The sequence below is a fragment of the Sorangium sp. So ce836 genome, from assembly GCF_028553905.1.
Classification (GTDB): domain Bacteria; phylum Myxococcota_A; class Polyangia; order Polyangiales; family Polyangiaceae; genus Sorangium; species Sorangium cellulosum_D.
The window spans coordinates 288358-403700 of record NZ_CP102233.1 but is presented as its reverse complement, the minus strand read 5'-3'; the positions used below and the strand labels follow the sequence as shown (position 1 = coordinate 403700).

General features: G+C 69.9%; 87 protein-coding genes and 3 pseudogenes (2 of these 90 only partly in view). 37 read left to right on the top strand and 53 right to left on the bottom strand.

The features are described 5' to 3' along the window. Both NQZ70_RS01570 and pabB read left to right on the top strand, forming a co-directional pair. Positions 1–440: the 3' portion of an aminodeoxychorismate/anthranilate synthase component II gene (locus tag NQZ70_RS01570; protein ID WP_129572638.1), read on the top strand. The gene continues 151 nt to the left of window position 1, outside the view; 440 of the gene's 591 nt are visible here — the last part of the coding sequence; its start codon lies off the left edge, out of view; the stop codon is at positions 438–440. Further along, positions 437–2707, top strand: a complete 2271-nt coding sequence (gene pabB / locus NQZ70_RS01565; RefSeq protein ID WP_129572637.1) for an aminodeoxychorismate synthase component I — start codon at positions 437–439, stop codon at positions 2705–2707. Before NQZ70_RS01570 ends, pabB begins: the two co-directional genes overlap by 4 nt. Positions 2708–2776: 69 nt before the next feature. Here pabB and NQZ70_RS01560 read toward each other — a convergent pair whose 3' ends face one another. The 6 genes from NQZ70_RS01560 to NQZ70_RS01535 form a co-directional block, all read right to left on the bottom strand. Beyond that, positions 2777–3268 carry a hypothetical protein gene (locus NQZ70_RS01560; protein ID WP_129572636.1) on the bottom strand — a complete coding sequence of 164 codons (492 nt, stop codon included), beginning with the start codon at positions 3266–3268 and terminating at the stop codon, positions 2777–2779. Positions 3269–3901: 633 nt separating this feature from the next. Continuing rightward, the gene (locus tag NQZ70_RS01555; RefSeq protein WP_129572635.1) at positions 3902–4375 is read right to left on the bottom strand and encodes a hypothetical protein; all 474 of its coding nucleotides are present in this window, start codon (positions 4373–4375) and stop codon (positions 3902–3904) included. Between the two features lie 162 nt (positions 4376–4537). After that, entirely contained in the window at positions 4538–4876 is a 339-nt protein-coding gene (gene yidD / locus NQZ70_RS01550; RefSeq protein WP_165373746.1) for a membrane protein insertion efficiency factor YidD, read from the bottom strand. Further along, positions 4852–5124 (bottom strand): heavy metal-binding domain-containing protein, encoded by a 273-nt coding sequence (locus NQZ70_RS01545; protein ID WP_129572633.1) that lies wholly within the window; start codon positions 5122–5124, stop codon positions 4852–4854. The genes yidD and NQZ70_RS01545 overlap by 25 nt, the downstream gene beginning before the upstream one ends. A gap of 135 nt (positions 5125–5259) precedes the next feature. Beyond that, positions 5260–5679 (bottom strand): type II toxin-antitoxin system VapC family toxin, encoded by a 420-nt coding sequence (locus tag NQZ70_RS01540; protein WP_324293072.1) that lies wholly within the window; start codon positions 5677–5679, stop codon positions 5260–5262. A gap of 9 nt (positions 5680–5688) precedes the next feature. Continuing rightward, on the bottom strand, positions 5689–6648 hold the full coding sequence (locus tag NQZ70_RS01535) for a protein phosphatase 2C domain-containing protein (RefSeq protein ID WP_165373745.1): 960 nt from the start codon (positions 6646–6648) through the stop codon (positions 5689–5691). A gap of 790 nt (positions 6649–7438) precedes the next feature. On the opposite strand from NQZ70_RS01535, the gene NQZ70_RS01530 reads away from it, so the two are divergent. Then, positions 7439–8401 carry an ATPase gene (locus tag NQZ70_RS01530; protein WP_129572630.1) on the top strand — a complete coding sequence of 321 codons (963 nt, stop codon included), beginning with the start codon at positions 7439–7441 and terminating at the stop codon, positions 8399–8401. Between the two features lie 369 nt (positions 8402–8770). Here the strand turns inward: NQZ70_RS01530 and NQZ70_RS01525 are convergent, their stop codons facing one another. The 3 genes from NQZ70_RS01525 to NQZ70_RS01515 all read right to left on the bottom strand — a co-directional run bounded on the left by NQZ70_RS01525 (position 8771) and on the right by NQZ70_RS01515 (position 11191). Continuing rightward, a complete protein-coding gene (locus NQZ70_RS01525) occupies positions 8771–9082 on the bottom strand; it encodes a type II toxin-antitoxin system RelE/ParE family toxin (protein WP_129572629.1) in 312 nt (103 codons plus the stop codon). Further along, positions 9060–9311, bottom strand: coding sequence for an addiction module protein (locus NQZ70_RS01520; protein ID WP_129572628.1), 252 nt, complete (start codon positions 9309–9311; stop codon positions 9060–9062). Before NQZ70_RS01520 ends, NQZ70_RS01525 begins: the two co-directional genes overlap by 23 nt. Before the next feature lie 935 nt (positions 9312–10246). After that, positions 10247–11191, bottom strand: a complete 945-nt coding sequence (locus tag NQZ70_RS01515) for an MBL fold metallo-hydrolase (protein ID WP_237244913.1) — start codon at positions 11189–11191, stop codon at positions 10247–10249. 64 nt (positions 11192–11255) lie between these two features. Between NQZ70_RS01515 and NQZ70_RS01510 the strand changes: the two genes are divergently transcribed. From NQZ70_RS01510 to NQZ70_RS01485, 6 genes are all read left to right on the top strand, one after another. After that, complete coding sequence (locus tag NQZ70_RS01510) at positions 11256–12149, top strand: LysR family transcriptional regulator (RefSeq protein WP_129572627.1); 894 nt, start codon at positions 11256–11258, stop codon at positions 12147–12149. A gap of 577 nt (positions 12150–12726) precedes the next feature. Next, positions 12727–12978, top strand: a complete 252-nt coding sequence (locus NQZ70_RS01505; protein ID WP_129572626.1) for a UPF0175 family protein — start codon at positions 12727–12729, stop codon at positions 12976–12978. Continuing rightward, entirely contained in the window at positions 12971–13117 is a 147-nt protein-coding gene (locus NQZ70_RS01500; RefSeq protein ID WP_207217711.1) for a hypothetical protein, read from the top strand. Before NQZ70_RS01505 ends, NQZ70_RS01500 begins: the two co-directional genes overlap by 8 nt. Before the next feature lie 173 nt (positions 13118–13290). Next, on the top strand, positions 13291–14298 hold the full coding sequence (locus NQZ70_RS01495) for a GlxA family transcriptional regulator (protein WP_129572625.1): 1008 nt from the start codon (positions 13291–13293) through the stop codon (positions 14296–14298). 81 nt (positions 14299–14379) lie between these two features. Further along, positions 14380–15015 carry an HD domain-containing protein gene (locus NQZ70_RS01490; RefSeq protein ID WP_129572624.1) on the top strand — a complete coding sequence of 212 codons (636 nt, stop codon included), beginning with the start codon at positions 14380–14382 and terminating at the stop codon, positions 15013–15015. 263 nt (positions 15016–15278) lie between these two features. Next, positions 15279–16502, top strand: coding sequence for an MFS transporter (locus tag NQZ70_RS01485; RefSeq protein WP_129572623.1), 1224 nt, complete (start codon positions 15279–15281; stop codon positions 16500–16502). A gap of 44 nt (positions 16503–16546) precedes the next feature. Here the strand turns inward: NQZ70_RS01485 and NQZ70_RS01480 are convergent, their stop codons facing one another. Beyond that, positions 16547–17296, bottom strand: coding sequence for a glutathione S-transferase (locus NQZ70_RS01480; RefSeq protein ID WP_129572622.1), 750 nt, complete (start codon positions 17294–17296; stop codon positions 16547–16549). A 179-nt stretch (positions 17297–17475) separates the two neighbouring features. Here NQZ70_RS01480 and NQZ70_RS01475 point away from each other — a divergent pair, with 179 nt between their 5' ends. After that, positions 17476–18096, top strand: coding sequence for a glutathione S-transferase family protein (locus tag NQZ70_RS01475; RefSeq protein ID WP_129572621.1), 621 nt, complete (start codon positions 17476–17478; stop codon positions 18094–18096). A gap of 541 nt (positions 18097–18637) precedes the next feature. Then, positions 18638–19012 carry a molecular chaperone DnaJ gene (locus NQZ70_RS01470; protein WP_129572620.1) on the top strand — a complete coding sequence of 125 codons (375 nt, stop codon included), beginning with the start codon at positions 18638–18640 and terminating at the stop codon, positions 19010–19012. 685 nt (positions 19013–19697) lie between these two features. Here NQZ70_RS01470 and NQZ70_RS01465 read toward each other — a convergent pair. After that, the gene (locus NQZ70_RS01465; RefSeq protein WP_129572619.1) at positions 19698–20693 is read right to left on the bottom strand and encodes a metal-dependent hydrolase; all 996 of its coding nucleotides are present in this window, start codon (positions 20691–20693) and stop codon (positions 19698–19700) included. A 64-nt stretch (positions 20694–20757) separates the two neighbouring features. Beyond that, positions 20758–21351: a hypothetical protein gene (locus tag NQZ70_RS01460; RefSeq protein WP_207217710.1), complete on the bottom strand. Its 594-nt coding sequence runs from the start codon at positions 21349–21351 to the stop codon at positions 20758–20760. Positions 21352–21482: 131 nt separating this feature from the next. Here NQZ70_RS01460 and NQZ70_RS01455 point away from each other — a divergent pair, with 131 nt between their 5' ends. Then, on the top strand, positions 21483–21812 hold the full coding sequence (locus NQZ70_RS01455; protein WP_237244912.1) for a hypothetical protein: 330 nt from the start codon (positions 21483–21485) through the stop codon (positions 21810–21812). A gap of 30 nt (positions 21813–21842) precedes the next feature. Here the strand turns inward: NQZ70_RS01455 and NQZ70_RS01450 are convergent, their stop codons facing one another. Continuing rightward, positions 21843–22883 carry a Gfo/Idh/MocA family protein gene (locus NQZ70_RS01450; RefSeq protein WP_129572618.1) on the bottom strand — a complete coding sequence of 347 codons (1041 nt, stop codon included), beginning with the start codon at positions 22881–22883 and terminating at the stop codon, positions 21843–21845. A 183-nt stretch (positions 22884–23066) separates the two neighbouring features. After that, positions 23067–23315, bottom strand: coding sequence for a hypothetical protein (locus NQZ70_RS01445; protein WP_237244911.1), 249 nt, complete (start codon positions 23313–23315; stop codon positions 23067–23069). A 109-nt stretch (positions 23316–23424) separates the two neighbouring features. Between NQZ70_RS01445 and NQZ70_RS01440 the strand changes: the two genes are divergently transcribed. The 5 genes from NQZ70_RS01440 (at position 23425) to NQZ70_RS01420 (ending at position 28934) form a co-directional block, all read left to right on the top strand. After that, the gene (locus NQZ70_RS01440) at positions 23425–23604 is read left to right on the top strand and encodes a hypothetical protein (RefSeq protein WP_165373694.1); all 180 of its coding nucleotides are present in this window, start codon (positions 23425–23427) and stop codon (positions 23602–23604) included. Positions 23605–23971: 367 nt separating this feature from the next. Next, positions 23972–24985, top strand: coding sequence for a galactose ABC transporter substrate-binding protein (locus tag NQZ70_RS01435; protein ID WP_129572616.1), 1014 nt, complete (start codon positions 23972–23974; stop codon positions 24983–24985). Positions 24986–25063: 78 nt separating this feature from the next. Next, positions 25064–26578, top strand: coding sequence for a sugar ABC transporter ATP-binding protein (locus NQZ70_RS01430; RefSeq protein ID WP_129572615.1), 1515 nt, complete (start codon positions 25064–25066; stop codon positions 26576–26578). 35 nt (positions 26579–26613) lie between these two features. Next, on the top strand, positions 26614–27657 hold the full coding sequence (gene mglC / locus NQZ70_RS01425) for a galactose/methyl galactoside ABC transporter permease MglC (RefSeq protein WP_129572614.1): 1044 nt from the start codon (positions 26614–26616) through the stop codon (positions 27655–27657). Between the two features lie 266 nt (positions 27658–27923). Continuing rightward, positions 27924–28934 (top strand): aldo/keto reductase, encoded by a 1011-nt coding sequence (locus tag NQZ70_RS01420; RefSeq protein WP_129572613.1) that lies wholly within the window; start codon positions 27924–27926, stop codon positions 28932–28934. A gap of 18 nt (positions 28935–28952) precedes the next feature. On the opposite strand, the gene NQZ70_RS01415 is transcribed toward NQZ70_RS01420, so the two are convergent. From NQZ70_RS01415 to NQZ70_RS01400, 4 genes are all read right to left on the bottom strand, one after another. Then, complete coding sequence (locus NQZ70_RS01415; protein WP_129572612.1) at positions 28953–32234, bottom strand: AAA family ATPase; 3282 nt, start codon at positions 32232–32234, stop codon at positions 28953–28955. Between the two features lie 174 nt (positions 32235–32408). Further along, positions 32409–32750, bottom strand: coding sequence for a hypothetical protein (locus tag NQZ70_RS01410; RefSeq protein ID WP_129572611.1), 342 nt, complete (start codon positions 32748–32750; stop codon positions 32409–32411). Between the two features lie 464 nt (positions 32751–33214). Beyond that, positions 33215–36214, bottom strand: a complete 3000-nt coding sequence (locus NQZ70_RS01405) for a PEP/pyruvate-binding domain-containing protein (RefSeq protein WP_129572610.1) — start codon at positions 36212–36214, stop codon at positions 33215–33217. Positions 36215–36571: 357 nt separating this feature from the next. Continuing rightward, the gene (locus tag NQZ70_RS01400; protein WP_129572609.1) at positions 36572–37465 is read right to left on the bottom strand and encodes an STAS domain-containing protein; all 894 of its coding nucleotides are present in this window, start codon (positions 37463–37465) and stop codon (positions 36572–36574) included. A gap of 155 nt (positions 37466–37620) precedes the next feature. Between NQZ70_RS01400 and NQZ70_RS01395 the strand changes: the two genes are divergently transcribed. After that, positions 37621–38823: a LanC-like protein gene (locus NQZ70_RS01395; RefSeq protein WP_129572608.1), complete on the top strand. Its 1203-nt coding sequence runs from the start codon at positions 37621–37623 to the stop codon at positions 38821–38823. Positions 38824–39020: 197 nt separating this feature from the next. Then, complete coding sequence (locus NQZ70_RS01390) at positions 39021–40445, top strand: M20 family metallopeptidase (RefSeq protein ID WP_129572607.1); 1425 nt, start codon at positions 39021–39023, stop codon at positions 40443–40445. Between the two features lie 33 nt (positions 40446–40478). Here NQZ70_RS01390 and NQZ70_RS01385 read toward each other — a convergent pair whose 3' ends face one another. Continuing rightward, positions 40479–43094, bottom strand: a complete 2616-nt coding sequence (locus NQZ70_RS01385; protein WP_129572606.1) for an ATP-binding protein — start codon at positions 43092–43094, stop codon at positions 40479–40481. Positions 43095–43305: 211 nt separating this feature from the next. Further along, the gene (locus tag NQZ70_RS01380; RefSeq protein ID WP_129572605.1) at positions 43306–45147 is read right to left on the bottom strand and encodes a vanadium-dependent haloperoxidase; all 1842 of its coding nucleotides are present in this window, start codon (positions 45145–45147) and stop codon (positions 43306–43308) included. A gap of 326 nt (positions 45148–45473) precedes the next feature. Between NQZ70_RS01380 and NQZ70_RS01375 the strand changes: the two genes are divergently transcribed. Then, on the top strand, positions 45474–47582 hold the full coding sequence (locus NQZ70_RS01375) for a radical SAM protein (protein ID WP_129572604.1): 2109 nt from the start codon (positions 45474–45476) through the stop codon (positions 47580–47582). Positions 47583–47986: 404 nt separating this feature from the next. Beyond that, positions 47987–51364 carry a carbamoyltransferase N-terminal domain-containing protein gene (locus NQZ70_RS01370; protein ID WP_207217709.1) on the top strand — a complete coding sequence of 1126 codons (3378 nt, stop codon included), beginning with the start codon at positions 47987–47989 and terminating at the stop codon, positions 51362–51364. 30 nt (positions 51365–51394) lie between these two features. Here the strand turns inward: NQZ70_RS01370 and NQZ70_RS01365 are convergent, their stop codons facing one another. Further along, the gene (locus tag NQZ70_RS01365; protein ID WP_129572603.1) at positions 51395–52564 is read right to left on the bottom strand and encodes a hypothetical protein; all 1170 of its coding nucleotides are present in this window, start codon (positions 52562–52564) and stop codon (positions 51395–51397) included. A gap of 298 nt (positions 52565–52862) precedes the next feature. Between NQZ70_RS01365 and NQZ70_RS01360 the strand changes: the two genes are divergently transcribed. Continuing rightward, on the top strand, positions 52863–53519 hold the full coding sequence (locus NQZ70_RS01360) for a lamin tail domain-containing protein (RefSeq protein WP_237244910.1): 657 nt from the start codon (positions 52863–52865) through the stop codon (positions 53517–53519). 60 nt (positions 53520–53579) lie between these two features. Here the strand turns inward: NQZ70_RS01360 and NQZ70_RS01355 are convergent, their stop codons facing one another. Beyond that, complete coding sequence (locus NQZ70_RS01355) at positions 53580–55553, bottom strand: FG-GAP-like repeat-containing protein (protein ID WP_129572602.1); 1974 nt, start codon at positions 55551–55553, stop codon at positions 53580–53582. Between the two features lie 134 nt (positions 55554–55687). On the opposite strand from NQZ70_RS01355, the gene NQZ70_RS01350 reads away from it, so the two are divergent. Beyond that, positions 55688–56695, top strand: a complete 1008-nt coding sequence (locus NQZ70_RS01350) for a hypothetical protein (protein ID WP_272827558.1) — start codon at positions 55688–55690, stop codon at positions 56693–56695. A gap of 93 nt (positions 56696–56788) precedes the next feature. Here the strand turns inward: NQZ70_RS01350 and NQZ70_RS01345 are convergent, their stop codons facing one another. Further along, a complete protein-coding gene (locus tag NQZ70_RS01345) occupies positions 56789–57664 on the bottom strand; it encodes an AraC family transcriptional regulator (protein ID WP_129572600.1) in 876 nt (291 codons plus the stop codon). Between the two features lie 305 nt (positions 57665–57969). On the opposite strand from NQZ70_RS01345, the gene NQZ70_RS01340 reads away from it, so the two are divergent. Continuing rightward, positions 57970–58950, top strand: a complete 981-nt coding sequence (locus tag NQZ70_RS01340) for an SGNH/GDSL hydrolase family protein (RefSeq protein WP_272827557.1) — start codon at positions 57970–57972, stop codon at positions 58948–58950. 66 nt (positions 58951–59016) lie between these two features. Here NQZ70_RS01340 and NQZ70_RS01335 read toward each other — a convergent pair whose 3' ends face one another. Then, complete coding sequence (locus NQZ70_RS01335) at positions 59017–59313, bottom strand: hypothetical protein (RefSeq protein ID WP_129572597.1); 297 nt, start codon at positions 59311–59313, stop codon at positions 59017–59019. A gap of 10 nt (positions 59314–59323) precedes the next feature. Next, positions 59324–60760, bottom strand: coding sequence for an FAD-dependent monooxygenase (locus NQZ70_RS01330; RefSeq protein WP_129572596.1), 1437 nt, complete (start codon positions 60758–60760; stop codon positions 59324–59326). A gap of 68 nt (positions 60761–60828) precedes the next feature. On the opposite strand from NQZ70_RS01330, the gene NQZ70_RS01325 reads away from it, so the two are divergent. Then, positions 60829–61455: a TetR/AcrR family transcriptional regulator gene (locus tag NQZ70_RS01325; RefSeq protein ID WP_129572595.1), complete on the top strand. Its 627-nt coding sequence runs from the start codon at positions 60829–60831 to the stop codon at positions 61453–61455. Positions 61456–61546: 91 nt separating this feature from the next. Here the strand turns inward: NQZ70_RS01325 and NQZ70_RS01320 are convergent, their stop codons facing one another. After that, positions 61547–63538, bottom strand: coding sequence for a hypothetical protein (locus NQZ70_RS01320; protein ID WP_129572594.1), 1992 nt, complete (start codon positions 63536–63538; stop codon positions 61547–61549). Between the two features lie 338 nt (positions 63539–63876). Here NQZ70_RS01320 and NQZ70_RS01315 point away from each other — a divergent pair, with 338 nt between their 5' ends. Continuing rightward, positions 63877–64359, top strand: coding sequence for a hypothetical protein (locus NQZ70_RS01315; protein ID WP_129572593.1), 483 nt, complete (start codon positions 63877–63879; stop codon positions 64357–64359). Between the two features lie 607 nt (positions 64360–64966). Here the strand turns inward: NQZ70_RS01315 and NQZ70_RS01310 are convergent. Continuing rightward, positions 64967–67948, bottom strand: coding sequence for a penicillin acylase family protein (locus NQZ70_RS01310; RefSeq protein WP_165373744.1), 2982 nt, complete (start codon positions 67946–67948; stop codon positions 64967–64969). Positions 67949–69006: 1058 nt separating this feature from the next. Here NQZ70_RS01310 and NQZ70_RS53225 point away from each other — a divergent pair. Continuing rightward, positions 69007–69217, top strand: a pseudogene (locus NQZ70_RS53225) (VOC family protein); the annotation flags it as partial. Positions 69218–69253: 36 nt separating this feature from the next. Here the strand turns inward: NQZ70_RS53225 and NQZ70_RS01305 are convergent. Then, positions 69254–70422 (bottom strand): IS3 family transposase gene (locus tag NQZ70_RS01305; protein ID WP_129572590.1). Its coding sequence is split into 2 segments (ribosomal slippage): positions 69254–70170 and positions 70170–70422, totalling 1170 coding nucleotides; the frame shifts between segments, so codons are not numbered across the junction. A 59-nt stretch (positions 70423–70481) separates the two neighbouring features. Here NQZ70_RS01305 and NQZ70_RS01300 point away from each other — a divergent pair. Continuing rightward, positions 70482–70688 (top strand): annotated as a pseudogene (locus tag NQZ70_RS01300) (VOC family protein); the annotation flags it as partial. Between the two features lie 732 nt (positions 70689–71420). On the opposite strand, the gene NQZ70_RS01295 reads toward NQZ70_RS01300, so the two are convergent. From NQZ70_RS01295 to NQZ70_RS01280, 4 genes are all read right to left on the bottom strand, one after another. After that, positions 71421–72272, bottom strand: coding sequence for a hypothetical protein (locus tag NQZ70_RS01295; protein WP_129572589.1), 852 nt, complete (start codon positions 72270–72272; stop codon positions 71421–71423). A 99-nt stretch (positions 72273–72371) separates the two neighbouring features. Next, positions 72372–72692, bottom strand: a complete 321-nt coding sequence (locus NQZ70_RS01290) for a hypothetical protein (protein WP_129572588.1) — start codon at positions 72690–72692, stop codon at positions 72372–72374. A gap of 188 nt (positions 72693–72880) precedes the next feature. Then, complete coding sequence (locus tag NQZ70_RS01285; RefSeq protein WP_408022409.1) at positions 72881–73405, bottom strand: SRPBCC family protein; 525 nt, start codon at positions 73403–73405, stop codon at positions 72881–72883. Next, complete coding sequence (locus tag NQZ70_RS01280) at positions 73392–73748, bottom strand: helix-turn-helix transcriptional regulator (protein WP_129572586.1); 357 nt, start codon at positions 73746–73748, stop codon at positions 73392–73394. Before NQZ70_RS01280 ends, NQZ70_RS01285 begins: the two co-directional genes overlap by 14 nt. 210 nt (positions 73749–73958) lie before the next feature. On the opposite strand from NQZ70_RS01280, the gene NQZ70_RS01275 reads away from it, so the two are divergent. Together NQZ70_RS01275 and NQZ70_RS01270 are read left to right on the top strand one after the other, a co-directional pair. Next, a complete protein-coding gene (locus tag NQZ70_RS01275) occupies positions 73959–79232 on the top strand; it encodes a HEAT repeat domain-containing protein (protein WP_129572585.1) in 5274 nt (1757 codons plus the stop codon). 662 nt (positions 79233–79894) lie between these two features. After that, a complete protein-coding gene (locus NQZ70_RS01270) occupies positions 79895–81091 on the top strand; it encodes an IS110 family transposase (RefSeq protein ID WP_129572584.1) in 1197 nt (398 codons plus the stop codon). A gap of 1177 nt (positions 81092–82268) precedes the next feature. Here NQZ70_RS01270 and tnpC (NQZ70_RS01265) read toward each other — a convergent pair. The 11 genes and pseudogenes from tnpC (NQZ70_RS01265) to tssI form a co-directional block, all read right to left on the bottom strand. Further along, positions 82269–83678 (bottom strand): IS66 family transposase, encoded by a 1410-nt coding sequence (gene tnpC / locus NQZ70_RS01265; RefSeq protein WP_129572583.1) that lies wholly within the window; start codon positions 83676–83678, stop codon positions 82269–82271. A 51-nt stretch (positions 83679–83729) separates the two neighbouring features. Further along, positions 83730–84614: pseudogene (locus tag NQZ70_RS01260) on the bottom strand (IS3 family transposase); the annotation flags it as partial. Between the two features lie 34 nt (positions 84615–84648). Then, on the bottom strand, positions 84649–85887 hold the full coding sequence (locus tag NQZ70_RS01255; protein ID WP_129572563.1) for an IS110 family transposase: 1239 nt from the start codon (positions 85885–85887) through the stop codon (positions 84649–84651). 130 nt (positions 85888–86017) lie between these two features. Then, positions 86018–87037: a transposase gene (locus tag NQZ70_RS01250; RefSeq protein WP_165373743.1), complete on the bottom strand. Its 1020-nt coding sequence runs from the start codon at positions 87035–87037 to the stop codon at positions 86018–86020. A gap of 276 nt (positions 87038–87313) precedes the next feature. Then, positions 87314–87715 (bottom strand): IS66 family insertion sequence element accessory protein TnpB, encoded by a 402-nt coding sequence (gene tnpB, locus NQZ70_RS01245; RefSeq protein ID WP_129572581.1) that lies wholly within the window; start codon positions 87713–87715, stop codon positions 87314–87316. Then, positions 87655–88068, bottom strand: coding sequence for a helix-turn-helix domain-containing protein (locus NQZ70_RS01240; RefSeq protein ID WP_129572580.1), 414 nt, complete (start codon positions 88066–88068; stop codon positions 87655–87657). The genes tnpB (NQZ70_RS01245) and NQZ70_RS01240 overlap by 61 nt, the downstream gene beginning before the upstream one ends. 266 nt (positions 88069–88334) lie before the next feature. After that, the gene (locus NQZ70_RS01235) at positions 88335–90101 is read right to left on the bottom strand and encodes a hypothetical protein (protein WP_129572579.1); all 1767 of its coding nucleotides are present in this window, start codon (positions 90099–90101) and stop codon (positions 88335–88337) included. Between the two features lie 9 nt (positions 90102–90110). Beyond that, positions 90111–90527, bottom strand: coding sequence for a PAAR domain-containing protein (locus NQZ70_RS01230; RefSeq protein WP_129572578.1), 417 nt, complete (start codon positions 90525–90527; stop codon positions 90111–90113). Between the two features lie 25 nt (positions 90528–90552). Next, on the bottom strand, positions 90553–91680 hold the full coding sequence (locus NQZ70_RS01225) for a hypothetical protein (protein ID WP_129572577.1): 1128 nt from the start codon (positions 91678–91680) through the stop codon (positions 90553–90555). A 206-nt stretch (positions 91681–91886) separates the two neighbouring features. Next, positions 91887–93248, bottom strand: coding sequence for a hypothetical protein (locus tag NQZ70_RS01220; RefSeq protein WP_129572576.1), 1362 nt, complete (start codon positions 93246–93248; stop codon positions 91887–91889). Between the two features lie 18 nt (positions 93249–93266). Then, a complete protein-coding gene (gene tssI, locus NQZ70_RS01215) occupies positions 93267–95867 on the bottom strand; it encodes a type VI secretion system tip protein TssI/VgrG (protein WP_129572575.1) in 2601 nt (866 codons plus the stop codon). 266 nt (positions 95868–96133) lie between these two features. Between tssI and NQZ70_RS53220 the strand changes: the two genes are divergently transcribed. Further along, positions 96134–96430 (top strand): TonB family protein, encoded by a 297-nt coding sequence (locus NQZ70_RS53220; protein ID WP_129572574.1) that lies wholly within the window; start codon positions 96134–96136, stop codon positions 96428–96430. Positions 96431–96665: 235 nt separating this feature from the next. Continuing rightward, positions 96666–97142 (top strand): RNA polymerase sigma factor, encoded by a 477-nt coding sequence (locus NQZ70_RS01210; RefSeq protein WP_129572573.1) that lies wholly within the window; start codon positions 96666–96668, stop codon positions 97140–97142. Positions 97143–97371: 229 nt separating this feature from the next. Here NQZ70_RS01210 and NQZ70_RS01205 read toward each other — a convergent pair whose 3' ends face one another. Continuing rightward, complete coding sequence (locus tag NQZ70_RS01205) at positions 97372–98787, bottom strand: hypothetical protein (protein ID WP_129572572.1); 1416 nt, start codon at positions 98785–98787, stop codon at positions 97372–97374. A gap of 500 nt (positions 98788–99287) precedes the next feature. Between NQZ70_RS01205 and NQZ70_RS01200 the strand changes: the two genes are divergently transcribed. The 3 genes from NQZ70_RS01200 to tnpC (NQZ70_RS01190) all read left to right on the top strand — a co-directional run bounded on the left by NQZ70_RS01200 (position 99288) and on the right by tnpC (NQZ70_RS01190) (position 102341). Next, positions 99288–99701 (top strand): helix-turn-helix domain-containing protein, encoded by a 414-nt coding sequence (locus tag NQZ70_RS01200; protein ID WP_129572567.1) that lies wholly within the window; start codon positions 99288–99290, stop codon positions 99699–99701. Next, entirely contained in the window at positions 99698–100042 is a 345-nt protein-coding gene (tnpB, locus tag NQZ70_RS01195) for an IS66 family insertion sequence element accessory protein TnpB (protein ID WP_165373740.1), read from the top strand. Before NQZ70_RS01200 ends, tnpB (NQZ70_RS01195) begins: the two co-directional genes overlap by 4 nt. Before the next feature lie 256 nt (positions 100043–100298). Then, positions 100299–102341, top strand: coding sequence for an IS66 family transposase (gene tnpC / locus NQZ70_RS01190; RefSeq protein WP_165373741.1), 2043 nt, complete (start codon positions 100299–100301; stop codon positions 102339–102341). A gap of 903 nt (positions 102342–103244) precedes the next feature. Here the strand turns inward: tnpC (NQZ70_RS01190) and NQZ70_RS01185 are convergent. From NQZ70_RS01185 to NQZ70_RS01145, 9 genes are all read right to left on the bottom strand, one after another. Beyond that, the gene (locus NQZ70_RS01185; protein ID WP_129572570.1) at positions 103245–103571 is read right to left on the bottom strand and encodes a hypothetical protein; all 327 of its coding nucleotides are present in this window, start codon (positions 103569–103571) and stop codon (positions 103245–103247) included. Positions 103572–104260: 689 nt separating this feature from the next. Then, on the bottom strand, positions 104261–105856 hold the full coding sequence (gene tnpC / locus NQZ70_RS01180; protein ID WP_237245644.1) for an IS66 family transposase: 1596 nt from the start codon (positions 105854–105856) through the stop codon (positions 104261–104263). An 822-nt stretch (positions 105857–106678) separates the two neighbouring features. After that, positions 106679–108721, bottom strand: coding sequence for an IS66 family transposase (tnpC, locus tag NQZ70_RS01175; protein WP_165373741.1), 2043 nt, complete (start codon positions 108719–108721; stop codon positions 106679–106681). Positions 108722–108977: 256 nt separating this feature from the next. Then, on the bottom strand, positions 108978–109322 hold the full coding sequence (tnpB, locus tag NQZ70_RS01170) for an IS66 family insertion sequence element accessory protein TnpB (protein WP_165373740.1): 345 nt from the start codon (positions 109320–109322) through the stop codon (positions 108978–108980). Further along, entirely contained in the window at positions 109319–109732 is a 414-nt protein-coding gene (locus NQZ70_RS01165; RefSeq protein WP_129572567.1) for a helix-turn-helix domain-containing protein, read from the bottom strand. Before NQZ70_RS01165 ends, tnpB (NQZ70_RS01170) begins: the two co-directional genes overlap by 4 nt. A 35-nt stretch (positions 109733–109767) precedes the next feature. After that, a complete protein-coding gene (gene tnpB / locus NQZ70_RS01160) occupies positions 109768–110037 on the bottom strand; it encodes an IS66 family insertion sequence element accessory protein TnpB (RefSeq protein ID WP_129572566.1) in 270 nt (89 codons plus the stop codon). Next, positions 110034–110375: an IS66 family insertion sequence element accessory protein TnpA gene (tnpA, locus tag NQZ70_RS01155; RefSeq protein WP_129572539.1), complete on the bottom strand. Its 342-nt coding sequence runs from the start codon at positions 110373–110375 to the stop codon at positions 110034–110036. Before tnpA ends, tnpB (NQZ70_RS01160) begins: the two co-directional genes overlap by 4 nt. Positions 110376–110738: 363 nt before the next feature. Continuing rightward, positions 110739–112538 (bottom strand): hypothetical protein, encoded by a 1800-nt coding sequence (locus tag NQZ70_RS01150; protein WP_207217708.1) that lies wholly within the window; start codon positions 112536–112538, stop codon positions 110739–110741. 933 nt (positions 112539–113471) lie between these two features. Beyond that, positions 113472–114065 carry an RNA polymerase sigma factor gene (locus tag NQZ70_RS01145; RefSeq protein WP_237245726.1) on the bottom strand — a complete coding sequence of 198 codons (594 nt, stop codon included), beginning with the start codon at positions 114063–114065 and terminating at the stop codon, positions 113472–113474. A 573-nt stretch (positions 114066–114638) separates the two neighbouring features. Here NQZ70_RS01145 and NQZ70_RS01140 point away from each other — a divergent pair. Continuing rightward, positions 114639–114998: a transposase gene (locus NQZ70_RS01140; protein ID WP_129572564.1), complete on the top strand. Its 360-nt coding sequence runs from the start codon at positions 114639–114641 to the stop codon at positions 114996–114998. 130 nt (positions 114999–115128) lie between these two features. Continuing rightward, positions 115129–115343 carry the beginning of an IS110 family transposase gene (locus NQZ70_RS01135; protein ID WP_129572563.1) on the top strand. Its footprint extends 1024 nt past the window's final position, so 215 of the gene's 1239 nt are visible here — the first part of the coding sequence; the start codon lies at positions 115129–115131; its stop codon lies off the right edge, out of view.

The window sequence follows — 115343 nt, the reverse complement described above, 5'->3', positions numbered from 1 at the left end:
TCGTGAGCCCTGGCCCCAAGAGCCCGAGCGCCGCCGGGATCTCGACCGAGCTCATCCGTCGCTGCCAGGGCGAGCTCCCCATCCTGGGCGTGTGCCTCGGCATGCAGTGCATGAACGAAGCGTTCGGCGGCAGCACGGTGCACGCGCCCGTGCCGATGCACGGCAAGACGAGCGCCGTACATCACGACGGGACGGGTCTCTTCGAAGGCGTCCCCCGACCGTTCACGGTAGCGCGCTACCATTCGCTCGCCATCACGGACATCAGCGAGGATCTGAGGGTCAACGCCCGGTCCACGGACGGTGTGCCGATGGCGATCCAGCATGTTCGCCATCCGCTTTTCGGCGTCCAGTTCCACCCCGAGAGCTTCCTCACCCAGCACGGGTTCACGCTGGTCGAAAACTTCCTGCGCTCGGGTCCGCTGAAAGGAGCGTTATCATGAGCACAGCTGCGGTCGACGTCAGCCTGCCCTGGCTCCGGAGAGTGACGGCGGTGCATTCCGAGCCCCTCGACCTGGAGGAGCCGTTCGTGGACGTGGTGCGCCGCTTCGCGCATCTGCCCGGCACCGTGGCGCTGATGAGCGGCGGGGAGCTCGACTCCGCCCGTCACCACATCCTCGGCGTTTATCCCTGGCTCTCGCTGAGCGGTCACCGCGCGCGGACCACGCTCGCCGACGGCGACCATCGCGCCGAGCTCGACGAGGACCCATTCACCGCGCTGCGCCGCCTGCTGCAGCACTGCAGCCTGCCGGAGCTGGGAGCGCCGCTGCCGCTGTCCAGCGGGCTTTTCGGCTACTTCGCGTACGATTTGAAGGACTGCCTGGAACAGCTGCCGAGGACGAGCATCGACGATCTCGGGTTGCCGCTGATGCACCTCGTGGCGCCGGCCATCCTCGTGATCCACGACCGGGTCTCGGGAGCGACGACGCTCCTGGCGATGCGCTTGCAAGGGTTGCAAGAGCACGACGCTGCGTTTCGCCAGGACGTGGCGCGCTTCAAGGAGGCGCTCGGCGCGCCGGCGGCGGCGCTCCGCGAGCGGGCGCCGCGAGCGAGCGGCAAATGTGCTTCGATCGTCTCGCGGGAGGAGTACCTCTCGGCGGTCGAGGCGATCCGCAGGTACATCGTCGACGGCGACGTATACCAGGTGAACATGTCCCAGCGCTTTCAGGCGCCGTTCGCCGGGGACCCCTTCGACTGCTTCGCCAGGATGTATGCGGTCAACCCGGCGCCCTTCTTCGCGTACATCAACGCCGGAGACCACCAGATCGTCTCGACCTCTCCCGAGCGGTTCATCGAGCTCAGGAACGGCAGCGTGGAGACGCGACCCATCAAAGGCACACGGCCTCGCGGGGAGACTCCGGCGGAGGATGAGGCCCTGCGGACGGAGCTGCAGGAGAGCGCGAAGGAAGACGCCGAGCTGTCGATGATCGTCGACCTGCTCCGCAACGACATCGGCAAGGTCTGCCGCCCGGGGTCGGTGCGCGTGCTCGAGCACAAGCGCCTCGAGGCCTATCAGAACGTCCATCACCTCGTCTCGATCGTGAAGGGCGAGCTCGATCCCGGCATGGATGCCGTCGATCTGCTCCGCGCGACCTTCCCGGGCGGCTCGATCACGGGTTGCCCGAAGATCCGGGCGATGGAGATCATCGACGAGCTCGAGCCGGTCCGCAGGCACATCTACACGGGCAGCATCGGCTACGTCGGGTTCGACGGTACGATGGATCTATCCATCGCGATTCGGACCGCGACGTTCACGGGCGGCAGGGTCGTGTTCTCCGTCGGTGGTGGCATCGTCTTCGACTCGGATCCAGCGAGCGAGTTCGAAGAGACGCTCCACAAGGGGCGCACGCTGATGAGCGCCCTGGCTCCGACGGGCGGCGACGAGCGGAGCGCGAGCACGGTCTGGCAGGACGGAGCCTTCAAATTCGGCGCGACCGCTTCGGTGCCGCTCGACTGCGAAGGGCTGGCGTATGGCTTCGGCTTCTTCGAGACCTTGCGCGTGCAAGCGGGCCGTCCGATCCTGCTCCAGGCCCATTTGCAACGCTTCGAGCTCGCCTGGCGGGAGTTCTTCCAGTCCGCGCCGCCGGATGTCACCTGGGCCGACGTCATCGCCCAGCTCATCCAGAAGAACGGGCTGTCGAGCGCGGTCGCCGTGGTGAAGCTCGTGGCGGCCGCGGGCAAGCCCGACGGCGCGCGGCCGTCCCCCGTGCTCTTCGCGAGCGCCAGGCCCTATTCGCCGCGCCCCGTCCTGAGCTCGCGGCCTGGGCTGTCCCTCCGGGTGTATCCGCACTGCCGGCACACGCACCTCGCCAGCCACAAGACCCTCAATTACATGTACTACAAGCTGGCCGGGGATTGGGCCAAGCGCCACGGGGGGGACGAAGCGTTGATCCTCAACGCGGATCGCTCCGTGTCGGAGACGAACACCGCGAGCGTGTGCTGCGTGTTCGGCGATACCGCGTGTTTCCCCACGTCGGCGCACGCGTTGCCGGGCACCATGGCGGCCGAGGTCCGGCGGCTCCTGCCGCAGTGGGGCTTCGCCGTCGAGGACCGGCGCCTCACGGTGGAGGATCTGATGGCTGCGGACCACGTGTTCTTGGCGAACTCGTTGATGGGCGCGGTCCCCGCGGTGAGCCTCCACGACGCGAAGCTCGGCTACGACGCGGCGCTCTGCGACAAGATCAACGGAGCCGTGTTCGACAGCGCCTGACGGCTGGTGACACGGGGCGGCCCGGGCACACCGGGCCGGCTCGAGGGCGATCGGGCGGCGGGCGCGCGCTCAGGCCTCGCGCGCCACGCGGATCGCCTCCGCCAGCTCCTCTGGCGTGACCTCCCGGTCCTGCAGCACCGCCGCCGCCCAGGCCGCGACCTCGGCCGGCGTCCGGAAGATGTTCGGCGCGGGCCCCTGCGTCCCGTGGGGCTGCAGCCGCATCATGATGGCGCGGACCGAGGCGGCGATGAACCCCTCGGCCTCGACGAGCGTGGCGATGCCCTTCATGTACCCCCCGGGAGCGCTCGCCGCCCGCTGCATCGCCGCCCGGGTCTCCTCGTCGGGCGGCCCGGTGCGCTGGCGGGGGACCACGATCAGGAACGCTGCCCCTCCCGGCAGGCGCTCCGCCCAGGCCCGGAAGAGCGCCCGGGAACGCTCGACGCCGGCGACGCTCTCCTGCCCGCGCCAGATGAGCAGCATGAGCCGCCGCCAGGTCGCCACCACGTACACGTCCGTCCGCTCCAGCAGCTCGACCTTCACCGACGACGAGGTGGTCACCATCGCACCCGATTGTCCTCCCTGCGGGCGGGCCACCGCAAGGATCCGGCGTGTCAGGTCAGCAGCCGGGCGTCGCAGCCGCGGCGACGCAGCTCCTCTACGCGGGGACGTGGCCGACGTGGGCTGCACGGACGGCGACTGCGGAATTTGCTGCGCGCGAGGCACCGTCGGCGTACCCGGCCAGGGAATCGGGCGCATCGGCGAGGCCGGCTGGGGAGCGGACTGTGCCGGCGACGGCGGCCGGGGGCACGCCGGGCCAGGGCGGCGGCGGAGGCGCCGGCCGCAGGGGCGGGCTCGGCGTGTGCGGCGCGGCGTCCAAGGGGGGCGCCATGATCACGGGCGAGGACGGCGTCGCCGCGGAGATGCGCCGGTTTCCTGAAGAGCTGGATTCGAGCTCGCCCAGCGAACCGCGTCGGTGGAAGCCGGTGGGTCCACAGGCCTGGGTGCAGCGGCGGCCCTGGGGGTGACCGGTCGAGCACCCCGAGCGCCGCCCACCACCGGCATCGGGGCCGCCCCGTCAGCGGGGCGCGCCGGCGGGAGGCGCCGGCACCTCCTCGAACGCGAAGTGTCGCCGATCCCTGGCGACGTCGAGGTCGCCCCCGGCGTCCCGCGCCGCTCCGGCCGTGCAATGCCAGGTCAACGAGCTTCGTCACCTCGCTCCAGGTCCTCCGGCTCGATCGAGGCGCCGACGAGGTCAGCCGACCGGCGGACCTCCGCTTCGGAGACGAATCCCGCGTGATAGAGCCGAACGAGAAACTGCCGGACCGCGTTTCGAACGGCCTCACGTGCGGCGGCGAGATCTTCTGATGGGACACGATGCGGACGGTCCGGGGTCTGCGGACCGAATTCACATGCGCCGCGGCAGACCGGGCAGTATCTCGTGATCTTCGTGTCGTGCTGCCGCACCCACGCGACCTGAGCGTCGCGGAGCTGTCGAAAGCGTTGCTGATACTCGTCAATGGTTCGGACCGCCGCCGCCGCTTCGGCGATCCAGAACGCAAGATTTGCATGATGTCCCGCCAGCTGGTGAACGTGCTGGGTCGCGAACCTGCCGACCTGCTCTGCGATGAGCTCGGCGCGCGCGATGGAGTATGGCTTCGCGGGCGGCATAGGAGGCAGACTGGCTCGAAGTGGGCGGCGTACGTCTCGGTAACGAGACGGTCGATCAGCGGCAGCGCGGAGCGCCGTCCGCTGCAGCGGCTTGTTGGGCAGCGACATGTAGGCGCCAAGCCGCGCCGGCATGCCCGACTTGCATGCTAAGAGCAGATAGCGTCACGTGACGCGCGGCAAGCGCGCGGTGACGTGAGCCGCCAGCTCGTGTTGCGGGAAAGACTTACCGGATTTCGCGATCAGGCTAATGCCGCCATCCGCCTCCAGTCGAATGGAGTATTCGCCGCAGCAATCTTCAAGATGGCGCTTCGTAGCGGCGAGACCGGCGACATAACCCAGTTCACGAAAGAAACCCATGGAACGGGTCGAGCAAGTCGGATTGAACAGACAGTGCCGTCCAGTCCACCTGGACAAGAAAATCTTGTAACCGCGGATCGCAACCACCGCGAGAAGGCCCAGCAGTCGGTCGATGACACTCAGAACGTTACCGCTGTTCCCCATGCGAACACCTCGAATGCCTGCTTCGGTCCGGTACATCCCTGAGCGCTCGCCACCCGATTCTGAAATCCAATGAACAGGACACCGTGGGCACCGATTGCGGTGGCGCTCTCCTCAAGACGTTGGAGAGCGGCGTGATACGCACCTTGCGTGTTGAGCGTCCCGCCGCAACCATCGACCACGCTGGCGAACCCAAACACCATTTTCAATACCTGATATGATTGCGTCACCCCGCCGGAACACATCAACATGCTACCATCTCCTCCCGGAAGCGACGCGATTCGAGTCCATAGCGTCGCTCCTCATTGGATTGAAGGACCGAATATGTGATATCATACTCATGCCTGGCATGTCTAGAGCAAACTCGCGCCGCAGATCGTCATAGGCTAGGCTAGTTCGTGGTGCGAGGTTCGGGTTCTCACGAAACATCTCGATGAACGATCGCCCTGGGCCTGCGCGACCAGGGTCCGGTCCAATGGATCCTTGTGATGCGGGGGAAGTCCGGCGACCTGGAGGGAGTGCCGCTGCTCGATGGGCAGGGAAAGGTGACCGAGGGCGGCCATGCGAGAGGGAATGTATTCGGCGGGCGGGATGGGAAGGGAGAGCTCTCCGAGCGCGTGCTTGATGACGATTTCCCATGCTGTCGCAGCCGAGATGTAGACGTCAGTACCTTCTGCGACGAGCATCTCCACGACGTCGCGCCTGATCCTCTCGGGGTCGGCGACGAGCCAGAGCCAGCAGTGTGTGTCGAGCTGTTGCTCGCTGACGGCCTGCCGCTCTGCCGCGCCGCGAAGCGGCGGCGGCAGAGCGGCCGGTTAGCCGACGTGCTCGCCGAGGACCACCGCGACATCGTCCTGCAGGTTGCCGGACGGAAGGGTCACCGCCTGGATCAGCGCTCCCACCGCCGCCTGCACGTCGCCGGTGCACGCGAGCGCGCTGATCGTCGCGCGCGACGCGTACTTCAGGAGGCCGTCGGTGGCGACCAGGAGGCGCCCCGAGAGCGGCCGGCGTCGGATGCCGGCGGGCCTGCACGCGCCGCTGCCGACCAACGGCTTGCGGCTTTGCGCCGCCGTCAGATCGATCACCCTGTCGGGCTCGACGAGGAGCGCTCCCGAGTCCCCCACGCTGGCGCCCCACAGCTCGCCTCGGCGCATCTGGACGACGACGAGCGTCGTCTCGCCGCACGTGGGCTTCGCTTCCAGCTCGCCGTCGAGCCGACGGAGGCGCTCGCACCAGCCGTCGGCATCGAGCTCCATCTCTGCTCCGAGCGCCACCATCGCGCTCACCGCCGTGCGGGCCGCGGCCGCGCCGCCAGCGAGCCCACCCGCGCCGTCGGCGACGGCCACGGTCCACCGGTCGCCGCGGCAGCAGAGCTCGAGACGGTCCTCGTTCGCGCTACCTGCCACGCGGCGTGACCAGAAGCGCATCCAGCCCGAGGGAGGCTCGATCGGCTCGCACGCGTCACCGCCTTCCGAGCGCGTGATCTCGACGCTGGAGACGATGTTGTCCCGGAAGAGAAGGACCGCGCCGTCGCCCTGGCCGCATCCCGGACAGCCGGCTTCGACGAGCCCGGGGACGGCGACGAGCCCACCCACGTTCTCTCCGTGATCGTCGAGCGGCGCCGGGCGTCCAGGCGGATCGAACCAGCAGATCGGGTCGCCGATCCTGTACTCGTGCTGCCGGCAATAGCCGTACCGAACCTGGATGCGCCATTCCGGGGAATGCCCACAGCCGGGGCAGCGGGCGTGGGCGATGACGACGTCGAACAATCCCATGGCCAGCCGGTCCTCCTGTGCAGCCCGTCGGCCCTCCTGTACAATACAAGCCCTGGCGCTCCTGCGCAGCGCCATCGGCCGTCCTGCGCAGCCCCACCGGCCGTCCTGCGCAGCGCCATCGGCCCTCCTGCGCAGCCCCGGCGCCCTTCTGCGCAGCGCCATCGGCCCTCCTGCGCAGGGCCGCCGGCCGTCCTGCGCAGCCCATTGGCCCTCCTGGACAAGCCCCGGCGCCCGCCTGCGCAGCGCCGTCGGCCGTCCTGCGCAGCCCGTTGGCCGTCCTGCACGAGCCCCGGCGCCCTCCTGTGCGGCCCCGGTGGGTCTCCTGCGCAGCCCCGCAGGCCCTCCTGCGCGGCCCTCGGAACCCTCCTGCGCGCCCCCGTTGGTGTCCTGCGCTACACTAGCCCCGGTCCTGCGCGGCCCTCGGAACCCTCCTGTGCGCCCCCCGTTGGTGTCCTTCGTCACCATCGTCTGGCTCCTGCGCAGGCCCGATGGGTCTCCTGTGCAGCCCCGGCATCGTCTCGCGCGCCTTTTGTGGTTGCAGCGCAACTCTTTTCCCTCCTCCCTCGTGCACCACCTCCGCTGCCCGCTGCCCGCGGCGCCGGGCACGCCGCCCCCTCGGTTCGATGCGCGGCACACCGCCTCTCCCAGCCCTCGGCCCGAGCGCCTCCATCGCGGCGCGACCGACTCGTGCTCTCCTCTGGCCAATGCCTTGTTCGCCGATACCCTCGCCGATCTTCCGGCCCCCTCACTCCGAGGGTCGCTGGCCCCGACAAGGAGGCATATTTTTACCATGACAAAGGCATCCACCACCACGTCGTCCAGGACCGACAAGGCCGCACCGAAGCGCGCGTCGCGCGAGACACGGGGCGCGCCTCGCTCCTCGACGGGCGCAGCAGCGTACACGCTGAGCGCCGCCCGCGAGGCCGAGCTCCTCCGAGAGGCCGAGTCGCTGGGCGACAACACCGCGATTTTCCCCGGCAAGCTCGCCCGGCGCGTCATCTGGTCGAGCCGCATCCAGCTCGCCGCCGAGGGCGACGCGGCCGATCTCGTCCGCACCCCCTTCCCCGAGGAGGAGCCCGCGCTGACACGCGAGGAGATCCGCGCGCTCCGCGACAAGATCGAGCTCCTGCGCGTCACGCAATCGCGCTGGCAAGCCGTGCAGCAGCGCCAGGAGCAGGCCGTCGCGATGTTCAAGGGGCCAGCCGCCGAGGCCGCCCTGCACCGGCAAACGCTCCTCCGCTTCTTCGATCTCCGCTTCAAGAAGAGCCCCGAGGGGCAAAAGCGGCTCATGGCGATCCGCGCTGGCAGCGGCGACGCGGATCTGGTCCAGGACGTCTCCGACCTGCTCTTGCTCTGCTCCGAGCACGCGGAGGCCCTTCACGAGGCGCCTCGCGGCGAGGCCGACGCGGCGGCCCGCCTCCGCGCGCTCTCGCCCGAGCTCGCGCGCATGCTCGCCGACAAGACGTTCTCTCCCGAGGCGCAGCGCTCGCGCAAGCTCCGCGACGCCGCGTACACGCTCGTCGTGCACGCCGAGCGGAGGCTGCGCGCCGCCGCGGAGTACTGGTATGCCGGCACGGACAAGATGAAGGATTATGCGCCCTTCCCCGTCTCCCGCGGCGCCGCGTCCACCGGAGATGAAGAGGAAGAGGAGGAAGGCGACGCCGCCGCGGCGAACGGCGCGCCGGAAGGCGACGCGTCGGAGGTGGGCGCGACGGAAGACGGCGCGCCGGGCGAGGGCGAAGGCGAGAGGTGATCGCCCCAGGCCGCGGCGGGCGCGTCAAGGAGGGGGCGCCTGGCTCGTCGCGAGGGGTCGAGGCTCCCCAGCCAGCGCGCCGGCCCGGCCGGGCGCCACGCGGGGGAGGCTCGGGCGGGGCCGGCGGCTGCGGTGGACGATGCGGCAAGGGGGCGAGAACGGCGACCCGAGCATCGGCATCGTCGCGCTGCACGCCAGGGTGACCCTGCGCGACAGCGAGATCGAGACGTCCGACGGCGGCTGGCGTCGCCGTGGAGATGCTCCGGTTTCCTGAATAGCTGGAGTGGAGCTCGCCCGCGCCCGCACAACGCATTCAATCGCCCGCAGCACGAAGCGGCGTCGGGTGCATTGCCGTAGTGGTCGGGCTATTCACAAGGCACGTGTGAGCCAGTACAGCGGAAGTCGCTTTGCATGCGCGATGGCGAGCACGAGCGTGTGCTCGGGGTGCACCTCGAACGCAATGACGTACGGAAAACGGCCGACGATCGCTCTGCGAATGCTCCGTGGTGCAGGAGAAGTCCCTGGCCAGATCTGAAAAGATGCCGTGGCCTCTCCAATCGTATCGAGCATCGACGAGACCTCGGCGATGAACTCGTCGCCCAGCCCGGGGCGCCTCTCGTCGTACCAGATGGCCGCCGCACGAAGCTCAGCGCGCGCTTCAGGATGAAGCTCGACCCGCACGCCGGTCCTCGAGCTCCTTCAGGATCTCCGCTCGCGCCGTGCCCCAGTCGACCGTCTGGATCTTACCCTCCGCGACCTCGCGCGCTCGGCGCGTCAGCTCACCCGCCCACGCTGCAGCGACCTCCTCGACGTCGGGCTCCTCGAGGCTGGAGAGCACTTCTTCTGCCAGCCGGGCCCGCTCGTGGCGGGGCAACAGCAGCACCTGCGCGAGAAGTTCCTCGGTGGACATAGGGGAACTGTAGCATGGCTCGGGTCCGCCGCGCACGGCGATGCGGCCTCCAGCTCGATGGCCCGCCGCACCGCGCCAGGCTGGTCTGCTCGCGGGCCAGAACAGGCGATGGTAGCGGCATGCCGATGCTTCTCCGGGCCGCGCAAACACCGAGGTCGAGATCCTCCGAGGTCGGCGGAGAGCGCGGCGACGGATTGCCCGGCGGCGCGGAGGACGGGCGCGACGGCGAGCCGACCCCGACGCCGAACCCGGGCAACTACGGACTGCGAGGAAACGGGGACGTGGCCGACGTGGGCTGCACGGATGCACGGACGGCGACGACGGGATCTTACGGCGCGCGAGAGTCCCCCGGGCCGGCGACGCCGGGCGGCGGAGGCATCGAAGGAGAGCAAGACATGAGCACGTCGAGCGGGTGGCAGGATCCGCTTGCCCGACCCAGAGCGTCGATCGCCCGGGTCGTGATCGCGGTGCTGACGGCACTCGCGATCACAGGATCCGCTTGGCCGGTCCGGGCGCGATCCGATGGGGCGATCCGTGACACCCGCTCACGGCCTACGTCATCGTCACGCCCAGCGGCCGCTACGCCGCCGTCCACGAGTAGGCCCTCGCGGGGGATCGGCGGCCTGGTCGGGCCTGGTGCTGCTCGACCTCGTGGTGGGGCTCGAGCGCTTCTTCGTCGTCGTTCGGGGGCCATGGATTCCCCCTGGCAGGCTCAAGGTCGATGATGGCTTCGTCAGCGTCAGCATGGAATGATAGCTCGGCCATCATTCCATGCTGGAGCGGCCATCGTCGACGCCCGCGGGGCCGGCCCCGGAGCATGGCGCGGCCAGGCTCCAGCACGGGTTCAGCAACATCGCGAACGCCCAGGCGTTCACCCTCCTACGGATGGGGGGTCATGACCGCGGGGAACGACAACGCCGCGCAGCCGGGCGCGGTCACAGGGACTGGTGCCCGAGGCGCACCTGCATCGACGGGTGGCGGGCAGCGAGGGCGCGGAGAAAGGCGAGGCTCCTGGCGCTGTCGGCGCGGTCGTACGAGAACGTCCCGGGCTCGACGTCGTTGCGCCAGCCCCAGACGGTGTGGCACACATCGCCGGTGAAGAGCACGGGTCCCTCGGGCGTTCGCGCGACGTAGGCGACCGATCCCGGGGTGTGCCCCGGCGCAGCGAGAGCGAACAGCGAGGCATCGCCGAACACGTCAATCGCGCCGTTGCCGTCGAATACCCACTCCTGAAGGGCCGCGCGGCCGTCGAGGAGCTGGTCCACGACAGGCTGCGTCAGCGCATGGAAGGAGCTCTCGAACGCGGACTCGCCGGGGCCGAGGAAGATCGGGACGCCGCGCGCCACGTCGGGCAAGCCCAGCACGTGGTCGAAGTGCAGGTGCGTGAGCAGCACTCCGGCCAGCGACCGGTCGCCGCGCCAGACGCCGAGGCCGACCTCCACCCGCAACGCGCCGAAGTTGAACGCCTGCCCGACGGCGCCAGTCCTCAGGGGATGGTCGTGCGCCGCGAGCGCCTGCGCCGCACCGGTGTCGATGATGTACAGGCCCCGGGTCGGGTGCGCGAGCGCGTGGAAGGTGATCTCGACCGGCTCAGCGCCGTCGGTCAAGGCGGCGGCGCGCTCGTGTTCGAGGTTGATGAGCCCGCTGCGGCTCGACTCCCACCGCGCGCTGACGACGGTCTGGACCGTGATGGGGCCTGCGTCGTCGAGGAGCGCCTCCATCGCCTGAAGCGTAGTCGGCTCGCCGAGGGTGGCGTTCCCCGCGTCATGCGTCGACGCGGGTGGGGCCTTCGGCGCTGGGGATGGCTCCGTGCAGGCGCCGAGCAGCAGCGCCGAGGCGAGGAGCGTGCGGGACACGAGAGGGGTGGCGTGGATGGACATGCCGCCAGTGTGCTCTCGAAAAAATGGATAAAAACCGACGAAACCAGCATGTAGACATACGCAGATGAATATCTCCTGGGACGACGCGCGGCTGTTCCTCGCGGTGGCGGAGGCAGGCAGCCTGAGCGCCGCCGCGCGCAAGCTGCAGATGACCCAGCCGACCGTGAGCCGGCGCCTGGCCGAGCTGGAGGCGGTCCTCGGCGAGCCCCTCTTCGACCGGGGCGTCGCTGGCGCCGCGCTGACGGCCTACGGGGCCGGCCTCATCGAGCCCGCGCAGCGGATGGCCGACTGGGCCGCCGAGCTGACCCGCGCGGCCGAGCGGCGACACGCGCCCGCGGGCGTGGTCCGGATGACGGCGCCCCCCGGCGTCGCGCACGCCTTCCTCGTCCCCTTCGCCGCAGCGATGTCGTCGCGCACGCCGGGCATCCAGCTGCACGTGGTCTCCACGGTGCGCCCGCTCGATCTGATCAGGCGGGAAGCGGATCTCGCGCTGCGGCTGGGCGCCCCCGCCGATGAGACCAGCGTCGCCTCGGTCGACCTCGATCTGCGCGCCTTCGCGTCGGAGCAGTACGCGGCGCGCGTGGCGGGCAAGCCCGACCCGGCCGATCTCGCCTGGATCGGCTGGGCGCCGCCGTTCGACGACCTCTCGCCGAACAACGTCCTCAGACGCCGGATCCCGGGATGGCGCCCGTCCTTCGCGTCCGACGACTACCTCGTTCAGATCCGCGCGTGCGAGCTCGGTCTCGGGGCGATGCTGCTCGCGCGGGAGCACCCGCATTTCGGCAGGCGGCCGCCGCTCTGTGAGCTGAAGGTGGACCTGCCACCCGTCCGACGCCCGCTCGTCCTGCTCTGCCCGCGCAGCGCACGCGCAATTCCGCGCGTGCACGCGGTGCTCGAGCTCCTCGTGGAGAGCCTGCGCGCGTGGCGCCCGCCGAAGGGAAGGGCCGCGCGGCGCTGACGGCGCCGCCCGCCCGCGCGCTGGGCGCGCCACCAGGCCTGCGCGCAGGGGCGCGCCGATCAGGCCACCTGACCCCGCGGCGAGCCGGTGGCGCCCGCGTGACGCCGTGAGCGTGCTCCGCCGTTCGCCCCTGCGACCCGACGCCGACCCGCGAGGACGAAGCGATGACGGCCGGCGAGACGCCTGGCGCCCCATGCCCGGATGGAGTGCGACACAGCCCGCCGCGATGCGGGGCTCGTCCATCGCAGCAGTGCGTGGTACGCTCCGCCCACGATAGTCGATTCCGAAGCGACATCTCCGGTCTACTCCGAAGCGACACCTCCGGTCTACAATGAGGACGGCGTCGACCTCACGCTCATCCGCTGGATGCTGAGCCTCACGCCAGCGGATCGGGTTGCCACCCTCCAGGCCCACATCGACTTCGTCACGCTCGCCCGTGAGAGCAGGCGCGCGCGAGAGCCGCATGTCCGCGCCGACGAAGCACGCTGAGCTCCTCAGCGTGCTCGCCCGGCACCTTTCGTGCTAAAACGTGCTAAAGGCAGACTTGCCCGCCCCTCCGAGCAACCAAGGACGGATCATGGCAACTCGACAGATTGTGGTGGATGTGCCCGAGAAGGTGCTCCTTGCGGAGAAGATGGACGAAGCTGAGTTCGCACGAGAGCTCCGTACCCTCGCCGCGGTCAAGCTGTACGAGCTTGGGCGGCTCTCGTCCGGCCGCGCTGCGGAGCTCGCCGGCATGGCGCGGGTCGAATTTCTGTTGAGTCTGGGTCGCTACAAGGTTTTCCCTCTCGACGCCGAGCTCCGCGCGCTGGAGGCCGCCGTTGGCTGAGGCCATCAGCAATACCTCACCCCTGCTGTACCTTCACCGCATCGGCGCCATCGACTGGCTCGCCGAGATGTTCAAAGACGTCTGGGTCCCCAGCGCTGTGGATCTTGAGTTGAAGGAGGGGGCGACGCAAGGGGTATGAAGTCCCCACGCTGAGCACTATGGGTGGGTGAAGATCGTCGCCCCCCAATCGACGCACCCGTCCCCCGGGCGGCGCAGCGATCCCGTCCTGGCGCGGGCGCCGGCAAGATCGAGCGCACTCCCGCTCTGCCGCGCTCCCGCCTGACCCGCCTTGATCTATCTACCTGTCCCCTCATGCCAGCGAGCTTCCCCCAGCCCCGCCTCGTCGTCCTGCTCGCCTTCGAGGGCGTCGCGCTGCTCGATCTCGCCGGGCCTCTCGAGGCCTTCACCGTGGCGACCACCTTGCGCCCGCCGCGCGCTCCTCCGCCCTATCGCGCGATCGTCGCCTCGACGGCCGGCGGGTCGGTGCGCACCACGACCGGGCTCGCAGTCGGCGCCGAGCCGCTCGCGGCGCTCGATGACGAGGCCATCGACACCCTGATCGTGCCGGGCAGCGGGCCGCCAGAGGCCCCGGCCGTGCCGCCCGACCTCGTCGCCTGGCTCGCCCGCCGCGCCCCGCGCGTGCGCCGCACCTGCGCCGTGTGCACGGGCGCCTTCCTCCTCGCCGCCGCGGGCCTGCTCGACGGTCGCCGCGCGGCGACCCACTGGCGCTCCGCGCCGCTCCTCGCGGAGCGCCACCCGCGCGTCCGCGTCGACGCGGACTCCATCTACGTGCGCGACGGCTCGATCTGGACCTCGGCCGGCATCTCCGCGGGCATCGACCTCGCCCTTGCGCTCGTCGAGGAGGACCTCGGGCACCGCGCGGCGATGGCGGTCGCCCGGCAGCTCGTCGTGTTCCTCAAGCGGCCTGGCGGGCAATCGCAGTTCAGCGCGCCGCTCGCGGCGCAGGCCGCAGAGGGCGGCACCTTCGCCGACCTGCATGCCTGGATGGCGGACCGCCTCGCCGGCGATCTCCGCGTCGAGCGCCTGGCCGCGCAAGCGGGGATGAGCCCGCGCACCTTCGCGCGCGCGTACACGGCCGCGCTCGGGCAGACGCCGGCGAAGGCGGTCGCGGCCATGCGCCTCGAGGCCGCCTGCCAGGCCGTCGCCGGCACGGACCTCCCGCTCAAGCGGATCGCCCACCAGTGCGGCTTCGGCGACGAGCAGAACCTGCGCCGCACCTTCCTGCGCCGACTCGGCGTGGGACCGCTCGAGTACCGGGAGCGCTTCTCCGGGAACGCCCGCGCGCGTGGCAGGAAATGACGGCAGTTCGGCGGGGCGCCCGGCCAGCGAGCGCGCACCCTCCTCTCGCTCGGCCTTCGCCGGCAGACAGGAGCCCCCGCCATGACCACAGAGATCGCCGGAATCCACGCCCCCGACACGCGCCTTGCCCAGGACGCGACCGCGCTCGCGCGCGAGGTATCGGCCCCTTACCTCTTTCACCACGTGATGCGCTCGTACTACTTCGGCGAGCTCGCGGCCCGGCAGAGCGGCCTCGCCTGCGACCGCGAGCTGCTCTACCTCTCCGTGGTGCTGCACGACCTCGGCCTGACCGAGCGCTTCGCCGGCCCCGAGCGCTTCGAGGTCGACGGCGCCAACGCCGCCCGGACCTTTCTCGAGGGCCGCGGCCTGCCCCGGGAGAAGGCGTCCCTCGTGTGGGACGCCATCGCGCTGCACACCAGCCTGGGCATCGCCCCGCACAAGGAGCCGGAGGTCGCCGTCGCCCATCTCGGGATCAGTATCGATTACGGCGGCGTCGGGCTGGAGGCGTTGCCGCGCGGAGCGGTCGAGGAGATCCTGAGGGCGTATCCGCGGCTCGAGATGAAGCAGGAGCTCCGGCGCACCCTTTGCGGCGTCGTGGCGCGGAAGCCGCACACCGCGGCCGGCAATTTCCTCTCGGCCTTCGGCCGCCGCTACGTGCCGGGCTTTCAGCCCTTCGACGCCAGCGCCCTCCTGGAGGGCGCCCCCTTCGACAGCTGAGCTGGACGAAGCGCTCACGAAGATGGATGCCCCCTTGCTGCGCCAGCAGCGGGCGCGTGCTGCCCGTGTGCTGCTGGAGCAACAGGCGGCGGGCCGCGCGCTGACGCCGGCCTCCTGCGGTGGCGCCAGGGGCGACGAGGCGGTCGCCATCGGCCTGCTGCGGCTCGGGAGCGCGGCTTGCAGGGCGCCCGCCCGGCAGCACCACCCGATCGGCACGGCGGACGAACGCGCCGATCGACCGGACGCTCGCCTCGGTTCGCGTGATGACCTCTTCGCCGCCTCTCCCCCAGCGTTATCTTCTCGGCTTCATGGTGCTCGGCCTGCTCGCGGGCACGAGCAACGGCGTGGCCAAGGTGGTCCTGCCGCTGTATGCCGCCTCGCTCCACGCCTCCCCCTGGCAGATCGGCCTGGTCGGTGGCCTGCAGTTCACCGGCATGCTGCTGCTCTCGATGCCGGTCGGAGGCTTGATCGACCGCCACGGCAGCCGGCCGCTGTTCCGCTTCGGCGGCCTCGCGGGCGCGGCGCTGTACCTGCTCGGCTTCACCCAGATGGATCGGCCCTGGCAGCTCATCGCGGGCGTGGTCGTCTTCGGGCTGCTCAACCCGTTTCGCATGGTCGCGACCCAGACCGAGTTTCTTCACCTGCTCCCTCGCCTCGGCCCGCGCAAGGCAGGCTGGCAGCGCGCGTCCCACTCGCTCGGCATGTTCTTCGTGGGCCCGATGCTCGGCGCGCAGCTCCTGAGCCTGCTCGGCTACACCGGCGTGTTCGTGGTGACGGGGCTCGGGCTGCTGGCGACGGTCTTCGTCGGCGATCGCGTGCTCTCCGGGGCTCCCCCTGGCCGCGGACGCTCGGCCACGCCGCTCGTCGAGCGCCTGCGCGGACAGGTCGGGATCATCCTGTCTCGCCGCGAGCTGCGCCAGAGCATGCTCATTGAGCTGTGTGGTCAGATGGCGATGTCCTACTTCGCCGTGTTCGTGGTGTTGATCGGGATTCGCGAGTTTGACCTCTCGGTGCCGCAAGCCGCGAGCCTGGTGACCCTCCAGGGCGCCGTGTTCGTGCTGACCTTGCTCCTCGCCGGGGGCGCCCTGTCGCCGCTGCGCGACGCTGCCCGCTACGCGATCGCCTTCTCGCTGCTGCTCGCGACCGAGCTCCTGCTCGCCTTCCCCCTCGGCGTCGCGTCGCTGTGGATCGGGGCCGTCTTGCTCGGGCTCGGGCTGGGCGTGCAGCACCTCACGAGCGTCAATCGCTTCGCGGCGCTCACCGCCGAGCTCGGCCGCGGCCGGGTGGGCGGTCTGTTCTCGCTCTCGGGGCCGGCCGGGAGCCTGATCGGCGCGGTGGCGGGCGGCTCGCTCGGGCAGCGCTTCGGCCTGCTCAGCGGGTTTCGCGTGCTCGCGGCGCTCTATGCGGTGCTGATGGTGTGGCACGGGCGCGGCGTCCTGACCGAGAGCGACCAGCCCGTCGCGCTCGCCGAGGGCGAGTCGGAGTGACCGGCGCCTCGGGCGTGGCGTCCTTCAGGTCGCGCGTGCCGGATTCATCGTTTCTTCGAAGGCGCCGGATCGAGCTCCGGATAGTGCCGGAAGATGCCGTCTTCGTTGAAGGGTATCCGCCGCTCCGAGGCCAGGTAGGCCGCGATCCGCGGGCGCTCGGCCACGCGGTCGTGCAGCGCGACGAGCCCAGGGATCCTCGGCGCGAAGGCGGCCATGGCGTGCGGGAACGCGTAGCGGAGGCCCGCGATCACCTGGAACACCGAGAGATCCACGTAGGACATCGCGCCTCCCAGCAGGTGACGGCCGCCGTGGCGATCGAGGACGCGCTCGAAATAGCCGAGGAACTTGGGCATGCGCTCGGCGAGGAAGGCCTGGCTGCGGCGGAGGGCCTCGGGCTTCTGGTCCTCGTAATAGAGCCCGACGGAGATGGGGTGATGCGTGTCGTGCACCTCGGCGACAAGATCGGTGATGGTGAGCTGGAGCTGATGGGCGCCGAGCCTGCTCGCCTCGTCGTCCGGCGCGAGGCCGAGGCGCGGGCCGAGGTAGAAGAGGATGTTGGCCACCTGCGCGATCACGAGATCGCCGGAGCGGAGGAACGGCGGCGCGAAGGGCTCGAGCGCGAGCGCGTGGCTCTTCATGAGCTTCTGCATGGCGGCGACGCCGCCGTGCTTCGCCGCGGGCAGGCGGGCGACATCGACATAAGGAGCGCCGGCGTCCTCGAGCGCGAGGCGCACGAATTCGCCGCGGCCCTGAATGCCCGGCCAGTAATACAGCTCGTACGTGGGCGCGTTCATGACGGGTGACTCGCACCGGGGAGGGCCGCGGTCAATGGGCGCGCCGCCGAGCAGCCGCACGCTGGCGGTGATGGCCGCGGAGCGCGCGGAAGCGGAGGCGGTGCTGCCCACCGCGATCGAGCTCATGCGCGACGAACGAACCCCTTGCGGCTCGCGCGCGGCGGCGTTCTGCTCGCCGCATGTCCGACCTCAAATTCTATTACGCCCCCATGACGAGCGCAGACCGGGTGCACTGGGCACTCGAGGAGCTCGGCGTCCCCTACGAGAAGGTCAAGCTCGACCTCGCGGCGGGAGATCAGCGCAAGCCCGAGTACCTCGCGCTCAACCCGAACGGCAAGGTCCCGCTGCTGGTCGTCGACGGGAAGCCGATCTTCGAGGGGCTCGCGATCCTGCTCTACCTCGGCGAGCGCTTCGGCGTGGACAAGGGCCTCTTCCCGCCGCTCAGCGCCGATCGCGCCGAGGCGTTCAAGTGGATGGCCTGGGGCAACGTCACGCTGTACGAGGCGACGACGCGGCTCCTGCGCAACACCCTGGAGCGCTTCCCCGCCGACGAGCGCAACCCCAAGGTGGCCGAGGGCGCGAAGCAGGACCTCGCGGACGGGATCGGGATCCTCGACCGCGCGCTCGAGGGCAAGGAGTACCTCGTGGGCGACCAGTTCTCGCTCGCCGACGTGGCGCTCGTGACGGCGCTGCCGTTCCTGGCCCGCTTCGGCGTGGACCTCTCGCCTTTCGCGAACGTGAACGCGTGGATCGCCCGCTGCACGAGCCGTCCCGCGGCCAAGCGGGTCAGGCCGGGCTGACGTCTCCGCCCCAGCCATGGCGCCTGCGGAGCATCACCAGGAGAGCCGGGCCGCCGATCAGCGCAGTCACCGCGCCGACGGGCGGCTCGGTGCCGAGGGGGCGGGCAAGGCGCGCGGCAGGCGCACCTCGACGACGATGGCGCGGATGGCCGAGCTCGGCCTGGGCCTCAAAGCTCGAGGTGAACCTTCCCAAAGCGCCTTTGGGACTCATAGTACCTGAAGGCGTCGGCGCTTCCCTGCAGGGACGAGGAAAGGAGACACGGATCCGTCATAACGGAAGACATGACGCAATACAAGAAGATCTTCGCGCCGCGGAGACGTGTCAGCCGCGCGTCACAGCGCAGCAGCCGAATTTTCGCGACCTCGCGCTCACCGCAGCGGGTGTCCGGGAAGGCCTCGCCGGGCAGGGCGCCGCGGTCGAACGCGTCGACACGCGCAAAACGGAGGACCGCCTCAGGCGAAGCTCCCACGAGCCACGATCGCCTGTATGCTCTCGGCATGAAGAACCCGAAGCACCTACCCCGACCCGAGGGCCTGGCTCATGGCTAGTGAATCCTGCGGCGTCTGTGGCGGCGACGGCCGCATCGCCAACTCGTTCTCCGGCAGCACCGCCACCTGCCCGGGCTGCCACGGCACCGGCCGGCGCTCGGACGACCCCCGCTTCCGCGACGTCACCAAGACGAAGCCGTCCCACTTCCGGCAGCCGAACAAGACGGCCGCCGTCGAGAAGCCGCAGGGACCCGCGTCGCTGGAAGGCATCCATCTAGCCAGGGAGGTGAACGCGGCTGCACATCTCTCCAGCGGGACGAAGGCCAAGCTCACGCTCGAGATCATCGAGCATGAGGCCACCCACGGAAAGTGCACGCAGACCTTCATCAAGAAGGTCCGCAAGCAGCTCCGTCCGCCCGGCTCGTGATCGGTTCGACACGACGGCTGCCGAGACCGTGAGCGACGGAGCTTCGATGGGAAGGTCGAGCGCACGGGACAGGGCACGGGCGATCTGCGCATCGTCGACCGTTCCGCGGCAGCCGGCCGACCGAGCCGCTGTCGTCGCGCAGCGCGGCCAGCGGCCGCTCGGGTCAGCTCATCATCACTGTTCGTCGATGGTCAACGCTGTGATGTAAGACTTGCCGATGGCCTAGCGTGGCTCGAACGCGATTCTCCACGCTGGTACGAGACCCGAGCTCAGCAACAGCGGCAGAGCCATCCACCACAGCCTTTTCATTGCATCCTCCAGACTCGCACGTACGAGAGCGCCCCCGATCGTGGAGACGAAGGATCTCGCGCGCGACTTCGAGCTTCCGATCGCGTTCGGCCCAGATCGCCTTGGCACGGCCGGCCAGCAACTCGTTCAGCGTGACGTACCCGATGGCGCTGTGCAGCCGCACGCCGTTGTAGAGAGAAAACAAAATCCAAACCACAGAAGCACAGAGGGCACAGAGGAGAGAGCAAGAAAAGAACCCTTTCTCCTCTTGTTCTCTGTGCCCTTTATGCCTCTGTGGTTTGTCTTCTTTTGTTCTCAGCTCTTCTAACGATGGAAGCCTCTGGCAAATGCAAGAGGCAACGCGGGTGAGTTTCGTGCTCGTGGCAGGCGCGAGGAGCTACTGTCGCCAGCGGTCGAGGAGCTCGCGGGCGGAGCCGCCGCGCTCGAGGCGGGCGCGCGTCACCGCGCCGTCGGGGGAGATGTCGACGATGAACTCGAGCGTCGGGTCGCCGCGCAGGTGGTAGCGGAGGTCGGCGACGCGCACGGTGGTCCCGCCGTCGCCGGCGAGCGCGTGGCGGACCACGGGGAAGCGAGCCCAGGCGAGCGCCTCACGCACGGTGGGGACGGCCGCGACACGGGCGGGGACAGGGCCGCTGGGCGCGCGCGCGACCCGGCGCTCCTCGGTCGGCGCGCCGCCGAGCAGGTCGACCGTGCCGGCGGCGTAAGCGTCCTCGTGCGTCGCGATGAAGCGCCAGGTCGTCACGCCGAGCATCGCCGGGAACACGGCGACGCGCTGCGCTTCGGGGTGGGCGGCGGCGACGCGGGCGACGAGGACCTGCTGCGTCGCGATCCGGCCGCCGACGTACACGGCGGCGACGGCGGCGCCGACGAGGATCGCGCGCCGCCAGCGCGCCGGCCGGCGCCACGCGGCGAGCGCGCCGAGGGCGAGCGGCAGCGTGACCAGCGGGTCGAGCACGCCGGTCCAGTCGAGCGTCAGGCGCGCGTCCGAGAACGGGAGGAGCAGGCGCGTCCCCCACCCCGTCCAGAGATCCGGCAAGAGGTGCGCGAGGGCGACCGAGAGGGCGCTGAACGCGTAGACCGGGCCGAACCGAGCCCGCCGCCCCAGGACGAGCCAGGCGAGCCCGGCGGCCACCGCCGCCACCACCGGCGCGAACAGGAGCGCGTGCGACGGCCCGCGGTGCGCGCGCAGCGTGCGCAGCACCGCGTCCCCCGCCGGCCAGAAATAGTCGAGATCCGGCAGCTCGGCGGCGATCACGCACGAGAGCAGCACGGCGCGGTCGGTCGGCGACGCGCGCCCCTCGCCGGGCCTGACGTCGGGGCCACGCGTCGCGCCGACCGCCAGCCCGAGGAGCCCATGCGTGAGCGTATCCATGACGGTCGTCAGCTACCTCATGGCCCCGAGCGAGCGCAAGGCGATGACCCCCTCGCGGGTCAACCTACGGAGCTGCGCCCGCGTGCGCTCGCTCCCGCGCCGCTCTCCGAAACAGCCCGGCCGATGTGAGCCACAGCGCGACGAATAACCCCGTCAGCAGGAAGGTGTGGCCCAATTGGGCGATCGCAGCGATCACGGCGATCACGGCGACCAACGCCTGAGCGATCGCCGTCGCGATCATCGCGCGATCCATTCCACGTGGCTGGAAGCGCGCGATGGCGGCCCCGATGATCCCGACGGCGAGCACTCCGGCAACCATAAGATTGGCGGGGTTCCCCTCATCGCCGAGGATGCCGACGGCGAGGTTCATCCAGACGAGGAGGAATGCTGCCGCGAGCGCGACGCCGACGGCGGCCCGGTACGCCTTGTTGCTCGTCACCTTCGCTGCTAGCTCGTAGGTGCCGCAAGCGCCGACCAGCATGGCGCCGAAGATGGCGAAATCCTCCAGACCCCAAGCCACCTCTTCGGTGAGCTGCATCGCGATCAAGGGCAGCAGCAGGACGAGCGCTGCGATGCCCCAGACCGCTATCCTCCAGGGACTTCCGCGCCGTCCGCCGCCGTTGTGCGCCGTTTCTGTCATCGCCTTACCGCCGTGCATGGGTGAGGCCTTCAACCTAGCTCACACGACGGGTGAGCGGCATGAGCCGCTCGTGGAGCTTGGTGGAGCGGTTCGTGGAGGTTTCGTGAAGGGCGGCACGTGGCTCGAGGGCCCTTTCCACCGGCTGGGCCGTGAACGTCGAGGATGGCTCGCCCGATCTCACGACCGGCAACAGCGAGATCACGTGTGTCGACGGCGGTCCGAACGAGGTCGACGCGACCACCCAGGCCACGGGGACCGATCCGTCGGTCGCCAACGCGCCGATCAACAAGCACTACTGCAGCTTGATGAACGCCCTCGGCGTCAAGGCAGGCGCGGATGGCTTCCCGGCGCCGGGCGGTTCGGGGCCGGTGACCCACTTCGGCATGTACGACCGGACGCAAGACTTCATCGGCGGCGGGATCAATCCCCCGACCATCCACGATCCGGGCGAGTTCGCCGCGCTCAAGGCGAGCGCCTGAGCGGCCTCGTTCCCGAGCCTGTCGCGCGGGCTAGATCTTCTCCCAGCGGCCGCTCTCGGCGGAACGGAAGAGCGCGTCGATGACGCGCATGTTGCCGACCGCGACCTCGATCGAGTTCTCGACGGGGCCACCGGCGCGGATGGCGCGCGAGAACGCCTCGCTCTGCAGGTGGTACTGGTCGACGGCGGGAAGCGAGGTCAGCTTGGCCGAGCTGCAGTTCAGCGTCGAGCCGTCGTCGAGCCATACCTTGCACGGCTGGTCGGCGGGGGCGTTGAACGGGATCTCGATCTCGATGCGGCCCTTGGTGCCGAGCGCGTTCACGCGCTGGTAGGCCACCGCCTGCGTGCTGCACGTGAACGTCAGGTGCGCGCCGCCGTAGTCGAGCAGGCCCGAGGTCAGGCGATCGGTGCCGAACTCTGGATCGCGGTCGACGAGCGCCATCGCCCGCAGGGGCTCGCGTCCGAACAGGAAGCGCGAGGTGTTCACCGCGTAGCAGCCGATGTCGTAGAGCGCGCCGCCCCCGACTGCCTTCTTGTTGCGGATGTTGCCGGCGTCGCGGTTGTAGTACGAGAACGCCGCCTGGACGCTGACCAGGTTGCCGATCTCGCCGCTGCGCACCCAGTCCCTGGCCTTCTGCCACTGCGGATGGTTGCGGATCATGAACGCTTCGGCGATCAGCTTGCCCGTCTCGCGCTGCACGTCGACCAGCGCCTCGGCGTCCTTGGCGCTGAGCGCGATCGGCTTTTCGCAGAGGACGTGCTTGCCGGCGCGGGCCGCGCGCGCCGTCCACTTCACGTGCAGGTGGTTGGGCAGCGGATTGTAGATGGCGTCGATCTCCGGATCGTCGAGCAGCTCGTCGTAGCTGCCGTACGCCCTCGGGATCCCGAGCGACCGCGCGGCGGCGCTCGCCTTGCCGATGTCGCGCGACGCCAGCGCGGCGAGCTGGGTGAGGGGCCCCCGCTTCATGGCGGGGAGGCTGACCGTCAGCGCGAAGTTGCTCGCCCCGAGGACGCCCCAGCGCACGGGGGTGAGTTGTTCGTCGGACTTCGGAGCTTGGGCAGATGTGGACATGGGCACCTCACTTCTCGCCAAGCTAGTGGCGAGCGGCGCGTCTGTAAACGCAACGTCGTCGGGATCGACCGGAGCCCTTCCCGGCCAGCGTTGGCCTGAGCCCCGGCGGGGACGGCCAGCGCTGCCAGGAGAGGGCGCGCCCGGCGCGAGCAGCGGAGGGGGGAGAGCCGAGAGAGCGGCGCCTCAAAAGGCGGCGTCGCGGAGCTTCGCCTTGTACTCCGCCTTGTAGAGATCATGGCACGCCTTGCAGCTCGCCTTGGCGCCGTCGATGTCGCCCTTCTTGGCCTTCTCCGCGCCTTCCTTCGAGATCGCGACCCACTTGGGCATCCCAGGCGGCGGCTTCGACGCGACGTATTCCAGCGCCGACGCGATCTTCGCGCCGTCGCCGCTCGTCGTCGCCGACTGCATCACCGTCTTCATCCAGCCCTGCATCGGACAAGCCTTCTGTCCTTTTGCACCACAGCCGAAATCCTTCCCCTCAGCGACCGAAGCGGGGACGTCCGCCGCCCCGCCCGCGGCCCACGCGGCCCCCGCAAAACCAATGCCGACGCTCATCAACACGGCACTCATCAGCTTCATGCTCATCGACATCCGACGTCTCCTGTCAGGTAAGGGCAAGCTCAGCCGCACGATCGCGGCTCAGGATGCACATGTTAACGTTAACATGACGAGCGTCAATAGAAATCGACCGATGTACGCCGCCATCCTCGACCCCGATTGACGCGCAGCGGCGGCCGGCCGCGGCGACCGCGGGCGCGCTCGCCCTCCTGGCGCGGCGCTTCGGAGGAGCGCTGCCCGCCTCGTCCTCCCCCGGGATCGAGGAGACCCGCGGGCCGGTCGGTTCGCGTCGATTCGCGTTGACACCCCAAATGTTATCGTTAACATGAGGACGAAGTTTGTGCTTTTGCTTCGCCATGGGTGGGTCATCATGCGCGCCGAGACCTCCGGGTCCAGGCACCGACTCCGTGGCTCGATCGTGGTGGAAGCGATCGCCGCTCGACGGTGCTCGGCGGTTCACCGAGGGTAATCCAGCAGAGACCACGACGAGCCTCGCTCATTCGACGGCTGATGCGTAAGGAGATCTCTGTATGAGGGCGCTTTGTTTCGCGGCGGCGGCCATCGCCGTCATGATGTCCGGCTGTCAGGAAGGCGGCCCGAGCAGCGGCGCGCCCGGCTCCGGCACGCCCAGGCTGGCGGTCGCCATCTACCAGTTCGACAACACCTTCATGTCGTACATACGGCGGACCATCGAGGAGCGCGCCAAGGGCAAGGCGGAGCTGAACATCGTCGACAGCCAGAACCAGCAGCCCATCCAGAACGATCAGGTCGACCAGTTCCTCGTGCAGGGCTTCAAGGTGATGGCCATCAACCTGGTCGACCGGACCGCAGTGCCGATCATCGTCGACAAGGCCAAGGCCAAGGACGTGCCGGTGGTCTTCTTCAACCGCGAGCCGCTCAAAGAAGACATGGCCAGGTGGGACAAGGCCTATTACGTCGGCGCCGAGGCCGAGCAGTCCGGCACGATGCAGGGCGAGATCGTCGTCGACTATTGGAAGGCCCATCCGGAGGCCGATCGGAACAAGGACGGCAAGATCCAGTACGTCATGCTGACCGGCGAGCCCGGGCACCAGGACGCCCCGATCCGCACGGAGTACTCCATCAAGGCCATCACCGGCGCCGGGCTCCAGGTGGAGAAGCTCGCGGAGGACACGGCCATGTGGGAGCGCGTCAAGGGGCAGGAGAAGATGGCCGCCTTCCTCGCCGCGCACAACGACAAGATCGAGGTCGTCCTCGCCAACAACGACGACATGGCCCTCGGCGCGATCGAGGCGCTCAAGGCCGCTGGGTATTTCACCGGCGGCAAGTACATGCCGGTCGTCGGCGTCGACGCGACGCCGCCCGCCCTCGACGCGATCGCGAACGGCACGCTCCTCGGCACCGTCCTCAACGACGCCAGGGGCCAGGGCCAGGCGATCTTCGACATCTCCCTCGCGCTCGCCACGGGCGCCGAGGTCAAGACCAGCGTCGCGCCGCTCGACGGCAGGTACGTCTGGGTCCCCTACCGGAAGGTCACGAAGGAGAACCACCAGCAGCTCAAGTGAGGCGAGCGCGCTCGCGGCGCGCGTCGGCCGGGGAGCGGCCGGCGCCGCCTCCCCCGGTCGAGTGCACAGGAGTCCGTCATGGCCGCCGCCGATTACGCCCTCGAGATGAGCGGCGTCTCCAAGGAGTTCCCGGGGGTGAAGGCCCTGGACTCGGTGACCCTGCGGGTCCGTCCCGGCACCGTCCACGCCCTCATGGGGGAGAACGGCGCGGGCAAGTCCACGCTGATGAAGTGCCTGTTCGGCATGTACACGCCGGACTCCGGCACGATCGCGCTGGCCGGCGAGACCGTATCACTGCCGTCGTCGCGCGCCGCGCTCGATCATGGCATCGCCATGATCCACCAGGAGCTGCAGCCGATCGCCTACCGGAGCGTCATGGAGAACCTCTGGCTGGGGCGCTACCCGATCCGCCGGTTCGGGCCTCTCAAGCTGGTCGATCACGAGAAGATGCTGCGCGACACGCAGGCGCTCTTCCAGGAGCTCCGGATGGACATCGACCCGACCGCCTGGGCCGTGGACCTCCCGGTCTCGAAGCTCCAGTCGATGGAGATCGCCAAGGCGGTCTCCCGGCGCGCCAAGATCATCATCATGGATGAGCCGACCTCGTCGCTCACCGAGCACGAGGTGGAGCACCTCTTCGAGATCATCGGCAGGCTCCGGCGCGAGGGGGTGGCCATCATCTACATCTCGCACAAGATGGAGGAGATCCTTCGCATCTCCGATGAGGTCACGATCATGCGCGACGGGCGCCTCGTCGGGACCTATCCGTCGTCCGAGCTCACGACCGATCTCATCATCCAGCGCATGGTCGGCCGCGACATGACGCACCGGTTCCCGCCGCGCGAGAACGACCCCGGCGAGGTGGTGATGCGGGTCGAGGGGCTGACCTCGGCGGATCCGAGGTCCTTCGAGGACGTGAGCTTCGAGCTCCGACGGGGCGAGATCCTCGGGGTGAGCGGCCTCGTGGGCGCCCAGCGCACCGAGGTGATGGAAGCGCTGTTCGGGCTGCGCTCCGTCGCGAAGGGTCGTGTCATCATCGACGGGAGAGAGGCGCAGATCGGGAGCCCCATCAAGGCCATCGCGCGCGGGATGGCGCTCCTGACCGAGGAGCGCCGCTCGACGGGGATCTTCCCGATGCTCCACGTGGCCGACAACACGCTGTCGGCGAGCTGGAAGAACTACAAGCGCAGGGCCGGTCTGCTGGATCTCGGCCGCGCCGAGGCGGACGTGCGGCGGCTCGTGGAGGCGCTGCGCGTCAAGACGCCGAGCACGCGCGCCTTCATCCAGAACCTGTCCGGCGGCAACCAGCAGAAGGTCATCCTGGCGCGCTGGCTCCTCACGAGCCCCGACATCCTCATCCTCGACGAGCCGACCCGCGGCGTCGACGTCGGCGCCAAATACGAGATCTACACGATCATCGCGGACCTCGCGAAGCGGGGGAAGAGCATCATCCTGATCTCCTCGGAGCTGCCGGAGGTCCTCGGCATGTCCGATCGCATCCTGGTCATGTGCGAGGGGCGGGTCACGGGCACCCTGGAGGGCAAGAGCGCCACCCAGGAGGAGATCATGTCGCTGTCCACGCAGTTCCGTTGAGCCATCGAATCGATCGAAAGCAGAGGGACCACGTCATGGCAACCAGCAGCGCCGGCGGCGCCGCCCGCGATCGCATGAGGGCAGCTCGAGAGTTCGCCAGCCGGCAGGCGATCTCTCTGGTCCTCCTCCTCCTGGTCCTCGTGATCGGCGTCATGCGGCCCAGCTTCTTGAGCGTGGCCAACCTCATCAACGTCCTCATCATCTCCTCGGTCCGGGTGATCATCGCCCTCGGCGAGGGAGGGGTCCTGATCACGCGCGGTACCGACCTCTCCGCCGGCCGCACGGTGGGGCTCGCCGCCTGCATCGCCGCCTCGCTGCTGCAGCGGCCCGATTACGCGAGCCGGATGTACCCGCACCTCGCCAGCCAGCCGGTGCTCCTGTGCATCGTCGCGGCCGTCAGCGTCGGCGCCGCGGTCGGGCTCATCAACGGGTCGATCGTGGCCTTCCTCAACGTGCCGCCCTTCATCGCCACGCTCGGCACGATGATCATGGCCTACGGCGCCGCGTCGCTCTACGTCGACCGCCCGCCGCTCGGCGCCCAGCCGATCGGCGGCCTGCGGGACGACTTCACCGCCATCGGCACCGGCGCGATCCGCTTCGGCGGCGACTGGGCATTGCCCTACCTCGTCATCATCGCGGCGGTGATCACCGTCGCCATCTGGGTGCTCCTCAACCAGACCCGCCTCGGCAAGAACATCTATGCCATCGGCTCGAGCCGCGAAGCGGCGGTCGTCTCGGGGGTCGACGTCCCGAAGACGCTCCTGCTCGTGTACCTCCTGGCCGGCGCGCTTTACGGCCTCGCCGGGGCGCTCCTCGCGGCGAGGACCGGCGGCGCCACGAACAACTATGGCCTGATGTACGAGCTCGACGCCATCGCGGCCTGCGTCATCGGCGGCGTCTCGACGTCGGGCGGCGTCGGGACCGTCGGCGGCATCCTCACCGGAGTGCTCATCTTCGAGGTGCTCAACAACGGCCTCGTCATCCTCGGGGTGTCCCCTTACTGGCAGCAGATCATCAAGGGCATCATCATCGTGGCGGCCGTCTCCGTCGACATTCGCAAGTACCTGCGGAAGCGCTGAGCCTCTGTCGCCTGGAGCGCCAGGCACGATCCCGGGCGACGCGGCGCTGGCCCGAGCGGCCCCGGCCCCGCCGGGGAACGGCAGGAACGCCGGGGAACGGCGGGCCCTCCGGCGCGGCCGGGGCCTCGAGGATCGCCCGGGTTACGTCCGTTCCTCGCCAGGTTACGCCCCTCGGGTGGCGCCTGCGCGGCTCGAGGCGGGCGGCCCGGGAGACGGCGTGCGCCGGTGCGGTCCCGATACGGCACCTCGAGCCAGGAGAGCGCACGATGAAGGTCGTCGAGCTGGGTAACACGGGGCAGAAGGTGAGCCAGCTGAGCCTGGGCTGCATGCTGATGGGCACGCTGACGAGCGAGGAGGAGTCGCGGCAGATGCTCGATCGCTACCTCGAGCGGGGCGGCAATTTCCTGGACACCGCCAACTGTTACGGCTGGTTCTTTCGACGGGGCAGCCACGGCGGCGAGAGCGAGGCGGTGCTGGGGCGCTGGCTCGCGCAGCGCGGCAACCGCGGGCAGGTGTTCCTCGCGACCAAGGGCGCGGCGATGGTGCGGACCCCCGACGCGCACTGGCGCGAGGGCGGCGAGGTCGACTGGACGAGCGCGCGCCGCGACTTCGAGGGCGCCGGCCGCGAGACGCTCGAGCGCGCCCTGGAGGCGAGCCTGCGCCGGCTGCAGACGGACTACGTGGACCTGTACTACGTGCACGTCGACGATCGGGTGACCCCGCTCGACGAGACGCTCGAGGCGCTCGCCCGGCTGGTGAAGGCGGGCAAGGCGCGGTTCATCGGCTGGTCGAACGTGCGCACCTGGCGCCTCGAGCGCATCCGCCAGCGCTGCGCGGCCGAGGGCTGGCCCGCGCCGGTCGCGCTGCAGCAGCAGCACTCCTACCTCCGCCGGCGCCAGGGCCTCGAGCACGCGTCGATCGTGGACGACGAGCAGCTCGACTACCTGCGCGAGCACCCGGACCTGTCGCTGGTCGCGTACTCGCCCATCCTGAAGGGGATCTACGACAGCGCCGAAAAGCGGCAGGGCCACTGGGCCATGCAGCCCTACCTCGGCAGCGACAGCGACGCGCGCCTCGCGGCCGTCGCCGCGATCGCGCGGCGGCTCGAGGTGCTGCCGCACCAGCTGGTGCTCGCGTGGCTGGTGCACCAGCGCGCCCCCCGCGTCGTCCCGCTCGTGGGGCCGCGGACGCTCGAGCAGCTCGAGCAGAACCTGCGCGCCGTGAACCTGGAGCTCTCGCCCGAGCTCTGCGCGGAGCTCGACCGTGCGAGCGGCTGAGCGGCGCGGCGAGGGCGCTCAAGTCGGGGGGGTGTAGACGCAGTGGACGCCGGTGCGCAGCGCCGCCTCGAGCTCGTCGGCGATGGCGGGGCTCGCGGCGCGGATGCGGCGCAGCGCGAGCGTCAGGCGGCGGCGGACGTTGACGCGCGCGCGCTCGACCGCCGAGGCGCCGCGCCGCGCGCGGCCGCCGAGGCCGAGGCCGCGCGAGAGCTCCCGGGTCACCGCCTCGAGCTCCGCGGCGAGCCGCTCGCGGCGGCCGAGATCGTTGAAACCCGCGGCTTCCTCGATCTCGGCGCGCAGCTCGCGCACCCGCGCCTGGTACTCGGCGAGGGCCCGCGCGTCGTGGATCTCGCCCGCGTCGCCGGGATCGACGCCCGCGGGGCTGCCCGAGAGCTCGAGCACGTGGAGCTCTCGGCCGGGCTCGTCCACGAGCTGCGCCAGCATGCGCATGCCGCGGCTGTCCTGCACGCGGCACAGGGCGCCCGCGGCGCTGACGGTCCAGTACTCGCCCTCCCGGACGAGCCGCAGCGGCTCGGTGCGCCCGGGGCGAGCGCGGGCCGGCGCAGGGTCGGCTGGGACGAGCGGCGCGAGCGGCGCGGGCCGCGCGCCCTCGAGCCCGGCGAGCGCCCGGCGGCAGCGCTCCTCGAGCGCGCTCAGGCCGACCTCGCTCGCGAGCGCCGCGGCCCGCTCGAGCCGCTCCCGGGCGCTCGCCGCGAGCGCGTCGCGGTCGCCGGCCCCTGCCGTGCGCCGGCGCGCGAGCGCGACGCGGGCGTGATCGTGGTGGACGCGCGCCGCGAGGGGCCGCGCGCCCAGCCGCTCGGCGGCGGCGAGGGCCGCGCGGGCGTGCCGCTCGGCGTCCTCCCAGCGCGACAGCACGGCGCTCAGGTTGAGCAGGGCGATGTCGACCAGCCCGTGCAGCGAGAACGCGGTCGTGGTCAGCACGAACGCCGTCCCGGCCGACGGGGCGAGCTCGTCGTAGAGCGCCCGCGCCCAGGGCGCGTCCCCCAGCGCGCACGCGATCTCGACGGCCAGCTCCGGCATGTGGATGTACCCGGCGACGCTCGGGTCGTCCGGCCCGGGGCCGCCGCGCGGGGGCCCGGGACGCCGCAGGAAGCCCGCGTAGCCGCGCGCGCACAGCCCGTCGAGCGCCGCGCGCGCGGGCCCTTCCTGGCCTCGCCAGCTCGCGAGCAGCGCCGTGAACAGGAGCACGGCGGCGCTGTCGGGCGCCCGGCTCGAGAGCTCGCCCAGGAAGCGCTCGAGGCGCTCGGGGTCGTAGCGCCCGAGCGCGCGCGAGAGCGGCCGGGCGGGGACGAGCCTCGCGCCTTCCGCGTCGCCCTGATCGCGGATGCGGCGCGCCTCGTTCTCCAACTGCACGGCGCGCTCGAGGTCGCCCTGCCACTCGGCGCGCATCGACCGGAACATGGCGGGCACCCAGCCGTAGCGCGGCTGGCCGAGCTCGCCCGCGAGCGCCTCGCAGCGGCCGAGCGCGCCCTCGAAGCCGCCCGCGTCGAGCAGCTCGGCGCGATCGAAGGCGAGGCGCTGCGCCGCGAGCAGCGCGCGCGGGCCGTCGCCGAGCGAGACCGCGAGCTCGAGCGCCTCGGCGTTCAGGCCGGCGCGCTCCTCGGGCGGCGCGAAGTCCATCAGGGCGCCGAGCGCGGCGTGGATGACCGAGAGCGAGAGCCCGGGATCGTCGAAGCGCCGCGCCATGGCGATGGCGCTCCGGGCGAGGTCCATCGGCCCTCGCGGATCGAGCTCGGGCTGGCGCGCGCTGGCGAGCCGCGCGCTGACCCGGGCCGCGAGCGGGCTGTCGCCCGGCGGCAGGAGCGCGAGCGCCTCGCCGAGCAGGCGCGCGACCTCGCGATCGGCGGCGCCGGCGCGGCTCTCCGCGCCGAGCGCGAGCGCGGCGCGCGCGAGCAGCGCCCCGTCCCCCCGGGCCCGCGCGAGCTCGACGGCCCTGCCGCACGCGGCCTCGGCGCTCGCTCGCTGCTCGGCGCGCGCCAGCGCCTCGACGTGCGCGACGAGCAGCTCCCCCTGCCGCGCCGGATCGACGGGCGAGGCGAGGGCCTCGGCCGCGAGCGCCCGCTCGTAGAGCGCGGCGGCGTCCGCGAAGGCGAGGCGCGCCATGGCGAGGCGCGCGGCGCGCTCGGCGGCGCGCGTGGCCCGCGGCGCCGACGCGACGCCCGCCTCGAGCCAGTGGCGCGCGATCTCGTGGAGGGGCGCGGCCGGGTCGCCCTCATGGCGGGCCTCCAGGGCCTCGGCGGCGCGCCGGTGCAGGAGCGCGCGCCGCGCCGGGGGCAGCTCCTGCACCAGCGTCTCGGCCACGAGGGCGTGCGAGAAGCGGTAACGGCCCGGGCTCACCGGCGCGAGCACGCCGAGGGCGCACGCCTCGTGCGCCGCGGCCTCGAGCTCCGCGGCGGGCCGCTCGAGCAGGGCCGCCACGAGGGGCAGCCCGAACTCCCGCCCGACCAGCGCCGCGGCGCGCAGCGCCTCGCGGTGGCTCGCCTCGAGGGCGGCGAGGCGCTCGCCGACGAGCGCGCGCAGCGTGCCCGGCAGCGCCGCGGCGGGCGCGGGCAGCCGCAGGAGCTCGCTCACGAAGAGCGGGTTGCCGTCGCTCGCCGCGTGGATCCGGCGCGCCGCGCCCGGGTCGTCGTCGCCCGTGGTCTGCTCGATCCAGCGCCTCACGTCGCCCTCGGACAGGCGCTCGAGCCCGAGGTGATCGCAGAGGCGCGCGAGCCGCGAGAGGCGCCGCTCGATCTCCGGCCGGCGGCCGTCGACGTCGCGCCGGCTGCCGAAGAGCGCGACGCGCTCGGCGTGCAGGCCCCGCGCGACGAACTCCATGAGCTCGAGCGACGAGGGGTCGACGGCGTGGAGATCGTCGAAGAAGAGCGCGATCGGCTCCTCGCGCGCGTGCGCCGAGAGGTGGCAGGCGACCGCGTCGTAGAGCTGGAACACGTCCGCGCCGCGCGCGGGCTCCCCGGGCGCGAGCTCGAACAGCAGCCCGCGCAGCCGGCCGGCGAACGCCGCGGGCGCCCGCGGCCGCCCGAGCAGCGCGCGCAGGATCTCGAGCCAGGGCCAGAAGCTCGGCGCCTGACCGAGCTCCCACCCCCGCCCCCACGCGACCGCGAAGCCGCGCGCCCGCGCGCGCTCGGCGAGCTCCTCGAGCAGGCGCGTCTTGCCGATGCCCGGCTCGCCCGCCACGAGGGCGCTCGATCCGCGGCCGGCCAGCGCCGCGCCGAGCAGGTCGTCGAGCAGGCTCAGCTCTCGGTCGCGACCCACCCAGGCTGCCGGACGCAGGACCACGCGCCCACCTTACCACCGGGCGGGCGCGCGCCGGCCCGGCATCGGGTGCGATCGACCCAGGGGAACGCCTGCCATCGCCGGGCGCGCGCCGGCCTTTGCCTTTGCCGGCGGAGCCAGCGCGCGCACCTCAGCTGGAAGCGGTCTCAAGACGTGCCGCGGGACTCCCCGCTACGCTCAGATGCAGATGTCTTCGTATAGGTCGATGCATGCATTGATGAACTGCTCCCAGCTACAGCCGCCGTTATCATGGCACGTCCCCGTCCCGGTACGCGGGTCGACGCAGTAGTCGAGCCACACCCAACAGTATGCGGCGGCGTCGGAGGTCTGGCCGGTCGACTGCGCTTCGGCGGCGGGTCCAGAGGCGGGCCCGCTCCAGCTGCCGAGCGGGTTCTCTGCGGCTTCGCTCGGGTCCAGGCGGACGATCTCCGGCTCCGCAGGCTCTTCGGAGCCCACGCACCCGGCGATGCCCACAGCAGCGATGACGCCAAAGACCGCGAATGCTTGTCGCATCTTCATGACATAGCTCCTGTATCGCAGGCCGTCGTCCAGGGCGCGAGATGCGCGCGTCGCGCCTGCGATGCGGCGAACATAGAAGAGCCTCGTCCGACGTGCAAGACGAAGTATTTATAGATTTCGTCAAGACAGAGCGCGACATGAAGCCACGAGCGGCCATGCGGCAGACTCATCTTGAAGTCTCGCAAGCCGCAGAGCGGCAACAGCCTCATCAATACATCGATGAACCGTCGATAGATATCATTGCCTTCTCGCGAGGATAGCAGAACGCACAAGGACGTTCGTCGCCGGCGAGGGAGCGTGGCGTTCTGCCCTGGACACTACATCGTCGCAATCGACGGTTCGCGGCCGGTTTGCATTTCTTCACATTTCTCCCCCGCAGGCGTCTCGCACGAGCCGCCCGCGGGCGCCGGGCGGCTCGACGAGACCTCCCGCCCCGACGCGGGGCGAGCTCGGGCAGCGCGGTGTCAGTACTCGCGGCAATCGCCCGGCGCAGCGAGCGCGCCGAAGCTGTAGGGCCGCGCCTGCTTGACCAGCAGCCGGCGCTCCGGGCCGATCAGCTTCCACTCGATCTGCATCGCGTAGAGCCGGTTCTCCCCCTTCGGGTCGACCAGCGGCCGGTAATGGTCGTGGATCGACCCGAGCACGCAGCCGAGCCTCTGGACCTCCGGGAATGACAGCACGTCGCGCCCGCGCGTCAGGCTCGAGCGAGCGTGGTACTCCGCCTTGATCGTGCGCGGCGGCGGCGTGTACACGATCTCGTCGCTGGTCACGCCGGGCGCGGGGTTGGTGACCGACGCCTCCCCGATCTGCGCGTTGATGTAATATTGGCTGTCGCGGGTGGCGTCGAGCGCGTTGCGGCTGATGGCCACGCCCTGCGCGCGCTCCGATTGCCAGGCCTGGTGCACCAGCACGGCCATGGCCGCGCGCGCCTGCTCGACGTGGCCGAACTCCCGCTCGTCGTAGGCGCGCGTGTTCCAGAGGCTCGACCAGACCGTCCGCAGCGCGTCCTCGATGGAGCTCGACGCCGCGTCCAGATCGCCGCTCGTCGACGTGTGCAGCCCCGCGCCGTTGAAGGTCGCCAGATCCTCGGTGTTGCTGCTGCTGCGCAGCCGCACGCGGTCGCCGCCGAAGCGCCGTTTGACCGCGGCCTCGACCTCGCTCAGCAGCGCGGGGTCCACCGGGTGCTCCAGCATCCGCGCGCGCACCTCGGCCAGCCCTTCGGCGTGCGCGCGCGGGTCCGCGCGGAACTCGGGGTCCTGCTCGAGCTCGGCCAGGAGCTCCGCCGCGCCGCTCGCCTGGAAATGATCCATGTAATGCGAGAACGGGATCGCGAACGCCGCGGGCGGCACGTACAGCGGAATCAGGTCGGGCGGGCAATACGCCCCCACGCCGCTCACGCGGTACAGCTCGGCCATGCCTGCCGCCTTGGACCCGATGCTGTCGCTCATCGCATAGCTCGCGGCGTCGAGCGACACGATCCCGCGCACGGAGACGTCGAGCGCCGGCGAGAGCCGCTCGCCCTTCGGCTTGCGCGCCTCCCAGTAGGCGTCCGCCTCCTCCGCGGTCGCCTCGCGGAGGTCGAAGTCCGTCGCGCGCACCTCGAGCCGCACCAGCTTGCCGAACAGGCCCTTCAGGCGCTCGTCCTCCCGCGCGCCGCGCAGGGCCATGTTCGGCGTCCCCCGGCCGCGCGCCAGCACGTTCACGTGCGAGAGCGGCGTCTGGAACGCCTCGGTGATGAGGCCGCCCATGAACGCCGTCTCGTTCGGCACATCGTCCGTCACCACGATCACGTTCGGGCCGAGCTCCGCCGTCTCCAGCTCGCGCCCCGGGACGAACGTCAGCGTGCCGAACCCCTCGGCCGGGTTGAGCGGCTGGTAGGTGAGCCCCCGGTACGGCGCGTTCGGCCCCAGGAGCGGCGCGGTCCCCTCGATCGCGCGCATCTCGTTGATCTGGCGCGCCTCGGTGGGCCGGATCGCCCACGCCTCCGGGTCGGGCACCGCCTTCATCACCGCGAAGAACGCGCGCCGCATCTGCGCGCCGACGATCTTGTCGCCGGGGGCGAACTCGACGGTTTTGGCGCCGTTCGTGTGCTCTACCAGCGTGCCGAGGAGGAAGCGGCGCCCCTCGGAGCGGAAGTACTCGGACTGGCTGAACAGCCCCCAGCCGGTGTTGAACTCCGCGGCTTGCTCGGGGTCGCAGCGATCGAGGTGCGGCTCGCGCTGGATCTGCTCGCGGATGAAGGTGTAGTGGAGCGCCCACTTCTCCGTGCTCAGGAGGTGCACGGTGTCGTTCGCGGCCATGTCGACCACGAACTTGACGCCGGCCTCGCCGACCTCGGTGCCGCCCCTGGCCAGCGCGGCGAAATCGCCCGCGGTCTCCAGCCGGCGCGCGCGCCCGCTCGCGAGCGGGCGGCCGGACAGCTCGGCGCAGCCCTCGTTCGCCGCGCCGGGGCTCGCCGCCTCGCAGAAGCGCGGCGCCCCAGTCGCGTCGGGCACGCGGGCCAGCGACGCGCCCTCGGGCCACGCCATGAAGTCGATCCGATCGCTCGGCTCCGGCCGGCCGGCCTGCCACAGCGTCACCACGCCCTCGAAGTCCGGCGAGGCCTCGATCTCGGCGGTGTCCGCCGCGCTCACCGGGACGCTCACGCGCTCCCCGGGCGCGAGCGCGACGGACGGCGCCGGCCACGCGAGCGCCACGCCCGCGCCCTCGGCGGGCGGCGGCTGCCCCGGGGCGAGCGCCGAGAGGCGCAGCGCGAAGCCGTCGAGCGCCACGGCCTCGTCGCTCGCGTTCAGCACCTCGACGAACCCCGCGGGCCGCAGCGACAGCTCCGAGATGACCAGCGGCCCGGCGATGGCCGGGAACGGCTCGGGCCACGGGAAGGGCGCGAACTTGAAGCTGTCGTCGAGGCTCGGCGGCTCCGGCGGATCGCAGCTCTCGCCGTTCTCGCGCTCGGGCGTGGCGTAGCGGCAGATCGACGGCTCGCCCGTCCCGTCGGGCAGGCGCGCGTAGCTCTCGGAGCGCGGCAGCTCCGGCACGTCCATGACGTCGGCCAGCGCGCACGACGGCGACCAGAGCAGCACGCGCGCGCCCGAATTCGAGAGCTTGAACGGCAGGTGCCGCGGGCCCTGCTCGGGCGCGTCGTCGGCCCAGAAGAGCGCCGTCTTGCCCGGCTCGAGCGTCCCCTGCGGCAGCCGCGTCGCCTCGCCGAGCTTCTCCCCCAGGGCGTACTCCCCGAGATCGAGCGCGCGATCGCCGATGTTGACGAGCTCGATGAAATCGTCCGTCTCGCCGATCTCATCGACCCACGCGCCGTCGTTGCCGGTCATCACCTCGTTGATGCGCAGATCGCCGCTCGGCGCGGGCGCGCCGCCCGCAGGGAGCACGAAGTCGCACCTCGTCGACGTCTGCTCCGGCGGCGGATCGGGCGTCTCGCCCGAACAACCGACGAAGGTGGCCAACGACAACAGGCCCGCCCCCACGCGCGCACGGCGCGCGCGACGCGGGCGGCGATCGCGGAAAGAGCTCGCCGTCATGTCTGCCCCGCCAGCATGGCGTATGCCACGCCGGCCGGCGCCTTAGCTAGCGAATAAATCCATGGATATCCGACACTTATACGCCTGGCACAGCGTGCCGTGCGCCGCGTTGTGCCAGGTCCCGCGCCGCGACGACCAGGGCCCGCGCGCAAGGCGCCAACGGCGCCAAGATAGCACCTTCTTCTTGGCGTCCTGGTGCCTTGGCGGTCTCGAGACTCTGCTCGTTTCAGGCAGCTTCAACTCGCTTGTCGCTCCAGCTGGAGCAGCAGCCCCCCTCGGCAGCGAGCGTCAAGCCGTCGGCGGCGCCGCCGGCGAGCCCGCCGCGGTCGCGAACGCGATCCCGCTCTGAAGATCGCGTCGGACCACGACGCCGCCGAGCTCGATGTCGAGGCCGACGATGGCCCGCGACACCTCGGGCCGGATGCCCGTCAGGACGACCTGCGCCCCGAGCAGCCGGACCGCCCGCGCCACCTGCAGGAGCGCGCTGGCCGAGGCCGTGTCGATGTGCGGCACGCCCGTGACGTCGACGATCGCCACCCGCGCCTGCCGCTCGACCACCTTGCCCAGCAGGTTCTCCATGATCTGCTGCGCCCGCGCCGCGTCCAGCACGCCCACGAGCGGCAGCACGAGGACGCCCTGGCTGATGGGCACGATGGGCGTCGACAGCTCCAGCAGCGTCTTCGCCTGCATCCGGAGCGTATCCTCGAGCCGCTTTCGCTCGGTGACCACCTCGGTGAACAGCATGATCCCGCCGATCTCGCCGCTCGTCGTGTGCCACGGGAAGATCTTCCAGCGCACCCAGTCGACGTGCCCGTCGCTCCGCGGGAAGGCCTCCTCATCATTGCTCTCCGAGGCCCCCGCGAGGCACCGCCGGTGGACCGCCCTCCAGTGCTCGGGGATGTCAGGGAAGAGCTCATAATGGCTCCGGCCGATGATCTCTCGCTCTTTCAAGCCGTAATCCACCAGCCATCGGCTACTGGCCAGGACGTAGCGCATGTCCCGATCGAGCATGACCACCGCGGCCGGTGTATAGGTAACGAAGAGGCGCACATGCTCCTCGCTCCGGCGCAGCGCCTCCCGGAGGCGATCCCGCTCCTCCTCGGCTTGCTCCAGCTCCCGGATGCGCTGCCTCAGCTGCTGGTTCTCCGCGACGATGTCGCTGCAATCCGCCTCGAATGCCATCCGTTCTCCCGGCTCTATTCCGCCCTGTATATCAAAGAAGCGTGTAGCCGGGCCAACCGTGCGACGCGGCGCGCGCCGCGGCGCCCCGGGCGTCGCGCTCGGCGTCGCTGCTATCCTGGGCCGCGCCGCCGCGCCGTCGCGGCGCGAAAGGCCGCATGATCCTCTACGATCCGACACGCCACATCACGCTGCCGCCCGAGCCCTGGACCCCCGGGCGGGCGCGGGCGTGGCTCGAGCGATGGGCCGCGGACGCGCTGGCCGCCCGGGGCCCGCACGGCTGGCCGGTGCATCCCCGCGACGCCGAGGACGCCCCGGGCCCGGGCGCGCCCCTCCCGTACCAGGGCCTCTACTTCGGCGCGTGCGGCGTCTGGCTCACCCTCGCCCGCGCGGCGGCGGCGGGCTTCTGCGAGCTGCCGATGAGCCTGCCGGATATCTTCGACGAGGTGCTCGAGGCGTACCTCCGCTCGCCCGACGACGGCCAGCGCGTGCCGTCGTGGTTCCTCGGCGAGAGCGCCCTGCTGACGATGTGCTGTCTGGCTCGGCCGGACGCGCGCAAGGCCGATCGCCTGGCCGAGATCGTCCGCGACAACCGCGACAACCCCGCGCGCGAGGCGCTGTGGGGCGCGCCCGGGACGATGCTCGCGGCGCTGTTCCTGCACGAGACGACCGGGGACGAGCGCTGGGCAGCGCTGATCCGCGACAGCGCAGCGGCGCTGTGGGAGAGCTGGACGCACGACGAGGCCCTGGACGTCTGGCTGTGGGAGCAGGACCTGTACGGCCGCCGGGTCCGCTATCTCGGCGCCGCGCACGGGTGGGCCGGCAACCTCTACGCGCTCTGGCGCGCCCACGCCCTGCTGAGCCCGGAGCAGCGATCGCAGCTGCGCGCGCGGACGCTGGAGGGGCTCGTCCGCCTGGCGGCGATCGACGGCGAGCTCGCCAACTGGCCCGCGCACGCGGGGCCGCCGTCGAAGCCGCTCTTGCAGTGGTGCCACGGCGCGCCCGGGATCATCACCTCGCTGCGCCACGCGGCGCTGCCCGAGGCGCTGCCGCTGCTCCTGAAGGGCGCGCGGTCGATCGCGGCCGCCGGGCCGCTGGCGAAGGGCGTGGCCCTCTGCCACGGCACCGACGGCAACGGCGCCGCCCTGCTCGAGATCTACCGGCGCACGCAGGACGCCTCCTGGCTCGATCGCGCCCGCGAGCTCGCCATGTGGGCCGTCGCGCAGTCCGAGGCCGAGCGCCGCCGGGTCGGCCAGTGGCGCTACAGCCTGTGGACCGGGGACGCCGGGCTCGCCTGCGTTCTGCTCGACTGCCTCGACGGGCGCAGCCGCGGCATGCCGGGGATCGACAGCATGTGGTGAGCGCCTCCAGCCCGGCTCGCCCCGCGCGCCCGGACGGCGGCCTCCCCGGCGCGGCGCGGAGCCCGTCCGCCCGCCCGCGATCCGCGCCGCCGCGCGCAGGACCTGCCAGATCTCCCCTCTCGGCGGTACATCCGCCCCACCGGCGCTGTAGAGTCGGTCCCGGAGATCACCGCCGTCCTCAACCCCTGGAGAGGTCCATGCTGACGAAGCTCGACGAGAGTGAAGCCGTCGCGTCCTGCGAGCGCTGCTGGGAGCAGGAGATCGTCCCCGCGCTGCACGACTACATCCGCATCCCCAACAAGTCGCCGGCCTTCGACCCCGCCTGGCGCGAGAACGGCCACATGGACAAGGCGGCGTCGCTCCTCGCCGCCTGGTGCAAGGCGCAGCCGATCCCCGGGCTCACGGTGGAGGTCGTGCGCCTCGAGAACCGCACGCCGGTCATCCTGATGGAGGTGCCGGGCAGGCGCGACGACACGGTGCTCCTCTACGGCCACCTCGACAAGCAGCCCGAGATGACGGGCTGGCGGCAGGGGCTCGGCCCCTGGGAGCCGGTGCGCGAGGGCGACCGGCTCTACGGCCGCGGCGGCGCCGACGACGGCTACTCGGGCTTCGCGTCGCTCGCCGCGCTGCGCCTCCTGCACGAGCAGGGGCTCCCGCACGCGCGCTGCGTGGTGCTCATCGAGGGCTGCGAGGAGAGCGGCAGCCCGGACCTGCCGGCCTACATCGACGCGCTCGCGGACCGCATCGGCAAGCCGAGCCTGGTCGTGTGCCTCGACTCCGGCTGCGGCAACTACGACCAGCTCTGGACCACGACGTCGCTCCGCGGGCTCCTCCAGGGCACGCTCGAGGTGAGCATCCTGCGCGAGGGCGTGCACTCGGGCGTGGGCAGCGGCGTCGTGCCCTCGAGCTTCCGGATCCTGCGGCAGCTGCTGTCGCGCATCGAGGACGAGCGGACCGGGCGCGTCCTCGTGGACGCGCTGCACGTCGAGATCCCGAAGGAGCGCGTCGAGCAGGCGCGGGCCGCGGCCGAGGTCCTGGGCGCGACGGTCGTGAGCGAGCTGCCGTGGGTGCAGGGCGCCGGGCCGGTGACCGGCGACGTGGCCGAGCTCCTCCTGAACCGCACCTGGCGCCCCGCGCTCTCCGTGACCGGCGCCGACGGCCTCCCGCCCATCGCCAGCGCGGGCAACGTGCTGCGCCCGTTCACGCGGGCGAAGCTCTCGATGCGCATCCCGCCGCGCGTCGACCCGAGGAAGGCGGCGGCGGCCCTGAAGCAGGCGCTGGAGCAGGACCCGCCGTACGGCGCCGAGGTCCGGTTCCGCGTGAGCGAGCCGTCGCCCGGGTGGGACGCGCCGGCGACGGCGCCCTGGCTGGAGGCGGCGGTGCGCAAGGCGTCGCAGGCGTACTTCGGCCGGCCGGCGATGGGGATCGGCGAGGGCGGGACGATCCCCTTCATGGCGATGCTCGGGGAGAAGTTCCCCGAGGCGCAGTTCCTCATCACCGGCGTGCTCGGGCCGCAATCGAACGCGCACGGGCCGAACGAGTTCCTTCACCTCGGCATGGGGAAGAAGCTGACCTGCTGCGTGGCGAGCGTGATCGCCGACCACGCCGCGCGGCCGCGCTGAGGGCCGGCGGCCGCGCCCGGCGCCGCGGCGCCCTCAGCGGCCGCGCGCGCCCGCGCCGTGGGCGGCGGCGAACGTGAGCACGACGCGGGCCCCGCCCTCGCGGCCCTCCTCGATCCGGATGGATCCGCCGAAGCTCTTCATCCGGTTCGCCGAGAAGTGCAGCCCGATGCCGTTCGCGCCCTCCCGGGTCGTGAACCCGTATTGAAACACCTGCATCCGCGCGCCCTCGGGGATGCCAGGCCCGTTGTCCTCCACGGCGCAGCACACCTCGGCCCCGTCCTGCCACGTCGAGATCTCGATCCAGGGCTCGAGCGCCTCCGCCTCGCCGAGCGCGGCCCGCGCGTTGTCGAGCAGGTTGTAGAGGATGGTCAAGAGATCGTGGCGGTTCGCCACCACGTCGTCGACCGGCCGCAGATCGAGCTGCAGCGCGACGCGCGCGTTCACGAGCGCCACCCCGTGCGCGTGCAGCGACTCGTGGATCACCTCGCTCACGGAGAGCCGCTCGGTGCGGTACGCGTTCCTGTACGCGTACCTCTCCTGCGCGCGGATGGCGTCGCGGATGACGTCGAGCTGCTCGCGCAGGCGCTCGACGTCCGCCGCCGTCTCCGCCTGCTCCTGCTCCAGCGCGGCGAGCGCCAGCTCCACGTAGCGACGCAGGCTCTCGCTGCGCGGCTCGCCCGCCGGCTCGGCGAGGTCCGGGCCGCCGCCCGCGAGCAGCTCGCCGAGGGCCCTCGAGAGCCGCGGCAGCCGCGACCTCGCGAGGCGATCCCGCACCAGATCGGCCGTGATCCCGGCGCTGCTCAGCGTGTTGCCCGCGCTGTGGAGGACGTCCATCGCGACCTGCGCCATGCCCGAGTGCCGCGCGATCTCGGCCTGCTCCGCGCCGAGCTGCTGGTACGACCGGTAGAGCCGCACCATCGACCGCACGCGCGCGAGCAGCTCCCGCGGCGCGAACGGCTTCACCAGGTACTCGTCGGCGCCGCCGTCGAGCCCCGACGCGATCGCCTCGTCGTCCGCGCGGGCGGTGACCAGGATGACCGGCACGTGGCGCAGCACGGGGTGCGCCTTCAGCCAGGCGGTGAGCTCGATGCCCGACATCCGCGGCATCATCACGTCGGAGACGATGACCTGCGGGGGCGAGCGCTCGATCAGCTCCTGCGCCTCGAGGCCGTTCTGCGCCTCCACGAGGCGGTAGCTCGGGGATAGCAGCGCGCGCATGAACTGGCGCATGTCCGGGTTGTCGTCGACGAGCAGGAGCAGCGGCCTGTCCGCCTCCGCGCCCGGCCCCGCGGCGCGCGTGGCCCCCGGCGGGCGGCTCGACCTGCGCGCGGCGCGCGGCGCGCCGGCGTCCGGCCCCTGCCCCGCCTGCTCGGGCGCGGCCTCCACGGGCGGCAGCGAGCTCAGCCAGCGCCGCGTCTGCGCGGCGCTGTTCTCGCTGCGCGACCTCGGCTCCGTGTCCTGCGGCGCGCCGTCCTCGTCCGTCCGCGGCAGGCGCACGCGGACCGTCGTCCCCTGGCCGAGCTCGCTCTCGATGGCGACCGCGCCGCGCATGAGCTCCGCGAACTGCTTGACCAGCGAGAGCCCGAGCCCGGTGCCCTCGTACCGCCGCGTCACCGAGCCGTCGACCTGGGTGAACTTCGAGAACAGCTTGCCGAGCTCGTGCCGCGGGATGCCGATCCCCTCGTCGCGCACGCTGAGCTCGAACGACGCGTCGTCGAGCGCGCGCAGGGAGACCTCGACGTGCCCGCCGGGGTGGGAGAACTTCAGCGCATTGCTGATGAGGTTGAGCAGGATGCGCTCGTACTTGTAGCGATCCAGGAGGACCACGCCGAGCGCGTCGCCGGTCATCGACAGGGTGCGGCCGCGGGCCACCGCGCTCGGCCGGATGTCGCTCAGCATCAGCGAGGTGAACCGGTTAACATCCACCGGCTCCCAGTCGACCTCCATGCGCGCCGCCTCCGCCTTGGAGAAGTCGAGCAGGTCGCTCACCACGTTGAGGAGCCGCGCCGTGTTGCGGCGGATGAGCTCCAGCTCGTCGCGCACGTCGCCCGGCAGGGCCGTGTGCTGGGCCTCGAGGAGCCGCTCCAGCGGGGACAGAATCAGGGTGAGGGGCGTGCGCAGCTCGTGGCTCACCGCGGCGAGGAAGTCGCTCTTGGCGTTGTTGGCGCGCTCCGCCTCGTCCTTGGCGCGCTCCGCCTCGTCCTTGGCGCGGGCGAGCGCCATCTCGGTGAGCTTGCGGTCGGTGATGTCGGTCCAGGAGCCGAGGATGCCGAACACCTCGCCGTTGTCGTCCTTGAGCGGCACCTTGCAGGTGAGCAGGTACCGGGTGCTGCCGTCGGCCTGGCGCTGGGTCTCCTCGATGTTCAGCATCGGCTCGCCGGACGCCATGACGGCCTTGTCGACGCGGATGTAGTGCTCGGCCTCCTCGCGGGTCCAGGGCAGGTCGTAGTCGGTGAGGCCGATGATGTCCTCGGCGCGGCTCAGCCCCGCGCCCCGGGCGCTCATCTCGTTGGTGCCGAGGTAGACGCAGTCGCGGTCCTTCCACCAGATGCTGTAAGGGAACGTCGAGATGATGTGCCGTAAGAGCTGCTCTTGCCGGGCCCCCGGCAGGAGCGGCGGCGTGCGCTTTCTATCTTTCGGATCCGACATAGGAAGGCCGTGACGACGGGCGGAGCTTTCCGTGGCTGTCCGCCCGGCGCTCCTGGCCGGCGGCCGCCACGCGACCTCCCCTGCAATCTGGCCGCTCCGCGTGCCGCCGGGGATGCACCTCAGACCCGGTGAGCATCCTATCTCACGCCGCGGGCGCGGCGCAAACCATCGGCCTCGGCGGCGGGGCCTCGCCGAGGGCGGCCGGTCCGGCTCAGATCGTGATTCGCGTGCCGTCGAACCGGGTGAACGTGAACCCGTCGAACGGCTCGCGGAAGGTCCGGCGCTCGTCCCGGAGCAGGCTGATCGCCACCGCCTCGCCGAGCGCCAGCGACGCCGCGGCGTCCGTGCGCCAGTGGATGCCCGCCCAGTTGCGCCCGAAGGCGGCGTTGGTCGCCAGCTTGTTCAGCTCACCGCCCACGGTCAGGGGCGGCCCGCTGTAGGGGACGAGCCGGGTCGGGTCGGCCGGATCGGGGACGAACGGATCCTCGATGACGTGGTCCTCGTCGAAGAACGCCTTCAGGAGCGTCACGTTGACCCCGGCGATGGCGGCGGCGCCGCCCGGGTACGACCCGTGGAGCGGGGCGCCCTCCGGGAAGGCCTGCGGCAAGAGGTAGCTCCCGAACGTGTCGAACGTCAGCTCGACCGCCAGCGAGCTGAGGATGTCGTGGTGCAGCGGGTGCTCGCGCCCGTTCGCGAGGCGGTGGTGGACCAGCCCGCCGTACGCCTCGGGGCGGATGCTGCGGTGCACGAACCACTTCTGCCAGTAGGCGGCGCGGATCGCGCGCGACGTCCCGAAGGGGAGCAGGCCCTGCAGGTAGGCGAGCGAGAAGGTCGCGGCGGCCGAGGCCTGCGTCCGCGACGAGAGGTAGGGGTTCGTGGGGCTCAGGGGCGCCGCGATGCCCCCCGGCACGGCCGGGTTCGCGCTGCGCGCCGCGCCGAGGAGCAGCGCCGCGCCCCAGAAGCTGGCCGCGCCGCCGTGCACGTACTCCGCCAGATCGCGCCCTGTCGAGACGTAGCGGCGCACCGGGTCGTACGCGATCGACCGGGTGGGGTTGAGCCCGTTCTGCACCGCGAGCCACTCGTTGTAATCGGTCTGGAAGTCGTTGCCCGGCAGCGCCGTGCGGATCGCGCCCTCCAGCACCTGCGGGCCATAGGGGATGTCGCGCAGGAGGAACTGCGAGATGTAAGGGCCGTCGAGCACGCCGGGAGGAATCACGTGCCTGGCCGTCCTGCCCGAGCGATCCCGGGGATCGGCGTAGGTGACGCTGCCGCGGAACAGCGTCTCCAGCGTGACGCGGCCGCCGACCCGGGGGCCGGTGTAGCCGGAGAGGCGATCGATCTCCTCGATCGCGTCCGCCACATCGCTGCTGTCGGCGTAGCTCTCGAACGGCACGTCCCGCAGCAGCGCCTTCCAGTAGACCTCGACGGCCTCGGCGGCCTTCTCCGCGCTGGCCAGCGCGGGGGCCGGGGGCACGCCGATCTGGGGCGGGGTCGTGCCGATCAGGCTGACGGCGAGGGTGCCGATCGGACTGACCAGCTTGCGGGTGCCGCCGAGCGGGATGGCCTCGAAATCGTCCCATTCGCGCGACGCGTGGGCGCGCGCGGCGACGCGGTACGCGGCCCGATCCACCTCGCCTCGCGCGTCGTGCGGCAGGCCGCGCGTGTCCGTCCCGATCTTGTTGGGATAGCGCTCCTCGTCGCCGTTGTTCGGGTGAGGCGCGATGGGCTCCTCGAACTGGTCGACCGCGGCCTCCACGCGCACCCGCAGCGCGCGCAGGCGGAGCTCGTGATCGAGCGGCGAGACGCGCGGATCGCGGCGCAGCGACCCGATCCCGTCGAGCAGATCGTCGATGTCCCTGCCCCGCGCCGCTTGCGCGACGCCGGGGGTCCCGGCGAGGACGCCGCCCACGGCGAGCGAGCCGGCGACGCCCATGAAGGCGCGCCGGCCTGCCGCCTTCTCGGCCCTCGGCCGCGTCGCGGCGCCCTCGGGGCTCGCGGCGTCCGTCGTCGAAGCATCGCTCCGGGGATCGCGATCGTGAGAATCGATGGTCATGGCGTTCAGCTCCGTTCGTTGCAGGGAGGTCGGCGTCCGCCGGCCGCGGCGTCCGCGGCCGAGCACCCGTGAGATCCGGCCCGTGAGCTCAGGAGGAAACGTCGCGTCCAGGAAGCGGAGAGGGTGAATGCAGAAGGCGAGCTTCCGGCGGCGCACGCGCTCCGAGCGCTGAGGGGCCAGGAAGGACCAGGCAGCGGTCTCCGTCCGCTCATCCGTTTTACAGGATTAATATCTACTATAACGGACAATGTCGAGCAAGGACTTTGTTTCGTGGCGTACCTGCGGGGCTCGTGTTCCGGACCCGCAACAAGAGTATCGTTCGCGCCATGGAAGACGCGGTCCCCCTGCCGTCGCGCGATGAGCTCCGGCCCCACGCGCTCGACGGGGCGCTCCTCTGGTTCCACCCGAGAACGGGGACGAACGTGCGCTGGGACGGGGCCGAGACGCGGCGGTTGACGAGGCGGGCCCCGCGCGTCGCCCTGTTCGGCATCACCAACCGGTGCAACCTCGCGTGCTCGTTCTGCTCGCGGGACCGGGAAGCGGGGAGCGAGTGGACGGTGGACGGGGCGTTCGACGTGCTCTCGGGACTCGCGCGCCGCGGCCTCCTCGAGGTGGCGTTCGGCGGAGGAGAGCCGCTCGCGTTCGCCGGCTTCGACGAGCTCTTGACGCGCCTCGCCGAACGGACCGCGCTCGCTCTCCATTTCACCACGAACGGCACGTTGCTCACGGAGCGGAGGCTCCGCGCGCTCGCGCCGCACGTCGGGGAGATCCGAGTCTCGGTGTATCGAGACACGCCCTGGGAGGACCGGCTGGAGCTGCTCGCCGCCGCGGGCGTGACGTTCGGCGTGAACGTGCTCGCGACGCCCGCGCTGCTGCCTTCGCTGCCAGCGCTCCTCGCGCGGCTCGCCCAGCTCGGGTGCCGCGACGTGGCGCTGCTGCGGTATGTAGGGCTCGACCCGGACAACCACCTCGGCCCGGAGGGCGAGCGCCGCCTCGCAGAGATCATCGCAGACAGCCCTGTTCGAGCGCGGCTGTCGGTCTGCTTCGGGGACAGGCTGGAGCCCGTGCCGCGCCTCTTCGAGGGGGTGGACGGCGATTGTGGGGCCGGTCTGGACTTCGTGACGATCACCTCGGATCGCACGCTCAAGGCCTGTTCGTTCCAGCCGCGGGGGGCGCCCGTCCGGTCGGCGGACGACGTGCTCGCCGCCTGGTCTGCCGGGCGAGCGCGGCTCCTCGGGCCCGCGCCGCTCCCGGGCTGCGCCCGGCCCGCGCGGCGCAAGGCGAGGCTCTCCGACGGTATCCGCATCTGGCAGGGATTCTCCGGCAACAACAGCGGCGACTGCGTGCTCGTCGGGCGCTTCGAGGAGCTCGACGACGCCCGCCGCTACATCGACGATCTCTTGCCGGGATGGACTCCGGGCGAGCCGTTCGGGAAAGAGTGGCGAGCGCTCCTGGAGCGCGAGGGGATCCGCCTGGAGGGCGGAGAGGTGGCGCCGGACTCGATCGCGCGCGTCGGGGGGAGCGTGATGATGCACACCGGCATGGCCGTGGACGACGACTTCCCTGCGCTGCGAGCGCTCCTCTGGAAGCGGGGCGGACGAGCGGTGTATTCCGGCGTCCACGAGCACGATCCGGTGGAGATCGTGGCGGGCCTGCGGTTCGAGGACGCGGCCTCGCTGGAGGCGGCGGAGATCGCGCTGGCGGTGGACGACGTCGCCGTCCTCGAGAGGCGCGGCCTCGACCTGTACGGCCCCGTCCCGGTCCGCCACGTGTCGCTCTCCTCCGGGGCGCCGGATCTGGGCGCGCTCCACGGCACCATCTCGCAGCTCGAGGCGATCGCCGAGAGGCACGGCGCCCATCTGGCCGCCGAGCTGGCCCCGCTCCCCGGTGAGGCCCGCTGGCCTCAATGGCTCGCCGCCCGCCCCCCGAGCGCCGATCGCGCGCGACTCTGGGCCTCGTTCCCGGACGCCGCGAGGGCCGCCTCCGTGGCCGGCTCGCTCGACGGCAGGGCGGTGATCGCGGACCGCTATCTCATCGCCACGTCGGCGCGGATCCCGACGCGCTACGGCTTCCAGATCCAGCGCGCCGGCGGCACCGCGGAGTGGATGGACGGCGGCCCGGTCCGACTCTCCGCCACGTTCCGGCCGCGTTCCCAGGAGAATACGGCGTGCACGGAGCCCGCGGCGCTCAAGGTGGCGTTGCGGCCTTATCTGACCGCGGACGACGAGCTCGCGACCGACCAGGGGTGGAGCTACCCCCGCGCCACGGTGAGCACCGGCGAGCCGGGTCGCGTATTGCCCGCGCTCGTCGACTTCGCGCGCAGCCACGGGCTGGAGATGTGGCTCGACGCCGCGCCGCGTGACCGCATCGTCGCCGTGATCGCGCGCCTGAAGGACGACCTTGCCCGGGCGCAGAAGGCCGCGCGGACGAAGTAGCGCGCTGTCGTTCGCGCTCTCACCTCCCTACCCGGCGCTCTACGTGACGTCGCAGGTCCCGCCGCGCTGCCGCCTGCACCGTCCTCACCACCGCAGCTTGCCTTTCTATTCTTTCGTTATAACGGACAAATTTCCACCATAAGCGACCTGCTCGCACCGTGACCTCGGCAGCCGGCCGGACGCAGGAGCGGCCGCCCCGAGCCCCGCCCCGCCCGCCGATCGCCCGCTGCTGCCGGTCCGTGAATGTCGCGGCCCGCCCGCGCATCGGAGGCGTCTGGCGCGGGGAGCGCCTACGTCCACCACGCCGCCCACGGCGAGCGGGTCAGCACGATTTCTTCGCCTGCAGCGAGGCCGCAGCAGGAGCCGACGCCAGCACAGGTACCAGCACCCCGAAGAGCAACGCCATGTTTCTTCTCGCTCAACAGACCCACCGGATGCTCGTGTCGTATCACCCTCGGATCGGCCACCTGTACGTCCCCAACCAGAAGGCGCGCATCCCGCATGAACGCGGCGGCTACCTGGTCCGCACCAACGCGCAGGGCTTCCGCTCCGATGTCGACTACGCGCCGCAGCGGCAGGGCAAGCCGCGGATACTCGTGTTCGGGGACTCGATGACCGCCGGCGACGGCTGCGAAAACCACGAGCGGTACACCGAGCACCTCGGCCGCCTCCTCTCCGCGGAGGTCTACAACTACGGGCTCTCCGGGTCGGGCACGGACCAACAGACCCTCATCCTCGAGGAGCTCGCCGCCGGGGTCGAGGCCGACCTGATCATCCTCGCCGTGTACATCGACAACGTGGAGCGCGTCCTCTCGACGCACCGCGTTTCAATCGACAGTGCGACCGGACGCAAGCTCCTGGTGCCGAAGCCCTATTTCGAGCTCGTCGACGGCGAGCTCGTGGTTCGCCAGCAGCCGGTGCCGCGAGAGAGGCCGGACACAGGGCTGGCGTGGGAGAACCACTTTCCCAGCATGCCCGGGCTGGTCATGCTGTACAGCCAGCTGCGCGGCGTCCCCGTCGAGTCGGCCAACATGCCCCCCATCACGAGGGCGGCCTCGGACGTGATGGAGCGACTGCAGGGGCAGCCCCTGTTCGATCAGCTCGTTCGATTCGCCGCGCCTCGCTCGTGGGACGACATCAAGCCGTTCCGGCCGTGGATACAGCGGATGCTCGGCTTTCGCCCCTGCTCGGCGCACTACGACCAGCCGACGTCGGACGGGTCCAGGCTCCTGCGAGCCATCATCGCCAGGTTCGTCGAGGCCGCTCGACCTCGTCCGGTCCTCCTGATGCCGGTCCCGGTCCGCTACTATTGCCAGATCCCGAGCGCGGCGAGCTATCAGGCCTTCTTCGCGGACACGGCGCGCGATCTCGGCTGCGAGCACCTCGACCTGCTCGGGGAGCTGGCGCGGCTCCCGTTCGACGAGCGCAAGCGCATCTCGTTCCCCATCGACTCGCACTTCAGTCCGGAAGGTCACGAGCAGGTCGCGAGGATCCTCGCGCGGCACATCCACGATCGTGGCTTGCTCCCGGCGCCGAGCGCAAAAGCCCCGGCGCGGGGCGCACCAGCGGCCGGCGGCGTCGTCGCGCAGCCGCGTCATGCCCGCCCGCGCGAGAAATACATCCTCGGCATCTCCTGCTTCTACCATGACTCCGCGGCGTGCATCCTGCGCGACGGCGAGGTGGTGGCGGCCGCCGAGGAAGAGCGGTTTTCACGGGTCAAGAACGACCGAGGCTTCCCGCGCCAGGCCATCAATTTCTGTCTGGAGGAGGCGAACGTCGCCCTCTCGGATCTGGCCGCGATCGCCTACTACGATGACAGCGCGCTGGCCTTCGAGCGCGTCCTCTCGAGCGCCGCGGCGGCCGGCCGATCCGCGCGGGATCAGTGGGCAGCCATGCTCCCGTCATGGCTGTCGACAAAGCTCCGGATCGCCGAGGTGCTGGAGCACGAGCTCGCCTACAGCGGCCTCGTGCTGGAGAACCTGCACCACCGCTCGCACGCCGCGAGCGCGTTCTTCCCGTCCCCGTTCGAGGAGGCGGCGATCCTGACCATCGACGGGGTCGGCGAGTGGAGCACCGCGAGCATCGGCGTCGGCAAAGGCTCCGAATTGCGCCTCCTTCAGGAGATGCGGTTCCCCCACTCGCTCGGGCTGCTCTACTCCGCCTTCACCCAGTTCACCGGCTTCAAGGTGAACAGCGGCGAGTACAAGATGATGGGCCTGGCCCCCTACGGCGAGCCGCGCTACGTCGACAGGATCCTTCAAAACCTGGTCGAGATCCGTGACGACGGCTCGATCCGCCTGAACCTGGAGTACTTCACCTTCTTCGGGGAGGACACCATCACGAACGCGAGGTTCGCGGCGCTCTTCGAGGGGCCGGCGAGGGATCCCGCCGCGCGCATCACGCGCCGCGAGATGGATCTGGCGCGCTCCGTGCAGGTCGTGATCGAGGAGGCGGTCCTCAAGATGGCGGCGCACGCGCACCGTCTGACGTCGGCCTCCAAGCTGTGCATGGCCGGCGGGGTGGCGCTCAACTGCGTGGCCAACGGGCGCATCTTGCGGGAAGGGCCGTTCGACGAGATCTGGATCCAGCCCGCCGCCGGGGACGCAGGAGGCGCGCTCGGGGCGGCGCTCGACGCCTACCACAGCTACTTCGGACAACCTCGGCGCCCAGCGAGCTCGCCCGGCTCCGCGCAGCGCGGCTCCTATCTCGGGCCGGCCTTCTCGTCCAGCGAGGTCGAGGCCTTCGTGCAGACCCACGGCCTTCCGTGCGAGCGCCTCGAGCCGTCCAGCCGGGCTGCCCGCGTCGCCGAGCTCCTGGCCTCGGGCCGGGTCGTCGGGCACTTCAGCGGGCGCGCAGAGTTCGGCCCGCGCGCGCTCGGCGCGCGCTCGATCCTGGGCGACGCGCGCAGCAGCGAGATGCAGGTCACGCTCAACCGGAAGATCAAGTACCGCGAGTCGTTTCGCCCGTTCGCGCCGTCCGTTCTGGCCGAGCGAGTCAACGAGTACTTCGATTGCGCGGGCGAGAGCCCGTTCATGTTGCTCGTCGCGCCGCTCGTGGAGGGCAAGCGCAAGCCGTTTTCCCGCGGCAGCTCCGAGGATCTGCTCGAGGTCGTCCGGGCGCCCCGCAGCGATGTGCCGGCGGTGACCCACGTCGACTATTCGGCCAGGGTGCAGACCGTGACCCGCGAGGCGCACCCCGCCTACCGGGCCGTGATCGAGGCGTTCGCCGAGAAGACGGGTTGCCCGGTGATCGTCAACACGTCGTTCAACGTGCGCGGCGAGCCGATCGTCAATACGCCCTACGATGCGTACCGCTGCTTCATGCGGACCGACATGGACGCGCTCTTCATCGAGGACCACCTGTTCCTCAAGGAGCAGCAGCCGCCGTGGCCGGAGGAGGGCGGCGCCTACGACGAGTGGGCGTCCGTCGGGGCCTCGGCGCCCGAGCAGATGACACGGCCGCTCGAGCGCCTCTTCGACAGCGACTTCCTGCCTGCGGTCGCGGACATCGAGGGCGCGCTCGCCGAGGCAGGGGCGGCCACGCTCTCTCCGGCGGAGGGCCAGTGGGAGCGGGTCGACGCGGCGATCACCTATCCGCGCGCGCTGGAGAGGCGTCCCGCGCAGCCGGACGCCTTCGGGCGCGCGATCACGAGCGGCTGGAGCTCACCCGAGCTCGCGCGCGCCCTGGCCCCCGTCATCGCGAAGGGCGTTCGCGTCGTCCACCGCGTGCCTCATCGCGCGCAGCGGGAGGTCGTGTCCGACACCATGTACGTGATGTTCTGAGCGCGCGGACATCGAAGCGGGCAGCGGGGCTCACTCGATGACCGAGTCCGTCACCGCGATCGGCGTGTCGTCGTGGTTCGAGATCTGCGGGTAGGTCGGGTACCACGATCCGCCGATGTTCTCGGTGATCACCGATCGATCGATGACGATGTTCCCCGAGTGGTCGTTGCTCACGAAGAAGATCGCGCTCCCGTACGCGTTCACCTCGTTCCGCTCGATCCGCGTCCCGCAGAGCGTGAGCGTCATGGTGTTGCCGTCGTTGTAGATGGCCCCGCCGCTGCCGCCGCCCGGCGTCCCCGCCTCGGCGGGGTTGCCGCCGCGCCCGATCGCGCGGTTGTGGGAGAACAGGCTGTTCACGACCGTCCACGAGACGCCGATGCTGCTGATGCCGCCGCCGTTCGCGCACGCGTTCCCGTAGCCCTCGGCGCCGCCGAAGGTGCTGTTCACCACGTAGAGCGGCAGACCGTCGTATTGCATGAAGGCGCGGATCCCGGCGCCGCCGACGTCGGGGCCGGCCCCGTCGCACGCGTTGTTGAAGAAGCGCGAGTTGACGACCTTCAGGCGCCCGCCCTGCGCGAAGATGGCGCCGCCGCCCTCGTCGTCATCGTCGGTCGAGTCGCCCTCGATGAAGGTGAGGTTCTGGACGGTCAGGCGCGGGTGATCCTGGTTGTCGCAGTTCGGCGTCGTCCACACCTGCGCCTCGTCGCAGGTGTTCATGTAGAGGATGCGCCGCTGCCCGCCGCCGCTCAGCGTCACGAGCCCGCCGCCGTCGATCACGATCTCGGGGCCGGTATCGTTGAAGATCTTCGCGGTCTCCTCGAGCGTGATGGTGATCGGGTCGGGGCCGCAGTCGAAGGTGATGATGCCGCCGGCCGCGACGCCGCTGACGACGGCCTCCGAGGTGCAGCTCTCCGGCGTGCCGTCGCCGATCACCGTGGTCGGGGACGAGGTGTCGGCGGCCTGCGCCTCGGCCGGCACAGCGCAGCTCCCGTCGGGGTTGCCCGCCGCCGGGCCGCCGCCCTCGTGCGCGGGTGATCCCGCGCCGGCGCCGCCCGAGCCCGCGCCGCTGCCGGACGCGCTCGCCGCTCCGGCGCCTCCCGTGCCGGTCGCCCCCTCCCCTCCGCTCGAGTCGTCCGCGCAGGCCTCGAGCGCGGTCACCATCGACAGGCACAAGATCAGCTCCAGCGATCGTCGCATCATGTCCTCCTCACCCCGAGAGCATGCTGGCAGCGGCGTGGACCGCTCTCGGACCACGCTCGCCGCAGCACGGCGCTGGGCATGGTACCCCCACCTCGGCGGCGCCGCCCCTGAGCCGATGGCGCCGGTGCCTCCACCGGCGCTGCGCGCCGACGGCGCGGGGCAGCCGCGCTGGTGATCCGGCCGACTCGAGCGCGGCGATGGAACGAGCAGGAGGACCCGCGGTGGGCGCCGCACGCGCGCCGCCCCATTGACGCACCGCCGGGGCCGCCGTGTGCTGTGCGCCGAGGAGACCATCGCGATGGCACAACGTCGATTCATCATGCTTTGCCTTGCCGCGCTCTGCGCCGGAGGCTGCGGTTCGGGCGACGAGCCGGGGGACGCCAGCACGACCGCCGCGTCGTCCCAGGCCTCGAGCGGCACCAGCGGGGCCTCGAGCGGCTCCGGCGGCAGCGGGCCAGGGGGAACGGGGACGGGCGGCGCGCCCGCGTCCACGACCGTCGTGGTGAACGAGATCTCGGCCAAGGGCGGCGACTGGATCGAGCTCGGCAACCCGGGACCGGGGTCGGCCGATCTCAGCGGGCTCGGCCTCTGCGACTCCGACGACAGCGGGATGTGCAACACGGCCGACGCGCTCAGGTTCCCCGAGGGCACGCAGCTCGCCCCGGGGGCGTACCTGCTCGTCCTCGGCGATCAGGCCGCCGAGGCCGGCCCTGGGCCCCACACCACGTGTCTGCCGGATGGCGGCCCGAGCAGCTGCTTCTATGCGACCTGGAAGGTCAGCGCCTCCAGGGGCGAGACCGTCCACCTCATCTCGGCCAACGACCAGGTGCTCACCCAGCTGGAGTACCCGATGGAGGCGGCAGCGGACGGCGAGACGTGGGGCAGGTTGCCCGATCTGACCGGCGAAGGCGCGGTCACCGCGCCGACCCCCGGGGAGGCGAACGCGGCGCCATAGCGCCTGCGTCGCCGCGTCGGGCCTGCCAGACTGCGGCAGGAGCGAGCGGCGACCGCGGCGTCAGCTGCGGCGGATCCGCCGCAGCCCGAGGGCCGCGGCGGACGCGAGCGCGAGCCAGAGGGCCTGGGGAGGGGCGCTGGGCGGGGACGCCGCGAGGCGGCAGCCGCAGCCGCTCGAGCCGTCACCGTCCGGCGGCGTGCGGGGGATCCCGCCGAGGAAGCCTTCCGGGATGACGCGACCGAACCTGTTGTTGCTCTCGTCCGGATCCTTCGCGTCGCTGGTGACGGTCGCCCACGTCTCGACCCGCTGCCCTCGATAATCGAGCTTGCCACGCACGGTGAGGGACCAGCCATCGAACTTCGGCATCTCCGCGACCTCGCAAGACAGCTTGCCCGCTTGCACGGCGCAGTCCACCCCCTCGTCCGTCGTCCAGGTGACGCCGACCATGCCCTCGGGCAGATCCTGCTCCAGACGCACGCGGCTCGCCGCCGAGGGCCCGTCGTTCCTCACGTGCTCGATGAGCATGATGTCCGAGTCCTCGATCACGATGCTCACGTCGCCGTACAGGTCGGCGCGCACCTCGTTGTCGATGGGGATCCGCAGCGTCGCGCGGTTGTTGCTCGGGTCGGCGTCGACGAGACGGCTGCACACCGAGACGCTCAGATCCACGTGCTCGCCCTCCCCGACGTCGAGGGTCGCCACGAATTGCCTGCTCTCTCCGGCGCCGAGCCCGGGTACGGAACATTCGCCAGGGACGCCGCAGCTCAGCTTGACCTGACCGCTCGCTCCACCGTCTGCGGAGACGGTCATGCCCTGCGACGGTGTGGAGCTCCGGTTCGTCACCGACAGCATCAGCCGGGGGTCGTCGCCTGACCTGACGAGGTCGGGCGCATCCACGATCTCGACCGCGAGATCGGTCCGCAGGCCGGCGGCCACGGAGGGGTCGTAGATGGAGTCGACGAGATCGAGCAACCCGTCGCCCGTCAGGTCGATCAGCGCTTGCGGCGCGTCCTCCGACCGATTGCGCTCGGTGAACGTCCATTGCCTCTCGACGAGCCGCCCGATGAACGAGCCGACGACCAGCTCGTCTGCGCCGTCCCCCGAGAGATCGGCCGTGAGCATCCGGCCGCCCCCGCGAGCCCTCTCCTGGGGCTCCAGCGGGGTGAAGGTCCCCGCGGGGGCCTGGAGCCACGTGTGGAGCAGCATCTTGTAGTTCCCCGGTGCGACCTCACCCCTCGCGATCACGGCCACATCCTGGAGACCGTTGCCGTCGAAGTCGCCGAAGGCCCCGAGCTGGTAGCCTCCGTCCATCGCCAGCCGATGCACCGGCTGGAAGCTCCCCGCGGCGGTCCGCTGGGCGATGGCGACACCGCCCGCGGCCGGATACAGCAAGTCCTGCAGACCATCGTCGTCAACGTCTCGCGCGACCATCTCGGTCGTGAGCGCGACGGACGCATCGAGCACGGCGGCGTCGGTCAGCGTATGAACCGCGCGGAACGCTCCCTCCGACGCGTGGAACAGCTGCATCTCGCCCGGGGCCGTCTCGACGACGATGTCCGCCTGGCTCGGGCTCAGGAAATGCCCGGCGGCGAGCAGCAGCGGCGCTCCGGGATCGCGCGGCGTGACATCGAGGTATCCGAGGTGCGTGAGGTTGCCGGACGTCTGCTGGAGGACGAACACGCGCTGGGTGTCCCTGACGACGACATCGAGCTGGCCATCGCCGGTGACATCGGCGACCGCGAACTGCCGCATGCCCCGCTCGCGGTCCACGTCGTGCACGTACTTCGTGCTGGTGAGCGGCGAGCCGTCGCGGTCGCGAAGCTCGAGCGTGAGCTCGAAGGGACGGATCATGAGCCAGTCGTAGGCGCCGTTCCCGTCCATGTCGGCAAAGAGCACCCGCTCGCTCCCGGGAGCGAGGGCGAGCTCGGTGGCGCTCGACGCGAAGAAGACCGAGTCGCACGCTCCAGCGGCCAACGACACGCTCGGCAAGCTCAGGGGGAGCAGGCCGGCGATCATGAAAGCAGTCCATTTCATGAAAGCCAGGCTACCATGGGGACCTCGGGCCTTGCGGGACGCAAGGCTGACGAGCTCGTGCTCCCCGCCGGGGCCGATCGCGCCGCGTCGAGCGGCAGCGAAATATGCGAGAATCTCACCCAACAGGGAACCTCATGTCACCGATGCCCGCGACCGAGCTCCTCCGCACCCCGTTGCTGCCGCCGCGCCCCCTCCGGGCGCCCCGCCCGCGCGGCGGGCCTGCGAGAGGGGCCCTGGCGCGGCGCTCGGCGCCGCCAGCGCTCGCGCTCTCGCTGCTCCTCCTGGGCTGCGGAGCCTCGGATCCGCCGCCGGAGGTGCGGGTCTCCGGCTGCCCTCGCTGCGCCGGGGTGGCGCGGGTCGGCGCGCTTCCGGAGGGCGACATCGACGAGTGCTCCGGCGTGGTCGCCAGCGGGCTGCACCCGGACGTGCTCTACGTGCACAACGACCACGGCGACGACCCCCGGTTCTTCGCGATCGGGCTCGGCGGCGCGCTCCGGGCCGAGGTGGCCGTGGCCGGCGCGGCGGCGATCGACTGGGAGGACATCGCGCGCGGCCCCTGCCGCACGGGCGGGGGCAGCTGCCTGTTCCTCGCGGACATCGGCGACAACGACGGCGAGCGCGACAGCTACGCGGTCTACAGCGTGCAGGAGCCGGACGCGCTCGGAGGCGCGCCGCGCGCCTCGACCGCCGAGGTGTTCGTGATCTCGTACCCCGACGGCAGCCACGACGCGGAGACGCTCCTCGTTCACCCCACCACCGGGGCGCTCACCGTGGTGACGAAGGTCAACAAGGGCATCTCGGAGATCTACGAGCTGCCGGCGCTCCCCGCCGCGGGCGCGCCGGCGACGCTCGTCCACGCGGGCTCCATCCAGCCGCCCGCCGGGAGCGCGCGCTTCACGGGCGGCGACGTGCACCCCGACGGCGCGGGCGTGCTGCTGCGGACCTCCTCGCACGTGCTCTACTACCCGATGGCGCCGGATCAGACGGCGGCGCAGGCGCTGGCCGGCTCGCCCTGCGTGCTGCCGTCGGCCGACGAGGAGCAGGCCGAGGCGATCGCGTGGATGCCCGGCGGATGGGACTACGTGATGATCGGCGAAGGGAAAAAGGAGCCGATCCACCGCGTGTCCTGCCAGGCGCCCTGAACGGCGCCCGGGTCCTGGGCGGCCGCCATGGCCGGCGGCCCAGCGCCCTCGGCGGTCACGCCGCCTCGAGACAGGAGCGACCCGGGCGGGCGATCACCTCTTTCGATACGCGCCGGGCGTCATCCCCGTCCGGCGCTTGAACGCCGTCGTGAGGTGCCCCTGGTTGGAGAAGCCGCAAGCCAGAGCGATCTCGGCGATGGACAGCCGCTCGTCCCGGAGCATGGCCATCGCCCTCTCGATGCGGCGCGAGAGCACGTACTGATAGGGAGTCTGGCGGAAGGCGTGCTTGAACAGGCGCGAGAAATGGTCGGGCGAGTAGCCCACCTTCCCCGCCAGGTCGACGAGCCCGAAGTTCGAGGAGAGCTCGTTGTCCACGAACTTTTCGATCTGGGTGCGCTGGCTGCTCGAGAGGCTCGTGTTGCGCAGCGAGCTCTCCGCCTTGGCCCCCGCGCCGTAACGAGCCGAGAGATAGGAGGCCAGCGCCAGGGAGAGCGACTGGACGTACACGGCTCCGAAGTACTCCTGCCCCTCGGCCTGCGCCTGAAGCCGGAGAACCAGGTCGACCACGTGGGCGTCGACCAGGCCAAACTGTGGGCCCCTCTCCGGAACCAGACCGGGGGACGGAGACGAGCAAAGGGCCAACATCGATGCTTCGGGGAAGTTCACCGCCGTGCACACGGACGGCCGCCCCTGCCACTCGACGCTGTGGAGCCTGGTCCTCCGCGGCAAGAGATCCATCATGCCCGAGAGCCGCTCGAAGGAGTGCTCCCGAACCTCCCCCGAGGTCGGCTCCTCGAAGCGAATGTGGACCTGCGAGGGGCCTCCGGTCCAGACCAGGACCGCATCCGACTCGTTGGAGAGCCCCTCGAGCCGGCCGCTCTCGGGCACGTGCCCGATCCGGAGAGGCAGCCCCACCCAGTCCGATCCGGTGAGCGCTGCTCCGTACTTCGATGCAAGCTTCGCGGTCATGCCTGGGGTCGTCCCGGAGCATCGTCGGCATCGAGGAACACAGGGGTCAAGGCCTTCGTTCGCGGGGCGTGTCCCAGCGCGCACATCTGCCCGCAGGCGCCGCCCGGATCCGAGCCCGCGCGTCGAGATCCTGAAAACCTTCGCCGGGAATTTGAACGACGTCGGTGCGAGCGCTGCGTACCCTTCCGCCACTTCCTCGCAGAGGCCGCGCGGACGGCGTGCCATTGCGCCGAGCCCTCGCCGGGCTTCTGCCATAGACACAATTTTTCACGACTTGGTCGCCTACGACCGGGAGCGTTGCTCATATGTCGACTTCGACCTCTCCGCTTCTCGTCCGCCGTGGTGCATTCGGCGCCCTCGCCCGCGCGGTCCCCCTCGCGGGCCTTCTCTTCGTCGGCTCCCTGGCCTGCTCCAGCGATCCTGATGGGTCGTCCGCGGGCTCGGGCGGGTCTGGCGCGGCGACCTCCGGCGGCGTTCCGGCGAGCGCAAGCGGCGCCTCGACCACGAGCGGGGCGGGCGGCGCGACCGGGACCGGTGGCTCGGGCGGGGGGGCGACCACGGGCAGCGGCGCGACGACCAGCGCCGGGGAGGGCGGTGCAAGCTCTTCCACGAGCGCGACTTCCGGCGGCTCGGGCGGGGGTGGGGGTGCTCCCGATCCGGGGTTCCAGCCTTGCCCCGCGACGGGCCCCTGCAAGGTCCTGCCCCTCGGGGACTCGATCACCGTCGGCCTCGGCTTCGACGGCGGGTACCGGGTCGAGCTCTTCCGCATGGCCTTGCAGGACGACCACGAGATCACCTTCACGGGCACGCAGCAGAAGAACGGCCCCGCGATGGTCGACGGCGTGACGTTCCCCCGCAACCACGAGGGGATCAGCGGGCAAACCATCCAGCAGATCAACGGTCGTGTGCCGACCCCGGCGCTCAACGAGATGCCGCACATCGTGCTGCTCCACGCGGGCACGAATGACATGGTGCAAGGCGCGAACGGCGCCGACACCCGCCTGGCTGCTCTTCTGGACGACCTCATCGCCGAGGCGCCCGACGCGCTGATCGTCGTGAGCAACATCATCCCTCTGCCGCGCTCCGCGAACGCGGTCAATACGTTCAACGCCACCATCCCCGCGATGGTCGAGGAGCGGGCCGCCGCGGGCGCGCACATCGTCTTCGCCGATCAGTTCACGGGTTTCCCCGCGTCCGAGCTCGGCGACACGGTCCACCCCAATCAGGCGGGTTACGCCCGGATGGCGCGCGTCTGGTACGAGGCGATCGAAGGCTACCTGAGGTGAGCCCGCCTGGAGTCGAGGGAGTCGAGGGGCAGGCGGCGCGCTCCCGGGGCCGGGAGGCGTGGTCGCTCAACCGGCCTCTGCGGGGCGCAGCGGCGCGCCGATGCGCGTGAGGTGGTCGCGCACGCGGGCAAAACCCTGGAGCAGGTGCTCGTGCACCTGCTCCTCGGTGTTGGCCGAGGTGATGGTGATCCGCAGCTCCGGCGGCATAGTCCGGCACCCCCCGTGGGCGCCGGCGGACAGCAGCCGCGCCACCTTGGCGACGAGCGCCTCGAGCGCGCCATACGTCACGTCGGCGCCCTCCTCGCGGATCGCCGCGCGCGTCGCGTGGTCCCGGAAGGCGCCCGCGAGCGCCTCGTGCAGCACGCCGCTCTGATCAGAACCAGCGCGCGAGCGCGTCGTCGAGCGACGTCGACGACGCGTCTGTCCACGCGATGCAGCCGTCGGGACGGACGAGCATCGACGGGCCGTCTTTGGTGCGTGCAAATTGCACGTCTTGCGGGAGCGACCGTGCCGAAGGCGAGATGAAGAGGCCGCCGCCTCTCTCCATCAGCGCGTAGAGCCGCTCTTCGCCGCCATCGGTGAACGTGAGGAGCTGGTCCTTCGCGAGCGTGCCGACGAGCGGGTCGTCGTCACCGAGGTCGTAGCGAATGCCGACGCCCGTGAGCATCTCGCCGAAGTAGCGATTGCCTTCGGGCAGCTTCATCAGGTCGCTCACGATGGTGCGGAGCGCGCTCGTCAGCGGGTCAGGACGCATGAGCGCGACTTGCGCGCGGGTGTTTTCGAGGACGCGCGCGGCGACGGGGTGGCGCTCGGCGGTGTACGAGTCGAGGAGATGCTCGCGCCCCTTCACCGCCGTGGCGAGCTTCCAACCAAGGTTCGCGGCGTCGACGAGGCCGAGGTTCAAGCCTTGGCCGCCGAAGGGCGAGTGGACGTGCGCGGCGTCACCGGCGAGAAGGACGCGGCCCATCCGGTAGGTCGTCGCTTGCCGCGCGTTATCGGTCCAGCGCGTCGCCATCGTCATCGACAGGATCTTGACGTCGGTGCCGCTCACGCGCTGGATCGCCGCTTCGACCTCGGCTTGCGTGATCGGCGCATCCCGGTTGGGCGGCGGTCCGTTGAACTCCGCCGTGAAGACGCGCCCCGGCGTCGGTCCGGACGCGACGAGGCCGCGCGGCGTTCGGTGCCAACCCGTCGCGAGCTTCTCGGGCGTATCGAGCTCGACGACAGCCTGATAGCCGGTGATGGTCGGAGCCGTGCCGGGGAACTCGAAGCCGGCGAGCTTGCGGACGCGGCTCCGGCCGCCGTCGCAGCCGACGAGGTACTTCGCGCGCAGCGGGCCAGCGGTCGTCTGCACGGTCACGCCGTCGTTGTCCTGCTCGAAACCTTCCATGGTGACGCCGCGACGGATTTCGATCCCGAGCTCCGTCGCGCGCGCGATCAGGATCTTCTCGAGCGCCGCTTGCGGCACGGGACGCATGTGGCGCTCCGGGTCGCGCTGGAGGCTCTGGTCGATCAAGAACAATCCAGAAAAATGGCCCCCGGGCCTCCTCATCGGTCCAGGTCCGAACCGCGCCTTCAGCGCCGGCATCATCAGCGCCATGGCGGCGCGGCGCTCGTCGTCGAGCGCACACGCGAGCCCGCGTCGCTCCAGCGCCTCGGCTGCCACCGCGCCGACCGAGGCGGCCTTCATCGTGCGGTCGGGCTCCACGAGCCGCTCCAGCACGAGCGGCTTCACGCCCGCGATCGCGAGCTCGATCGAGAGGAAGAGCCCGACCGGGCCAGCGCCTACGACGACGACGTCGTGAATCACGACGTGAACATTATACTCGGTACAACATTGCGCAAGTAAATTTTTTGTCTTAGTCTAAGATTCGATCCATGGGCGAGCTCCGCGAAAGGAAGAAGCGCGAGACCAGGCAGCGGATCTCCGACGTCGCGACGGAGCTGTTCTTCGCGCGCGGCTTCGACGCGGTGACGGTCGAAGAGATCGCCGCCGCCGCAAATGTCTCCAAGATGACGGTGTTCAACTACTTCGCGCGCAAGGAGGACCTCCTCCTGGATCGCGAGGACGAGGTGAAGCTGCTCTTGCGCGAGGCCATCGGCGAGAGGCCGCGAGGGCAGTCGCCGATCGACGCGCTCCGCCGCCTCGTCGACAGGCTGTGCGAGCAGAAGCATCCGTTCGCGCGCATCGACGGCCAGACGGTCGGCTGGTGGCGCGTCGTTGCGGCGAGCCCGTCGCTCAAGGCGCGCCTCCGCGAGATCGAGGACGAGGCGGTCGAGGGGCTCGCGGTCGAGCTCGCGGGTCCGACGCCCGATGGCCTCGCGCGCCTCGTCGCCGGCATGGTCGTGCTGACGTGGCGCACTGCTTACGGCGAAGCGATCCGCGTGTTCGAGCGCGGAGGCTCGGCGAAGAAGGCGAACGCGGCGTTCATCGCGTTGATCGATCGCGGCTTTGCGGCCGCTCACGGAATGGCGGCGAGCGCGATCTGGCAGACGACCCGATGACCTCGCGACGGGCGAGGGCGGCTGACGGACCGATGATGGCGCCGCCGGGGACGGCGAGCGCGGCGCCCCGGCGCAGCGGGCGCCGGGCGGCTCACGGCACCGCGTGGCCGTCGACCCGGAGCTGGAACAGGAAGTACGGCGGGATGCAGGCGCCCTCGCCCGAGCTCGTCCTGGCGCACACGTAGTCCTCGCGGCAGGGCGCCTCGCTCGAGCAGCGGCGCAGGCCCGCGGGCGCGACGTGGCGGCTCAAGCACTCGGTGAAAGGCGTGCCGCGGGCGAGGCAGCGGTTGAACGGATCGAGCACGGCGATGGCGCCGCAGACGCCCTCCTCCGGGAGCGCGCCGCAGCTGCCGGTGCACATGCCGCCGGGGAACCCGACAGGGCTCGTGTTGCATACCGCGGCGGGCGGGCACGCTCCGGGCTGCGCCGCCGCGGCGCGGTCGCGGTGCGGGTCGGCGTGGGGGACGACGGCGCCGATCTGGCAGGGGTCGCCGACCTGCGGCGCCGCCGGCAGGCAGACGCCGACGGTCGTCCGGTCCTCTCGCGGCGCATCGTAGGCGGAGCACACGAGCCCCTCTGCGCACGTCCAGTCCGCGAAGCTCGGGTCGCCCAGCCCGCAGCGGGCGCCGTACCCGCCGCGGGCGCCGTCGGCCCGCTCGGGGTACGGGACGGCGTGGTCCGGCGCGGCGCCCCGGGCGACGGCCTCGACCACCGCCTGCCGGCGCGGGAGATCGCCCGCGAGGTGCGCGGACTCGGCGGCGGCGAGCGCGTCGTGGACGCGGCCGGGAGGCTCCTGCCCGAGCAGGTGGAAGCCGGCGATCGATCCGCTCTGGTGGCACCCGGGGCAGGTCATCTGGTCGAGCCGCCGGAGCAGCCCCTCCGGCGAGCGGACGCGCGAGAGGCCGCCGAAATCGACGCCGCCGAAGTCGCGGGGCTCGAACAGGACGCGGAACGGCCGGTTGGCGCGGCGGGCGAGCCCGTGGGGCGTGGCCGACAGCGCCTTGGTGGCGAGGAACTCGCCGGGCAGGAGCGCGGTCCCCTCGTCGATGCGCGCGAGGTTCTCGGGGGCCGACAGCCAGGCGCGCAGCCGGTCGCGCTGCTTCGGGTCGCGGGCGATCCGGGCGACGTCGGGCGTGTTCTCGAGGGCGAGGGGCGCGTAGCGCCCGGCGCGCGCGTCCCAGCGGAAGGCGCGGAGCACGTACTCGGCGTGCCCGCCGAGGTCCGGGCGCACGGTGGACGGCCAGCGGACGCTCTGCAGGTTCACCACGAGCCGCGCGAGGTTCGCGCGATCGACGGCCGGGGGAGCGAGCGGGCCGTCGGTCGAGGTGAGCCAGCGGGCGAGCGCCGGGCCGGAGAGCTGCGCCGCGCGCGACCAGGCCTGCGCGAGGCGGCGGCACGGGGGCGCGTCGCCGCCGGGGGCGAGGAGCTCGAACGCCGCGGTCATCGGGAGGCGCGAGGCGGCGGGCGCGGCGCCGGCGGCGCCGTCCGGGGTCTTCGCGGCGTAGGCGAGCCGGTACACGAGGCGGGTCTCGCCGCAGGCCGAGGCGTGGAACGGGCGGCGATCCATCCGGTTCACCACGCCGATGAGCTCGAAGCGGGCGCCCTCCGCGGAGAGCCACCGCTCGTCGAAGAGGCGGTGCGCGTGGCGCGCGACGCTCGTCCCGCTCCTCGGATCGGCGCGCTGGACCTGCCGCAGATCCTCCGCGAGCACGCCGGCGACCGACGCGAGCTCGGGGGTGCGGGACAGCGCCGAGAGCGCGCCCGGCGCGCGCGGCGCTCCGGTGAGCACCGCGCCGAAGTCGAGGCCCGCGGCCTCGAGCTCGGCGAGCACCGCGCGATCCGTGATGAGCAGGAGAGGCCGCCCCGCCGGAGCGCTCTCCTGCCGCGCAGCGCCGGGCGCCGGCTCGCCCGCGGCCGAGCCGGCGGAGGAAGGCGGCGGGGCGGACGGCTGCACCGCCGTGCTCGCGGCGTCCTGGTGCGGCGCGGAGGGGCGCTCGGACGCCCGCCACGAGCACCCGGCGATGCCGGCGCCAGCCGCGAACGCGGCGAAGGCGAGGGCGTGGCGGAGGCGGCGGGCGCGCATGCGGCCAGGCTACACCGGCGCGCGCAACAGCGCGCAGCGCGGGGTTGGGGCAGCCGGCGCACGGAAGCGTGGAGCGACGGATCGGCGACGCGTTCCGCCTGCTCGTGGTGCGACGGCACGATCCGGCCGACCGGACGCGGATGTCATACGACCCAGCAGGCGAGCCGGCTCTTCATCGAGACAGCACTCCCCGGTCCGGATCTTGCTGTGGCCGCGGCTGGAGGCTTGAAATGCGGAATCATTGGGGATTGTTTCTTGTGGCGAGCGGGCTTCTGGGGGGATGGGGTACGGCGTGCTTGCCTGGGGACGGGGGGTCGAGCTCCAGCGGGAGCGACGGGTTGAGCTCCGGCGGGAGCGGCGGCTCGGACGGCTGCGGGTGCGTGGCGGACACGATCCGCTGGGGATACTTCGGTGGATTCACCCCGAACGAGGAGACCAGCGCGCTCTCGCCGTGTCGTGCCTTCTCGTTCGAGCGGCGTGCGATCCGGGGCGACACGTTGCTGATGACGTGCTCGCAGGAGCTTGACGACTGCGAGGAGGGGGTGGGCGCCGGCGACGTCGCGAATGCGCTCGGCCATCCCGATGTCGTCGCGGCGCTCGCGGTGGCGCCTGTGCTGTATGGGAGAGACGCTCGACCCGTGGACGGGAGCTTGTTCCGGATCGAGGTCGACGGCGCGGTCGTCGATGTGGGGTACGAATGCGGGGAAGCGCCGGACTGCATCCCGGTTCCGGACGGGGTGGCCGCGCTGGTGAACGTGCTCCGGACGCTCACGCAAGAGCAGCTCGCGCGCCAGACGTGCGGGGCAGTCACGACGCCGTGAGCGCGGGGGCCGCTCAGGCTTTCTGGAGGAGCTCGACCTAGTTCCATCCACGAGGAGTCCGGCCAGGGATCCGGAGATTCACCACGACCGGCTCGGTGGTCTCGACGCCGAAGCGCCTGTCGAAGGCCTTGCCTCGCTTCGCCGGAAGCTGGAGCGCGTATGCCGCCATGGCTGCGAGCACCGCGTCGATCCCGCCGATGACGCAGAGGGTGCGAAGCAGCCTGGCCGCGCCTCGATGGGCACGACGGAATGACGTGGCGACTGCGTGGACCCTCGGAGCTCCATGCTGAGTGCAAAGCCGGCGACCGACCTCGCGTGCTCAAGGAGCCTCGCTCCCGCCAGCCGCCGTGGACATGGCCTATGTACCACGGCGCTGCCCATCGCGCGAACGACCGCGTGGACCCGCGACTAGCACTTGTGCGACATCCACGCACCTGGATGTGCTGCGCTTCTGCAGGACCATGGTTGATCGCTCGCAGGCAGGAACGATGGGGCCAGGCGGGCAGACCGTGCCCGGGGAGGGACACCCCAGGCCTCGCCTCGATCGCGTGCTCGGATCGTTACGTGACAGATGCCGGCCCGGGGTGGGCCTCGGAGGACGCGCCGGCTACGGCGCCTCGACCACCGTGCGCGACTCCTTCGCCTGGATCACGTCGGGGAGCAGGAACGGCACCAGGTGCGTCTGGTTCTTTCGCCAGAGCTCGGCCTGATCGCGGAAATGTGGGCTCTCGGCGTCCCAGACATTGCCTCCGGGAATGGCGTTCCACGCCTTCGGCCCCGCCGGGTCGAGCTCCACGACGAGCCGTTGCGACGGGCCGTGGACGTACCGGAAATCCGGTGACTCGTCGAGCGCCCACGAGAGGCGGTAATCCGAGGAGTCCACCGCGAACTCGTCGCCGCCGCGCGGAAAGCCGCCGCTCCAGAGGGGATCGCTCGGCGGAGGGATGCTGAGGCTGCTGAAGAGGGGGACGAGCGCGTCGAAGGTGACCGTGTGAAAGGCGCCCCAGCGGGGCGCCGCAGCCCCGGAGCCGCCCTGTTGTTCGAGCCAGGCGAGGGCGTCGAGCAGGGCGCGCAGCACGCGCTCGTCCCTGGACTCGACCGCTGGCGTGCCCATGTCGTCCCACAGCGTGCTGTCCTGCACGGCCGGATCGAAGGTGGCGAGCTGCTCCCGATCGGCGGAGAACAGGTGGAGGAGCGCCTTCGCCGACAGCTCCCGGGAGAACGACGAGAAGCCCATCTGGCCGAGCTCGTCGCCGAGCACCCGGCGCACCACCCGGACGAGCCAGAGGTTGAACACCAAGGTCGCCTCCGAGGCGCGGGCGTCGATCGCGCCGGGGCCATCGCCATCGTCCGCGAGCGGCATGGCGGTATCGAGATCGATGCCGGCGGCCGCCTTGTAGTCCGCCTCCTTACCCCAGCCGTCGAGGAGCGCCCGCAGGGCGGCGAGGCGCTGCGGGTCGTATGCGGCGTCGGCGACGATCGCGCTCAGACCGGGGTGAGTACCGGGCGTCGCGCGCTCCTCTTCGGCGCGGTCCATGGCGCGGAGGAGGTGAGGCACGAGCCTCGCGCCGAGCGCCGACTTGATGTCGCCCTGGATCGCCGCGCAATCCTCCGGCGACAGAGGTCCCTCGTGGGCATCGATCCGCTCCTGGATGCGGCCCTCACGAAACCCGATGTCGAAGCTGCAACCCAGGTACATGGGGGTGCCGTCGGGGAGCGAGCCGTTCGATGGATCGTTGTCCAGGGAGTCCCCGATGGGGTCGTTGTTCGCCGTGGCGATGTATCCGGCCGGCGGGTTCTTCGCCCGGGGGATGAGGTGCTCGGGGAGCGTCCCGGTCCACTCCGCGGTCCCGTCGCCGGGGAGCACCATGCAGGGGAGGACGCCCGTATAGGTGGCCGCGTCCCAAGCGAACGCCTCACGAGACCGCGTCGGGATCGCCGCGTGCGTCGTCCAGAGGATGTCGCCCGCGGCGTCGCCCATCACCCAGTTCTGCGCGCCGACGCTGAATTTCGAGAGCGACTCCTGCGCATCATCGACCGAGCGAGCACGCAGCAGGCCGAAGATGGCCTCCAGCTCCTTCGTCGGCTCCAGCCCCGTCCAGCGGACGCTGAGCGCCCCCACGGCCGGGTCCGGATCCACCACCGCGTGGTCGACGATGGTCGGCAGGAGCGGGCCGTGATGGGGCACGATCGGGACACGGTAGGTATAGGGCTCCCTGCCAGCGATCGCGATGACCTCCTCGACCGTCTGGAGGGGCACTGGATTGCCCTTGAAGAGCACGGCCTTGCCGTCGGGCGTGAGCTTCTCGGCATAGACATCGGTGACATCGTACATCGCGACCGTCGCTCCCCACCCGACGTGCTCGTTGTGGCCCAGGATGATCCCCGGAATCCCGGGGAAGGTGACGCCCCCGACGTGAACATCGCGGCTCGCGTCCTTGCCCTCGGGCGCGGTGACATGGATCGAGACGGCATACCAGACGGCCGGCGCGCTCAGCGACAGGTGGGGATCGCTGGCCACGAGCGCGTGCCCCGTCGCGCTCCGGCTCGCGTGGATGGCCCAGTTGTTCGAGCCGAAGCCCTCCGGGGCGACCTTGCTCCTGGCGCGCTGGACCGCGCTCAGGTAGCCGGTCAGCGACGAAATGAGCTTCGCGCGGCCCGGCGCGGCGTGGCCCGGCCGTCGCGCGCGAGACGCTCTCTTCACCGCCTTGTCCTCCGCCTTCTGCGCCTTCTGCCGCGCCGGGGAGGCGGGATAGCCGCTGCTGGTCACCGCGGGCTCGGAGGGGGCGAACCTCAGGAAGTCCCGCTCGAAGCCGGCGCGCTTCTGCGCGAGCGGATCGGGGCTGCTCGACGCGAACGTCGTCCGGGCGGCGTCGAAGAACTGCTGCATGGTGATGTCCAGCTCGGCGTCGAACGACAGGAGGTAGCTCTGGAAGCGGCTGATTACGAGCGAATCGACGCCGCTCCAGTCGGTGAACGCCTCGGCGGGTATCCCCGTCGCGCCTTCGGGAAGGAGGATGTCCCCGGAGCGGATCTTCCTGAACACCTGGGTCACCCCGTCCGCGTACGCGTCGAGCATCTGGCGGAGCTCCCCCTCGGGGAGCGCGTCGTACTGGGCCCTGGCGATCCGACCGAGACCGACATGGCGGAGAGCGATGTCCTGATCGATGGTGGTGGGATCGAGCTCGCCGAAGAGCTCTGCGAGCCTCCCCTCGGCGGTGCGCCGCAAGATCTCGAGCTGAAGCGCGCGGTCGCGCGCCGTCAGATACCCTTCGACGCGCATCGCGTCCACGAGGTTTTCGGCATAGATATGGGGCCTACCGTCCCTGTCCTGGACGACATCGACGGCAGAGAGCAGGCCGTCGATGGTGAGCCGCCCGTCGACGGGCAGATCCGGCCGATCGCCGAGTGGACCGAACGTCGCGGAGGAGGGCGGGCTGCCGTCGGGCGCGCCCGCGTCGGGATCGCTGGGCGCGCCCGCGTCGGGCGCGCTGCTCCCGGGACCAGGGTCGTCCGAGCACCCGAGCATGCCCGTGAGCCCGGTGACCAAGGCGAGGACGCAATGTGCCGAAGATAATGACAGTCGCATGAACGCTCCTTGGTAGGATGGAAGCGAGCCACCGCGGCGGTGTCGTCCCGCGGCGCGGTGGCTGGAACAGCACGTCGTCAAGCGAGGTAGGGTTCGGAGCTCCTTTCGCGGCAGCATGGGCCAGGGCACGACCGGCAAGAGGGAGCGTGCCTTGGCGTGGTGTCTGGGCCAGCATGACACGCAGACGCCGCCGCGGCCCGTGTCGGACCGCCGCCGCGCCAAGCTGCCTGAATCTTACCTTGGTCCCCCGGGTCGCCGAGGAGGCCAGCGACTGGCGAACGGGTCCGGGAGGCCACGCAAAACAATCTGAAGGGTCGCTCCCCTGGCGGCACGAAGGGCAGTGAGCTGACCGATCGGGGCGGCGGGGAGCACGCCATCGTCGAGATCAGACGCAACGCTGCGCTGATTCTATTCGGCGAGTCCGTACCCACGGCTCGTCGACGCCGTTCACACGAGACAACGAGCTGGAGTTCGCGCTGCGCTCGCATCCCGCACGTTCATCTAGAACGCCTCTGAATGACCGCCTTGATGCCGAGGCGTTAGCGCGCGCCGTCGAGCGCGGGGGCATTCCCCTCGCTCACGTGCTGTCGCCTCACCGGCGGGCTATTCGCCATCAGCTGGCCGTCCGGCGCGCGTTGGTTGAGACGCGGGCCCAGTACGTCACCACCGTGCGCGGCATCCTGCGCGCTTGCGGACACAAGCTCGCGACGTGCACCACCGAGGGCTTCCTCACGGTGCTGAGCGCGGCAGCCTTGCCGGCCGAGACTCGCCAGCTCGTTGGACCCCTAGCCCTTGACCTCAGGGCTGCCTCATCGTCAGCGGCATGGCCCCAACCCAGGTCCAACTTTCAAGCCCCGGTCCTGGGGAGCTCGCCGCGACCGATCCGTCGCCTCGGGCGGCCGTGGTCGCCTCGCTCGCCAGCACCCCGAGCCGCGCCGTCGCCCTCGGGGATGAGGTGGGCGCCCGCGTCGTTCACGAGGCGATCGGTCGGCTGCTCGAGCTGCCGGTGGCACCGGAGGGGGCCAATCGATAGTTGGACCCGACGAAACGCAGAGAACATGAAGCCACGAATCAAAGTCATCACTATCGGCGTCGACGATCTCGAAGTGTCGTTGCGTTTCTACAGGGAGGGTCTCGGCTTCCAGGCCGAAGGCATTGTTGGCAACGAATTTGAATACGGCGCTGTTGTGTTCTTCCAGCTTCAGCCTGGCTTGCGTCTGGCTTTATGGCCTCGCACGAGCATCGCGCATGACACGGGCCTCTGGTCCTCCCCCTGGTCCTCCCCCGGTTCCGCGGACAGTCTCACTATGCCGCGCGCGCGGTCACGTAGGTCTTCAATTCGAACTCGATCGGGCTCATGTAGGCGAGCCGTGAGTGCCGTCGTTTCAGGTTGTAGAAGTTCTCGATGTAGTCTCCGATCGATGCGATGGCGGCCGCTCGCGTCGGGTAGCGCTCGTGCTCGACCAGCTCCGCCTTCAGCGTCGCGAAGAAGCTCTCGGCCACGGCGTTGTCCCAGCAGTCGCCGGCGCGGCTCATGCTCGGGATGAGCCCGTGGGTCCCGAGCACGAGCCGGTAGTCGTCGCTGGCGTAGGGGCTGCCACGATCCGAGTGGTGCACCAGCCCAGGCGCCGGCCGCCGCGTTCCCAAGGCGAACGCGAGCGCGGTGAGCGCCAGGGCGCGATCGTTGAACGCGCTCGCGGCCCAGCCGACCACGCGGCGCGAGAACAGGTCCAGGATCACGGCCAAGTACAGCCAGCCCTCGCCGGTGGGAATGTACGTCACGTCCGTCACCCAGACCTGGTTGGGCGCTCGAGCATCGAATTGCCGCTCGATCACATTCGGGGCGATCGGGCCGTTGTGCCGCGAGTTGGTGGTGCGGCGGAAGCGCCGCTTCCTCCGAGCCGCGAGTCGTTGAGCTCGCATCAGCCGCTCGACCCGTTTCTTGCCGACACGCATGCCGCGAGCACGAAGTTCCGCGTGGATGCGCGGACTGCCGTAGCGGCCACGGCTCTTGTGGTGCACGGCCCTGATCTGTGCGCTCAGTTGAGCGTCGGACTTGGCCCGCGCGGACTCCGAGCGCTTGGCCCACCCGTAGTAGCCGCTGCGCGAGACGAGCAGCACCGCGCACAGTACCAGCACCGGGTAGTGCGCCTTCTCCGCGTCGATGAACTCGAACCTCACTCGTTTTCCTTCGCGAAGAAGGCCGCCGCTTTTTTTAAGATCTCGCGCTCCATCTCCAGCCGCTTCACGTCGCGGCGCAGCCGCTGCAGTTCCTCACGCTCCGGCGTCGTCAGCGCCCCCGGCGGGCCGTGGCCCGCGTCGGTGTCCGCGCGCTTGATCCAGTCGCGCAGCGCCGTCTCGGTCAGGTCGAGGTCCTTCGCCACCTGGCCGATGCTCCGGTCGCTCGCCTTCGCCAGCCGTACCGCCTCCGCCTTGAACTCGGGCGTGAACGCCCTCCTCTTTCTCCGTCCCATCCCTGCCTCCTGGTGCCGTCGGGGGTGTCGACGGAAGCGGGGGAGGACCACTCTCCGTAGGTCGTGCTAGCCCGACCGAGATGACGCTAGGCCATAACGTCACATCGAAAGCGGAGGTTGACTCCGTCATGGCAAAGGCGAGAGCAGCGGGAGCCGCCATCATCAAGGCTGCGCACGACACATTCTGGGGCGGCTACTCCGGTTACTTCCAAGACCCAGATGGTCATCTCTGGGAGGTTGTCTGGAATCCGCAATGGTCCGAGTGAGCCCAACAAATTGCTGCACACGACGTGCGAAGATGCACGCGTGCACGCGCGTGAGCAATAGCGTTGGGCCGGCAGAGTGCGGGGAAGCAGGCACGATCTCGAAACAGGCGGCAGCGCATCGAAGGGCCCGGCAACCGGGAGGGGCGAGCGAAGGAGAATCCTTCGGCGCTGCGCCGCCGGGCCAGGCGCCGACCCCGATCGGTGATGCCGCCGGCCTTCACCGCGGGCGATGCGGCGGCGCAAGGCGCCCCGTTGGGCCATACCGGAGCCACCCTCGGCGGCGAAACAGGCGGAAGTTATGAAAACCGCTACTGTTTCCGGCGACCGCTCGTCATGGACCGATTTTTCTGGCGGGACTCTTCCGCGGGGGCTAACCGTCGCGATCCGTCGCTTCGCCGGGGGTTTGGGGAGGGCGTGACGACGGATCGTCGCCTCGCTCGCAAGCACCCTGAGCAGCGCCGTCGCCGTCGGCGATGACGTGGCAGCCCGGGTCATTCACGATGCGATCGGTCGGCTGCTCGGGCTGCCGGTGGCACCGCAGGGGTGAGCTTGCCCGAAGCCGCATCGCCGCCTCCGTTCCGCGCGGGAATGGTGCGTTGCGGGGCGAGGACTGCCCGGCCTCCCGGCCTGCCAGGGTCGGCGGGCCCGCGGACGCGACGGCCGCGATCGGCTCGTCACTGGCGATCGGGCCCCACCGCGCGAGGTGAGTCAGCGAGAGCGCCGCTCCGTCCGCTAGCCCGTCTCGCTCGCCGGCCAAGCGCTGCAACGATGCATCGAACGGCGCTCGTTCGCCCAGTGCAGCCAGCAGCCGGATTCGACACGCGCTTGCTCAGACATAAGGACACAGCGGTCGAGCCGCGCCGCGAGCACGTCTCGCTCCACCCCGAGGTCGCGGAGCCTGGCCGCATCCTGCCAGATGAACGCCCCGAGCCGCTCGTCCGGCCCGAGGAAACCGCCCCCTGACCCCCCACCCACGCGTAACCTGGCGTGGATCTGTTCGATGGGAGCGCCGATGTACTCCTCGATCGCCACCTCGATGTCGTGCGGGCTCCAGCCTTCGAGGTCCATGGGTAAGACGTCCGGCAGCGGCGTCGCGCGTGGGCTGCCGAGCGCGTCGCACATTTCCGGCGGCAGCTCGGGCGGAACCGGCGCTCGTGCGAGGCGCGTCGCGAAAAATTCGGCTGCCCACACCCACCGCTCCACCCGATGGCGCCACACGAGATGCCAGCAGAGCCGGAGCCCGAGCACTGGATTGAACGCGCGAAAGATCGCCTCGATCGGGGAGCGGCGCACGCCAGGAGGGTCGTTCTCACTGGGGATGTCCGCTCTCAGCAGGTCGTCGAGGTCGGACACCGATTCACTCCCATCCCATCGAGCGACGGCCAGCTCGGACAGGCCGGCTATCATCCGCTCCTCGAACTCTCCCTCATGATCCTGGATGAACTTCGCGAGGACGCGGTCATCGTCCGAGGTCGACTCGATGTGCATCGTGCCGCTGTCGACAGCTCGGATATTGTCCATTACGCGACCCCTGAAGAACGCCCAGGCGTCATCGACCGTCTTCAGAACGATGCTGTTGCTCATCGGCGTTCACGCAATGTGCACGGTATGCCCGACCGGTGCAATCCGGATCGCATCGGCGCCCCTGACGCGCGAGCGAGGACGTCGCAGCGCCTGCGCCGGTCATGCCTCGTCGTCCTCCAGCGCCCCCTCACGCGAAAGCACCCTCGCCAGCGCGTCGTCGACGGCGGCCCGGACGCGTCTGGACGGATCCGCGCGCAGGGACCCTAGCGCCACGAGCGCGCGCTGCGGCATGGGCGTCTTGTACGACATCGTGCTCGCCGCATGAGCGCGCACGTGGGGCAGCGGCGACCCCAACGCCTCGAGGGCGCGATCCCACGCCTCGGCCGGCCAGCGAGGGAGCCCCGCCAGCGCTCCGAGGTCTAGCCTCGTTCCGAGCTCCCTCAACAGCCCCTCAGGCATCTCGCCGGCCAACACGCGCATCGCATCGCCGGAAAGCTCCGCCAGCGCGGCGGGCGCGTGCGCAGCGAGCAGCGCGAGGCCAGCAGCCCGCAGGTCGGACGACATGTCGACGGGCCCTCGCGCGCCCCGCGCCGCCCGCGTGAACGCGCAGCGCCGAGAAGGAGGACCGCGCTCGTCGCGCTCCCCGGCGCCCCTCCCGCGCGATGGCTTCAGGACGATCGCGCCGTCGTACCAAGCGTGACGAGGAGCTCATCGAGCTGCTCGAACGTCTCGCCCATCCCGCTGTACGCGCCCGAGGCCAGGGCGGCGTCGCGCGCTTGCTTCGATCGATAGAGCTCGTGCAGCACCTGCAGCGTCTTGCCGCCTTTTTCCTCGAGGGTCACGGTCGTGACGGCGCCATCGTCGCCCGCTTCGTCGTTCGTCCACACGATGCGCGAATGCGGTGTCACTTCGAGGTACGTGCCGAAGAACGCCATCGGCTGCGCGGCATCGTGACCAAAGACCAGGCGGTAGCTGCCGCCGGCGCGAATGTCCGCTTCGTAGGAAAGGAGAGGCACGGGCATCGACTTCGGTATCCACCACCGCCTGAACAGCTCCGGCGTGGTCCACGCCTGGAACACGATGCGCGCCGGGGCATCGAAGGTCCGTGTGACGACGATCTCGCGATCGGACTTCGGTTCCACCGTCGTGCGATTACTCGTCAATCTGGGCTCACTCTCTTTACTTGCGTCCATCGACGTTCTCCTTTCGTTTCAGCTCCTCGATGACCTTGTCCAGCTCGTCGAAGCGCGCGGCCCAGAGCTGGCGGTACCTCTCGATCCACGCCGTCTCTTCGTCGAGCCGGCGCGGGCCGAGCTTGCAGGTACGCACGCGGCCGACCTTCTCGGTGGTGACGAGCCCGGCCCGCTCGAGGACGCCGACGTGCTTCTTCATGCCCGTGAGGGTCATGTGAAACTTCTCGGCGAGGTCCGTGATCGAAGCGTCGGCTCGTCCGAGCTGCTCCAGAACGCCGCGCCGGGTCGCGTCGGAAAGCGCGGCGAAGGAAGCATCGAGGCGGGCACTCGAACAATGAACCATGTGGTTCAGTATCTAACGCGCGAGTCGGCGTCGTGCAAGAGGAGATCGAGCGCGCGCTCCGTCGCGAGCCGACTTTGATTCAGAGACTTGCGACCATTTGCAGTAACAGCGGAATGCGGCTCGGCGCCGCCACCCCGCCTCGCCGGGCCAACGCGCTTCTCTGGCCGGACTGGGCGCTGGAGTCCCACTCGTGCGACACTCGTGGACGCGATGTCCCACCGAGAAGCGTACCTGCGCGCGCTCGTGGCCCGCCACGACGTGCTGCTGCTGCCGCTGGACGCGGAGGACCGGCAGCCCCGAAGCTTCGAAGCGCCTCTGCCCGTGATATTCCAGCGCCTCGCGCTGCGTCCCGCGGGGTCAGCGCCGCTGTCGCCGACCGACGACCGCCCCGTGGAGGACTTCGACGATTTCCTCCGGGAGCAGGCTTACGCCGACCTCACCACCTACCGACATCCGCTCGATCTGGATGGATCTGCCGGGATCGAGACGGAGGTGAGGGTCGACGAGCTGGAGGAGGCTCTCTCGCGGAGCCCAGGCCGGAGGATGGTGGTGCTCGGCGGGCCGGGGACTGGAAAGACGACGCTGCTGCGCGCGCTCACGTGGCGGGCGGCGCGGCGGGCGCTGGAAGACCCCGCGGCGCCGCTGCCGATGTTCGTGGAGCTCTCGGATCTGGCCGAGCACGGCGCGGATCTGCGGTGTTACCTGCCGCGGATCGCGGCGAGCCTTGGACTGCCCCCACGGGCTGGTGGGGAGCTCGCGGCGCAACTCGACGAGGGGGCGGCGCTCGTGTGCCTGGATGGGCTCGATGAAGTGGCGCCGGCCAGGCGAGACGCGGTGCTGTCGTGGCTCTCGTCGCTCAGGGCGAGCGCCGGCGCGTGGGTCGTGGGCTCGCGGTTCACCCAATACCGCACCGGCGACCTGGGGCGCGGCGCGTTTGCCGAATGGGAGCTCTTGCCGCTCGACGAACCGGCGCAAACGCGGCTCGCGGAGCGGCTGCTCTCGCGACTCGCGGCCGCGGATGCGCCTGCCCCGGCGCGGGACGCGCGGAGGTTCCTCGCCGCGCTCTCGCAGCACCCCCACGTGGCCGCATGGAAGGGGGTGCCGCTCCTGCTCTCGCTCGCGGCGGCGGCGTGGGCACGACAGGGGTCGCTGCCGGCGAGCCGATCGGCGATGTACAAGATCGCGACGGACGCCCTGCTCGGTTTGCGATGGCGCGATCCGGAGGAGAAGCGCGCGCTCCGCGGCGCGCTGTCGCGGGTGGCGCTCTCGCTCTTCCGGCGCGGCGGGCGCGCGTTCCCGCGCGAGCGGCTGCGCGAGGCCGTGGAGGGGCTGCCCGAGGAGGCTCGAGCCGCGCTGCCCGGCCCGGGTGAGCTCACCGCGCGCCTCGTCGGCTCGGGCTTCATCGAGGCGGCAGGCGACGAGCTGCGCTTCGGCCATCAGACATTTCACGAGTACCTGGTGGCCGTGGCGCTCGCCCAGGACCTCGCCGCGGGCGGCGCTCCGGCGGAGCAGGCCTGGAAGCTCGCATGGTCCAAGCGGACGTTCTGGCGATGGACCGAGCCGCTGCGGCTGATGGTGGGCGTTCTTCTCGACGGGCTCGGCGAGCCGGGCGCGGCGGCGGCGCTGAGGTGGCTTCGAGCGCTCGCAGCGGCAGCGACGCATGACGAGCATGGGACTCTCGACCCGGCGTCCCATCCCGGATCGACGTCCGTGGCTCCAGGTCGCTTCTCCTTGCGCTCCGACACGGACCCGACGTCGGGCAGCGGCGATGCCTCCTCGCCCGTCACGGGCCCGCTGAATCATCCACTCTCGGCGCTGGGAGATCCGGGCGGCCTCGTGCGCTCGCTGGCGGTGCGCTCGCTGGCCGAGCTCGGGGAGTGGCCAGCATCCTGGGATGAGCTGGAGGTGCGGCCGATCCGCGCCCTGATCGAGGGGTGGGCAGCGCGAGCGCTGGATCCTGGGAAGGATGGTCAGGCGGCGAACGCCGCGGCGCCAACGCTGGCCGCCGAGGTGTCGCGGCTGCCGCCGCCAGCGCGAGCGTGGGCCCTCGTGCCGCTCTGCGCGGCGCTCGCCTCGGCTCCGGAGCGGTGGCGGCGCGCGGCGGCGGCGGAGGCGCTCGAGAGGTTCGGTGTGGCCGCGCCGATGGATCCGCTCCTGCGAGCGCTCGGGGACCCCTCCCCGAAGGTGCGGCAGACGGCAGCGCGCGCGCTGCGGTGGCATGCGGAGCGGTGCCCTTCGGAGCCGCTCGTCGCGGCGATGCGCGACGAGGACCCGCAGGCCTCTCACGAGGTGGTGAGGACGCTCGTGGCGATGGGAGAGCGCGCACCCCTAGGAGCGCTCCTGGAGCTCCTAGAGGAGCACGAGGCGCATCACCGGCGCGCCGCGGTCGAGGCGCTCGGGGAGCTCCGGGAGCGGGCGCCGCTCCAGCACCTGGTGCGGGCGACGCAGGACGAGGACCTCTCGGTGCGTGCCTCGGCCGTGACGGCGCTGGGACGGCTAGGGGAACGCGCAGCAAGAGACGCGGCGGCCGTGGATGCCATCCTCCTGCTGGTGGCGGGTGAGCGTGCGTCGTGGTCCCGACGGGCGGCCATCGACGCGCTGCGCGATCTCGGGGACCTCGTGCCGCCGGAGCGCTGGATGGGCGCAGTGCTCCAGATCCTCGACGACGAGGAGTGCCTGGATGGGCGCGAGGCGTCCGGGCTGCTGATCAGGCTCGGCCCGCGGGCCCCGTTCGAGGCGTTGTTGACGCGGCTCGCCGGTGAGCGCGAGCGGTCTGCCGACGCGGCCGCGCAGGCGCTCGTGGGGCTCGCGCGGTGGGTCCCCATCGAGCCGCTCGTGGATGTGCTCCACGGCGGCACGGCCGCGGTGCAGGCGCGGGCGCTGCGCGTGCTCGCCTGCACAGGCGCGCGGGCGCCCGTGGCGGAGATCGCAGCGATGCTGTCGGCGAGCGCGCCAAGGGTGCGCGCCGCGGCGGCGAGGGCGCTGGGAAAGCTCGGAGAGCGGGCTCCCGTCGACGATCTGGTGCTGGCTGCCACGAGGGACGAAGAGCGGACCGTGCAGGCAGAGGCGCTCGTCGCGCTCGCGCTGATCGGGCCGACGGCAGCGCTGCCGGTCCTCGTCGCCGGGCTCGGGCGGCTGGACTGGTACGGGCTGCAGGTCGTGGTGGCTGCCCTCGCGCGCGCCGGCAGCCGGCTGTCGATCGACGCGCTTGCGGAGATCGCGCGCGCGTACGACGAGGGGATCCGCGGCCTTCCGACCATCACGGTGACCATGTACGTGGAACGCGCCGTGTCGCGCTGCACGGACGTCGCCACGCTGCTCGCCGCGATGCGCTCCCGAGAGGAGCGGCTCCGTGGGCTCGCCGCGGATGCCCTCGCATTCAAGGTGATTCGCGGGGAGGCGGACGGCATCGTGGAGACCGCGCTCGATGGGGTCGATCGCTCAGGGGAGGTGGAGGCGCTGCCACGGGATGCCGCGCAGCGGCTCTTCAACCTCTGCTCGCAGCTAGCTCCGGAACCCTGGTTGCGTCGTGAGCTCGGCGAGGCGCAGGCGCAGGCGAGGGCAGGGCTCAGGCTGGCAGCGGCGCAGATCGCCGCGGCCGCGGGCGAGCCGGGGTGCGTACCGCACCTCGTGGCGCTTGCCAGCTCGAGGGACGAGGACGCACAGCAGAGTGCGCTCGATAGCATGGGGGTGCTCCTCTCGCGACAGGCGTTGCCCGAGGACGCGCGTGGTGCATTGATGGCCGCGCTGCTCCCGCTGCTCGACGTCGGCGCGCGGAAGATCCGCATCTGCGCTGCACAGGCAGCGGGGCGCGCGGGGTCGGCGCCGCCGGAGGTGATCGAAGCGCTCTGGCGCGTGGTGGCCAGCCGCGCCTCCGGCGCGTTTTCCCCTTATTATGGCGCGGACAACATCGCCGCGGCCGCCGCGCTGCGCGCGCTCGGCGCGCAGCCCGACGTCGATGCGCTGTTGAATCTGCTCGTGCTCGGCGCTCCGGATCCCGACGCGGAGCACGTGGCCGCCGCGTGGCTCGCGTCGCTGGGCGAAGCCGCGCCCGTGGAGGCGCTGATCGAGCTGCTGCGCGCCGGGGTCGCGCGGGAATGCGACGGCGATCGCGGGCGGTCCGCGAGCAGCGCAGCGCTGACGCTCGGCTGGCTGGGAGCGCGCGCCGCGATCGGGCCGCTGATGGAGGCGCTCGGCGGCGCTTCGTGGCAAGTGCGCGAGGCAGCGGCGCGGGCGCTCGCCCACCTCGCCGAGCACACGCCGCTGGAAGGGATGATCGCGCAGCTCGCGAGCGATCGCAGCGACGTGCGGCGCTTCGCTGCGCTCTCGCTCCAGGGCCGGAGGGAGCCGGCGGCGATCGCCGCGCTCACCCGAGCCCTGGGGGACATCCACCCGGATGTGCGCCGGTGCGCTGCGACGGCGCTCGGGGTGACAGGCCGGAGGTCCCCGGCGCTCCTGCCCGTCAAGGAGCTGCTCGACGCAGCGCGCGACGATCGATGGCAGGCGGGGATCGCGTGGGAGTCCGAACAGGGGCGAAACGCGGCCAGCGAGGCGCTCGGGATGCGGGGTGAGCAAGCAGGTCGCGGATCGCTCGAGTCGACGCTCCGGAGCGCCAGCACGAGCGCCCAATTTGCGGCCGTGGAGGCGCTCGGATCGCTGGGAGATTCGATGCCGCGCGAGGAGATCGAGGCGCTGCTCGGCGGCCCGGTTCCCCGGACGGCGGCGCTCGCGGCGCTCGGTCGTCTCGGCGAGGAGGCGCCGGTGGCCGTGATTGCGAGCTTCCTCGACGACTCCGACCAGTACGTGCGCTCGCGCGCGGCGGAGGTGCTGGCGGGACTACCCCAGGCCGCCGCAGCGGAGGCGCTGATCGCGCGGGCTCGGAACATCGCGGAGGTAGCCCGGCCCGCAGCGGCTGTGCGCCTCCTGCGGGAGCAGACCGAGGCCGCGCGTCTGGCGGTCCGGCGCTGGCTCTCCGAGGGGCACCCAGCGACGCGGGCCCAGGTCGCGCGGGCGCTCGCCGGGGCGCCGGCGGTGCCCTGCGCGGATCTCGCAGACGCGGCGCGTGAGCTCGCCGTCGACACGTCGTCCGACCTGCGGGCTGCTGGCCTCGCGCTGCTCGCTGCGCACGCGCCCTCCGTGCTGGCGGAGCTTTCCGGCGACGCGATGCGCGTGCTGGCCGGCGAGGTGCCAGAGGGGCTGTTGCGGGAGCTCGAAAGGGGGATCGAGCTCGGAGCGCTGGCGAGGCTCCCTCGCTGGCCGGCCGAGGCGTGGGAACGCGCGCTCGAGGCGTTGGGGTCGCCGCGGTCCGACGTGCGCGCTGGGGCGGCGAGCACGATGTCGCATCAGGCGCCCATGCCGCAGCGCGCGCTCGCGGCGTTATGGTCCCGGCGCGCGGATCCGTCCAGACACGTCCGGGCCGCCGTCGACGACGCGCTGGCGGAGGTGCTTTCGCGTGAGGGGGCGCTGGAGGACGACGAAGCATGACACACGCAAGTGCTCTTGCGCGCTGAACCGCCCGGAGCCCGCCACCGCCTCGCCTCCGCCAGTCCGCGACGGCACGGAGCCGCCCTCGACGGCGAAACCGCCGGAAGCTATCGGAATCGCTAAAATTTCCAGCGTTCGCTCCTCTCCGACCGGGAATTCCTGGCGGGACTCTTCCGCGGGGGCGAACCGTCGCGATCCGTCGCATCCTCCGGGTTTTGGGAAGGGCGTGACGACGGATCGCACCCCCTAGATGGAATGAGGCAGCCCACGGCGCGCCTGGACCCATGATGCCGACCGTACCGACCCAAGCCTCTGCTCGACGCGTTCGCGCGGCGGGGCCTGCGAAGACAGCCCGCCGCACCGTGGAGGTCGGCCCATCGGCAGCCGAGGGTGCTGGAGTGCTCGGAGGCGTCAAGGGTTCGCGAGCGGAGCTCGCCGGCTCCGCCGCCCTTGACTCCCCCTGCGCGCTCCAGCCGGACAAAGCTGCGGGCGATGGGCGGACGGAGGCCTCCGGCGGGGGCTCCAGGCTCCGGAGAGGAGCGAGCAAGAAAGAGCCGCTCGGAGCAGCGAGCAATGTGGCTGACCTCTCGCCTGCAGGGTTGCCTGCGGGCACCCCCACGCGTTCGAGGACGCAGAAGACGGGGGCCCAGGAGAGGTCAGCCATGCGAAGTGTAGCGCTGGATCTGGGGGTCCATGAGATCTCATTCTGCGAGGTGGCGGGCGGGGCCGTGGTGCTACGGCGCACGGTTCGCTCGCTGGATTCGCTGCAGGATCTCCTCGGCCCGTCGTCCTCGCCGGCCCGGGTGGCGATCGAGGCCTGCCGCGAGGCCTGGGCGGTGCACGACAAGCTGCGCGACTGGGGTCACGACGTGCTGGTCGTCGACACCACGCGAGCTCGTCAGCTCGGCATCGGCCAGCACGGCCGCAAGAATGACCGCCTTGATGCCGAGGCGTTAGCGCGCGCCGTCGAGCGCGGGGGCATTCCACTCGCACACGTGCTGTCGCCTCACCGGCGGGCCATTCGCCACCAGCTGGCCGTCCGGCGCGCGTTGGTTGAGACGCGGGCCCAGTACGTCACTACCGTGCGCGGCATCCTGCGCGCTTGCGGACACAAGCTCGCGAGGTGCACCACCGAGGGATTCCTCACGGTGCTGAGCGCGGCAGCCTTGCCGGCCGAGACTCGCCAGCTCGTTGGACCTCTGGTGACAGCGCTGGAGATGCTCACCCCTCAGATCGCGCTGGCCGATGCCGCGCTCGAGCAGCTGTGCACCCACGAGCCGGTGATCGTGCGGCTGACCACGGCTCCCGGCGTGGGGCTGGTCGTCGCTGCCGCGTTCGTCTCGGTGGTGGACGAAGCCAAGCGCTTTCACCACGCCCACCAGCTCGCCTCCTATCTCGGCCTGGTCCCCCTGGAGGACACCTCCGGGGGGCGCGGCAAGCAGCGGCTGGGCTCGATCACCAAGCAAGGCAACGGCTATCTGCGCGCGCTGCTGACGCAGGCCGCGCACACGATCCTGCGGCACAAGAGCGGCGACGACCCGCTGCGCCGATGGGCAAAGGCCATCGATGAGCGCCGGGGTCGCCACGTCGCGGTCGTGGCGCTGGCGCGGCGGTTGTCGGGGGTGCTGTGGGCCATGTGGCGCGACGGCATGGTCTACGATGCGCAGAGCGCAGCGGTCGCTTCGGCCAAGGGCCTGCGGCTGCAAGCACAGTCGATCGAGCAGCAGGCGCAAAGCATGAAGGAGGCCGCGGCCAAGGCGCGCCGCCGGCAGCGCTCGATCGACAAGGGACTCGGCGTCGCTCGGGCAACGGCTCGGTCGAGGCCGGTCTCGACCTCAAGGAGGGCCTCGATGCACTGACTTTCCCCCTACGGGAACGTGCGCCACGAGCGCGTCACGCTGGGAGCGTGAAAGAGGGCCACGTGGATGAGCGCGGAAGCCTTCCGGGTGACCGGCCTGTGGGTCGAACATGCCGTCCCCTAGAATGCGCCTCCACGGTCCCGTTTCGGACCCCAGTGTGCATCCAGGCCACCAGGGCGACCGCCGGCCTGTGAATGCGGATCGTCGATCGAGCCACAGCTCGCTCCTGCGGACGCGACGAGGCGCTCAAGCACAAGCGGAACGACGCCCGACCAGGGCGAAGGGAGATGTCCATGCCGAAACGACCTGCACTGACGACGCCGAGCGCCGCCGCTGCCGAGCCGAAGCCGGCCAGCCGCGCAAAGAGAGCGCTCAAGCCCTTGACCTCAGGGCTGCCTCATCGTCGGACGGCATGGGCCCAACCCGGGCCCAAGGGCCAAGCCCCGGGCTTGGGGAGCTCGCCGTGACAGATCCGTCGCCTCGAGCGGCCGTGGTCGCCTCGCTCGCCAGCACCCTGAGCCGCGCCGTCGCCCTCGGGGATGAGGTGGCGGCCCGGGTCGTTCACGAGGCGATCGGTCGCCTGCTCGGCCTGCCGCCAGCACCGGAGGGGCGAGCAAGCTCGCGCCGACAGTAGCCCGCCGCATCGGGACGTAGCCGCTCCGCAGAGCGCGTTCCGAAGCGTGCTTGTGGAAGGCGGCCCCGTGCGTACAGTCGCGGTGCGATGACGAAGCGACGGAGCGGGGATGCAGGCGTCGAAGTCCCGAGCCTGACGACAGCGGTGCTGAAGCTGTCAGCACCGCAGGTCGCATGGCAAGGCCGCGAGGACGCCCCCGCCAGGGCGAAGGGACGCCCGCGTCGCGCGGCTGAGCAGGAGGAGGAGCGCGCAGGAGCGGCCGAGGCCGCCGGCGTGCGGCGCCGCAAGACCGCCGCCCAGCCGTCGGCGGAGGAGGTGGGCGAACGGCGGCCGACCCGAGGCGCGGACAAGCAGCGCCGAAGCGAAGCGAACCGAAGGCGCCCCGTCGAGACGAGCTCGACGGTGGCGGGGCGAAGCGACGACAGCACCGGCTCGACGAGCCGACGCACCTCGGCGCGGACGCGGAAAGGACGCGCGCCTGGCTCGGCCGCTCCGGACGCAACGAGCACTGTGGGCGCGACGCAAGCGGGCGACGCGGCGCGATCAGCGGTCGCGGAAGACGAGCCGCGAGCCGGAGATCCGAGCCAGGTCCAGGTACTTGAGCCGCCCCTCGGCGATGAGGCGTTGTCGCGTCGCGACCCAGTTCTTGGGACTCAGGTCGAGGATGCGGCTGAGCGGATAGCTCGGAGCCACGGTCAGGATCTCCTGCAAGTACAGCTCGGGGTCGAGCCCGTGCATCTGGCAGGTCGCGATGAGCGACGTGACGGCACAGGCCCGGACAGCATGCTCGTCGCTGCCGTGGAAGAGCCAGTTGCGTCGTCCCTTGACGACGCGGCGCAGAGCCCTCTCACTGGCATTGTTGTGGATGGGGACCTCCCCGTTGGAGAGGAACTCGCAGAGCGCCTCCCTCTGGTTGTGCAAATAGACCAGCCCTTCGCGCAACGGCGAATGCTCCGGGACGACCTGCCGCTGCGCCTCGACCCAGGCGAAGAGCTTCTCAATCAGCGGTGCGGACTCGCGCTGCCGGATCTCGAGACGCTCGTCCGGGCTGCACAGGGCGCATTCCTCCTCGACGCGGAAGAGCGCCTGGATGGCCTGGAGCGCGAACGCCGCATCCTTGCCCGCCCCGGCCTTGAACGCCTTGAAGAAGCGCCTTCGTGCATGGCTCCAGCAGCCGGCCTCGCGCGCCTTGCCCGGCCCGAACAGCACGTTGTGGTTGGCCGAGGCATCGGCGACGAGCGTCCCCTGGTAGCCGCCGAAGAGCTTCGCGACGGTGGGACCGTCGTACGTCGGTGTATAGCGGAACAGCACCCCATCGCCCGGCGCGACGAGGACGAAGACATGCCCATAGCGGTGCTTGTCCTTGGCCCGGATGGCGGTGCCCGTCGCATCCATGGCGAACCACGACCGCGAGAGCGCGTCGCTCCAGATGGCATCGGCGATGCGCATCGCAATGCCGCCACAGTCGTACTGCCAGCGTGTCATGTTGCCGCGGCCAATGCGGAAGCCGTGGCGCTCCGACTCCACCTCTTGCCTGTAGTATGGCATGTGGTAGTCGAGCTTGTGGACGAACAGGTGGGCCAAGAGGCTCGGATCGGCAAGGCATCTGGCGATCGGGCGCTCCGGCAGCGAGGCGATCTTCACAGGTCCGCCGCTGTCCTCCGCAGCGTCCGACTCGGGCGTGTAGCGTACGAGGACGCCGTCGACGAAGGGGCTTTGCTTGAAGCCCGTGTCCGCGGGGATCCCCAAGAGCTCGTGCTCCCGCACGACGAGGGGCTCGTCGAGCTCGCGCTTGAAGGCCGGCTCTGCGGCTGGCAAAGAAGCAGGCTCCTCGCCCGCTCCGCGGCTCGCCGCCGGTGCCTCCGCCTTGGCCACGTACTTGGGGCGACGCCAGACGATCTCCACGGGGCCGCCGCGCCGGTGGCCGATCACCGAGCTGTCTTCGACGCCCACACGCTCGAAGCGCTCGCTACTGGTCCTCCCCCGGTTCCGCGGACAGTCTCACTATGCCGCGCGCGCGGTCACGTAGGTCTTCAATTCGAACTCGATCGGGCTCATGTAGGCGAGCCGTGAGTGCCGTCGTTTCAGGTTGTAGAAGTTCTCGATGTAGTCTCCGATCGATGCGATGGCGGCCGCTCGCGTCGGGTAGCGCTCGTGCTCGACCAGCTCCGCCTTCAGCGTCGCGAAGAAGCTCTCGGCCACGGCGTTGTCCCAGCAGTCGCCGGCGCGGCTCATGCTCGGGATGAGCCCGTGGGTCCCGAGCACGAGCCGGTAGTCGTCGCTGGCGTAGGGGCTGCCACGATCCGAGTGGTGCACCAGCCCAGGCGCCGGCCGCCGCGTTCCCAAGGCGAACGCGAGCGCGGTGAGCGCCAGGGCGCGATCGTTGAACGCGCTCGCGGCCCAGCCGACCACGCGGCGCGAGAACAGGTCCAGGATCACGGCCAAGTACAGCCAGCCCTCGCCGGTGGGAATGTACGTCACGTCCGTCACCCAGACCTGGTTGGGCGCTCGAGCATCGAATTGCCGCTCGATCACATTCGGGGCGATCGGGCCGTTGTGCCGCGAGTTGGTGGTGCGGCGGAAGCGCCGCTTCCTCCGAGCCGCGAGTCGTTGAGCTCGCATCAGCCGCTCGACCCGTTTCTTGCCGACACGCATGCCGCGAGCACGAAGTTCCGCGTGGATGCGCGGACTGCCGTAGCGGCCACGGCTCTTGTGGTGCACGGCCCTGATCTGTGCGCTCAGTTGAGCGTCGGACTTGGCCCGCGCGGACTCCGAGCGCTTGGCCCACCCGTAGTAGCCGCTGCGCGAGACGAGCAGCACCGCGCACAGTACCAGCACCGGGTAGTGCGCCTTCTCCGCGTCGATGAACTCGAACCTCACTCGTTTTCCTTCGCGAAGAAGGCCGCCGCTTTACCTAGAAAGCCTACGCTCCGGGCTGGGCACGAGGCTGGGGCAGCTCGTACCCCAGCTCGGCCAGGCGCCGGAGGTGGTACTTGGTGAGCTTGGCCGCATTGGCGCGGTCGAAATAGTCTGGCCCGAGATCCCGGTACTCCACGCCGTCGCGCAGAACGTAAAACGCGATGACCAGGATGCTGTGCGCCACCGCGGTCGCCGCTCGTTTGGGCCCACGGCGGCGCGCGATCCGGCGGTACTGCGCGCCGAGGTACGTCTTGCGTGATCGTGAGGCAGCCCACGCCGACTCCAGCAGCGTGGTGCGCAGCCAGTTGTTGCCGGTGCCGGTCGCGCCACTGCGTCGTTTCCCCGCGCTCTCGTTGTTGCCTGGGCACATCCGCGCCCAGGAGGCGAGGTGACCCGCGGTCGGGAAGCGCGTCATGTCGAGCCCGATCTCCGACAGCAGGACCTCGGCCGTCCGCTGCGCGACGCCGGGGATGGTCCGGAGCCGTTGCAGCGGCTCGCGGTGCGCTTGGCACAGGTCGACGACCCTGGCGTCGCATGCGGCGATCAGCTCGGCGAGATGGTCGATCTGCTTCAAGAGCTGCTCCAGCAAGAACGCGTGATGGCTCGAGAATCCACCGCGCAGCGCCTCGGCAAGCTGCTCGGCCTTGGGGATGAGCCGGCCCCGGGCGAGCGCCGCAAGCTTCTTCGGATCGCGCTCGCCGGCGATGAGCGCCGCGAGCATCGCGCGGCCGGACACGCCAAGCACGTCGGAGACGACGTTGCTCAGCTTGATGTTGGCGGTCTCCAGCAGCTTGCCCACGCGGTTGGCCAGGGTGGCCTTGTCACGGATCAGGCTCTTGCGATGCCGTGTGATGTCCCGCAGCTCCCGGATCGGGGCGGGCGGGATGAAGCTCGCCCGGATGAGTCCGTGCGCGAGCAGGTCGGCGATCCACTCGCAGTCCTTGACGTCGGTCTTCCGGCCCGGGACGGCCTTGATGTGCCGCGCGTTGGCGAGCAGCACCTCGAAGCTGCCCTCGAGCAGGTTGAAGACCGGCTTCCAGTAGACGCTCGTCGACTCCATCGCCACGTGCGTGCAGCCCTGCTCGGTGAGCCACTGGTGTAGCTCGAGGAGTTCGGCCGTGGTCGCGCCGAACGAACGCACCGTCGTCTTTGCGCGGCCTCGGGGCTCCTGGATCCGGACGCATGCAACGACGGTCTCCTTGTGCACGTCGAGCCCGCAGCAGCGGGCGTACAGGACCTCCATCTTGACCTCCAGCGCGAAAGGCGCCGGGGAGCGTCGCGAAGGGCGATTTTACCTGGCGTGCTCGCTCCTTGCGGAGACGGCAACAATTCGGGGTGCCTGATGCGACGCTCGGGTCCGTTTTTTTTCGGGCTCACGACACCAGTAAGCGTCGACCTTGGCCCGACGCGATCCGCGCCCGCAGTCTACCGGCTTTCATGCTTCGCGGGTGCGCCCCTGCGCATGCCCGTTTTTTTAAGATCTCGCGCTCCATCTCCAGCCGCTTCACGTCGCGGCGCAGCCGCTGCAGTTCCTCACGCTCCGGCGTCGTCAGCGCCCCCGGCGGGCCGTGGCCCGCGTCGGTGTCCGCGCGCTTGATCCAGTCGCGCAGCGCCGTCTCGGTCAGGTCGAGGTCCTTCGCCACCTGGCCGATGCTCCGGTCGCTCGCCTTCGCCAGCCGTACCGCCTCCGCCTTGAACTCGGGCGTGAACGCCCTCCTCTTTCTCCGTCCCATCCCTGCCTCCTGGTGCCGTCGGGGGTGTCGACGGAAGCGGGGGAGGACCATACCTTGGAGCAGCACCTCCGGCGGCAGCGTCTCGATGATCACCCTCGGGATGACACCGATGCGACGGCGCCCGTGCTCGTGGCGCTGAACTCGCTTGCCACCTCCGGGATCCGAGCTGGAGCAGGACTCTGCGGTCCCCCCACGCTCCGCCGGGCTCGCGAGGCCCGGCGGCGGGATGCTGCCGTCGCTCCGATCCGCCTCAGGCGAGGCGCTGTGGGTCTCGGCCTGCGACGAAGCTTGAGCCGGACAGGCGTCTGGCTCGCCGGCCAGCGAAAGCCGCAGCTGGTCAGGCGAGATCTGCTCGGAGACGTGGCGCCGGAACCCGATCTCCAACGTCCGAATCGTCTCCTGCAGCTGTTGATTGTACGCCTTGAGCGACTCGACAGAGCGAGCGAGCTCTTGGGCCTGTTGCTCCGCCGTCGAAAGCTCGGCCAGCTTCGCCTCGAGCTCCTGCACCCGCCGGAGCAGCGCGTCGACCACCGACGCGGGGTCGGCGGGGCTCCCCTGTCCTTGTCCCCTGGCCTGAAGATAGCCGAGCACGAGCGCCGTGCCGTCAAGGCGCTCTGTCTCCGCCGCCTGCGGGAGCTCGGTCTCACCGGGTCGTGTCAAGGCGCGCCATGGATGCCCCCTCCGCTGGCTCCTGGCAAGTACCTTACGCAGGCACTTTTGGCTGTTTTTGATGAGAATCCTTTGTTGAAAATGGGAACGCGGGGCAAACATGGTGCGCCCTCGACGCCGCGCTCTCGCGAGGTCTTCGGGAGGATGCAACTCGCGCCCTGCTCCATCTCCGCATCAGGCTGAGCCGGCTCCGTATCAGGCTGAGCCGGCCGCCATCGGGCCGCGCTGGCGCCGGCAGCGTGGTGGACGAGCGCCGGCGCAGACGCCTCAGTGGACCAGCCGGCGGCGGCTTGCCAGCTCTTCCACGGGTAGACCAGCGAGCAGCTGCGCGAAGTCCTGTGCTGACAGCTCGATACACTTGCCGTCAGCCTCGGTGAACGAGGGCAGAGCAAATGCACCCTTCGAGAAACGCTTGTATAGAATTGTATACCCGTTGCGGTCCCACCAAAGTGCCTTCAGTCGGTTGCGCCTCTTGTTGAAGAACAAGAATAGCGCGCCGCTGGCTGGGTCCAGGCACAGCACCTGCCGGGTGATCGCGGCGAGCCGGTCGAACGCGCCACGCAAGTCCACTGGACCGACGGCCAGATACACGGCTATCGTCGCGGGGGTCACTGCCCCCTCCGCAACGCCTCGATCGCTTCCACGAGGTCGCGCGCGCCTATCCCACATACCTGCATCCGCGTCCCATCGGTAAATGCGACGTTGAGCCGCAAAGGCGGCGCCTCTCGGCGCTCCGGGCGCACCACGACGGGTAGGAACGGAACATGCTGAGCCGCCTTGGTGGTCGCTGGCAACGCACCATCATCTGCGCGCTCACCGCCAGCCACCCATCGGTCGGCAGTCATCTTGTGGACACCGAGCTCCGTGGCGATCTCGGCCGGCGTCGCCCCCGCCCGGGAACGCTCCCTGGCGTACGCCTCGGCTCGGTCTCGCAGCTCGCTCGGGTACTTCCCACGGCTCTTCTTCTCACGATACCTCGACAGCTCCGCACGCAGCTGCACCAGCTCTCTGCTTCCTGGCATCGCACGCTCCTCTTCGCTCGGCGAGGGCACGCCCCTCATCGGACGTCGCGTAGCGTGCAACCGAAGCTGGCCAGGGGAAAGACGCGGTCTGCGGAGCGGCTACATCGGGACGGCCTGTCTCGACTCCGCCGCGAACGCTGGTCGCAGTTGGGTCGGGGTGGGTCGCGCTTCATGACGACGCGACCACTACCCTCCGCTCGGCACTCGGCGCCGGTTCCTGGCGACGGAGACGTCCCCTGCGGGATCGAAGGCGAGATCGAGGCGGCTCACCCCGCGGGCGTACCCCGCTTCGCGAAGTGCGCATGGCAGCGGCGATACATCTCCTGCCATCGCGCGTACTCCGTCGGATGCTCATGGAGCCGCTCCTTCCAGGCTGTATCGACCGCTGACCGCTTCTCGGCGGAGCCTAGACCGTATCGCTGGAAGATCTTCTCGGCCGCGTCAGGGAACAAGGCCAGCTCGGCACAGAGCGCGGCGTACTGGGCGAGCGGCAGGACGATCTCGAGCGGCTCGGCGAGGACGCTGGACCGCTCTCGCCACCCTTCGCTTGACGGCGAGGGAGACGGCGCCATCGTGGAACTCTGGGAGGTAGCTCCGGTCACGGCATCCTGCCCGCGTGCGGTTTGCCTCAGCAGTTCACGGGGGATTTCGAGCCTCAGGGACGTCTCTCCGAGCTGCGCCGGAGCTTGCGGAGCGGGTCTCCGTGATGCCGGAGCTCCGGCAGGACTCGCGGGAGCGGTCGCGGCAAAGGGGACCGCCGCGCCTTGCGGGAGAGCCTGCACCGGCGACGTCTCCGCAAGCTCCCAGGGCGCTCTTGGCCGCTGCAGCTGGGCTGTCGGCGTGGGCCCCGATGCTCCGGCCCTGAACGGCAGAGCTGGGCCGCGGGGGACGTCCAGGAGCGGCCCGGTCTCCGCGACCACAGGGGGCGGGGGCTTCGCCGGCGCCGACGCGCTGGTCTGCGGAAATGGCAGCGCTGCCCGCTGCGGAATATCGGGGAGCGGCGCCGTGCCGGCGAGCGGCTCAGCACCGCGCGGAGACTTCGGCTCGGCCGTCTCGACCGCGAACTCGCCTTGCGCGGGTATGAAGGGGACCACTGCGCCTCGGGGGGCAGCCAGCAGGGGCCCCGTGCCCCGCAGCGCGTCCGGGGCCACTGCCTCGCCAGAAGGCAGCGCGGATGGCGCCGATAAGGCGGAGAGTGGTGCGATCGAGCCCTCGACATTGGCGACATCCCGTGCACGCGCGAGGAGCATCTCCAGCCGACGTGCGTGATGTGCTTGAAGCCGCTCGAAGTCCTTGGCCAGCGCCGCATCACGCTCCAGTACGGCCTGCCACCGTCGCTCCAGCGCGACGCGCGTCTCCTCATCCGTCAGGCCGTGGCGTCGCAGCACCCGCTCACGCTGCTCGGGTAGTGCCTCGAGCTCGGCACACAGGGCGGCGTACTCGGCCAGACCCAACCCGGGCTCGCTGGATGTCACCGTCGCGGTAGGCTCGTCGGTGGGCGCCTTCGCCGGTACCCCAGCATCGGCCCCCCTCGACGGCCTCAGCACACGGGGGCCGACGCGGAGCGGCCCGAGCTCCGCAGGTTTCGCACGAAGCTCCACGAGGAGCTCGCCGAGCTTCGCGTCCTCCTCGGCGCGCCGCGCCCAGCGGCGGCGGAGCCGCGCGACGTCGTTCATGCCGAGGTCGTTCTCCTGCAGCAGCTCGAACGGTGCCGGATGCGCCTCGAAGGCGGCAAGGAAGCCCGCCCAGGCCGCCGCGTTCTCCGCGAGCGGTTCGACCAGTCGGTCGAGCCAGTCCTCCGCGTGCGCCAGCTCCCGCTCGTACGTCGCGAGCAGCTCCGGTTCGGCGACCAGCCGCCGCTTCCATGCAAGATCAGCCCGCGCGAACGCACGCGGCGCCAGCCCCTCGACGGCGAGCACGTCCGCGAGCGGGAACCCCTCCGCCACCGCCGCCCTGACGGCCGCATACTGCGCCAGCGAGATCCCTGCGCGCGCCTCCTGCGCCTCCGCTGCGATGTTCGTGGCTGCCCCCATCCCCTGGCCCTAGTCGCCCACCAGCACAGTCCCGGAGGCGATCACGCTGCCGTTCGGCGCGTCGGCCGGGTCGTTGCAGGTCAGCGCCGGATCGCCGAGGTGCGCGGCGGGCTTGTTGTTGATGAGCACCGTCTTGCTGCCCGCATGGACACGGGCCTGGTTCGACGGCGGCCGCTGGAACGTGCCTCCCGCGGGTACGTGGGCGGGCGTGTTCGTCGCGGTGCTCCCCTGGACTGCCGCCGGCTTGCCGTCGACGAGGACGTTTGCGCTCAGCTCGCCGGATAGCTCCCCGCTGAACGGCGTGGGCGTCGGCGTGGGCACCGGCCCGCCGGGCGAAGGCACCATCACCATGTGCGTGTCGATGCCGACGACCTTATCGCCTTGCTTGGCGGCGGGTTTGCCTGGCTTCGGTGGTCGCGATCGCATGGTTCCTCCGAGCTATCCTTCGCCCCTACGGCACTGCCGCGCCTCCGCTACGGCCAGCGGGAGCCGGGCGGCGGCTGTGGAAGAGGGCGAGCCGGCGATTCTTCCTCTCGTTGTTCTCGTGGTAGCCCACGACCCAGACGTCATCGTTCGAGCGAGCGGCGATGCTCCAGGGTCGGTAAGGCTCACCCACTTGGCGATCGACCGGCATGGGCCTCTCCCTCCAGGCGCCGCCTCGCGGTAGGATCCAGATGGAGCGCCCTTTAGGGTTGTCTTTCGGCGGACTGCCCAGCAGCACCAGCGATCCATCCTCTGCCAGGTCGGCGTCTCCGATGTATGCAACCGGCGATGACGGAAGCGGTGCGAACGACGTCCCGTCAAAGCGCAGGAGCAGGGGTATCGTAAGTGCTCCGAGGTCGTAGTTCCCGACAAGGTAGAGCTCGGACGGGGCTTTACCGAGCAGCTTGCTGTCGAGGAGCTTGAAGCTTCGTCTGTCGTGCGCGATCTCCGGCGGGAGCGGAAGCGCGATCTCCGTCCGATTGGGCGGACCAGGCTGGGACAGCACCAGGCGGAGAGGTTTCGGCTCGCCTTCCTTCATCTTTGTGTATTGTTCGAGCACGGCGACGTGTCCCGAAGCGAACCCGAGCGCGGCGGCGATCCCATACTCCGTCTGTTTTGCCGCCTTGAATGATAAGGTCGGAGATGGCCGCGGGGCACAGTCGAGGGCTTCCGTCTGCGCTTGCCAGGCGTTGTTCTCGCTTCGATCGTCCGCGAGCAGACCAACGAGGCAGCCTTCCGGTTGCTCCCAGAGGCCGCGGTACAGGGTGTTGGAGCTCTGGTCATGCTTCGTCTCGTGTATCCGCTCCCAATGATCGCCTCGGTACCGAAACAGGCGTTCGTACCACAGGTTGTCTGCGGCGCTCGAGGTGTCGTAATCTCGCCACACCAGCCATACACTATCGGGCCAGCGTCCCGTGATCATCTGGACGGATCCCCGATCATCGGTGCCGTCCTCTGGCGGTAAACCTCGGCCCATCGCCGGAAGCACCTGGACCGCATCGCCCTGGATCAGAGCGAAGAGAGCGCGATCGCTCTCGAGGAGGATCGCTCCGCCTCGCAGACGCCAGAGATCGGCCGCCGTGACTTGGAGGTCCATGACCTTGTACAGGGATCCCTCCGGGGAGGGAGGCTCGGCGACGTCTATCGCGCCCGGCGGGCGCGGTGCGGGGCTGCTGGAGGCCGGGGCCGAGGGCGCAGGCGCACCCCCGGGTCGGCACGCCAGTGGAGCAACCGCACAGGTCAGGAGGCCGAGCAGAACGAGGACCGTGGACTTGAGTGAACGCATAGCGAAATTCCTCGCATTCAACGGTATCCGAGGGCCTCGCGCAGTTTCGAGGTATCGATGAAGCCTCGCAGCGGATCCTTCTTTTCGTTGGTCTTGCGCCTTGTCTGAGCGACACCTTGCCACTTGCCCTTGGGAATTTCGATTTTCTGCCCTTCCTTCCTGAGCTTCTCCAGCGTGGCTACCCAACCGCTCTCCCTGTCCAGATCGAACGACTTCCCGTCAAGCGTTAGGAACGTGTCGAACCCTCGCTTCGGCTGCGCGTCGGGAGGCTCGCGCTCGTACGATGCGACTATAGATATATGTCCTCCGGACGCGCGGTCGGCCATGAAGATATCTCCCGGCTTGGGTACGTAGCCATCTCCGGGAGGGTGCCACACGAGGAGGCCGGTAGAAGACCTCTTCGCGTAGGCCTCCACCATGTTCAGGTTCTCACCCGATCGCCACGTTCCGTTGATGGACTCCCGATTGAGGAACTTCCCAAGCTCCGCCTTCGTGATCTTGTCCTCGGGCATGCCTCGCAGGACCCAGGCTTTCCAGAACACCCATGTCACGAAATCGCCGCACCAGCTGTGGAAGTCATTGTACAGCAAGGGGTACTTCTTTCGGGCCTCCTGCTCTGCGGCGGAAGCATCCATCCCCGTGCCTTTCAGTCGCGTCGCCTCAGCGCTGTAGGCCGCCTCTCGCTCGGTCCGCTTTTTTGCAAGATTATCATGCAGTAGCCGACACGTTCCGCCCTCCTTCACACCCGGGAAGGTGGGAAGCGTCTTCGGGCATTCAGCGCCGCTCTGGCTACCGTGCCGGTTTTCGGTGATCTCGAGGATGAGTGGGCTCCACTCGATGCCGTTGACGGCCTGCCAGGCGATGTCGACCAGCCAGTCCTTCGGGCTGACGACCGTGAGCTGGCCGCCGAGCTTCGGGACATGGCTATCCTTACCGGGCTGCTCGGGTGCCGCTGCAATCGGCCGTGCCTGCGCGGGCGCGGCCTGAGCGGCTGCGGGCGTCTCGGGTGACGGCGCAGGCGCCGGCTTGTTCTTGCGGTCCACCACGTAGGTGGCGGTCACGTTGCTCCCCACCTTCGGGCCCTGCAGCTTCACCAGGAAGTAGTCCCCGCCCGGCGTGGCGCCGTAGTCGTTGCCGCCGATGAAGGGATTGTTCCAGTACAGCGTGACCGACCCGCTCGGGCCCCGGTAGGTCACCCGGCCCTCCGTCCCGGTCATGAAGCCGTCGGACTCGGCCGACCAAACCGCGGTCCCCGCGCAGGAGCGCGGCGGCTCCTGTCCCGGGGTGAGGATGCCGTGCTCGAGCTGGGGAGGGTCGACGAACGTGAGCGGCTCGCCGGTTTGGTTCACCAGGTTGCAAAGTACGCTGCGCGCTGCCATCGGTCCGCTCTCCTCCCGTCAGTGCCCGTGCGCTGCCTCGATCCGGCCGCGCGTCTCCTCGTCGAGGGCGCCGGTGGGGTCGAGCCCTTGGTCCCGCTGGAACGCCTTGAGCGCCTCGATCTCCGCCCCCTCGGTCTGCCCCTCGGTGATCCGGTAGTAGCCCAGGTTCTTCAACCGCACCCGGATGCCATGCGGCGTATCCATCGGCGGCAGGTCGCTGAGCTTCAGCCGCCACGTCAGCGTCGGTTCCTTGTCCGGCTCCTTGATCCACACCACGAGCTCGCCCGTCTCCGCCGTCGGCGGCAGGTCCTGCTCGACCATCCCGTCGTCGGTCGTCTGGCCCTCGTACTTCACGCCGTCGACCATCAGCCGGTACTTCTTGCGGGCGTACGGCTTCTCGTAGACGTCCGCGACCCGGACGCGGAAGGATTTCAGCGGCTCCTTCTCCTGCTTGGGCTCCTCGCCGTCGTCCACCGCATCGCAGTTCAGCTTCACCAGCTTGCCCTGTAGGCTCGCGTCCTCGTCCAGCTTCAGGAACGACTGCGGCGTCTTGATGGTGACGGCGTTGGCGTCAATGAGGGCCTTGTCCGTCAGGTACAGCGCCGGCCCCTTACCGACGAGTGAGACCGAGCCGCCGCCCAGGATGGTGATGGCCTTGGCGTCCAGCTTGATCTCGTCCGGCGTCAGCTTGATGGTGCTCGCCCCACACGAGAGCCGAAGCGATCGGGTGGCCTTGACCCGCACGCTCCCCGTGGTCGCCACCGCGCCGTCTCCATGCACGTCGAGCGTCGCGACGGCCTCGTCTTCTTCGGTGCCGACCGTTGCGCCCAGGCGGCCCTTGATCGCGACGTCCAGATCCCTCCCCACGACGCAGCTCGAGTCGCCATCGACCGCGACGTGCTGCGACCCCTGCACCGCGAGTAGCCGGTTCTGGCCGATCCGTTCGATCGCCGACCCGGCGGCGCTCTCGGTGCGGCTTCCCTGCACCGAGGTCGTCTGGTCCCGGCCCACGACGACGGTGCGGTCGCCCTGCACCGTGATCCGCCGATCGTGACCGACCATCGTGGAGTGGTCGTGCTGAACCACCTCCTCGAGGTTGCGCTCCGCGAAGAGGCTGATGCGCTCCTCGCCCGCGCGATCGTCGAAGGACAGCTCGTTCGCCCCGCCCGCGCCTGGCGAGCTCTGGGTTCGCAGGCCGCTCTTCAGCTTGTCCGCCGGCAGCGTGAACGGCGGCGGATGCGTCGCGTTGTACAGGCATCCGAGCACCACCGGGCAGTCCGTGTCCCCGCCGAGGAAACCGACCAGCACCTCCATGCCCACGCGCGGGATGAACTGCGAGCCGAACGACGCTCCCGCCCAGCTCTGAGCGACACGTAACCAGGCCGAGCTCTTCTCGTTGCGCTGTCCAAGCAGGTCCCAGTGGAACTGCACCCTCACGCGCGCATGCTCGTCGGTGTGCACCTCGTGCCCCTCCGGCCCGGTGACCACCGCCGTCTCGAGAACCTGCCTCGGCTTGCGCGCCGGCGCACGCGGCCGGAGCAGCGCCGTTGCCGGGACGCACTCGAAGCGGTTGCGGTAGGTGCGCTCCGCGGGGCGCCCGGACAGCTCGGGGGTGTGCCCCTCGTGCACGACGCGCGTCGCGGCGTAGGCTCCCTCGATCCCGGGAGATGCCTCGGCGCTGAGCTCGAAGCGGCGCCCGGGCGCGAGCGCGCAAACCCAGCTCTCACCGCTGCCCTCGACCGATCGGCGCTGGGTTTGCTCCAGGAACACCCGCGCGCGGTCTGGCGTGACCTCGGGGGTGTCGTAGTCGGCGTGGTGCTGGTACACGCCCAGCACAGGCTGGCCGCTCGCGACGTTGCCGGCCCGCTCGCTCAGGACCAGGTTCGGCCGGCGGAAGTCGTAGTCCCTGAGATGCACGGAGCTGGGCTTGAGCGATCGCTGCACGCCGAAGGAGACGATCTCGAGCCCCGTGGGTGTCAGGCCCTCCTCAGGACGGAGGACGAGCACACCTGGCCCGTCGCTGAACGCCGCTGGGTAGTGCGCCGGGTCATCCAGGAAGATCACCGGCGCGCGGGCCACGCTGCCTGGAACCCCGGCCGGCGCGTCCGCGAAGCACAAGGCGATGCCTTCCTCGGCGGCGAGCCGCCGCACGAACGCGAGGTCGCTCTCCCGGTACTGCACGCAGTAGCTCCGAAGCGCGTACCTCCGCGAGAGGCGGAGCTCGACCGGGAGAGAAGCCGCGGCCAGGACGTGCTGAAGGATCTGCGGCACGGTCTCGTCCTGGAAGATGCGGCTCGTGGTCCGACGCCGAAGCAGCGCAAGCGGCGGGACGAGACGGATGTGCCAGGTTGGACCGGTTCGCGGGGTGAACGTGGCGTCGGCGCGCACCTGGTCGACGAGCGCCTCGATGCGGCGTTCGGCACCGCGGCCGTCGCGCAGGATGAAGGCAGCGAGGCGACCGAGCAGTTCGGCGTCGCGGCCCTCGAGCTCGGGGGCCGCCTGCACGACGAGCTGAAACGAGAACAGCTCGGAGAGCGCCTCACGCCCGCGGAACGAGACGACGGGCAGGTCCGAAGGTGTGAACGGCCCGGCGTGGAGCTCGATGGAGTCGCTGATCACGGGCGCACTCTATCAGACCTCGTGGTGCTGCCAGCAGAGAGCAGCGGCGCGACGCAACCGGCGATCGGCCGGGCCATGCCCCCAGCTGCCGCGGGTAGGCCGGCCCGAGGCCCTTCACCGTGCGCAGGGAGGTCTCTCTGCGCTGTTCCAGGCGTTGATCGAGCCCCGGGGCGCACACCGCTCCGGGTCAGACGAGGGGCACGAGTGGTCGTCGCCGTGAGCGGTGTTGCGTCGCGCGCCGGAATCTGCAAGATGTACTCCGCAGAATGCTGTATGCCTTCGTGGTAGCGGCTGTTGCACTCCTCTGCACCTCGTGCGGTGGCGCTGGGACGACATCCACCGAGCCGAGAGGGCCCGCGCACGGTCAACTGATCATCGCGAAGTGCAAGGTGACGGTAGAAGGGAAGCTCACGCACTGCCGAGTCGTCCGGTCGAGCGGCGACAGGAAGGTCGACGAAGAGGAGCTTGCCGCGCTGTCAAACCGTCGAGTCCGCCCCGTGCAGCGCAACGGCGTTCCGATCAGTACCGATTACGTTTTGAACATCCGTCCTCGTCCTCGATAATGCTGTGAGAGTGCGCAGGGACTCCGGATACCGGGGGATGGGGCCAAGGAATCGACTTGTCCATCGCTCGCCCTTGGTCGCCCGCTGTTCCAGGTGGCTCCTCGAGGCCCGCCGGCCCGGCTGAACGCGAGTGGGCTGGGTGAGCAAGCGGCGGAGGGGGCCAAGCGCCCGCCCACCGCCGACAAAACCGCCGTCGACCCAGATCCCGCCCGAGGCGATCATCGCCGAGAGCGGCATGATGCGCGCCATCCTCGCCCGGTGCGGCATGCCCGCGCGCGATCGCGACGACGTGCTCCAGGAGTGCCTCATTGGCGCCGTCGTGGCCGCCCGCGAGGGTCGCTACCGGCCGGACCCCAGGCTGCATCCGAGGCGCATCCTCCAGCGCTGGCTGCTCGGGATCGCCGTGCACCAGGCCGGGAGATACCACGAGAAGGCCTCCCGCCGCCGGGAACTCGCCGTCCCTCGGCCCCTGGCTTACGTCGCCGGCTGGGTGCCGTCGCCTCACAGGGAGGTTGAGACGCGCGCCCTCCTAGAACTGCTCTGGCTGGTGGAGCCCAGGGAACGCCGGGTGCTCATCCTCGTCGGTGAGGGCGAGCAGGTGAGCCAGGTCGCCCGGAGCCTCGGGCTGCCGATCGGGACGGTGTTCTCACGGCTTCGCCTCGGTCGCAAGCACCTCGCGTACGATCTGAAGCGCTGGCGTCGGTTGCGCTAGACGCCACCCTACCGGCAGACCGGCGAGGGCGCGCGGGTGAATACGATCGCCCGGAGCCTACGGTTGCCTGTCGGGACCCGTTCTCGCTGCGGCCTTCAGGCCGCAGGCGCCTGGCTGCAGGGCTCGAATGGCGGCGCCGCAGGTCCACTTGACGATCAAGTATCGGTCCGCGAGCGAGTGCCGCACTCGCTCCCCATAACCCTGGGATAGATCCATGCCAGATAGCGAATCATTGGAGCTTCTTAAACATCGACTGGATTTTATTATAGTCCAGTAAGAGCCCGCCCGCATCGCTGCGAAAATGAACGCCCAGCTCCTGCATGATCTTAACAGCAAGATCCTTGATCGCGTGCTTGCCTGTTAGCCCGAACGGACCCGCACGCACCGCATCTCCGTGGCTCTTTGGAATACCGTGGTGGTTTGTGGGCTGGTCGCCCTCGAGTTGTATGTCGTTCCACCCAAGTCCTTGCGCGTCCAACAGTTCGCCTTCAATCTGGAGCCCCGCAGCCTGGTCTCCGACGTTTAGTGCACCTGCTGCGCGTGGAACGACTTCCTGAAGTAGCATAAAGAATAACTGTGCGGCGGCGAGGTGCATGGTCTCAGGCGCGGGGATGCCTACGCCGCTAGGTTTTAACCGTATCTCGCGACCTGGAAGCGCGAAAGACGCGATAATTTCTAGATATCGGCTCACGGCCAACTTGATGGCCACGTCGTTTGTTCTCGATTCGCCTTCCGCCGAGAGCCAGCCGTCGTATGCGCGTAACCTGATCTTACCCACGTCGATCGAGTCGCCAAGGTCATTTATAAGAAACCTTCTAAGCTCGTCTTGGGTTGCCTTGAGTGCGTCGCGTATAGCGGATTCGACCTGAAAGAGCGGTTTAGGGTCAGCGCAGGACGGACCGCTCCTGAGCAGGAGGCGGTGGCCACCGATGGGTAGTGCGATGGGTTGCGCGGGATGATCCTTGTCGATAACCATGAGAAGTTCCCCTTCGACGCCGTTACCATTTCTCCGTTTCTGGCTATTCACACCGATAAGTGCACGTCGGTCAAAGTGCGCAAGTAAGATGGCCAGATCGTCTCGGTTTCGTACATGTTCTAGAAAGGCTCGCGCGCTCCAGTCGTTGTCGCCGCTCTTGTATAGTCGAATCTCAGAGAAGTTAGAGACGACGATCCATTTGCATTCCCCGAAAAGCTCCGCGGTTGCTATTGCTTGCTCGGCAGGCGACTTACCTTCGTATTTCTTGTCGCCCGGTTTTCCCTGTGCCTTGTCCAGGTCGGTCTTGGGTCCTTTGAGCTCAACCGTTACGACGACGCGCGAGTGATCGCCATCGAAGACTCCGATGGAAAAATCGTCGTAGTGCTTTCGTCCTTGTGCGTCTCGTCCGGCGTAGCGCTTCGGATAGATCTCAAAATTCGAGCCCGCTGACGAAAATAGCGTCGTGTAGCCAAACAATTCTGCAAATATGCGCTCACCGAAAGATGATTCGATAGTGGTTTCACGGTAGTTCGACAGATCTATCGCCAGCCGTGACCGCAGGCGACCAAGAATGTCAAGTTTCTTCTGTGCCGCGCGTTCCCACGTCAAACGACGCAAGGAGAGTGTGCGGACGACCGACGGCGATAGACGACTCTCGACCAACGGCACGATGTGGTTCCCTCCTCAGCAATACGGACCTCTGATTGCCGCTCCAGCTAGCCCCAGGGCCACCCCGCTCTTCGAGGCCAGCGGATATCTCGCTCCGTGTCAAGAGGAGCCCGCTTCCGGTGCCTTGGCCTCCCGTGCTCTCGCAGGGGGGAGAGCGCCCGGCCGCCGTGCTCCCAGTGAGCATCATCAGGGCCGTTCCGCTGTGGGCGTACGTGGATGCTAGGCTCCCCGCCTGCCGCAGGTTCGCGAGGCAAGGCATCACCCCTCCCGATCTCGACCTCCCGCCACCATAGCCCGGCCCGCCAGATCGCGACGAACAGGCCGGATCTGTCGTAGGCGAGCTCCAGCACGAGGCCGGTGACGACGGCCAGACAGAACGTCTCGGCCTCCTCCGCGAGTAGCCGCTCCGCTGACCGCGTCTTTCCCCTGGCCAGATTCGGTTGCACGCTACGCGACGCCAGATGAGGGCCGTGCCCTCGCCGAGCGAAGAGGAGCGAGCGATGCCAGGAAGCAGGGAGCTGGTACAGCTGCGTGCAGAGCTGTCGAGGTATCGAGAGCAGAAGAGCCGTGGGAAATTCCCGAGCGAGCTGCGGGAGCGAGCCGAGGCCTACGCCAAGGCGCGCTCCCGCTCGGGGGCAACACCGACCGAGATCGCCACGGAGCTCGGTGTCCACAAGATGACTGCCGACCGATGGGTGGCTGACGGTGAGCGCGCAGACGAGGGTGCGTCGCCAAGAGCCCCCAAGGCGGCTCAGCAGATTCCGTTCCTACCCGTCGTGGTGCGCCCGGAGCGCCGCGAGGCGCCGCCTTTGCGGCTCAACGTCGCGTTTGCCGACGGGACGCGGATGCAGGTATGTGGGATAGGCGCGCGCGAGCTCGTGGAAGCACTCGAAGCGTTGCGGAGGGGACGGTGACCCCCGCGACTATAGCCGTCTATCTGGCGGTCGGTCCAGTGGACTTGCGTGGTGCGTTCGACCGGCTCGCCGCGATCACCCGGCAAGTGCTGTGCCTGGACCCGGCCAGCGGCGCGCTGTTCTTGTTCCTCAACAGGAGGCGTAACCGGCTCAAAGCCCTTTGGTGGGATCGCAATGGATACACGATCTTGTATAAGCGTCTCTCGAAGGGTGCATTTGCTCTGCCTTCGTTCACCGAGGCCGACGGCAGGTGTATCGAGCTGTCAGCACAGGACTTCGCGCAGCTGCTCGCCGGTCTGCCTGTAGAAGAGCTGGCAAGCCGCCGCCGGCTGGTCCACTGAGGCGTCTGCGCCGGCGCTCGTTCACCGCGCTGCCGGCGCCAGCGCGGCCCGATGGCGGCCGGCGCAGCCGGATGCGGAGATGGAGCAGGGCGCGCGCTGCATCGCGCCCGAAGACCTCGCGAGAGCGCGCCGCCGATGGCGCACCATGGCGGCCCTGCATTCCCGCCTTCGACGAGAAATTCTCATCGAAAACAGCGAATTTTCGCTGCATAAGGTACTTGTCAAGAGCAAGCGCAGGGGGCATCCATGGCGCGCCTTGACCTCGACGACACGCCCCGGTGAGACCGCGCTGCCGCAGTCGACGGAGGCAGAGCGCCTTGACGGCGCGGCGCTCGTGCTCGGCTATCTCCAGGCCAGGGGACAAGGACAGGGGAGCCCCGCCGGCCCCGCGTCGGTGGTCGACGCGCTGCTCCGGCGGGTGCAGGAGCTCGAGGCGAGGCTGGCCGAGCTCTCGACGGCGGAGCAGCAGGCCCAAGAGCTCGCTCGCACCGTCGCGTCGCTCAAGGCGTACAATCAACAGCTGCAGGAGACGATTCGGACCCTGGAGATCGGATTCCGGCGCCACGTCTCCGAGCAGGTCTCGCCTGACCAGCTGCGGCTTTCGCTGGCCGGAGAGCCAGATGCCTGTCCGGCTCCGACTTCGTCGCAGGCCGAGAGCGTCGACGCCGCGCCCGAAGTGGACCCGGGCGAGGCCAGCGGCCCGCCGCCGGGCTCCGCGAGCCCACCGGAGCACGCGGGGACGGCAGAATCCTCCTCCGGCTCCGATCCCGGAGGTGGCAAGCCAGTCAAGCGCCACGAGCACGGGCGCCGCCGCATCGGTGTCATTCCGAGGGTGATCATCGAGTCGCTGCCGCAGGAGGTGCTGCTCAAAGGCCTCGAGCGCTTCGAGCGTGTGGGCGCCGAAGACAGCTCGAGCATCGGCTACCGGCGTGGCGGCCTCCTCGAGCTCGTCACGCGTCGCCTCAAGTACGTGGCCAAGGCGGAGGCACCGGCGGCGAGCAGCGCAGCTGAAGAGGCGCCGGCTCCTTCGCCAGCCGCCGGGCCGGCCTTGAATCACGAGCGCGGCGAGCCGCTCGTCGTGCGGGAGCACGAGCTCCTGGGGATCCCCGCGGACACGTCCTTCAAGCAAAGCCCCTTCGTCGACGGCGTCCTTGTACGCTACACGCCCGAGTCGGACGCTGCGGAGGACAGCGGACCGGTGAAGATCGCGTCGCTGCCGGAGCGCCCGATCGACAGGTGCCTTGCCGATCCGAGCCTCTTGGCCCACCTGTTCGTCCACAAGCTCGACTACCACACGCCCTACTACCGGCAAGAGGTGGAGTCGGATCGCCACGGCTTCCGCATCGGCCGCGGCAACATGACCCGCTGGCAGTACGATTGTGGTGGCATCGCGATGCGCATCGCCGATGCTATCTGGAGCGACGCGCTCTCGAGGTCGTGGTTCGCCATGGATGCGACGGGCACCGCCATCCGGGCCAAGGACAAGCACCGCTATGGGCATGTCTTCGTCCTGGTCGCGCCGGGCGATGGGGTGCTGTTCCGCTATACACCGACGTACGACGGGCCCACCGTCGCGAAGCTCTTCGGCGGCTACCAGGGGACGCTCGTCGCCGACGCCTCGGCCAACCACAACGTGCTGTTCGGGCCGGGCAAGGCGCGTGAGGCCGGCTGCTGGAGCCATGCACGAAGGCGCTTCTTCAAGGCGTTCAAGGCCGGGGCGGGCAAGGAGGCGGCGTTCGCGCTCCAGACCCTCCAGGCGCTCTTCCGCGTCGAGCAGGAATGCGCCCTGTGCAGCCCGGACGAGCGCCTCGAGATCCGGCAGCGCAAGTCCGCACCGCTGATTGAGAAGCTCTTCGCCTGGGTCGAGGCGCAGCGGCAGGTCGTCCCCGAGCATTCGCCGTTGCGCGAAGGGCTGGTCTATCTGCACAACCAGAGGGAGGCGCTCTGCGAGTTCCTCTCCAACGGGGAGATCCCCATCCACAACAATGCCTCCGAGAGGGCTCTGCGCCGCGTCGTCAAGGGACGGCGCAACTGGCTCTTCCACGGCAGCGACGAGCACGCTGTCCGGTCTTGTGCCATCACGTCGCTCATCGCGACTTGCCAGATGCACGGGTTCGACCCCGAGCTCTACTTGCAGGAGATCCTGACCGTGGCTCCGAGCTATCCGCTCAGTCGCATCCTCGACCTGAGTCCCAAGAACTGGGTCGCGACGCGACAACGCCTCATCGCCGAAGGGCGGCTCAAGTACCTGGACCTGGCTCGGATCACCGGCTCGCGGCTCGCCTTCCGCGACCGCTGATCGCGCCGCGTCGCCCGCATCCGCCGCGCCCACAGCGCTCGTCGCGTCCGGAGCGGTCGAGGCCGGCGCGCGTCCTTTCCGCGCCGAGGTGCGTCGGCTCGTCGAGCCGGTGCTGTCGTCGCTTCGCCCGGCCGCCGTCGAGCTCGTCGTGGCGGGGCGCCTCCGGGTCGCTTCGCTTCGGCGCTGCTTGTCCGCGCCTCGGGTCGGCCGCCGTCCGCCCTCCTGCTCCGCGGACGGCTGGGCGGCGCTCTTGCGGCGCCCCACGCCTGCGGGCTCGGCTGCTCCCGCGCGCTCTTCCTGGCCGGCCGCGCGACGCGGGCGCCCCTTCGCGCGGGCGGGGACGTCCTCGCGGCCTTGCCACGCGACATGCGGCGCGGACAGCTTCAGCACCGCCGTCATCAGGCTCGGGACTTCGACGCCTGCGTCCCCGCTCCGTCGCTCCGTCATCGCACCGCGACTCTACGCACGGGGCCGCCTTCCACAAGCTCGCTTCAGAACGCGCTCTGCGGAGCGGCTACCTCCGCGAGGACAGCTTCCTCGATAGCGTCGAGCTCGTCAGGGTCGATCATGCCCAAGGCATCGACGGGCCGGGGGCGCCGGTTGCGTGGCGTCGGAGGGTGGGCAGGTTTCCGCCGCGGAACCGCGGGCCCACGTCGCCGACCGTCGCCGACAGGCACAGGGCCGTCCCTTCTGGGAAGGTCGAGGCGCGCGCTCTGCTGGAACTGCTCTGGCTGGTGGAGCCCAGGGAGCGCCGGGTGCTGTTCCTCGTCGTCGGGGGGAGTTGGTGAGCGAAGTAGTCCGGAGCCTCGGGGGGCCATCGAGACCGCGTTCTCGCGGCTCCCCTGAGACTGCGAGAGATTCACTACGGCGGCAGCAACGCTCGGATCAGTACCAGCAAAGGTACTACTTCCATGATCGATAGTATTCCCGGCAAACCGAGTCGTAGAGGCTCACGATTCGCTGGACAAGTTCGCTGGCCTCATCTGTAGACAGCGCCGCGCACGTCGCGTTGACTGACCCTTGGTCCGGATCTTGAACCTTTGTGAGAGCATCGTGAATAGCATTGTATTCGGCCTGAAGATCCTCGGGCAGGTCCGGCGCGACGCCGTACGATAAACGGATGCCACTATGTACCCATGCTGCTGCGAGGCGCTCTTGGAGCCGTTGGTCGCTCGCCGCTAGGATCCTTACTGTCATATAGAGCTTCTCCCAGGCATAGCCGTGCTTCATCACTTGCTCCTCGTTGTCTCACAATGCCGCGAACCCACAGTCGTGCTCCATCGCAAGGCGACCCTAATTTTCGGTCTACGTCAAGGGTGGTCACGCAGCAACTTATCCTGTGATGGTAGGGCATCCGCCGCCGTACTCCTAGCGAGCGGCTTCCACGTCGTTGCGCTGTGGCTGTATGGGGCTCCCCCCGGGGGTTGTGCCTGCTGCAGGCACGCGAGGCAAGGCATCACGCCTCCCCGACCTCGACCTCCAGCCACCACGATCCGGCCCGCCAGGTCGCGGCGAACAGTCCCCCGTCGTCGTAAGCGAGCTCCAGCACGAGGCCGGACGCCATGGGTAGGGGTATCCGTGCTGTAGACCCCATTCTCGCGGGGTGCGGGCAGGCGCCGTAGATTCGCGGTGCGATGCGAGAGCGAGAGCGGCCTACGGAAAAGCGTGGCGGTGACCGGCAGCGAGCGGAAGGCCCGATGGCCCCCGGCGCCGCGGCCAGCGTGGTCGTCCGCCGGCGCACGACGAAGCCGAGAGCGGCCGATGCTGCTCCGGAGCCGGCGTTGCCGAGAAGGTGCCGGACGCCACGCGCCGACAGGGCGAGCGTCGTCGACGAGGTCGCGCCAGCACGCCCAGGCCGGCGAGCAGCACGCCCGGCGGCCGGCAAGGAGGCGGCGGTGGCCGACGAGGGGGAGCCGCGATCAGCTGGGCGTCGCAGCCGGCGCGCGGGGCCACGGACTGGCCGCGAGCCGCTGCCGAGCATCGGCGTGCTCGAGGGTCTGCTTCCAGGACTTGGGAGCGAGCTCAATGAAACGCTCGGGCGGCCAAGTGGGCAGCAGGATGAGCACGTCGCGCAAGTAAGCCCAGGGCTCGATGCCGTGCAGCGCACAGGAGGCGATGAGCGAGACGATGGTGGCGTTCCACTCGGCGCCGTCGTTGCTGCCGACGAAAATCCAGTTCTTTCTGCCGACGGCCTCTCTGCGAAGCTCGAGCTCGCTCCGGTTGTTGTCCAGACGGAGCCGACCATCGTCGAGGAAGCGGGTGAGCGCGGCCCACTGGTTGAGCGCGTAGCCGACGGCGATGGCGATGGGGCTCTTCGGCAGCACGAGCAGGTCCTGCGCCTGCAGCCACCCGCGGAACGCATCGAGCACGGGCTCGGCGGCCTTCCGACGCTGCTCCGTTCGACGGCTCGGAGGCTGTTCCTTGGTCGCCTTGTCGATGGTGTAGAGCTGGTGAATGAAGCCGATGGCCGTCGTCGCCCGCTCCCGGTCGGAGCTCATCGCCTCGAAGAAGTGCCTGCGGCAATGAGCCCAGCAACCGACCTCGGTCACCTGCTCGGTGCGGAAGAGCAAATCGTACACATTCGATGCGTCCGCCTGGACATAGCCCTTGTAGCCGCGCAGGAACGCTTTGGGACCACCCTGATTGTGGTGCGGCGTGAAGCGGAACAGGACGTGATCTCGGTCCGCCACCAGGACCCAGAAGTGGCCCCGCCGGCACTTGTCCTTCGCCTGAACGAGCACGCCCGTGGCATCGATGGCGATGCAATGCGCGCTCAGGGCGTCGTCGGCCATGGCCGCGACGATGAGCTTGAGCTTGTCGGCGCACGAGGCGACCCAGCCGCACAGCGTCGAGCGCGAGAGGTGAAGGCCCCACCGCTCGAACATCTTCTCCAGCCGGTGAAGCGGCAGGTGGTCGGCGTACTTGCTCACGAGCACGTGGGCGAGCAAGCCCGGGCCGGCGAGACAGCGTGGGATAGGGCTGTCGGGAACGTCTGCGATGGTGATGCCTTGCTCGGGCTCGCCCTTGACCGCGAACTTCGGCCTGACGATCTGCAGCCGTACGAAGCTCGCGGGCCGCCACTCCAGCGTCTCCGACACCTCCTCGCCGATGCGGACAAGTGCGGTTGCGCGCTCATCCTGCACCTCCGGCGGCAACAGCTCGATGCGCTCGACCGGCAGATGCTCGGGCAGCTTTTGCCGTCCGTGCGGGCGGACGATGCGCCCCTTGTCGCCGCCTCCGGATGAGCCGCTTGGTGCTGCGCCACCGCCCTGCGGCGAGCTGGCTGGGCCCGCGTCGGGCGGCGCACCTGCGCCCGCGAGCATCTGTAGGATCGCGTCGAAGGCGAGCTGCATCTGCCCGGGGTCGACGTGCTCGGCCTTCTGGCCGAAGATGTGTCGGCGAAGCCGCTCCAGCTCGATACTGGCGAGCTCGTAGAGCTTACGGTACTCGTCCCGCTCGTGGGCGGCGCGCGCGAGCTTGTCCTTCAGCTCGTGGATCTGCTCTTCGACCGACATGCTCACGACGCGGTGATACCTTGTGGATCGCCGCTTTTTGAAGGGGTTGTTGCAGGAAAATGATGGGCTCTGGCGGGAATGCGGCGATGGGCGCTGCGCGTGAGAGCGCGAGGCTGTCGTGTCCGATCAGGGGGCCGGAGGCGATGAAGCCGCGGCGAGGCGAACCTCTCGCCGCAGCTTCGAAGGTGGAAGGGCGATGCCTTCGAGGATCTTCGCCAGCTCCGCCGCGTCGATGACGACGCTCGTGGCTCCCGGCGTGACCGCACGCGGAGCGCGAAACGTCCCGCGCTCCAGCCTTTTGTAGGTAGCCGCTCCGCAGAGCGCGTTCTGAAGCGAGCTTGTGGAAGGCGGCCCCGTGCGTAGAGTCGCGGTGCGATGACGGAGCGACGGAGCGGGGACGCAGGCGTCGAAGTCCCGAGCCTGATGACGGCGGTGCTGAAGCTGTCCGCGCCGCATGTCGCGTGGCAAGGCCGCGAGGACGTCCCCGCCCGCGCGAAGGGGCGCCCGCGTCGCGCGGCCGGCCAGGAAGAGCGCGCGGGAGCAGCCGAGCCCGCAGGCGTGGGGCGCCGCAAGAGCGCCGCCCAGCCGTCCGCGGAGCAGGAGGGCGGACGGCGGCCGACCCGAGGCGCGGACAAGCAGCGCCGAAGCGAAGCGACCCGGAGGCGCCCCGCCACGACGAGCTCGACGGCGGCCGGGCGAAGCGACGACAGCACCGGCTCGACGAGCCGACGCACCTCGGCGCGGAAAGGACGCGCGCCGGCCTCGACCGCTCCGGACGCGACGAGCGCTGTGGGCGCGGCGGCTGCGGGCGACGCGGCGCGATCAGCGGTCGCGGAAGGCGAGCCGCGAGCCGGTGATCCGAGCCAGGTCCAGGTACTTGAGCCGCCCTTCGGCGATGAGGCGTTGTCGCGTCGCGACCCAGTTCTTGGGACTCAGGTCGAGGATGCGACTGAGCGGATAGCTCGGAGCCACGGTCAGGATCTCCTGCAAGTAGAGCTCGGGGTCGAACCCGTGCATCTGGCAAGTCGCGATGAGCGACGTGATGGCACAAGACCGGACAGCGTGCTCGTCGCTGCCGTGGAAGAGCCAGTTGCGCCGTCCCTTGACGACGCGGCGCAGAGCCCTCTCGGAGGCATTGTTGTGGATGGGGATCTCCCCGTTGGAGAGGAACTCGCAGAGCGCCTCCCTCTGGTTGTGCAGATAGACCAGCCCTTCGCGCAACGGCGAATGCTCGGGGACGACCTGCCGCTGCGCCTCGACCCAGGCGAAGAGCTTCTCAATCAGCGGTGCGGACTTGCGCTGCCGGATCTCGAGGCGCTCGTCCGGGCTGCACAGGGCGCATTCCTGCTCGACGCGGAAGAGCGCCTGGAGGGTCTGGAGCGCGAACGCCGCCTCCTTGCCCGCCCCGGCCTTGAACGCCTTGAAGAAGCGCCTTCGTGCATGGCTCCAGCAGCCGGCCTCACGCGCCTTGCCCGGCCCGAACAGCACGTTGTGGTTGGCCGAGGCGTCGGCGACGAGCGTCCCCTGGTAGCCGCCGAAGAGCTTCGCGACGGTGGGCCCGTCGTACGTCGGTGTATAGCGGAACAGCACCCCATCGCCCGGCGCGACCAGGACGAAGACATGCCCATAGCGGTGCTTGTCCTTGGCCCGGATGGCGGTGCCCGTCGCATCCATGGCGAACCACGACCTCGAGAGCGCGTCGCTCCAGATAGCATCGGCGATGCGCATCGCGATGCCACCACAATCGTACTGCCAGCGGGTCATGTTGCCGCGGCCGATGCGGAAGCCGTGGCGATCCGACTCCACCTCTTGCCGGTAGTAGGGCGTGTGGTAGTCGAGCTTGTGGACGAACAGGTGGGCCAAGAGGCTCGGATCGGCAAGGCACCTGTCGATCGGGCGCTCCGGCAGCGACGCGATCTTCACCGGTCCGCTGTCCTCCGCAGCGTCCGACTCGGGCGTGTAGCGTACAAGGACGCCGTCGACGAAGGGGCTTTGCTTGAAGGACGTGTCCGCGGGGATCCCCAGGAGCTCGTGCTCCCGCACGACGAGCGGCTCGCCGCGCTCGTGATTCAAGGCCGGCCCGGCGGCTGGCGAAGGAGCCGGCGCCTCTTCAGCTGCGCTGCTCGCCGCCGGTGCCTCCGCCTTGGCCACGTACTTGAGGCGACGCGTGACGAGCTCGAGGAGGCCGCCACGCCGGTAGCCGATGCTCGAGCTGTCTTCGGCGCCCACACGCTCGAAGCGCTCGAGGCCTTTGAGCAGCACCTCCTGCGGCAGCGACTCGATGATCACCCTCGGAATGACACCGATGCGGCGGCGCCCGTGCTCGTGGCGCTTGACTGGCTTGCCACCTCCGGGATCGGAGCCGGAGGAGGATTCTGCCGTCCCCGCGTGCTCCGGTGGGCTCGCGGAGCCCGGCGGCGGGCCGCTGGCCTCGCCCGGGTCCACTTCGGGCGCGGCGTCGACGCTCTCGGCCTGCGACGAAGTCGGAGCCGGACAGGCATCTGGCTCTCCGGCCAGCGAAAGCCGCAGCTGGTCAGGCGAGACCTGCTCGGAGACGTGGCGCCGGAATCCGATCTCCAGGGTCCGAATCGTCTCCTGCAGCTGTTGATTGTACGCCTTGAGCGACGCGACGGTGCGAGCGAGCTCTTGGGCCTGCTGCTCCGCCGTCGAGAGCTCGGCCAGCCTCGCCTCGAGCTCCTGCACCCGCCGGAGCAGCGCGTCGACCACCGACGCGGGGCCGGCGGGGCTCCCCTGTCCTTGTCCCCTGGCCTGGAGATAGCCGAGCACGAGCGCCGCGCCGTCAAGGCGCTCTGCCTCCGTCGACTGCGGCAGCGCGGTCTCACCGGGGCGTGTCGTCGAGGTCAAGGCGCGCCATGGATGCCCCCTGCGCTTGCTCTTGACAAGTACCTTATGCAGCGAAAATTCGCTGTTTTCGATGAGAATTTCTCGTCGAAGGCGGGAATGCAGGGCCGCCATGGTGCGCCATCGGCGGCGCGCTCTCGCGAGGTCTTCGGGCGCGATGCAGCGCGCGCCCTGCTCCATCTCCGCATCCGGCTGCGCCGGCCGCCATCGGGCCGCGCTGGCGCCGGCAGCGCGGTGAACGAGCGCCGGCGCAGACGCCTCAGTGGACCAGCCGGCGGCGGCTTGCCAGCTCTTCTACAGGCAGACCGGCGAGCAGCTGCGCGAAGTCCTGTGCTGACAGCTCGATACACCTGCCGTCGGCCTCGGTGAACGAAGGCAGAGCAAATGCACCCTTCGAGAGACGCTTATACAAGATCGTGTATCCATTGCGATCCCACCAAAGGGCTTTGAGCCGGTTACGCCTCCTGTTGAGGAACAAGAACAGCGCGCCGCTGGCCGGGTCCAGGCACAGCACTTGCCGGGTGATCGCGGCGAGCCGGTCGAACGCACCACGCAAGTCCACTGGACCGACCGCCAGATAGACGGCTATAGTCGCGGGGGTCACCGTCCCCTCCGCAACGCTTCGAGCGCTTCCACGAGCTCGCGCGCGCCTATCCCACATACCTGCATCCGCGTCCCGTCGGCAAACGCGACGTTGAGCCGCAAAGGCGGCGCCTCGCGGCGCTCCGGGCGCACCACGACGGGTAGGAACGGAATCTGCTGAGCCGCCTTGGGGGCTCTTGGCGACGCACCCTCGTCTGCGCGCTCACCGTCAGCCACCCATCGGTCGGCAGTCATCTTGTGGACACCGAGCTCCGTGGCGATCTCGGTCGGTGTTGCCCCCGAGCGGGAGCGCGCCTTGGCGTAGGCCTCGGCTCGCTCCCGCAGCTCGCTCGGGAATTTCCCACGGCTCTTCTGCTCTCGATACCTCGACAGCTCTGCACGCAGCTGTACCAGCTCCCTGCTTCCTGGCATCGCTCGCTCCTCTTCGCTCGGCGAGGGCACGGCCCTCATCTGGCGTCGCGTAGCGTGCAACCGAATCTGGCCAGGGGAAAGACGCGGTCAGCGGAGCGGCTACTTTTGTAGAGAAGGCAGTATCCGCTGCGGTCCCACCACAGGGCCTTCACACGGTCGGCTGCCCGGTTGAAAAAGAGGAACAACGCTCCGGAGAGCGGGTCCTGCCGCAGCACCTCGCGCACGACGGCAGCAAGACCATCGAAGGACCGGCGCAAGTCGAGCGGCTCGGTGGCCACGTAGATTGCGACGCGGCCCGGGATCATCGTGCCCCCCCGAGCGCACGAACAACGCGTGCCAGCGTGTCCTCGTCAAACGACGGCGGGACTCGGATGACCGCACCATCCGGAAAGACGATCTCCAGCGCCGCGCTCGACGAGGGCGTCCTGGCTCCTGCCGGGGCGACGACCACGGGCAGCAGCGCGGGCAGCGCCGCCTTCTCCGAGCGCTGCCGGTACTCGCTCCGCTTCATGCCCAGCCGGCGGCTCCAGGAGTACAGCGTGCCGGCGTTGACCCCCTCCTGCTCCGCGAACACGCGGGCGGAGTGCCCGCTCTTGTGCCAGCGCGCCACGCGGTCGCGCCAGGTGCGTGTGCTCTCGTCCATCGACACCTCCAGCGCCGGTTTCTAAGCGGCGCAGAGGCTCGAAGACAGGATGGGGTCCGCAGAACGCGTACGGTAGGGAGAGGGTCTCGTCCTCCTGCGCGAGAACAACTTCAGCGATGGCGTCGAGCTCGTCAGCGTCGATCATGCCCGAGGTGTCGACGGGCCGGAAGCGCCGGTTGCGTGGCATCGGACGGGGGCAGGTTTCCGTCGCCGATCGCTGGCCTACGTCGCCGGCCGGGAACGACGAGCGCCGTCCCCCCACAGGTCCGTCGAAGCGCGCGACCTCCTGGACCTGCTCTGGCTCATGGAACCCGAGAGCTCACTTGTTTCCAGACAAAAAACGGCGCTTGGGCAAGGACTCGATCACTTCGGTGGCAGAACGTAGCCGGCAATTTGCTCATATTGATATCCGAGCAATGGTGCGATTTCACCATTAGGATCAACGGTGTAGAAGTGATCGGTCAGGACAGGATCCCACCACCGATGCAGCGGCACTGAACGCCCTGATTGGCTACTCGCGATGCACCCAATGTTCCCTTCGCGCACGTAGCCAAAGAATGCGGGGCCATCCGATGGGTCCGCCGTGTAAAAATGATCTTTGGCACCGTCGCTCCACCATCGAAAAAACGGGCTCGTTCCAGGTGTATCACACGTAAATGTGCTAAACACTATCCCCTCATAGGTGTAACCAGTCGCCGGAGCTAACTCTCCCGCAGGATCGTTCGTATAGAAGTGATCCCCTGCAATGCCATTTACCCAGCGGTAAACAGGGATCGACGGAGGATCCTCAGGGGAAGGCGGAGGATCCTCAGGGGAAGGCGGAGGGTCGACGCTCGTGAGGTCCCGGTCTTCGCGGCATTGTGCCGCTGCCAATTCCACGCGCAGTTCACCTGGCGCCGGATGCAGATTCATGCATGCCTGAACGGACGGATCTCTGTAACTCTTACCTGGATTTGCAAGAGCGCAGTATGACGGGCGTTTAAATCCGTGATAGTCGACCAATGCCGAATCCCATACATGTCCTTCCAGTTCCTCTCCTTTGTCGTCTTTATTGTCTGGCGGCCAAGCTGATTGCTGAAAACCCCACCAGTAGATCCGATCGACTCGGTTGGCGAGCTTCTTGCTACTCGGGCCGCCATTCATTTTGAAAACCGTGTTTGCTCCCCTGTATTGCGCCCTAGGATCATTGTTGATATTGGTGCAGCCGCGCTTCGAGTGCAATAATGTTCCGCTTTCCGTGATCCATGCACGGAGCGTGTGATTCGGAAGATCCTCTTCTGTTTCCCATTTCTCGAGAAAACCTACGAACTCTTTGGTAATATGAATATTTCCTTCAATGATGTCTCTGTATGGATGCAAAGACCATATACGCGGAAAACGCTTTGGTCCTCCCTTCTCTTGGTGAACGGCGGTCTGCATTGCCTTGGCATAATGATTCCAGTAAGCCTTGTTGCCACGCCCGAACTCTCCCGCGACGAGCATGACTTCATTTGAGCAGATACGCTCTCTCTTGCATTTTCGTAGAACCTTCGATGATTCGACGAAATATTTGACGGCGGTTTTTGCCCACTTTTCCAGGTTTTGATCTTCCACTGGAAGTTCGAGATCTGGCTCATTTATGATTCCCCATCGGAGGACCTTGGGATCGGATGTTCGTGCGCTGAATTCATGAAGTAGCTTCTCGAACTCTTCGCCGAACTTGCCTGGGGATACGGGCTTCTTGCTGTCCAGCGGACGTGCTGATAACGTTATGTATGGATCTAGCTTTTCTGTCTTTACTGATTCTATCCATTCGTTCAAGAATTTTCTGTTTGCTTTCTTATGGTCGCTACTTACGTAGAAGATAGTGCGCAGAGAACGCAGTGACCATTCGTTGTCACCGTCGCCGTCGTTGTCCTCGCTCCATCTGTTCTTTAGTTCTTGCCAATGAGGCGGTGACGTTCCCTCCGGTGCCATCTGTTTCCAAACTGTCGCGAGCTGTCTTATCTTTTTCTGAGTAACTTCATCCTTTTTTGTCTCGATGTGGCCATCGCCAAGTCCGAATGCATATTGGCCAGCTTCCGCCGAGAGTGCATCCTCTATAGCGTCGATCTCTTCGTCAGAAAGTTCTTCGACGATATGGTCTGAGCAGGATGTGGTTGCCAGGAGTAGGCCGACGGCCATGGTGATCCATCGTCCTGCGCGTCCTACCCATGAATCCGTTAGACTTCGCTCGCTCACATTCTCGCGTCCCATGGTTGCCAACTCCCTGAAGCATCGGTTTTGTTGCTCGATGCCATGTTTGTGATGATAGTTCAAATTGTGTGTAAATGCGAGCAGGTTTACGAATGAATGCTCATGAGTGTCAATTGATTACGGTTGGCCACATCTATTGCAGTGAAGGATGGGACCGAAGCGATCTCGATGGGGAGGCCGGATATAATGATCAAAGATTGAGTGGAGCAGTCGGCGGCCGTATCGAGCTGCCGTCCAGAGGCATCTCTCCGATCGTCGCCGCCGCGCTAGCTACCCCAATAGCTCCCCCGCTCCGCGAGGCCAGCGGATATACCGCCCCGTGTCAAGACGGGGCATGCGTCCGGCAGGGGGCGCCGCCCAATAGGGAAGGTACTGGCGCGGCAGCGACCTCATCCGCCCGCCACCTGCGCCGCCGTGCGGCCGTGCCCGCTCGCTTTACCTTTGGTGGGTCCGGCGCCGTAGGCTCGGACCCGGGATTGGCCCCGCTGGCCCGCTGCCCGCCGTGGAGCTCCGTGGAGTCCCGTACCCTGACGTCACCCGCCGCGCCCGCTCCCGGTGGTCTCGCTCACGCCGGTCCCACCCAATTCCAGCGTCGCCAAAATCTGTCAGGTCACACGCAGGTCACACAAAAGCAAGAAGACACGGCTCTCGCCGTGTCTTCTGAGTGGAGGCGCCGGGAATCGAACCCGGCCAGGTGCACGATGGTGGGCGCTACGGCGGCCCGCCGCGGCGCCCCGGGTACGCCTTCGCAGTGATCCGGCGACCCCGCCGCCTGCTGCCCCGCTCGCCGCTCGCCGAGACACTCCCCCGCGTCGCGGTCGTGGACGACATGGCTGCCAGGGTTGGTCATGAGGAGGCCGGTCAGCTGCTCGTCCGGCCGCCAGCATCCGGCGAGGTGCGTCCGCACCGGTGGTCGGCCTCGCCCGGGAACGGGGCCGGCTTACTCGGAGGTAGTTCCAGATCGGCGGGCACGCTTGCTCGACCCCTGCGATTGTCGAGCGATGACATCCTCGCCTGCATGCTTCTGATGCCGAGCGGCGTCGCAGCGTTCCTCGAGCGGAGCGTTCTCCGCATATGTTTTCTACCGCGCTCCAAGCGACCCTGTATTGTGTTGGGGTTCTGGCCAAGCTTGGCTGCGATCTCCTCGGCAGTGTACCCCAAAGCGGAGTCGGCCAAGATATCGCGCAACTCTGGCTTGAGCCGTTCTATGCAACGAAGGCTAAGCCGCGCTTCCACCTGCCCAAACGGCGACGGCGCATACTCGTCCATCTCCAGATGCGTGTACGCGCTACGGCTCTTGTCCCACTTTTGCTCACGCTCCCTGTAGTGCGTTATGTGGTGCAACGTGACCGTAAACAGCCAGCGTCGCACAGCCTGCTTTATCGACAGGCGCTCGCTCGCATTGAACCCTCCCGCCTCGACGGTTCGCCACGCGGAAAGAAGGATCTCCTGCATCACGTCTGGGCGGTCGCATTCTGGAACTTTGCACCTACACAGGCTGTCCCTGATCATGCGGCTGTGTCGCACAACCTCGCCAAGTGACACGCGCAAGCCGAGTCGCATGCCCGTTCCGAGCGAACTCGGGGCATCGTTGCGTTCATCCATGGCTCCCTACCCCTGGTAACGTCGTGCTGAGCGAAGAGTGCTCAACCTCCTCCCAATCATGTCCGCGCACAGGGGCCGCGCCGGTACCGTCGTGCTTGAGCGGGAAGCTCGTCAGCGTGGCAGCGCGACGCGCGAGCTCGGCCCCCTCGCCGGCGCGAGCAGGGAGCGGCAACCGCAGTCCCGGTAGTGGCGGCGGCGGGAGCTTCGCCCGGGGGCTCCGGGCGAGGGGATCAGACGACGGCATCACGGGTGGAGGAACATCGAGCGCCCGAGGAGGCATCGCGGGCGGACGCGCCGGCACAGAGCTCGACGCTGGCGGCGACGCCGTGCGCGCCGAGCTCTCGCGCCTGGTGACCGGCTCGTCGAGCTTGATTGGTCCTCCCCCGCTTCCGTCGACACCCCCGACGGCACCAGGAGGCAGGGATGGGACGGAGAAAGAGGAGGGCGTTCACGCCCGAGTTCAAGGCGGAGGCGGTACGGCTGGCGAAGGCGAGCGACCGGAGCATCGGCCAGGTGGCGAAGGACCTCGACCTGACCGAGACGGCGCTGCGCGACTGGATCAAGCGCGCGGACACCGACGCGGGCCACGGCCCGCCGGGGGCGCTGACGACGCCGGAGCGTGAGGAACTGCAGCGGCTGCGCCGCGACGTGAAGCGGCTGGAGATGGAGCGCGAGATCTTAAAAAAACGGGCATGCGCAGGGGCGCACCCGCGAAGCATGAAAGCCGGTAGACTGCGGGCGCGGATCGCGTCGGGCCAAGGTCGACGCTTACTGGTGTCGTGAGCCCGAAAAAAAACGGACCCGAGCGTCGCATCAGGCACCCCGAATTGTTGCCGTCTCCGCAAGGAGCGAGCACGCCAGGTAAAATCGCCCTTCGCGACGCTCCCCGGCGCCTTTCGCGCTGGAGGTCAAGATGGAGGTCCTGTACGCCCGCTGCTGCGGGCTCGACGTGCACAAGGAGACCGTCGTTGCATGCGTCCGGATCCAGGAGCCCCGAGGCCGCGCAAAGACGACGGTGCGTTCGTTCGGCGCGACCACGGCCGAACTCCTCGAGCTACACCAGTGGCTCACCGAGCAGGGCTGCACGCACGTGGCGATGGAGTCGACGAGCGTCTACTGGAAGCCGGT

Bases quoted from the DNA above. Each gene is read 5' to 3' on its own strand.
- NQZ70_RS01220 (WP_129572576.1), bottom strand. From the start codon at position 93,248: ATGGCAGCGCGCAGCGTACTTTGCAACCTGGTGAACCAAACCGGCGAG.
- NQZ70_RS01290 (WP_129572588.1), bottom strand. From the start codon at position 72,692: ATGCGCGTGTTGGCCGGCGAGATGCCTGAGGGGCTGTTGAGGGAGCTC.
- NQZ70_RS01165 (WP_129572567.1), bottom strand. From the start codon at position 109,732: ATGCCAGGAAGCAGGGAGCTGGTACAGCTGCGTGCAGAGCTGTCGAGG.
- NQZ70_RS53220 (WP_129572574.1), top strand. From the start codon at position 96,134: ATGCTGTATGCCTTCGTGGTAGCGGCTGTTGCACTCCTCTGCACCTCG.
- NQZ70_RS01485 (WP_129572623.1), top strand. From the start codon at position 15,279: ATGACCTCTTCGCCGCCTCTCCCCCAGCGTTATCTTCTCGGCTTCATG.
- NQZ70_RS01355 (WP_129572602.1), bottom strand. From the start codon at position 55,553: ATGAAATGGACTGCTTTCATGATCGCCGGCCTGCTCCCCCTGAGCTTG.
- mglC (WP_129572614.1), top strand. From the start codon at position 26,614: ATGGCAACCAGCAGCGCCGGCGGCGCCGCCCGCGATCGCATGAGGGCA.
- NQZ70_RS01360 (WP_237244910.1), top strand. From the start codon at position 52,863: ATGGCACAACGTCGATTCATCATGCTTTGCCTTGCCGCGCTCTGCGCC.
- NQZ70_RS01375 (WP_129572604.1), top strand. From the start codon at position 45,474: ATGGAAGACGCGGTCCCCCTGCCGTCGCGCGATGAGCTCCGGCCCCAC.
- NQZ70_RS01225 (WP_129572577.1), bottom strand. From the start codon at position 91,680: ATGGACCTCCAAGTCACGGCGGCCGATCTCTGGCGTCTGCGAGGCGGA.
- NQZ70_RS01395 (WP_129572608.1), top strand. From the start codon at position 37,621: ATGATCCTCTACGATCCGACACGCCACATCACGCTGCCGCCCGAGCCC.
- tnpA (WP_129572539.1), bottom strand. From the start codon at position 110,375: ATGGACGAGAGCACACGCACCTGGCGCGACCGCGTGGCGCGCTGGCAC.
- NQZ70_RS01475 (WP_129572621.1), top strand. From the start codon at position 17,476: ATGTCCGACCTCAAATTCTATTACGCCCCCATGACGAGCGCAGACCGG.
- NQZ70_RS01200 (WP_129572567.1), top strand. From the start codon at position 99,288: ATGCCAGGAAGCAGGGAGCTGGTACAGCTGCGTGCAGAGCTGTCGAGG.
- tnpC (WP_237245644.1), bottom strand. From the start codon at position 105,856: ATGTCGGTCGAAGAGCAGATCCACGAGCTGAAGGACAAGCTCGCGCGC.
- NQZ70_RS01285 (WP_408022409.1), bottom strand. From the start codon at position 73,405: ATGGACGCAAGTAAAGAGAGTGAGCCCAGATTGACGAGTAATCGCACG.
- NQZ70_RS01280 (WP_129572586.1), bottom strand. From the start codon at position 73,748: ATGGTTCATTGTTCGAGTGCCCGCCTCGATGCTTCCTTCGCCGCGCTT.
- NQZ70_RS01505 (WP_129572626.1), top strand. From the start codon at position 12,727: ATGGCAACTCGACAGATTGTGGTGGATGTGCCCGAGAAGGTGCTCCTT.
- NQZ70_RS01150 (WP_207217708.1), bottom strand. From the start codon at position 112,538: ATGGCCGTCGGCCTACTCCTGGCAACCACATCCTGCTCAGACCATATC.
- NQZ70_RS01385 (WP_129572606.1), bottom strand. From the start codon at position 43,094: ATGTCGGATCCGAAAGATAGAAAGCGCACGCCGCCGCTCCTGCCGGGG.
- NQZ70_RS01275 (WP_129572585.1), top strand. From the start codon at position 73,959: ATGTCCCACCGAGAAGCGTACCTGCGCGCGCTCGTGGCCCGCCACGAC.
- NQZ70_RS01535 (WP_165373745.1), bottom strand. From the start codon at position 6,648: ATGGGATTGTTCGACGTCGTCATCGCCCACGCCCGCTGCCCCGGCTGT.
- NQZ70_RS01420 (WP_129572613.1), top strand. From the start codon at position 27,924: ATGAAGGTCGTCGAGCTGGGTAACACGGGGCAGAAGGTGAGCCAGCTG.
- NQZ70_RS01255 (WP_129572563.1), bottom strand. From the start codon at position 85,887: ATGGAGGTCCTGTACGCCCGCTGCTGCGGGCTCGACGTGCACAAGGAG.
- NQZ70_RS01530 (WP_129572630.1), top strand. From the start codon at position 7,439: ATGACAAAGGCATCCACCACCACGTCGTCCAGGACCGACAAGGCCGCA.
- NQZ70_RS01145 (WP_237245726.1), bottom strand. From the start codon at position 114,065: ATGCAGGAGATCCTTCTTTCCGCGTGGCGAACCGTCGAGGCGGGAGGG.
- tnpB (WP_129572581.1), bottom strand. From the start codon at position 87,715: ATGTGGGATAGGCGCGCGCGACCTCGTGGAAGCGATCGAGGCGTTGCG.
- NQZ70_RS01560 (WP_129572636.1), bottom strand. From the start codon at position 3,268: ATGGTGACCACCTCGTCGTCGGTGAAGGTCGAGCTGCTGGAGCGGACG.
- NQZ70_RS01380 (WP_129572605.1), bottom strand. From the start codon at position 45,147: ATGACCATCGATTCTCACGATCGCGATCCCCGGAGCGATGCTTCGACG.
- NQZ70_RS01340 (WP_272827557.1), top strand. From the start codon at position 57,970: ATGTCGACTTCGACCTCTCCGCTTCTCGTCCGCCGTGGTGCATTCGGC.
- NQZ70_RS01465 (WP_129572619.1), bottom strand. From the start codon at position 20,693: ATGGATACGCTCACGCATGGGCTCCTCGGGCTGGCGGTCGGCGCGACG.
- NQZ70_RS01470 (WP_129572620.1), top strand. From the start codon at position 18,638: ATGGCTAGTGAATCCTGCGGCGTCTGTGGCGGCGACGGCCGCATCGCC.
- NQZ70_RS01450 (WP_129572618.1), bottom strand. From the start codon at position 22,883: ATGTCCACATCTGCCCAAGCTCCGAAGTCCGACGAACAACTCACCCCC.
- NQZ70_RS01555 (WP_129572635.1), bottom strand. From the start codon at position 4,375: ATGCCGCCCGCGAAGCCATACTCCATCGCGCGCGCCGAGCTCATCGCA.
- NQZ70_RS01365 (WP_129572603.1), bottom strand. From the start codon at position 52,564: ATGATGCGACGATCGCTGGAGCTGATCTTGTGCCTGTCGATGGTGACC.
- NQZ70_RS01140 (WP_129572564.1), top strand. From the start codon at position 114,639: ATGGGACGGAGAAAGAGGAGGGCGTTCACGCCCGAGTTCAAGGCGGAG.
- pabB (WP_129572637.1), top strand. From the start codon at position 437: ATGAGCACAGCTGCGGTCGACGTCAGCCTGCCCTGGCTCCGGAGAGTG.
- NQZ70_RS01235 (WP_129572579.1), bottom strand. From the start codon at position 90,101: ATGGGGGCAGCCACGAACATCGCAGCGGAGGCGCAGGAGGCGCGCGCA.
- NQZ70_RS01240 (WP_129572580.1), bottom strand. From the start codon at position 88,068: ATGCCAGGAAGCAGAGAGCTGGTGCAGCTGCGTGCGGAGCTGTCGAGG.
- NQZ70_RS01440 (WP_165373694.1), top strand. From the start codon at position 23,425: ATGCCGACGCTCATCAACACGGCACTCATCAGCTTCATGCTCATCGAC.
- NQZ70_RS01350 (WP_272827558.1), top strand. From the start codon at position 55,688: ATGTCACCGATGCCCGCGACCGAGCTCCTCCGCACCCCGTTGCTGCCG.
- NQZ70_RS01435 (WP_129572616.1), top strand. From the start codon at position 23,972: ATGAGGGCGCTTTGTTTCGCGGCGGCGGCCATCGCCGTCATGATGTCC.
- NQZ70_RS01345 (WP_129572600.1), bottom strand. From the start codon at position 57,664: ATGACCGCGAAGCTTGCATCGAAGTACGGAGCAGCGCTCACCGGATCG.
- tnpB (WP_129572566.1), bottom strand. From the start codon at position 110,037: ATGATCCCGGGCCGCGTCGCAATCTACGTGGCCACCGAGCCGCTCGAC.
- NQZ70_RS01430 (WP_129572615.1), top strand. From the start codon at position 25,064: ATGGCCGCCGCCGATTACGCCCTCGAGATGAGCGGCGTCTCCAAGGAG.
- NQZ70_RS01390 (WP_129572607.1), top strand. From the start codon at position 39,021: ATGCTGACGAAGCTCGACGAGAGTGAAGCCGTCGCGTCCTGCGAGCGC.
- NQZ70_RS01295 (WP_129572589.1), bottom strand. From the start codon at position 72,272: ATGAGCAACAGCATCGTTCTGAAGACGGTCGATGACGCCTGGGCGTTC.
- NQZ70_RS01310 (WP_165373744.1), bottom strand. From the start codon at position 67,948: ATGCGACTGTCATTATCTTCGGCACATTGCGTCCTCGCCTTGGTCACC.
- NQZ70_RS01460 (WP_207217710.1), bottom strand. From the start codon at position 21,351: ATGCACGGCGGTAAGGCGATGACAGAAACGGCGCACAACGGCGGCGGA.
- NQZ70_RS01410 (WP_129572611.1), bottom strand. From the start codon at position 32,750: ATGAAGATGCGACAAGCATTCGCGGTCTTTGGCGTCATCGCTGCTGTG.
- NQZ70_RS01400 (WP_129572609.1), bottom strand. From the start codon at position 37,465: ATGGCATTCGAGGCGGATTGCAGCGACATCGTCGCGGAGAACCAGCAG.
- NQZ70_RS01210 (WP_129572573.1), top strand. From the start codon at position 96,666: ATGATGCGCGCCATCCTCGCCCGGTGCGGCATGCCCGCGCGCGATCGC.
- NQZ70_RS01445 (WP_237244911.1), bottom strand. From the start codon at position 23,315: ATGCAGGGCTGGATGAAGACGGTGATGCAGTCGGCGACGACGAGCGGC.
- NQZ70_RS01545 (WP_129572633.1), bottom strand. From the start codon at position 5,124: ATGTTGATGTGTTCCGGCGGGGTGACGCAATCATATCAGGTATTGAAA.
- NQZ70_RS01270 (WP_129572584.1), top strand. From the start codon at position 79,895: ATGCGAAGTGTAGCGCTGGATCTGGGGGTCCATGAGATCTCATTCTGC.
- NQZ70_RS01230 (WP_129572578.1), bottom strand. From the start codon at position 90,527: ATGCGATCGCGACCACCGAAGCCAGGCAAACCCGCCGCCAAGCAAGGC.
- NQZ70_RS01325 (WP_129572595.1), top strand. From the start codon at position 60,829: ATGGGCGAGCTCCGCGAAAGGAAGAAGCGCGAGACCAGGCAGCGGATC.
- NQZ70_RS01495 (WP_129572625.1), top strand. From the start codon at position 13,291: ATGCCAGCGAGCTTCCCCCAGCCCCGCCTCGTCGTCCTGCTCGCCTTC.
- NQZ70_RS01320 (WP_129572594.1), bottom strand. From the start codon at position 63,538: ATGCGCGCCCGCCGCCTCCGCCACGCCCTCGCCTTCGCCGCGTTCGCG.
- NQZ70_RS01370 (WP_207217709.1), top strand. From the start codon at position 47,987: ATGTTTCTTCTCGCTCAACAGACCCACCGGATGCTCGTGTCGTATCAC.
- NQZ70_RS01480 (WP_129572622.1), bottom strand. From the start codon at position 17,296: ATGAACGCGCCCACGTACGAGCTGTATTACTGGCCGGGCATTCAGGGC.
- yidD (WP_165373746.1), bottom strand. From the start codon at position 4,876: ATGGGGAACAGCGGTAACGTTCTGAGTGTCATCGACCGACTGCTGGGC.
- NQZ70_RS01490 (WP_129572624.1), top strand. From the start codon at position 14,380: ATGACCACAGAGATCGCCGGAATCCACGCCCCCGACACGCGCCTTGCC.
- NQZ70_RS01510 (WP_129572627.1), top strand. From the start codon at position 11,256: ATGAATATCTCCTGGGACGACGCGCGGCTGTTCCTCGCGGTGGCGGAG.
- NQZ70_RS01515 (WP_237244913.1), bottom strand. From the start codon at position 11,191: ATGTCCATCCACGCCACCCCTCTCGTGTCCCGCACGCTCCTCGCCTCG.
- NQZ70_RS01185 (WP_129572570.1), bottom strand. From the start codon at position 103,571: ATGAAGCACGGCTATGCCTGGGAGAAGCTCTATATGACAGTAAGGATC.
- NQZ70_RS01520 (WP_129572628.1), bottom strand. From the start codon at position 9,311: ATGTCCACCGAGGAACTTCTCGCGCAGGTGCTGCTGTTGCCCCGCCAC.